Consider the following 115,343-nt stretch of genomic DNA (forward strand, 5'->3'; position numbering starts at 1 on the left):
ACTGCATCGATGACTGCCAGAGATTCTGGTCCTCTGTCTGTTAAGTCTCCTACAAAGGCAAGTTTTCTATTACTTGGGTGTACAGGAAATCCCCTCTTCCAGCAATAGCCCATTTCCAATGTCAGCTGTTTAAATTCAGCAAAGCAGCCATGAATATCACCAATAATATCAAGTCTCATAATTAGGCTCCTTTAATAGTTCTACTGTTATGATATCAATTTTCATAATATTTATCATGACGCTCCATTTTTCAAGCTGAAGAGAAAGCTTGGACGGTTTTTAGTTCAAGGAATGGGAAAATTAAAAATAAGAAAAATTCTTCATTAACGTTCATCTGATCTTATGGTGGTTCAGAGACGACAAAAAAACAAAGATTTGCTAGTATAGTGAAGTACGTTTTCCTGTTATGCGTTTTAATGGGCAAAGAGCTTGTGGTTTGTGCAGGCAATATCAATTCCACAGCTAGAATGAATTTGTCCCCATTTTCTCAGAATTCCTGTGCTGGGGATAACATTCCAAAAGGATGGTTTCATTGTATGAGAGGAGGTAAATTCTTATGGAAGATCACGCAGAGGAAAAGTCTGATTCCCACATCAATGCCGGTCTTTTAATCCAATCTTTACAAAATGAAGAAATTGATATCTTCAGGAATGAATTTCTTGATATGCACCCTTATGATCAGGCTTCATTTTTTAAAGATCTGGATGAGGACATCCGGGCAAAAATTTATCTTTATCTCTCTCCGGAAGAAATGGCAGCTCTATTTGAAAATCTGGAGATTGAGGAAGAAGAATATAAAGACGTCCTTGCTGAGATGAATCCCCACTATGCTGCGGATATGCTTTCAGAAATGTATGCCGATGATGCCGTTGATGTTTTAAATGAACTTGACAAAGACCAGGTTGTCAGCTATTTGACAATTATGGATGATGAATCGGCAAAAGAAATTAAGGATTTGCTTCATTACGAAGAATATACAGCAGGAAGTATCATGACGACGGAATTTGTCTCTCTGTCAGCCAATCAGACGGTTCGTTCTGCTATGTATATCCTGAAAAATGAAGCTCCAAGGGCGGAAACCATTTATTATGTGTACGTTGTTAATGACGAGAAGAAACTTATTGGCGTTATTTCATTAAGGGATTTAATAGTAAGTGATGATGATACGATGATTTCGGAAATTACAAATGACAGAGTAGTTTCCGTATCAGTTGGCGAAGATCAGGAAGAGGTCGCAAGAAAAATTAAAGACTATAACTTCCTTGCCGTTCCGGTTGTAGATTTTCAAAACCATTTGCTGGGTATTATTACAGTTGATGATGTTATGGATGTTATGGAAGAAGAAGCATCTGATGATTACTCTAAATTGGCTGCTGTATCGGATATGGATCATATTGACCGGAATCCAGTTTCTGCAGCGCGTAAACGGCTTCCCTGGCTTATCATCCTGTTGTTTTTGGGTATGTTAACTGCAAGCCTTATCGGAAGATTTGAGGATACATTGGATAAGGTTGCGATTCTGGCTGTTTTCATTCCTCTTATTGCAGGGATGGCAGGAAATACAGGGACTCAGGCGTTGGCCGTTGCTGTCCGGGGTATTGCTACAGGAGACCTGGAGAAAGAAAATAAGTGGAAACTGGTGATAAGGGAAGCCGGGACTGGGTTAATTAATGGAGGCATTTGCGGTATTCTTGTTACTTTCATTGTTTACTTCTGGAAGGGAAACTTCTTTCTTGGTGTTTTAGTTGGCGTATCAATTTTGTTTACATTAATAGTAGCCACTCTTGCCGGTGCGCTGATCCCTCTGCTTATGCACAGGATGAAAATTGACCCGGCTGTAGCATCAGGTCCATTTATTACAACTATTAATGATCTAATCAGTATTTTAATTTATTTTGGAATGGCGACATTATTTATGAGCTACTTAACAGGCTAAGGAGGTTATTTTATGGAACATGGGGCATCGGTAGCATCACTGGTCATTGTTATATTGGCTGCTTTTATCACGCCCATTTTGCTGCACCGGCTGAAAATTAATTTCATCCCTGTAGTGGTTGCAGAAATTCTTATTGGTTTGATTATCGGTAAGAGCGGTTTTGATATCGTGCATGAAGATATGTGGCTGGAAACTCTTTCAACTCTTGGATTTATATTTCTGATGTTCCTGAGTGGTCTGGAAATTGACTTCACAGCTTTTTCTTCTGCAAAGAAGAGAGAAAAGCTCCCAAGCGGGAAGCTTGAGCCAAACTCTTTTGCTGTTTCTTCCATTGTATTTATAGGAATATTTCTGGTTTCATTGGGTCTATCATATTTATTTGTCTGGGCAGGATTCATTGATAATGCTTTTTTAATGACTTTAATTATTTCGACCATCTCTCTGGGAGTTGTGGTTCCTACACTTAAGGAAGCGCATTTAATGAAAACAGGTATAGGGCAAATCATTCTGCTGATTGCCGTTATTGCAGATTTGGCTACGATGATTCTGCTGGCTGTGTTTGTTTCATTAAATGATACAGGCGGAGGGAATACCTGGCTGCTTCTCGTCTTATTTGGCGTAGGTGTATTGCTTTATTTCCTGGGAAGAAGGTTCAAAAACCTAAATTTCCTTGAAGCGATGTCTACAGGGACTGTTCAGATTGGAACAAGAGCAGTATTTGCTCTGATCATTTTCCTTGTGGCATTATCAGAAACAGTTGGGGCAGAGAATATATTAGGTGCGTTCCTGGCCGGGGTTCTTGTATCATTGCTGGCACCAAATCAGGAAATGATTCATAAGCTGGATTCTTTTGGATATGGATTCCTCATCCCGATTTTCTTTGTGATGGTAGGGGTTGATCTGAACGTATGGTCATTGTTTGGGGATCCCAAGATGCTCATGCTTATTCCATTGCTGCTGATTGCTCTACTGCTCTCAAAACTGATCCCGATTTATATTTTAAAAAGATGGTATGACATCAAAACGGTTATTGCCTCGGGTTTCTTGTTAACTTCAACTCTTTCACTTGTTATTGCTGCAGCAACGATAGGTGAAAGAATGGACGTCATAACCGCAGAAATGAGCGGAACATTGATCTTGGTTGCTGTCATAACAAGTATATTTACTCCTGTAGTCTTTAAAAAGCTATTCCCTCAGGAAGCGGCAGAAGAGAAAAAGCTTAAAGTGTCCTTCATTGGTGCAAATCAGATGACTATGCCAATCTATAATGAACTTAAGTCATCCCTTTACGAACCAGCTTTGTATCATAAAAAGCAGGAAAAGGCGGAAAAGCAGATAGCTGACTCTTTGTTTGATATCATTGAAATTGAGGAGTTTGATATTGAAAATTTTGAAGGTACAGAAGCATTTAATTCAGATATTGTAGTAATCTCCACAGGTGATGAAGAGACAAATGCCACATTATCCATTGCTTTTAAAGAAAAGGGAGTAGATCGTGTCATTTGCCGGATGGAAAGCCCTGATATGGAAGAAACTCTACGGGAACATGATATTGAGCTATTTTCAACCATTCTTTCGTCTAAGGCGCTGCTTCGTGCTTTAATCGAGTCACCAAGTGTGGTGAACATTTTAACGAACCAGGAGACAGCTTTATATGAGATCCGATTAAAGAATGAGCAGTTTGAAGGCATGATGCTTCGGCGATTCCCTTTTACAGGGGATGTAATTTTCGTACGCATATTTAGAGGAAAAGATTCAATTGTTCCGCACGGTGATACTGAACTGCATGTCAATGACCGCCTGATAGTTACGGGATCTAAGGAATACGTTGATGAATTAAAAAGGGAACTTGAATTTTGTGAGTGGTGTTAGGGCTGCCTGACATCTGTCTTGCCGAAAAAGTTCTGCTTTTAGAGCAGGATTTTTTCGGCTTTTCTTTTCAGATGAATTGATGTACAATTAGTACTAGGTACTAATAACATGTAATAATAAATCAGGAGGATTTTAAAATGACTCTTTCACTAAATGGAAAAACATTCGTTGTCATGGGTGTGGCAAATAAAAGAAGTATTGCATGGGGAATTGCCAAATCACTTCATGATGCTGGTGCCCGCTTAATCTTTACATATGCGGGAGAAAGACTTGAGAAAAGTGTGCGTGAATTGGCAGACTCACTGGAGGATGTACAGTCATTAGTTCTTCCTTGTGATGTAACAAGTGATGAAGATATCGCGAAATGCTTTGGCACGATTAAGGAAGAAGCTGGTGTAATTCATGGAATTGCCCACTGCATCGCCTTTGCCCATAAGGAAGAACTTCAGGGAGAATATATGAACACGACAAGAGACGGGTTTCTATTAGCTCACAATATCAGCTCTTATTCACTAACTGCAATTGCCAAGGAAGCAAAAGGATTAATGACAGAAGGCGGAAGCATTGTGACTCTCACATACCTTGGCGGTGAAAAGGTTGTGAAAAATTATAATGTTATGGGTGTAGCAAAAGCCTCTCTTGATGCAAGTGTCAAATATTTAGCCAACGACCTTGGTAAGGATGGAATTCGGGTTAATTCCATTTCAGCAGGTCCAATCAGGACTCTTTCTGCAAAAGGGATCAGCGAATTTAATTCTATCCTGAAAGAAATTGAAGAACGGGCTCCTCTCCGTAAAACAACTACTCCGGAAGAAGTAGGGGATACAGCATTATTCTTATTCAGCAGCCTGTCACGCGGAATTACCGGGGAAAATATCCATGTGGATTCCGGTTATCATATACTCTAATAGAAATTGCCTGCTCTAATGTGAGCGGGCTTTTTTTATTTACATCAGAAACGAAAGCCCATCTTCTGCATACATATAATACGATGAAACATTAAGATTGCGGAGGTGTGCAAAAAAATGGCTGAGAAAAAAGAGAAGGAACCATTATTTTATATACAGCAGCCGAGTTTTAAATTTCCAGAGACGAGGATGCAAACAGTCTATTCCAGCAGAAAAGCAGAGCTGGAGCGCAAACAGGAACAAAAAGGCAGTGTACCGGAACCCGCGAAAACAATAAATGACCAGACGGAGTCCGATGAAAAGATCGAAAATATGACCGAAGTAAAGGTGCAGGCAGCTATTGAAGAATTTGAATCAGGCAGGGAAGAGAAAAAAGAAAGTGCATCCTTTGCTTTCACCACTGAAAAAAGAAAGCCTGCTTTCAATCGTGTAAAAAGTTTTAAGGAAATGGATACGCTTGAGCGCCTGGAATACTTAATTGAATTCCCTAAACAGCTCCCGCCCATACCATGTATATTTGAAACCGGCGATAAGGCTATAAGGGGATTTTTGGTTTCAAGAAATGAAGAATGCATCGAGGTTAAGCTGTTTGATGATACAATCGAACAATTAAATCTTCAATCTTTAAATGCAGTAAAAATGATTGGTCTAAGACGGTAAAACTGGATGCTTGAGAATGTCGGCCAAAAAATAGCCAGCCGAATGGTCGGCTGGCCTCTTTTAATTAGTCTTCACAGATATCCAGGTCAACATCTGCAATACATTGAACAGCGCAGAAGCATGTTAAATCAACAGTTACGCAGTCATCAGTGGCTAAGAAATAGTCTACCTCACAAACTTTCTTCAAGTCTATGCAGCAATCATCAGCCAGGTTGACTACTTTGTCACGACCTTCTTTCCTATTTACTGGAAGAAGTACTCGGAGCACGGCACAGCAATTATCGAAAACTTCTTCTACTCTGAAGAAGATGGATACGCATGCACAGTCATCTCCTTTAAAGAATGCATGGAATGGTGTACCATCTGCTGTCTTTAGTGTGAAGACTCGAGTATCCGGACGCTTATGACGGCGTTTGCTTGAAGGTGATATCGCTCCAAGCGGCTCCAGGAAACAGTTTGAAGGGCATTCGCACACATCTTCTGCGTTATCTTGAATATCTTTTATAGCACGAACTACTTCACATACACAGCTTTTGCCTTTGAAGTCGTCTTTTTTTCCACAACCCATTTTTGTTTTCCTCCTTGTTTGTTTCTTGTGGTCTACACTACTAACATATTGCTGGCGGGCCCTTTGGGATACGGACAAACGCCTTATTTTCAAAAAAATAGGCTATTTTTAAAATTGAGGTGAAAACATGGATATATCAGCTATGGAACTGTTGATTCTCTCACTTGCGAGCTTCAGGCTGACAAGATTAATGGTATACGATAAAATAACTGAGTTTTTGCGCAAGCCTTTCCTTAAAGAAGTAGAAGAAAAAAATCAAGTTGGAGAAACTGAGATATATTTGGTGGTAAGAGAAGGAAGAATTCGGGGATTTTTCGGGGAGCTTTTAAGCTGTTACTGGTGTACAGGGGTTTGGAGTGCCATATTTATATATGCTGTATATTACTTTTATGCATCCTGGTCAGCTCCAATACTGATGATTTTGGCAGTTGCCGGACTTGCAGCTATAATCGAATCCCTGGTGCAAAAATTAATAAATTAGCATATAACTTTTTGTACAATCGCGTAGGCATTTGTTTTACACAAGCATTGAGGCTCAGCATAAATTAAATAGAGGAAATTATTGATTAATGGAGGGCCTCATCAATGCTAAATGATTATAAAAATCAGCAAACGGAAAAATCACAGCCTGTCAGCAAGAAAAAGAAAAAGGGGTGCGGATGCGGAAAAAAAACGAAGAAAGCTCAATAGCCGGATATACCGGCTTTTTTTATTGTTTAATTTCTGGAAAAAATAGGATGGATAGTGGTGTAAATAAATCCAAAACAATTCGAGGACAATATAATTAAAGATTCTACATAGGAAGGGACTATTATGAAAAAAAGACTTTTATCATTTATTGCATTTTCACTTATCTTATTATCAGGCTGCAGCGGAGACGGAAAGGTGACGGAAAGCGACCTTGCGCTCCTCAAAACGACTAATCCCCCTGCTGTATTAATTGATAAAAATACAAAGGGAAATTTGGATTTAGTTGAAAATATTGAGCATGATGTCGAAAAAATGAAAGAACTTTATGATGTTGCAGTGGTCAAAAGCAATGGGGATACACTTGTTGCTTATAAAGTGAAGCACTTGCAGCGATTCCACATGAAAAAAATTGAAAAGAAAATGACAAAAATGCTTGAGGAAAAATACCCTGATGAGAACTTCATTGTTTCAAGCGATTATAAAATCTTTATTGAGGCAGTAGAACTCCAGGAAAAAATGAAAGATCCCGATTTTACAGACAAAAAGGCTAAAAAGAAACTTGATAAAATCATTAAGCTTAAAAATGAAATGACATAGGAAGGGAGAAGGGGTATGAGTAAAAAAGCAAATAAAACACCTGAACAGCAGCAATATGAGCAGCTTGAGCAAAAACATGAGCTGAAGCGCCCGGTCTTGAAAAATTGTATTCGTGCTTTCTGGGTAGGAGGGCTTATCTGTGTTGTCGGACAGGCAATCACTTATTTTTATATCTACTTTTTTAACTTCACGGAACAGACAGCTGGAAATCCAACAGTTGCTACCATGATTTTTATCTCCATGCTGCTGACAGGTTTTGGCGTTTATGACCGATTGGGCCAGTTTGGCGGAGCAGGCAGCGCAGTTCCTGTAACTGGTTTTGGAAATGCTGTGATTTCAGCGGCTATTGAGCATCGTACGGAAGGTTTTGTGCTGGGAGTAGGCGGGAACATGTTCAAGCTTGCTGGGTCGGTTATTCTATTTGGTGTGTTTTCGGCTTTTGTAGTGGCCCTGATTAAAACGCTATTAATTATTTGGGGGGTTATTTAATGCTAAAGGGAAAACAATCTTGGGTCTTTCAAAACCGCCCGGTAATTACAGCTGCTGGTGTATCCGGCGGGCCATTTGAGGCAAACGGCAACCTGTCAGAGGATTTTGATGTTCTTCATGATGATTTATGGATGGGTGAAGACTCTTATGAAAAAGCACACCGAATCCTTTTGGAAGAGGCGGGACAGACGGCCTTAAATAAGGCAAATATCCAAAAGGAGGATGTTCAGTTTTATATTGCCGGGGATTTAATTAATCAGATCACACCTTCAAGTTTAAGTGCAAGAACGATTCAAATCCCGTATTTCGGGATTTTCGGAGCTTGTTCAACTTCAATGGAAGGACTTGCGCTCGCATCCTTTATTGTTAATTACCAAGGTGCTGATTACGTTTTGACAGGTGCTTCCAGTCATAATGCCGCTGTTGAAAAACAATTCAGATACCCGACAGAATATGGAGGCCAAAAGCCCCCAACAGCCCAATGGACAGTAACTGGTGCAGGTGCGGCTCTGATTTCAGCGAAAGGAGTTGGTTCAAATATGCCGGTTACCACTTCTGCCACAATCGGCAAAGTTATCGATATGGGACTGACAGACCCTTTTAATATGGGAGGAGCCATGGCTCCTGCAGCAGCAGATACCATTACTGCACACTTCAAAGACATGCAGCTGGATCCATCGCATTACGATTTGATCGTCACAGGGGACCTGGGGAGAATTGGTCAGGAAACCGCTTATGAACTGCTCACAAATAATGGATTGAAAATAGACAGAGAGAAATTTAAGGATTGCGGTTTAATGATTTATAAAGATGATCAGCCAGTCCAAGCTGGAGGAAGCGGTGCAGGATGCTCGGCTGCTGTCCTTTATGGACATCTATTGAATCGAATGAAACAGGGGACTTATAGGAGAATTCTTGTCGTCGCTACGGGTGCACTATTATCCCCATTGACATTCCAGCAAAATGAGAGCATCCCTTGTATTGCTCATGCTGTTTCTATCGAAATGACTTAAAGGAGGAATTTGTATGCTGCCTATGTTTTTCTGGGCTTTTGTAATTGGAGGCCTATTTTGCGTATTTGGCCAGCTAATGTTTGATGTTTTTAAGCTAACACCTGGCCATACATTAAGTCTTTTGGTTGTAATAGGAGCTGTTCTTGATGGAGTTGGACTCTATGAACCACTTGCAGACTTTGCGGGAGCCGGCGCGACGATCCCCATAACCAGCTTTGGGAATTCCCTTGTCCATGGAGCCCTTCAGGAAGCTGATCAGCATGGGCTTGTCGGTGTATTGACCGGAATGTTTGAAGTAACGAGCTCCGGTATTTCAGCTGCGATAATCTTCGGATTTATCGGTGCCCTTATTTTCAAGCCAAAAGGCTAAGTGGCATTAGGTATAAAAAATTTACACAAGAATGATCTTCAAGTTAATTAAAAACAAGCCCTTATTACAATTTGACCGAATAAACCAAGCCTGCCTTGGGAGCTTGCCCATACCCCCTGCTTAATTAACACATATGTTGTAGGGAGAAATCTAAGTGAGGTGAGAGGCATGGGCTATGGCTATGGAGGCTGCGGATATGGCGGGGGCTATGGAAATACGTTTGTTCTGATCGTTGTTCTTTTCATTTTACTCATTATCGTCGGAGCAAGTTTCTACAATTAGATTTACACAGGCTGACTCAGAACCGGCAGCAGGTTTTGTGTTGGCTTTTTTGCATATATGGTACATAAATTATTAATACATTTCACGTTTTCCGCCTACCTTCATAAGATATAAAGGAGTAAATGAAGGAGCGTGAGTGTTCAGGATGGATAATAACTTTTTTAAAAACCTTGAAAAGAAAACAGGCGTAAATATGAAGGATGTTTTTGAACTGGCCGGCTCTTTGCAGAATGCAAATTTTAAAGATGAAAAAACAGTGCGAAATGTAATCAAGAGGGTTTCGCAAATTGCTAACAAACCCGTTTCCAAGGATACGGAAGACAAGATTGTGAAATCGATCGTTGCTGATGGAAAACAGCTTGACTTTAATACCATTTCGCAGATGATAAATAAAAAATAACAGGAGAAACCTGGCGATATAAATCAGCCAGGTTCTTCTGTTAATTACTGCCTTTATTCCTGCCGCTTCTTGTAATGGGAGCAAGGAACCTTGAGGCATATGACTTTCGTCCGCGCCTTTTTTCCGGCACAGAAATATACAAATCCTTCCTGGCTCTTGTTACTGCAACATACATCAGCCTTCTTTCTTCCTCTAATGGGGAAGATTCACCTGAACGGTAAGCTTCTAGTGCGTGATCATGCGGGAGGTTTCCTTCAACTGCACCGGCAACATAAACAACGTTATATTCAAGCCCTTTTGCACGGTGGATTGTGCTTAATGTAATAGCATTATCCTTATTCCTGCTGAGGCGCTTGATTTCTTTGTTCATGGCTTTCATATGTTCAGTATGTTCCAGAAACTCATGAAGAGATTGAAAGTTACGTGCAGCGACCTTTAAATCTTTTATATCATCAGAGCCTTTATCCATTTTATTGCCTTCATTACCTCGTTTTTTTAAAAAGTCCTGGAAGCCAAGCTCTTTTTCAACCGTTTCAATTGCAGTGAGGGGACTGAGTCCTGAGATGGATCTGGTAACAGGAATCACTTTTTTTAACTTGCTTTCCTGAAAAGCAAATCCTGTTTTTATAAACTTTAGGCACTCCAGCATTGAGCAATCCTGCAAGATGCTCTCTGCCTTAATATCCTGAAGGACTGATTGTTTAACAAACAGAGACGGCAGCATATCTTTCAAAGCATTCTGGTCATCCTCATTTAACGATAACTTTAGAAAAGCAAGCATGCTTCGAACAATAAACCGATCATAAAATGATTCGGCATCCTGATCTAATTTAAACGGCAGACTGGAATTGGCCAGCCTTTCAAAAATGGCCCTGCTCCCGGTATGGGTACGGAATAATACTGCGAAATCCTGCGGCTCATATCCTTCTTCAATTTTTTCCTGCATATCAGTCATGATCATCGTAGCTTCTTCTTCCTCATCATAAGGAAAAAAGAGGAAAGGATGCTGTTTACCAGAAAATTGGGCATTCATGCTTTTTGCGCGTCTATGTTTATTTAAAGATATGATTTGGTTTGCAGCTGATACGATCTCGTGAGCAGAGCGGTAATTCTGATTCAATGTTATAACCTTAGCACCAGGGAAATCTTTTTCGAAATCTAAAAGATATTGGGGATCGCTTCCTCTGAAAGCATAAATAGATTGATCATCGTCACCCACTGCACAGACATTTTTTGTTTTATCGGACAGCATTTTCATAAGCTCATATTGAACATTATTAATATCCTGGAACTCATCGATCAGGAAATAATGAAAGCGATTCTGATATTGTTCAAGAATTTCAGGCTTTTCATGAAAAAGAGAATGGCAGCCTGTCAGCATATCATCAAAATCAAATAATTCTTTTCTTAATTTGGTTTGTTCATACCTTTGATAAAGAATCGCGGTCTGTTCCTCCCAATCATTCTTTGGATGAACCTTCCCAGGTATCATAAGAGAATTTTTCCAAAAGCTAATTTGCTGGAGGGCAAGGTCAAAGGCAAATTCCTTTTCATCGAGCTTTAAGTCTTTGCTGGATTCCTTAATGATCTGTTCCCTCTGCCATTCTTTATTAAGCAGCTTGCCGGAAGACCATTTTTCTGGATTGTGGAAGGAGAGAATCCGGTAAAACAAGCTGTGAAAAGTGCCGGAAACGATTTGCCTGACTTTTCGTGAATCCATTCCGGGATATTGGGTAAGGCGCTCCTTCATTTCAGCAGCAGCCTTAGCTGTAAAGGTAACGAGCATTATGGATTTAGGATCGATATCTTTTTCGCGCAGCATAAAAGCAGTCCTGGTTGTTAAAACTCTGGTCTTGCCGCTCCCTGCACCTGCAAGAACGAGCAGAGGCCCATCAATATGTGAGACAGCAGCTGCCTGCTGTTCATCCAAAAAGACTCCTGCTTGTGAAAGGGACTTTAAGTATTCATCAGGGAAACTTGGATTCTGAGTGCTTTCTTGGATATATGGGGGGATATTTTTTGCCGGCTGAGCTTTTTTAAAGGCTGATTCGATTTCTTTTACCGCAGCAGAAGCAATTTGCCTTGAAACAGGCATATTAAAGCCATTTCTTTCTATATATTCTTCAGTCTCAATCTTGGCCGATTCTTGTTTCATCATCTTATCCTTGCACATTCTGCTGCTTTGCTGAATATGATAAAAATGAGGCTCATCCATAATTCCTAAATACAAACGGACAGAAGCTCCGCAATCAGGGCAAAACAGCTTTCCTTTTTTGCCTTCTTCATAAATATGCTGAAAACTTTCTCGATTTAATTGTTCCAGATTCACTGTTTTATTAAGTAAAATTGCTGTCTTCATAAAAAATACCCCATTTTTATAAATTGCCGAGTTTAAGTTATTAATCATCTTCTAACAATAAGACCGATTTTATCATAACAAACCGGTAAAGGATTCTAAAGTGCTTTTCTGTTTAAAGTTTTATGTAAACGGGTACATAAAAATAAATATTGTTTCGTATTCCTTTAATAAACAGATACATAAAGAATGGAGAGAGGGGCATTCATGGGCTACATTTTACCTGTAACTTCATATCAATATAATCAGTATGCAGAAAGAGAGATTGGCACAAAATATGATCCATTTCGTTTCGTGCCAGTTGCCAAAATATCGGCACAATCCAATTCAAAAGGTTTCCGTCATGAGCTTCCTCTTGAAATTCAAAGAAGGTTAACCAAATCAAATCCTCAGCAGCGGGCAGATATCCAAACACGCAGCACCAGAAAAAAAGCAGAAGAAACATACGGCGAGCTGACGGGCAAAGGCCGCTATATCAGTGAATGCATCTAAGAAAAGCGGAAGTGCCTGCCCACCCCTGACAAGCACAAGACAAGCTTGTGACCTCGAGGGGGTAGGCGCTGGAGCTGGACAAGTTATCTAACTTATGGTATCTAAACCCATAAAAAAGGAAGGAGAGGCTTAGTACGTTTGCACGTGCAAAGCCTCTCCTTTTTTCCACTCAGCGTATAAGACACCTTTGACATTATTTGCGCCGTTGTTTTTAATTTCATTAATAAGCTTTGCTTCGTCCCAATTGATGCTTTTGAGATTATCCCAAATCACTTCTCCGTCTAAAATTAATGTTACAGGCAGCTCGATCATATTAATAGGGAGATTCAAATCCTGTATGGTTGGTGTCGAGTAAAGCGGTTTTTTCAATGCACTGACCGTTCCATCTGTTTCAAGAATAGCATATTCGCATTCCCTGATTGAAAAAACGTCCTTTGAACGGAGGAGGTGCTGGAGCTGATTAATGTCGAGATGATTTTTCTTCAGTTCTTCATAGACGATTTTTCCTTTTTTTATAACAATAGAGGGCTCACCCTCAAGGAGTTTACGTGCCCTTTTAAATTTCTGGGTAAGGATTTCAGTTGCGTAGATGAGAATCCCCCATACTGCAACAGCAAAGAATATTTCCGGGATTCCAGTCTCCTGATCGTATAGGGCATTTCCCACCAGCTCGCCTAGCACGATGGCAGAGATGAAATCAAAAGGAGTAATCTGTGTAATCTGTGTTTTGCCCAGGAGTTTTGCCATAATAAATAAGAAAATATATCCTATCACAAGTACACTTATGATATGTAAATATTCCATTCAAACCACTCCTTAAATTGCTGTATCTGGAATAGTGTTTGCAGAAGGCCCTAAAATTATTGCATACAAAAAGCTCCTGCCATTCCTGGCAGAAGCTTGTCGGTTATATCGTTTTTTTCATTGTACGGTGGGGAATCCCAGCATCCATGAATTCTTCGGAGATTACCTGATAGCCCAGCTTTTCATAAAAAGGGATAGCCTGCGTCTGGGCATTTAATTTTAAGGCAGGCAAGCCTTGTTTCTTAGCATGCTCTTCAATTTTATCCATTATTGCTTTTCCTGATCCGCTCTGGCGGTTCTCCTTCAGAACGCATATTCTTTCCACTTTGCCATTGCCGTCAACTGTGCGGAATCTTCCGGCACCTGCGGGAATGCCATTATTATATAATACAAAATGGACTGCTTCGTCTTCGAACTGATCAATTTCCTCTTCTTCAGGAACATTTTGCTCGTTGATAAAAACTTGTTTGCGGACGGAGAAGGCATCGTCCAATTCTTGTTCAGATGAGACAACTTTAACTTCCACTTTTTTCACTATTCCTTTCCTAGCCTGAATGTTTCATAGACGGTCCATGAGCCATTTTCCAGCTGATATAAAAGATGAAAACGATCCACAACCTCTTCATGATTCACAGGCTGCATTCTTAAGCTCCCATATACATCTGAATGTTCATCATTGGAGAGTTTTTGTCCGATGGTAATATGGGGGACAAAATTATATTCAGGTGTTTCGCCAGTAATGTGATCATTCAGTTCAATATGTAACTCTTCGAGCTGGACTGAAGGTTCAATTTTGAAATAAATGACATTGTTGACAGGCTGGAAAGAGCTTATTTTTGTAGCGTTTATTTGAAATGGCTCGTGTTTCTCAGCTATTCCATGAAGTGTTTCCGTCAGCTGTTTTATTTCTTCTTCAGATGCTTCAAAGCGCGATCTTAAAGTTACATGAGGAGGAATTAAAGCATAATGCGGATCATACCGCTTTCTAAAAGAATTGGCCAAATCCTGCAATTTTTTTGACGGGAAAATAACTATGCCGTAATTAGTGTTCATACAACAACCTCCATGTTTATTAATATTTTTTTAACTGGCAGGCTAAACGAAATGAAAAACACTTGGTTGGACTATTATAGCAAATTTTCTAAATTCATTATATAATTATACCTTTTTTCATAATAAAAAACAGTGTGTCGAGGTAATCTTTTTATCGCGAAAGAATAGTGCTTTTCACACAATTTCAAATTTAAAACATTGTCTTTAGCGCTCTTTTTAAATCTGGCTGCCAGTATGTCCATGTATGATCCCCATCGAATTCATCATAGAAGTAAGGAAATTGTTTTTGCTTAAACAAACTGGATAGATCCCGATTTGGAGTAAGAAAATCTTTCTCTGCACCTCCTGTGGTTTTTACAGATGTCTCGCCTTTCCCGATAACGTGATAAATATTAAGAAGGTGGGTCTGCGTAAATTCATGCACTGCCTCTGTAACGGAGGTATCAACATAAGGTGATTGAAGAATTAATCTCCCAAAAGTATTAGGGTATTGCAGGGCCGCCATTAATGAAACAGTTGCCGCAAGGGAGTCTCCCATAAGGGCACGTCCCATTCCCATTTGATAAGTAGGGAATTCACGGTCAAGATATGGAACAAGCTCATGTGCAAGAAAACGGATATAAGCATTATGCTGTTCACCGTCCGGATGATATTTCTTCCATCTGTCTTTGACGTTTTTATAAGGGACTCCAACAATGATGATATTTTCGATTTCTTTTTCGTTTAATAATTCATCTGCGATGCGCCCGACTCTTCCCAGCTGGAAGTAATCCTTGCCATCCTGGGCAATAACAACAGTGTATTTATATAAAGGTGAAAAGGAAGCGGGCAAATAAATGAGCAGCTCAACCTCTTCGCCAAGTTCCTTGCTTTCGATTACAGTATCTTGTATTGATCCTCTAGGGTAATCCATCATTTCTGTTCCTCCGTTTAGTTCTGTTATGTAAGAGTTTACATAGAGATTTTATCATATATATATAGGAATTGCTTTTTACATGCATTCTCATTCATGGGCCATGGTGCTTTATTATAGGTAAAATTTACAGAGGAGGGGAATCAGCATGCTATAAGAACAATTAACAGCAAATATAAAAAGCAAGGAGGGATCATTTGACAATTCAGATAAGGTTTATGTTAGTATATAATTGATAAAATCTAATCTTTATAAGGGGGAAATAGGATGAAAAAGAGAAGTATATTCCTAGCCACAGCTTTGCTGTTAGCGCTTTCTATGGTTCTTGCAGCCTGCGGCGGCGGAAAAGATGAAGGCGGCGGCGATGGAGAAGGCGGCGCAGACAAGCCTAAATTCATGAGCATTGTAACTGGTGGAACAGGCGGTACATACTATCCGCTGGGCGGATCATTCGCTGAGATTATTTCTGATGCTACAGGCATTGATACAAATGCTGAAGTTTCAGGTGCATCTGCAGAGAACATGAACACACTGAAAGACGGCAATGCTGAAATTGCTTTCTCTCAAACTGATATTGCTTCATATGCACAAGAAGGAAAATTAATGTTTGAAGGTGCAGCAGTTGATAATGTGAGTGCGATTGGAACGCTTTATCCGGAAACAATCCAGATCGTTACTACTGCAAAATCTGGCATTAAATCTGTTGAAGACTTAAAAGGCAAAAAAGTTTCAATCGGAGCTCCTGGTTCAGGAACTGCTGCAAATGCAGAACAGATTCTTGAAGTGCACGGAATCAAATTGGATGACATTCAAAAGCAGGATCTTTCCTTTGATGAGTCAACTGCCGGAATTCAGGATGGCAATATTGATGCAGCATTCGTTACAGCAGGAACTCCTACAGGTGCTGTTGAAGGACTTTCTGCAACTGAAGATGTTGTGATCATTCCGATTGAACAGGACAAAATCGATGCATTAATCGAAAAATATCCTTACTATGTACAGGATGAAGTGCCATCAGGAACATATAAGCTTGCAGAAGCTGTGCCAACAGTAGCAGTACAGGCAATGCTTGTTGTTTCAAATGACCTTTCAGAGGATGTAGTTTATGATGTTACGAAAGCAATCTTTGAGAACCTTGACAAAGTTACACATGCCAAAGGGAAAATGATTAAGGCAGAAAATGCTGTCAAAGGTACTGGCATTGAACTGCACCCTGGTGCTAAAAAGTACTTTGACGAAAAAGGCTTTAAAGCTGAATAATCTTTCAATAACATAATCCAATGATGAAATTTGGCCGGCTGTAAAACCTGATAAGGTTATTGCGCCGGTCAATTAATTTTAAAAAAATTATTGTATAAGCTGACAATTTTTTAGGTGGAGGTTCCATGAATTTTTATAAGCCAGGGAATAAAAAAGCGGTCCTGGCACTCCTCGTTATCATAACCATCGCAATCATGTTCTTCATACCCATTAAGCAGGCAGTTGTTTTTGAGTATCAAAACAAAGGAAAAGTGATTGCTTATTTCCCGATTAAAGAGGACAGAACCTTTAAAATAAAGTATACACACTCCATCCATCTTACAGATGTTGTAGAAAGCTATAGTATAACCGGGGATGGAAGTATTAAATTGTTCGAACTCATGTATGAGGATTTTGCCATCGGCATGCCTGATAATGCCTCAGATGGAGAAACATTTGAACAAAAGGACGGCAAATATTATATTAAGAATATGAAAAGGGTTTTTCCTTCATTTGACTTAAGGCTGGGTAAGGTGAGAGCAAATCACAGATTGATTTTGAAAGGCGAAGAATATGTCCTTTCAGATTATATCGAACCTGGCACATGGGTACGGATAAAGGCGAAAAAAATAAACTTATTCGAGGTGTTGAAAGGAGTGAATATCCTTGGAAAATAAAGGGGAAACGTTATCTCTTGAGGAACAGCAGAAATTGCTGGAAAAATACGATCCAGAGGCTGGTACAAGGAAATTAGGAGGCGTATTAGGCTGGATTGTCTTTTTGGGGCTATTAGCATTTTCATTGTTCCATTTATATACAGGGGTTTTTGGGATGCTTACAGCCCAGCTGCAGCGTTCGATTCATTTAGGCTTTGCATTAGCCCTAATATTTCTATTATTCCCTGCAAGGAAGAAAGACAGAGGAAGAAAGAATAAAGTTGCCTGGTACGATATCATTTTAGCCATACTGGGTATTGCTGTAGGTGCTTATTGGCCGCTTTTTATTGATGAAATTGTCATGAGGGCCGGCCGTTTGACCGAGATAGATTTTTATGTAGGACTAATTGCAGTGCTTCTGGTTCTGGAAGCGACAAGGCGAGCGGTAGGACTTCCAATAACCATTATTGCTGTCATTTTTCTCGCCTATGCTATGTTCGGGCCATATATGCCGGCATTTTTGGCGCACCGGGGTCTTGATTTAGAAAGATTGGTGCAGACCATGTTCTTTACGACAGAGGGAATCCTGGGTACCCCCTTAGGCGTATCTGCTACGTTTATTTTCCTATTCTTGTTATTTGGTTCATTTCTTGTAAAAACTGGTGTAGGGCAGTATTTTAATGATTTAGCTGTGTCCATCGCCGGAAAGAGAACTGGCGGGCCAGCGAAAGTTGCCATTTTCTCAAGTGCTCTACAGGGAACCATCAGTGGAAGTTCTGTAGCTAACGTAGTAACTTCAGGCTCTTTTACCATTCCAATGATGAAAAAGCTTGGATACAAGAAAGAATTCGCTGGCGCAGTTGAAGCGACTGCATCAACCGGCGGCCAAATAATGCCTCCAATCATGGGTGCTGCTGCATTCCTGATGGTTGAGTTTATTGGAGGCGGCATTACTTACTGGGATATTGCAAAGGCAGCAGCAATTCCTGCACTTCTTTATTTTGCCGGTGTCTGGATAATGACTCATTTCGAAGCAAAACGTGTAGGACTTAGAGGGCTGAAAGATGAAGAGATGCCTAACCGAAAGGAAGTAATGAAAAAGATTTATCTGCTGCTGCCAATTTTGGCAGTTATCATCCTGCTAATGAGCGGAATGAGTGTAATACGTGCTGCTCTTTGGTCAATTGTAATTACGGTTGCAGTAAGTATGATAAGCAAGGAAACGCGCATTGGTTTCAGAGATGCTATCGATGCATTAGTTGATGGTGCACGCACGGCTTTGGGCGTTGCTGCAGCAACAGCTGCTGCAGGTATTATTGTTGGAGTAGTTGTCAAAACAGGTCTTGGATTAAAGATGGCGAATGGCCTTCTTGATCTTTCAGGAGGGCTGTTGATCCCAACTTTGATGCTGACAATGGTTGCAGCAATTATCCTTGGAATGGGGTCACCTACAACTGCAAACTATGTTATAACATCAACAATAGCCGCCCCGGCAATCATCCTACTTGGGGTACCTGATTTATCTGCTCACTTATTTGTGTTCTATTTCGGTATTGTAGCAGATGTCACACCGCCAGTTGCTCTTGCAGCATTTGCGGCGGCTGGTGTATCTGGCGGAGATCCGATAAAGACGGGAGTATCAGCGTCCAAGCTTGCGATCGGGGCATTTATAATTCCATACATGTTTGTCCTTTCACCGGAGTTATTGATGATTGATACAACCTGGTATTACCTAATTTGGGTAGTATTCACCGCTTTGGCAGGTATGATGGCAATTGGCGCTGGCGTAATTGGCTACTGGCTGCGTAAATTGAATATTTTTGAGAGACTGCTGGGAATTGCAGGGGGTCTATTGCTTATCTACCCTGAAGGGGTTACTGATATTGTTGGATTAGTAATTTTTGTCCTGTTGATTGCATTGCAGGTTTTCATTAAAAAAGACGATCAGGCAAAACCGCAAACAGCATAATAAATAAATTAAGAAGGAAGGATGCTCACATGATGAGATCCTTCCTTTTTGTTTCTGCAGATTAGCCTGTCAGGCTCCTTGATCGCTATGGCCGATTGAAAGGGTGGCATTAACATAATCGTTTTCGCTGCTGGTTAATAACACAGTGAATGTACCAGGTTTATCTCCTTCATATACTTCATCACTGAGGGTTTCTTTTAATAGTTGGCTTTTATACTCAATGATTTCACGCTGATTGTTATCATCTTTAAATCTGTTCACCTCTTCAGCATCTTTCGGAATGCGTTTTTCGATAAAAGCAAGAACCTCTTCATTACTCATATCTTTTTCCATATCTTCAAATTGCAGCTCAACAGTTACTGCCCGATGAGTTTGAAACTCTACCAGCATACTGTCTCCATTGAAGCGGGCTATTTCATCATTATTTTTATTTTCCCCATAAGCCTTTGTGAAAAGATCCCGTGTGTCTCCTAAACCAACTTCTTCAGTGATCTTTTTGTTATCTTCCGGAGCTTCCTCTGTTTCCGCCCGCTGTTCTTCCGTAGAAGGATTATTCTTGTCTTCATCCTCTGCAATTTGCTCTTCATTCTGATTACAGCCTGCCAGTATAAGGATTGCTGAAAACAAAGCAGCAATCAATGAGTAGCATTTCATAAAATCCTTCCTTTCTTTAGCTTAAATTATTTAAGGGCCAAATCCCGATTAGAGAGTATATACCCGAATGAGGACCAGATAATCGGAGAAAGAAAGGAGCATAATAAAAAGCCGTACTTCCCATGTGAAATACAGGCTTTGATGAATAAAATGAAATATTTTGAAAGAAGGCTCCTTTTAGCTAATCTGGCGAGCTTTCTTTTTGGGCAAAATGGACATGATATGGTTCAAGTTGAAGATGCGCATTTGTTTTCTATATAAACAATAGGCTAAAATCGTGCTGCCTCGAAGTTCTTTGATTAATATTCTTCTTTGTGTAAATGAATTGCGTTTGGAGAGATAAATGATTTCAACAGGCTTTCTCTCTTCCATAGCTCGATAAAGAATTCCTTTCATTAGAGAAATCCCTCCTTACTTTTATTTACATTATACACGAACGCGTGTTCTTTATCAAGCGGGATGCGAAAATTTGTTCGTATAAAAAAAGACTTCACAAATGAAGTCTTTTAAATAATCTTTAATCCCTTATCTTTTAAGTGATTTAGCAAGATGGTTCCGTATTGTATGGCAAAGCCTAAAAAGGTGGCTACGAACAATGTGCCCAATCCAACTGGACCGCCTAAGATAAGGCCAATGGCCAAAGCTAAAAATTCATTAATGAGACGTGCAGTCTTAATGCTGATATTGAGCCTTTTGGCAGTTGCGATCATTAATCCATCAATTGGGCCGCTGAATAGTTGCGGACGGATATATATAGATACCCCAAAGCCAAGGAAAGAGACACCAATGATGAAGGCAATAATCTGAACGGGAAAGTTTGTCACTGTGATGCCGCTGAAAACAAGCTCCATCCAAAAATCGATGCCCACACTCGCTAAAATGGTTCCAATAAATGATTTAAACTGCGGTTTTTCCCAAATCAGCAGAGCATTGAAAAAAATAAGGGATGCTGTTACCAGAAATGACCATGTTCCAATAGTCAGACCGAACTTATTAAAAAGGCCAACATAAACAGTGTCCCAGGCACCTGCACCAAGATTGGATAATATAATTAATGAGACACCGAGAGTGAGAATTAAATAACCTGCAATTATTTGAATGAATGCTGTGTGTTTAATCATGTTGTATCCTCCCCAATACATATTACCGTATATAAATAAATTCTCAAGGGAAAGAAAAGGAAGAAAATAAAACAGTATTCATAACAGGGCACTATAGGAAATAGCACTTATCAGCTTAATGAAATCTCAAACAAATAAAAACAGCTCCCATAAACAGGAACTGTTTTAAAGATTCTTATACCTTTATATCAATTTTTGCACTTTTCTTCAATTCTTCTACATGCTTAACCAGCATTTCCTGCTGTTTTTGCTGTTCGAGCTGCTGTTTAATCTGAGGTTTTACTTCCTCCAATTTTGGCGGCTCCTGTCCTTCAGCACCACCCTGGCTGGCATATTCATCATAGAATTTCTGAATTTCAGCATCTGTGACTTTCTCTGGTTTTATCTCGCCGTTAATATATTTCGTATATTTAATATTGTTGGCAATTTCCTTCTCTAATGAGTCGGGGTTAAGACCAGCCTGTTTCATTGCTGTTTCGAATTCCTTGTCGTCCTTGAATTGTCCTTTTGTTTCTTCCAGCTGCTTTTTGACTTCTTCATCAGAAGCTTTGTAGCCTTTTTTGTCTGCTTCCTGGAGAAGAAGTGTCTGGCCGACTAGACTGTCGAGTGTCTGCTCTTTGATTTTCTCTGCAGCATCTTTAGTAGTAGGGTCTTGTCCCATTTGCTGATACATCATTTGTGATGAAGTAAGAACGCTGTTATACTCACGGCCAAGAATTTCCTGGTTATTAACAATGGCAACAGTCTTTTCTTCTTCAAGCTTTTGTTTGTCCATTTTCTTTTGCATTTCTTCCATTTGCTTCTGCTGGTCCTGCTGTTCGGTTTCAGCTGTTTTCGCTTCCTCTTTTTTATCTGCACTCTTGCTTTCATCATCAGCTCCACAGGCAGCTAAAACGGCAGATATTAATACTAGTAAAAAGGGGTACATTAGTTTTTTCATTAAAATTTCTCCTTCCGTAACCCTGTATGGTTTGATTCAGCTAACAAAAGAATCATATAGAGGGCATTATAAAGCAAAAATTCTTAAAAAGATACCTTTAAGGCATAAATGCAGAATTTGTAATGGGAATGTAATCTAGTTTCCCAGCTGCTAACTTTATAGTTTATGGATGAAATATAGGTATTGACTTTTATGAGAAAAAGAAGTATATTTTATATTGTCCCCAATACAGGGGAATGTTATAACGATTCCGTAGCTCAGCTGGGAGAGCGCTACCTTGACAGGGTAGAGGTCGCTGGTTCGAACCCAGTCGGAATCATACTTAAAGTGTCTGAAATCCTTGATACTAAAGGGTTTCAGGCTTTTTTGTATTTATAGAGATTTTTTAACATCCATTATTGGTCACAAATTTGGTCACGAACACAATAACTTAGTTATTAAATAGATTTTGAGCGAGCCGATTTGATGCCTCTTGCTGGGTATTGGGTAGGATATGGGAATAGGTATCTAAAGTAATCCTTACGCTGCTATGCCCCAGGCGTTCTGATATTAACTTAAAATTTTCTCCTTGCTGTAACATGAGACTTGCATGGGTGTGTCTTAGGTCATGGAATCTGATTTTCGGGAGATTTACTTTAACAGTCAGATTATAAAATGTTCTAAGTAGGTTTCTGGGATTGATTGGTTTACCTTGAGTAGTGCAGTTGACAAGGTCATAATCATTGTAAGCAACTCCGTATTTAAGTTTGTTAGCTATGACTATTTTTCGTTGCTGCTTAAGAGAGGAGAGTGTATTAAAATCTAAACCGATTGAACGGTTACTAGCCCTACTCTTAGCTCCTTCCTTGAACCCTTTGCCATCGTGCATGAGAGTTTGCCTAATATAGAGACATTCATTTTCAAAGTCTACATCTCTCCAACGTAAACCTAAAATTTCACCTTGACGCATACCTGTTGTTATTGCTAGTAGAAAAGCGATGTGGTAATGGCTGGATTTTGAGTTTTTAAGGAACAAAGAAACTTCTTGAAAACTCCAAATAACATTTTCCTTAGCAATCAATTTGGGTTTTTCCGTAACTGCAGCAGGGTTTTTTTTGATTAACTCCATTTTTACAGCACTATTTAGAGTAGCATTTACGACACTAAATATACGCTTCGTAGTTGAATCAGAAAGTCCTTTTTTTCTTAACTCACCAATGAAGCTTTGGATGTGCATAGGGGTTAATCCAGTGAGTGGTAAATGTCCAAGTTGAGGAAGAATGTGTATCTTCATATATGATTTATATGCCTTTATTGTTTGATTGCTAAAATCATATTTCTTTCCCTTTAGCCATGCATTTAGGTAATCTCCATATGATTGCTTGGAGGGGTCAACATAAGTTCCCTCATTCAATTCATTTAAAAGAGCTGTTAGTGCTTTCTCTGCATCTTTCTTAGTTTTGAAGCCACGCTTCTTTTTTTGCTTTCGTTTTCCTGTTATTTTGTCCTTTCCTACGTCAACTACAAAATCCCATTTGCCCGTTTGATTATTCTTTTTTATACTTCCTTTCATTCTTCAAGAGCCTCCTTGGATAGCTCTTAAGACTGTAAAAGGTTTCCTAATTATATTTTATCATATAAGGGTTGTTTTGAAATGAAAATGGAATCAATGGGGAGGGGGGGTGATTAACACCAAACATGAAAGGTATGAGGTAAATAAATGCTGCAGCACTTCTTTTCTCCAACTCTGCAATATATGCAGCTCGAATCCTATTAAATTTTACTAACCTGCTTCTGGATTTGAGCTTTGTTTTATATTCAGAGTAATTTATAATAATCATAGAATTCTTCACAATAGAGAGGTTAATTAGATGAGGTAATAAAATGGACTATATCACGTTTACTGAAGCAGAATTCAATCAACGTACACGTACGAAGGGAAAGTTTATAGAAGGAGAAAGGTGGGCTTTTATAAGTGACTGTGATTGGGAAGGGTTGGAATTAAATTGGACCTACCACGTTAGTGATTTTGGCAGGATACTCTTTAACGATTGGCTCTTATTTAGAAAGAGGAATTACATTGACCACACCAAAGGTTATACTCAAGTGAGTATTGGAAATAAGGTACTTTATATGCATAGACTCGTTGCGTTTTATTTTGTCGAAAATCCAAACCCATCCGAAAATACTCAAGTAAACCATAAAGATTTAAATAAGAAAAATAACCATTTTACCAATTTAGAATGGGTCACTCCTAAGATGAATATAGCTCATTATAGAAAAGCAGCTATGAGTATTAAAAAAATCAATTGCTAGAATTAAAGAATTTCAATTACAACTTGAAAAATCTAATGTATTATTAACCAACTCCTCGTGAAAAACTAAATTATCCCCCTTGAACTGCAGTTACTCAATTATTATTCACCTTCCAATGACATATTTGTATAATTCTATACAAATATTGTTTTATTTAAGGACATATTTGTATTGATTTATACAAAAGCAGAAGACTTAAGTAGACATTTTTGTTGTTTTATATTCAAAATCGACCTAGTAAAGACAGGAAAGAAACTAGAAAGAGAAACAAACTAAACAGAGAAATGCAATCGGTCCTTGTCTTATCGCTTTCGCTCTCCCCAATCGGGCTTCGCCCTCTGGTGTGCTTGCACACTCTAACCTTAATTATGAACTACGTTCTATTCTTAGTTATCTCATAAGAACCATTCTCACTTGTATTATAAAAAACTGATATAATAGTAAAGTATAATTCTTTGATGGGGATGATTTCTTTGAGAGAACTCATTAAAAACTTTCGAGTACATGGCGATAGAGAAATTATTAATCATATATTAAACCTTGTTGAACAAGATATGTTACCTAATCGTACAGTGGATGAAAAAGGTAAAGTTTATGCTGAACTGGATGAACCATTACAATATGTAGCCTATAGAATTAAAGCAATGAGGGAAATGATAACAAAGATAGCACGTTCTTTGCAATCAGGTAATTTGGGGAATAGACGTGACCTTTTAGATTTTGCACAAACATTAAGTGAAGATTCAGCTTGGTTAGGTGTTAAATATGATGAAGTGTATGTTGGAAATTACAAATCAATAAGAGAAAATTGGAAAGAGATTGCAGAATACCTGGGTTCTGAGGTAGCAGCGGATTTAAGAAAACTACTTGATAATTTTGATGGGCTAAAGGTAATTGTTGAAGGTGGAAAACAAGAAATAAGAGATAAACTGCAACCAATCATTATTGAAGCCTTGGAGCATGCTCTCACTTTTGTTGATGAAAGGAAGTCCGACAAAGAAATAGTTAAGTATATCAACAAAGCTTGGTTAACTCAGTTCATTAAAATACAGGTAGAACAAAATGGATTAAAAAGGGTACAGAGAAAGGGATTATCCAAATATGTACATCCAATTTTTAATCCAGATGAAGTTGATTTAGGAGAGTTATTGTTTGGAAAAAATATAAAGCATATCGGAGGAATTGAATCCTTCAAAAGGTTTCTTAACAAAAATCAAATCATTCTTGTTGAAGACCTATATACTTTGATAACAATTGACCTAAAGAATAATAATCATATGTACTATTATTTTGATGAAAAAGGTAAGCCTATATTGAAAAAGAGATATTTAGCTGGAAGATTAGGCTTAGAAGAAAGTAATTTTAAACACAAACTTAGCAGAATTTGTCGTAAAATCAGTGAAAACTACGACACAGTTGTATATGAGAAACTCGCAGAAATTAAAAACGTCACACTTTAGGATATATTTTATTAACTAGTGTGGGGGATTTACAAAGCTATATTTAATGACTTACGAAAACCAAAATATATTACAAAAACATCCAATTATTATATTGGGTGTCTTTTATTTTTAGGAGGATTTTAATGAAAAGAGATAAGGAACAAGAATTTTATTATTGCTATTCTACAAACTTATCCAATTTCCTTAGGAACAGCAAAGGAATTAAATACATTAGTTGTGGACTTCATGAGAAGTCTTACCATAAGTTTTGGCAGTTTAAGAGGGATGAGAAATTACCTTGCAGCACTAACAGAATACAAAAGGATTGGTAAGACGAAATGCTATGCAAAAAGCATAATTTTTATTTTTAATAAAAAAAGTTAATTTAAAGGAGATTGATACTATGAAGAATTTTGTAAAGATGCCAATGGCAATGTTAGCATATGGAACTAAATGGTATGTGACTGATGACGAAGCGATTGTTTATGCCCACTTAGTGTTAGAAAGACCATATAAAATGGAAACGAAAATACATACAAACATTGAATTAATTTATGGATACTTAAAATGGAACGATACAAACCCGGGCAGAGGAAAGAAGAGAATCCTTACAGCTTTAATAGGGCTTTTTAACAAAGGTTATATAACGATAAGCTATGATGACGAAAAACTGAAAAATAATTCTTTCCTCACTATTGAATTTTATCTTGTTGAGGATAACTTGGTGGTTATGTCTGCAGATAGCCATAATTCCAAATTTGCAGGTTTTGTGGCTGTGTATTATGATACCTATTCAATGGCAGGTATGAGTGGACGTAATATAAAAGTTATAATGCATACTATCTATAGAGAAAGAATTGGCTATAGTATCTCTAATTCTGAATGGGCTAACGTGCTTCAGGTTAGTGAAAGAACAATTACAAGAGAAAAAGACAAGTGGGCAGAATTTGTAACTGAAACAAAAGGTAAGAAGTTTACGGATTCCAATGGTAATGCCAGGCAAGAACCTAGCAATTACACAGTTGGGGAAAGTAAAATCGGTTTAAGTAAATATCCCTTAAAAGAAGACAAAGCACACAATGCTTATAATGGTGTTATGGGGGATATGGAAAAATGTACTGATGTCCGATTTAAATCGAATCCTAATCTTTTCATTCCGGGAAGAAAATTAGGGGTAAATGATATGTATTTATGGAAAACCACTACATGCTGCATTGCAAAAGAGTTCGGGCAAAAGCGATGGGATTCTATTAGTAAGTCATCTGCGGGGAAAGCGATGATTGAGGACTGGAAAAGAAAAGCAGATTCAATGATTAAAAAGGAAGAGGCAAAAACACATGAAAAAAAGGTCAGAAAGGCTCAACAACAAGAACAATTTACTAATACTTTTCTTAATGATGAACTACCCAAATACAAGCAGCAGAAAAGGATGGACGATATTTCGGAATTTTTAAATTAATGGTATTAACCAAATTGTGTAACATTGTGTTATAAAAAAGTCTAAAGCTATACATAGATTATAGATGATAGGAAGGGGGACTAGTGAAGATTAAGTTTCTCTTCTCACTGTTTTTTGAGAATTAGTTCTTTTTCAGTTATTGATTCAAATTCTGATTATTAGAATAAGATTATTATTTTAATTGAATAGAAGGTATACAAGTAGCAGCTTCTGTTACGATAACCGATACGAAACAAATATTGTTTAATAAAAGTATAGTTTTATTTAATATTTGTTCCGTATAAAACCCAAAACAATAACTTGCAACCTATTGAACGCAGAAATGGTAAACTTCTAATTCAAGAAATCGAATTTATTACAGCTATTGATGAATTGAATGTAAAAAAATAAATGCATCTTATTATACCTAGTCAGTTTTTTAAAAAAGAACTGGAGTTAAACAATTTAAATCATATGGCTGTTTCTATGTGCAGTTCAATTTTATTAATTAATAGCATTAGTTTGAAAAAAGAAAAACATCGTAAGTAGTTTTTAACAGTTTAAATTTTCCGTACACAATTTAAGTCTATTAATTTTAAATTTAAACTCGCCTCTTTTAATTTAGTAGAAACTAATAATATACTTCGTTATAATTAAATTGGAAAATAAAGGAGGGGGTTTATGATGAAAAAACTATTTAGTTTTAACCATCTTTGATTTCTCCTTATTATCTCTTCGTACAAACCTTGGTCTTCAACTTCCTCTAGTGTTAGATAGCTGCAATCAGCATGCAAAATGCCTTTAAAAGTTCCATCCAAAACCACTTCTTGACTCACTTTCATTTCTTCCAAACAAATAGGACAATGCGGTATGACTTTCTTCTCCATGCATATATTTAGCTTTATAGTATAAAAGTCTTGTGTATAATTTGTAAAATGTTAAGTTCTCTAGAGTTACTTTTATTATCTAACTATTATAAAAGAGCTAATTTATGAGCGTTAAAGAAAGAAAAATATGGTATAATTTCTAGTTAAGGTGTAGAAAAAATTTTGCGTTTTAGTTTTTAACTCCTATTAAAAAATTATTTTATATGATAGAAAAAAATGATATTCAAGGAGGAGGATTTCTAATTAATGAAAGCAACAGAGTCTATTATTCAGCCGATGATTGAAGGAACAAAACAATATGTAATTCCACTTTTCCAAAGAACATACAGTTGGTCAAATTCACAGTGGAAACAATTATGGGATGATATTTTAGAGATTCGTATTACTCATGAACACAGAAGCCACTTCATTGGTTCCATAGTAAGTATGTCGATGGATTCAGAGCCACACGAAGTCCAAAAATACATAGTTATAGACGGACAACAAAGGCTTACAACTTTATCTATCCTATTAATTGCTATAAGAGATGCAGCGAGAGAAAGTGGTGATAAGGAACTAGCTGAAGAAATTCATGAAAACTTATTGGTGAATAAGTGGAAAACAGGAGATAGCTTCTATAAACTTCTTCCCACACAAGTAGATAGACAAATTTATAAATATCTAATAGATTCATCCGAACAAAATTATGAAAAATCAGGTATTAAACAAGCCTATGATTATTTCAGAAACAAAATTAGTAAGACAGAAATTGATTTTAGGGAACTTAAGACATTGCTCTCAACCAGGCTTTCACTCGTAAGCATTGTTCTTGCATCTGATGATAATCCTTATTTAGTATTTGAAAGTCTAAATGCAAAAGGTAGACCTTTAACTCAAGCTGACCTAATCCGAAATTTTTTCTTTATGAGAATCAGCAGTGATAAACATGAAGAGGTTTATCAGGAGTATTGGAAACCGATGCAGGATTACTATCAAGACTCTCTGACTGAATATATAAGGCACTTTTTAGCGAGAAAAGGAAAAATTGTTAGAAGTTCAGAAGTGTATTTAGAACTAAAAGAATCAGTTAGTACTGGGGATATAATTGAGCATGTTAAAGAGCTACACAGGTTGTCAGAGTATTATAGATGTATACTAAATCCTGATTTAATTGGTGATTTAAAGCTTAGAAGTGCATTGAACAAGATAAACAGAATTGAGGCAAAAACTTCTTATCCATTTCTATTGAATATGTTTACCCTATATAGAGAAGGAAAGCTTTTATCGGAGGAGTTTGTAAATATTGTAAGCGTAATAGAGAACTATTTAATAAGAAGGTTTGTTTGCGATATTGCCACAAATGAATTAAATAAGATTTTCCTTTCGCTAATTCAGAAGGTTAATGGTTTTTCTACAAAAGAGCTTCTTGAAGAGGTTAAAGCATTTCTACAAAACAAAGGTTATCCTAAAGACCAAGAATTTAGAGACAAGTTACTTACAACCCGTTTGTATGGGAGCGGTGATAGAGCAAGGAAGACAAAGTTTATACTTGAATCTATTGAAGAGTCGTACCGGCATAAGGAAAAAATAAATTATGGTAATCTGACAATTGAACATATAATGCCCCAAACACTTTCGGATTCTTGGAAAATTTCTTTAGGTGAGGAATGGGAAAACATTCTCGAAGAATATTTGCATGTTTTAGGAAACCTTACCCTTACTGCTTATAATTCTGAAATGTCAAATGAAACTTTTCAAAAGAAACGAAAGAATTTGGGTGAAAGTCATTTGGAAATAAATAAAACCTTTCGGAACTTGAACAATTGGGGGATTGATGAAATAAAAGCAAGAACGAACTTATTAGCTGATAAGTGTTTGCAGGTGTGGAGTTATTTTGGCTCTCACAATAATGAAATAAAAGACGTTAAAGGCACTTCCCCTAGATTGTTAACTATTCTTGGTAAGAACCTTGAGGTTTCTACTTGGAGAGAGGTATGGATTACGACCCTTAATGAAGTTATTCAATTAAAAGAAGGAAACTTTTTTGTTATTCAGGAAAAGTATCCCAACCTGTTCTCTTCTGATATTAATAAATTTAAAAGAAGAAGCGTACTGAAAAATGATATATATGTTAATGTTGATTTTAGTGCAAGGGATATATACAGGTTAAGTCTTAAGATATTAGAGATTATTGGAGTCCCAAAGGAAGAATGGAATGTAGAATTTGTTGTAAATTAATTTTAATATAGTAGGTCACCATGTACCAATTTTATTTATACTTTGGATTATTTGATAGCAGCTTTTCTCCTCCTTTAATTCAAACACATATCAGTTTACTATGGTTATAACGTCCATGATAGACGTAGATGAGTTGGCACAAGGCTATATTATAAGAAAAAGCTATTAATGATTTAAGTAAAACAATCAAATCACATTTAAATTTTAAATGGTCTTACCGAGTAAACGCTCTATAAATCGAGATACATTAAATACTATAGAAAGCTCCGAAGTGGATGAACTTTGGAGTTTTTTTGTTATGAAATTAAATATTGTAGGTTATCCAAAAATAGTAATTTATGCGGTATAATTTTCCTATTGGTATCTAAGTATTCTTTTTTGTTTTATAAATAGGTATAAATGGAGGTGAAAATTCGTGGATTTACGTAGGTATAATAATAGTTTTGCTAATAAAGAATATATGAAGAAGAGAGTTAAAGAAACTGAGTATTATATTTTAACTACGAAACTGAGCGAAGGTAGATATAAATTAACCATACTAAGAAACCATTCAATAATCAACGAAAGCTATCATAATGGTCTGACAGCTGCTAAATACAGTGCATTTGAATGGCTAATTTCCATTGACCCTTTAATTTTTGAGTTGAATAAAGTATCAATGGTTCATTATAAAGAGGACAGACCCAATGGAGAACCATGGGTAAAGGATACAAATATTGAGCTGCGTAAAAATTTTGAGGCTTATTTTAAGAATAAAATCACTAGCCAAAATGCTAGACTCCCTATGTCAAGAGAATCCACCCAAGAGTCTAAGACCTGGATATTTCAAGGGAATCCTAAGATATTCGATATTGATAACTATGTTAATAATCATAAAATCATATGGTGGTCATTAAGGCAAGAGCATTACATTGACAGAATCCAAAAAGATGACGAAGTCTATTTGTGGAGGTCAGATGGTGCGAAAAAAGGGACTGGTGGAATATTAGCAAAGTGTAGAATTAAAAGTTTACCTATAAAGAAAATTGATGATGAAAGTTCTAAGGCATATTGGCACACAAATGATTGGGAAAACTCATATCATGTTGTAGAGTTAGAAGTTCTGGATGTTAGACTTGAAGATGGATTTATTAGTAGAATAACTCTTTTAAAGCATCCTGTTTTAAATGATTTATTAATCCTAAGGCTAAGACAGCAGACGAATTATTTGCTACCTGTAAAGCAAGCAATGGCACTTCAAAAGTTATGGGATTCTAGTAAAGGCAGCTTACAAGGTGTTGCAACCTTAAATGCTATTGGAAAGCTATCAAATAATGACATAACAGACACAGAGAAAGAGCAAATAATTAAATCTAGAATCGGTCAATCAGCTTTCAAAAAAGAGCTTTTAGCAAATGAGGGAAAATGTACATTATGTGGAGTTTCAGATGAGCGTTTTCTTATAGCGAGTCATATAAAGCCTTGGAGTCAATCTAATAATCAAGAGCGGTTAGATGTAAATAACGGTTTGTTGCTTTGTCCTAATCATGATGCGTTGTTTGATAAGGGATATATTAGTTTTGATGGTGATGGAATAATTTTGGTTTCTGAGAGTCTAGATGTGGCTACAAAGGTTTTTCTTAATATTAATGGAACTATGAATATTGATATAAATGAGAGACAACAACACTATATGGAGTGGCATAGGGAGTATAAATATAAAAAATAATACTTTTATAAAAATATAATGGAATGTGTGTAATAGAAGTTGTTAAAGTCGGAGGATTCAAATTTCCTAAGTCACCCAAGATAAAGTATGGTATTAACTTGAACGAACTTCTGTTTATATTGACCAGTGAGGTGACATTGAAAAATGAAGAATATTATTGATTATTACCTGGTTTTAGGTGTTTCATATTATGCAACTTCTGAAGAGATAAAAGATGCCTATAGAAGAAAAGTTAAAGAAGTTCATCCAGACAAAGACCTAGGGAATGCAGTAGAGTTTAAGATTGTAAAAGAAGCATATGACGTTTTGAGTAATGAAGAAAAGAGAAGGCTATTTAATGATATCCTCTTTAAGGCAACTAACTTTAACGTACTATCTAAAGTTTCCTACAAACAGGAAGAACCTAAAGAAAAACATCCGTCGCAACCAAATATACCACAAACGAATAGTAATGCGAAAAAATGGAAAATTCTCGCTGTAGTTTTATTGGTATTTTCTATCGGTATCATTTCTATTGGGGTTTGGGGTTTTGATTATTATGAAAGACAGATAGCGGAAGTGGAAGATGAAAAAAATACAATTATCCAAAGGTTGAGTGAAGCAGAAAATGATAATAGTGTTCTAGATAAAAGGCTAGAGGATGTCACAAAAGAAAATATGAGACTCACAGAGGAAAATGTAGAGTTAAGTAATGAGCTATCAGATGTTTTAATTGAAAAGGAATTTAATGGTGATTTAGCTTCTAATACATATACTGAGGAAGTATCATCAACCAACGTAGAAGAGTTTGAAGATGCCTTTACTCAAGGTTCCACTAAAGAACACGTGAAAAAAATAATGGGTATGCCATCTAGTCTCAATAAAATGCCTTTAGGTGGTGAGACTTGGTGGTATGGAGGGGCAGCTTACATTAACTTTGATGCAAACGGTCTTGTAGAAGGGTGGACCGATATTAATGGAGATGTATTGAAGGTGCAATAACCATATATAGAATTCTATCCTAAAGACCTCTAAATTTGCTAAAATGGTTTTAATTATATAAATACGCAAAAATGAAGAATTAAATGTGGAAGAATAGGCGGCTGTGAGAAGGTATTTAAAGAGGAACTTAGTAGAATGAAAGAATGTTAGCAGTGTTAGCCATGATGGAAAGGGATTTAATTTCTAAGTGCACCAGGGCAGGACTTCAGAGTGTAAGACCAAGAGGACGTAAGGGTGGAAGACCTAAAAAGGAAGTATAAAGTACAAAAGGCTCAAAAGTTATATGACACAGAACCATATACAGTAATTGAGATTGAGGAAATGACTAAAGTATCAAAAGCAACCTTATATAGAGAAATTAGAAAAAGATAATTGTAAAGTTTATAGAATCTATTAGGTACACATATTAAATAATCGTTGATTCGAAAGGATTAAATATGTCAATTAAGGAAGCAATAAAAAAAAGTGCTGGAAAAGTAAGAGGAAATGCTATTACAAATAATGAAGAGGAATTTCGTAAACAACTAAGGGTAGAGATATCTAATCAAGGATATAGTATTAAGGAAGATTGCCCTAACTTCCCGATAAATAAAGGAGACATCCATTGTAATGTCGATTGGTATCTAGAGGTTCAAAGTAATGATGGAAAAACAAAAAAATTAGGTGTAGAGGTATACACGCACTTTCATTCTTTAGATAAAGAAGTAAAAAGTACAGATAAATACAAAGTAGCCTACGATATTATGAAACTAATAGCGTTAAAAAAGAAAAACATAATTGATGAAAGTTACGTTTTGCTAGATGAACAATTAGTAGATGCTTTAATGGAAACAATTATAGTTACATCTGCTAAGTTACATAAAGTCAACGTCTTCAAAATAGGTATTACTAGACAAATGGAAGTAAATAAGGTAATAGAAACTACTGCTTATAAATTGACCCAGAGCTATGAGATATGTAGTTACTTTGGTTGCGATAAGAAAGCAGAGATTTCATCAATTTATTGTATCAAGCATAAAGATTTTGATGGACTTTGTATCAATTCTGGTTGTACAAAACCAATAGTAGAGGGAAGATTGTTTTGTAAAGACCATCTTATTGTAACTGTTTATGATATTTTTAAAGAACTAGAAGAAGAAGGCAATTACAACGAAAATATAGATTTAGAAGAAGTGGTTATGGAATTAAATAATTTGCTTAAATAATAATTTACTTTGACTATGTGAACAATTTTATATAAATGTTTTTAGGGGATGAACTTTTTGGGGTTTTTTGAGAGGAAATCCAACTGAATTCTTAAACCGCTGGGAAAGTAGGAGGAATGAAAGGGACATAGTTGGATTAATGAATACTGCCTCTGGTAAGACTCTAACTGGTTTATTAATGTAATATTCCGAAACTTTGGTTTTTCCTTATTATTTCTTCGTATAATCCTTTAAAGAGAAAAATTTCCCACGGTGATTCGAGGGGAGCAACTAGTATCATTATGTTGATTTTTATGGAAGAAGTCCTGTTAATTTTAATCAATTAGACTATAAAGAATTGAAAAAACAAGCAAATTTTGATATGAGTTTATCTATGATTGCAGATTTTGGATTTAGTTATTCAAATGTAGATGTTGAACCTGGTTTAGGGAATTATAAAGAAGAGAAAGATAGAGGAGATTACATTTATGCCAGTGCCAAAGTCTTTACCGAGTAAACCAGGTTTAAACAGAAATATTTTTAATACTAAAAAGAAAGCTCTAAAGTTGATAAGACTTTGGAGCTTTTTTTGTTAAAATTATAAAGAATGATAAGTGATGAAAAAGTATGAGTATCATATACAAGCTAGAAAAAGGGGTTCTTACCCTCTACTCTTATAATTAATTTCTCCAATTGTTCCTTTAAAACAAAAATTCCTAATACAAATAAATGACAATTTTTTTATAACACTATACCAAGTACCTTCTATGGAAAAGTCTTCAAAAATAGAGGGTGTAGTTAATTCAAAATTTGCATCGTTTTTTCCATGTGCTATGCTGTTTCGATAGCGGTATAATCGCTTGCAAATTTATTGGGTGTTTTTGCATCAATTAACCCATGGTTAAAAGCCTCATCAAATAAGTTATTTAAATCATCTTTTAAGAAATCAACTAAATACTTTAAATTATCTTGCTCATTAAGATTGTATTTTTTGTAAGTTTTTGAGAATCCCTCAAAAAGTGCATCGATGTCGTCTTTATTATCTTCAATTAATTTTTGAAATTGCTGCTTTCTAGGTAGAAGGTAAAAATGTTCAATTACCTTATAAAAATAAATAACTCCAATTTCATCAGGTATTCTTACTCCTCTATTATAAAAAGCAATTGCATCGGGAAAATTAATATGAGTAAAATGGTTTGATACTAATTCCATTTCAAGTGAGTCAAAGAGAATTTCTTCATCTGAATATCCATAATCTTCTCCAAAATACATTTCTATATAAGGCCACTCATGTTTGTAATATGAAGGATTGAAGAATCCCAATAAAAAAATAGCTCTCTGAATATAATTTTCAACATTTGTTTCTGTTATCCCATTAAGTGATAAAGTCACCATATTCCAACTAGCAAATGTATCATCATTTTCAATGTTCTTATGAAGTAAGGTAAAAAGTGAAGATGGATAGTTATTTATAGTAATTCCAACATTATCTATCATTATGTTTTTTAATTCAACATCGTTATAATTCCAATTAAAAGGTTCATGCCACAGAAAGAACTCAGCATAATCATCTATTATTAACCCTTTTCTAAATAAAACTTTTAAGTTTTTATTGCTTTCCTCAAAATCTTCTCTTTCCAATTCATTCAGAAGGTCATCCCATAAAAGATAAGTTTCATTATCCAAGTTTTTAATCTTTTCATAATTCTCTTCGTACCAGCTGCTAAGTGACATATTTTTTAAAATACTAACCCAATTTAGTGCCAATATTTTATTTAATAAACTGTCTTTAATTAGAAAACCAAAATCGTCTACTTGTAGCAAAGTAATTGTGTTTAAATAGTTGCTGCTTTTTAAGTAAAAATCTAAGGAAGTGCTAATATCTTTTATCAAGCTTTATCACCTCTTATAAGTAAGTGAATAAAATAACAATTTACACCTATGCATAATATATCTAAATCATCTTAGTATTTTAATACATTTATACAAATTATGAAAACTTTACATTAAGTCATGTATATCTTATTTTAAACTAACAAGAGTCAAAGGGAAATTACACTTAGTAGAAGGTTGCGATATAACAAATCAAAGTGATTTTCCAAATTTCACAATGTAATCAAAAACAACTTGGCAACTTAACGTAAAAGTTGTATAAATAAAAAAAAGCTATTATATTATGGGAGAAATTAGTAAAATAATACTGTAGTATTTTGTAATTTGGAGGGGATTTCCTATGGCAGTATTATATTATGCAAAAGTAAATGTTAATTCTAACATTCATGAAGTTGATGAGGGTTATAACTCTATAGAAAATATTATTAATAGATTATACGATGCACTTGATGATAAGAAGGAGTTTATCAAAACAGAAGAAGCTAATTTTTTGGATGACAATGGAGAACTAAAAACTGTTATAAAAAAAGAGATTTATAATTTTTCACAGTTAGAAAAAGTAGAAAAAGAGAATGAAAAGTATGTTACTGGTTGGTTAGTTAAGAGAAGTCCAGTATTTGCGGAAGAATTTGATTCAAAGACGAGGGTTTCAAAAAAAGTGGTTCGTGAGAATGATTCTATAAGTACAATGTTTTATTTTGATTGTCAATCGGAGATAATTTCATTTTATTCTCGTTTGAAATTAGGTCATAAACAATTTCTTGAAGGATTTGAAGGACTTTTAGATACATTTCTTAATGAGGTTGGATTTAAAGTAATTCTTATTAAGAATCCTTTTTCGCTAAAGGAAATTATAAGTATGTTACAGAAGGTAAATAAAATTGAAACTACAATCATACCTCCGAATGCAGTTAATAGAGAAGCTTTAAAGAAAATATTTGAAAATGAGAATAAAGAAATGGAAGAAGCAAACATTACGAAAAAGACTATACTTTTAGAATCACATATTAAAAATGTAAAGGGAATGAATATTGATTCATCTTTAATTAAAGAAACGTTAAACGTCAGTGAAGCTTATATGGAATTTGGATATAGCAGTGTAGAACTAGAAGGAGTAACTAAAGATGGAAATCGATATAAGTATGTTTCTGACAAAGATTCTCTTTATCAAACTGATATTCCAGATAGTGTGAAAGATGATAGAGAAAATTTGATTGATTATGTACAAAAAGGGTTAAAAAGACTTTTAGCGAAATTTACTATAGAAATGCACAAAGCTAGAGAAATGGATTCAAATACTGAGAATAAAGAAGTATAGATTATTCCAGGCTAATTAAAATTAAATGTAGGAGAAATATTATGGACAAGCAATCGTTAGAATTTCATGATTTTAAATCTCTATATAAACTAACAAAGTCCATGCGAGAAGTAAAAGGGAAAGAGCCTATTATTAATTATAAAGAATTTGAGGTTTATTTTTCTTTATTTTGTTCTTTAATTTTGACGATAGTGATTGTACTATTTGTTATTACAAATATGGATAATAATATGCAATTTATAGTAACAACAACCCAAAATATGCTTTTATATACAATTGCTGGTTTGATTGGTATGTTAGGTTTTATAGTGAGTGGTTTAGCAATAGTGGCTGGTACTACATCCTCTAAAGTTATACACGCATTGATAAATGAAAATAAATTCAACTATTTATTAACAGTCTTATTCAGCTTTTTTTATATAGGAATAATTATAGGAATACAAATTTTTTTAAATATAATATTGTATTTTGTAATGGGAATAAATGTTGAGTTTCAATTTTATATATACATACTATTGGTATTTATTATGTCTTATGGCGTATTTTTCACACTATTTTACATAGTATCTTTGCTAGGCACTTGTATAAACATTTTTATCATTAACTATAAATTTTCTCGAAGTGAATAGCAGTATAAGATACTTAATACCCCTATTTTAATACTACAACAGAAATTTCTTATTTTTAGTTAAGTTAGGACATTGATTATAGAAAGGTAACCTCCTACAGAAAGTACGGTAATCATGGTATTCTTAGGCACTCTTATTTGGAGTGCCTCTAACTTTTTCTAGATAAAAAGTTAGAGAAAAACAAGCAAAATCAAGGAATTTACTAGTTTTTTTATTTTTTTGGAAACCTTTTACACATTCTAAGAGCATATTTTATTTGTTAATAATTTGAGAAGATATCCTTGGTCACAAAGTGGTCACAAAAGCCATTATTAACATAACAATAAATGTTATAAGTAGCTTTATATTCATCACGATTCCGTAGCTCAGCTGGGAGAGCGCTACCTTGACAGGGTAGAGGTCGCTGGTTCGAACCCAGTCGGAATCATACTTAAAGTGTCTGGCCGCTGATCGCCAGGCACTTTTTTTGTTTAGAGGGATCTTGTTTTTTGAGCTGGGAACTCCTGCAATGTTTTAACGAAATAGTGATGGGGAATCGTTAAAATATAAAAATTCACAAAATAATTTTTATTAAAAATCTATGCTATAATTTCATTGTGAAATTACAAGAGTTAGGGGATATTTCTATGTTGAAAGATCTGTTTATCGGCCTTTCCCAAAACGAATTTCTGAATAGCGCTGCAAAGAAATATGGGTTGAAATTGGGAGCGCAGAATGTAGTGGCGGGAACAAATTTAGATGAAGCAATTCAAAGCATAAAAGAGCTTAACGCTCATGGCATCTCTTGTACTGTCGATAACCTCGGGGAATTTGTTTATAAAAAGGAAGAGGCGGCAGAAGCGAAAAAACAAATTATTGAAGTGATAGAGGCAATTTATGAAAATAAGGTGGATGCACATATATCTATAAAGCCTTCCCAGTTAGGCTTGGATATCGACTACTCTTTCTGTCTTGAAAATGTTAGGGAGATAGTAGAGAGGGCAAGCCATTATGGTATTTTTGTGAATATGGATATGGAAGACTCTAAGCGTTTGCAGCCTTCCTTTGATTTACTGGATGAATTATCTAAAGAATATAATAACATAGGAACAGTTATTCAAGCCTATTTTCTGGCTGCTGAAGAAGATTTAAAGAAATATAAGGATTTCCGCTTGCGAATTGTAAAAGGGGCTTATAAGGAGCCTGAAGAAATTGCTTTTCAGGAAAAAAATGACATCGATGCTAATTTTATAAAATTGATAGAATGGCATTTGCTGAATGGCAAATTTACATCCATTGCAACACATGACCATGTGGTAATTAATCATGTAAAAGATTTTTTAAAGGCCAACAATATCCCTAAAGAGAAATTTGAATTTCAAATGCTTTATGGCTTCCGTAAGGATATGCAGCTGAAGCTTGCTGGTGAAGGCTATAATTTCTGTACGTATGTACCTTTTGGAAATGACTGGTACGGCTACTTCATGAGGCGTCTGGCAGAAAGGCCCCAGAACTTAAACCTTGTTGCCAAGCAAGTATTTAATAAGAAAACCAATACTGTGATTGGAGTGGCCGCTGGAGCTTTCCTGTTAGGCAGATTGACAAAGAAACGGAAAAAATAATACTCCAAAAGTCTCCCTGTTTTATTAAGCAGGGAGGCTTTTTTATGTTATCATTTTTGTGCGGAATTGCGAATTAAATTTGAGAATGATTAGAGGGGAGATATGGAATGGACATCGACCTTCCGGCTATTCGTGTTTATGAGAAAGTCGGTTTCGAACCAACAGGTGAGATTTTTTAGGCCTTCCATCCTGAATCCATCTACAGGCTAAAAATGTAGAAAGAAGTCCCTGACTGAATTGTCAGGGACTTTTGCCTACATTTCAATTTCCACACCATAATGATCCGAAATGATGGGTTTGTGTGTGCCGTTAAAGATAACCCGTGAATATTTCGGCTGGACAGGCTGAGCCGAAAGAATTAAATCAATCCGCATATCATGTTTATTGTTATCCCAGCCGGCAATCTTTCCTTTAACAGTAACACCCGAATCCTTCCTGGAAGCTAATTCATAAGTGTCGTAGAGCCCATTGCCTGTCAAAAAGTCATAACCTTCATTGCGGACATAAGCCGAGCTGTTGAAATCTCCCATTAAAAAAGCGGATTCATCCTTTGGGACTTTTGCAAGAAGAGATTCAACCTGGAATTTATAGCATTCTTCTTCATCGTGCCACCAGCCAAGATGACAAGAATAGAAGGAGATGGGTCTATCTTGAAGAACTAATTTTATACCAACTATTTTTCGTGTCTTCCAGTTTTTCCGGTCTCGGTTATTTGTAATGAAAAATGAATGGTCCTCTTTAATTTCATGCCTGGTCATGATTGCAAGACCTTCTTCATATATATCATAGCCAATATGGGAGAAATCCCATATAAAAACGTAATCGTCCACACCTATTTTTCTCAATTCTTCAATTAACAGCAGTGCATAATTATCTTCTCTGATATGGCCGTCTATCAAAGGGGCTTTGAAATGCTGGCTGACTTCCTGCAGTGCGATGACATCATAGCAGTTCTCTTTAATAGTCTCTGCAAGAATTTTAATTTTTTCCAGCTGCTGATCCTCCTGCCATGAGTGACAGTTTAGAGTTAATAATTTCATTATTAAGCTCCCAGCAGGTCTTGTATATCTGATTTAAGGACATCTGCTTTTGGGCCATAAATTGCCTGAACGCCTTTGTCCTTAACGATAAGACCTAAAGCTCCATTCCTTTTCCAGTCCTGTTCACCAGCAACTTGTGAAGTGTCCTTTACTGTGACACGCAAGCGGGTCATGCAGGCATCTACATCTTCAATATTTTCTCTTCCGCCCAATAATTCAATTAATAAAGGGGCTAGTGAATTTTTCTGAACTGCCGATTCTGATGATGAAGCGGAGTTTTCTTCTTCAATGTAGTTTCCATTGCGCCCTGGAGTAGGGAAGTTGAATTTCTTAATCATAAAATTGGCAACACCAAAGTTTAATCCGAAGAATACAATGCAGGCAATTACAAAGTTTACAAGGTCCAGCCATAAGCCGGCTTTTAAAATCATTGGTGTTCTTGTAATCAATTCAATGATGCCAAAAGAATGGACACGGATATTAATGATGTCAACGATTGCAAATGCCAGACCTGTCATAACTGCATATATGATATAAAGAAGTGGAGCAGCAAACATGAACATAAATTCGATTGGTTCGGTTACTCCAGTCAGGAATACTGCCAAACCAGCAGAAAGGAACATCGATTTGTATTTCTTCTTTTTCTCAGGATCTACATTCCGGTACATTGCAAGCGCAATTCCCAATAAGGCAGCAGCGGAAAGAATCATTTGGCCTACTTTAAAGCGGGCAGGAGTAACATCATTCAGGAGCTGCTTATAGCTTTCTCTATCACCTGCAGCCAAAAAGTTATTAAGATCGGCAATCCATGCCAGCCATAGCGGGTCTTGTCCAGCCACGGTTGAACCTGAATTAGAGCCTGTCAGGATTTTGTAAGTTCCGCCGAGCTCAGTATAATTAATTGGGACAGTCAGCATATGATGCAATCCAAATGGAAGAAGCAATCGTTCCAGTGCCCCAAAAACAAAGGGAGCTATAACTGGCGCTGTGTTACGTGATGTAGCAATCCATTGACCGAAGTCATTTAATAATCCTTGTATAAATGGCCAAACAATCGATAAGACTAACGCTGCTGCAACAGAGCCGCCAATTACAGTGAAGGGCACGAAGCGCTTTCCATTAAAGAAGGAAAGTGAATTTGGCAATTTATCATAGTTATAATACTTGTTAAATAAATTTGCTCCAATAAAACCTGAGATGATCCCGACAAATACTCCCATATTCAATGCTGGTGCACCTAAAACAGAAGTGAAATAGTCAGTCACAATGAGATCTTGCCCAAACAGGGATTTTACCATGGCGTCCGGATTATCTAACATGTCGGACTTTACTCCGAATATGGCGCCTGTAATTCTATTAATCAGAATGAAAGCAATAAGAGCTGCGAATGCTCCGCCTGCACGTTCCTTAGCCCAGGAACCGCCAATTGCTACTGCGAATAAGATATGAAGATTTGTAATAATGGCCCATCCTATATCCTCCAGCACGCGTGCAATCGCTTGCACAAATGCTATGTCAGCACCCGTCATGCCAACAAGCTTGCCAAGTGAAATCATGATACCTGCAGCTGGCATTACGGCCACTACAACAAGTAATGCCTTACCAAACTTTTGCCAGAAATCAAAAGAAAATAATTTTTTCATCGTTTTTCTCTCCCTTATTGTATGGGCTTTCATTAAATGGACTAAAAAAGCATTCCCAGAATTTCACGAAAAAAATTTCGATTAATGCATGGATTTCTCCTATGAAAATACTAATTAGCTTTATTATTATCTTAAAGTAACACGGGTAGAAAAATGATGCAACCGTTTGCGTAAAAAATATTCATTCGGAGGTATAGAAGATGATAAAAGGAAAGATTCTTAAAACAATCGTTCCTTTAATATTATTTCCAAAGTGGAATTGGGGAGCAGGATTATTAAAATGCAGAAAACGGACATCTATATGCCCGTTTTCCAGAGTTATTAAAAAGGAAAGTGTCTGTCTTTAGTTTGTATCGATACCCATTTGGTGACGGTAAATTCCTCTACAACCCATGGATTGCCAAACCTTCCTAATCCGCTGGCCTTATTTCCTCCAAATGGAATATGTGGTGCGTCATTTACCGTTTGATCATTCACATGAGTCATTCCGCTATCAATTTTTAGAGCTAATTCTTCTCCTCGAGCAAGATCGCTTGTAAAAATAGAAGAGCTTAAACCATATTCTGTATCATTGGCCATTTCAATAGCATGATCATCTGAATCAGCTTTAATAATGGTGGCAATAGGGGCAAATAATTCAGTCTGTGCCAGTTTGCTGGAATTATCCACATCAGTAAAAACAAAAGGTGTAATAATATTGCCGATCCGCTGGCCTTCTAAAGAGAGTGTCGCGCCTTCCTGCTTTGCTGTTTCGATATACTGAATAGCCTTTTCCAATTGGCGTTCGTTAATAAGAGGACCTATCACAGTCTTAGGGTCGCTTGGATCCCCATAGGCCAGAGACTTCGCTCGGTCTATAAATTTTTCTGTAAAATCATTGTATATGTCTTTATGGACGATGATCCGGTTTACAATCATACATATTTGGCCCTGGTGGATGAACTTGCCGAATATTGCAGCATTCACTGCCTGATCGACATTTGCGTCGGAAAGGACAATCAGCGGGCTGTTGCCTCCCAGCTCCAAAGCGACTCTTTTCAAATTTCGCCCAGCAATAGCTCCGATATGCCGGCCTACAGCAGAGGATCCAGTAAAGCTAATTAGTTTTGAATGCGGATTAGTCAGCATGCTCTCTCCGATTTCAGTAATATCAGTTAAAATGATGTTAAGAACACCTTTTGGCAGACCCGCATGTTCGAAAGCTTTGGCTATAATCGAACCGCCAGAAAGGGCAACTTGAACATCAGGCTTATGAACAACACTATTGCCTAGAGCAATGGCAGGTGCAATAGTTCTCATTGAGAGATTCAATGGAAAGTTAAACGGAGAAATTGAGGCAATGACCCCAAGTGGTAAGCGATGGATGTGGTTATGCTTTTCATCTGATCCTGCTACTTCTCTTACCTTATTAACTTCATCAGCGTATTTAATAGATTCTTCAAGGAATTCAATGGCAAGATGCAATTCAATATTGCTCTTAAGTATAGTACTGCCAGTTTCTCTTTGAATAATTGCCGTAATTTCATCTCGGTTTTCTTTTAAATAGGCAGCCGCCTTTGAAAGGACCTCTCTTCTTTCCTCAACAGTAGAGGCAGCCCATTTCTTTTGGGCACTGCTGGCAATTTCGAAAGTTTCTGCCAGCTGATCTTTTGTCGCCAGCTTCACGGTGGTGACGACACTGCGGTCATAAGGATTCAAAATTTCATAGGTTCTCCCGCTTTTTCCTTCAGTCCATACTCCGTTAATAAAGCTTTTGCTAATCTCTTCACTGATGAGGCTGTTTGCAATACTTTGTGATTGCTGCATTTCATTACCCCCTCCTTAATAATGGTAACGCTTACACGTCTACTCGCAGTTTAGTATAACAGCATGGATTTTATGTAAGAATAGCAAAGTTGCGCTATATGAAAATCATAAAAAATTCTTCACCGGATTAAAAGGAACTTGAGATAGGTTCCATTAAAGATGACGCCCCTTTGGTGTTCTTATAAATTGGAGGGTTTTCACATAAGTCAAAAGGGTAATCTGATCCAGGAACCACTCTATTCTCTCCAACTGTTTTTACCAGGAAATCCAATCCTGCAGGGTTCCACAAAACTGTATCAAACCAAAATCGTTTTATATATTGGGATGGAGGTGCATTCAAGTTTGAGGATACCTGATCCCATTGTTCATAGCCTTTATCAAGCCGTCCAATCTGGTAAGGAAGGAAACCTCCACCATGAGCAAATAAAATCTTTACATCTGGAAAGTTATCAATCATCCCGCTAAGTAAGATATCTGTTGCACAAACGGTAGTTTCCCAAGGAACCCCAATTAAATTTGGCATCATTTTTGTTTTGAGGCGAGGATCTTCACTTAAAAGCGGGTGAATGAAAAGAATGGCTTTCATTCTGTTTGCCGTTTCAAAAAATGGTTTGAAATATTCATCCGAAAGCATTCTCTCTGATAGACCAGGTCCAATAATGGCTCCTTTTAGCCCTAGATTAATGGCTCTTTCCAATTCTGCAGCTGCTATTTCAGGGTTATTCAATGGCACGGTTGCAAGAGCAGCTGTTTTTTCTGATGAAGAGGATGCCAAATTAGCTAATGATTGATTATATACATGAGAAATTTCTGCTGTAATTTCTTGAGGAAAGTCATACATAAATAGCTGAGGAATAGGTGATATCAAAGAGTGAGTTACTCCGGAATTAAATTGTTTTTTGTTAAATAAATCAAAGTGATAAAATTCTGGCTTTAATTCAAAACCCCATTTATTATTGACTATCAAAAATTCATCTTTATCAGGTGATTTCTTAACCCACTCCGCTTTTACTGCAGCTTGATTGTCTTTTACCCAGTCAAGCACCTCCTGTGGAATAAAGTGTGTATGAAAATCGAACATATAAATTTCTCCTCTCGTTTTTATTAATCTATTATTTCCAATATCCCATTCGGCTGGATATTTCATTGGCAGCAATTATGACCCTTTTTGAATAATTCTTAATCTTGCTCTGCTGGATTCTTTGTTTTGGGCCTACAATCGCTAAAGCCGCAATGACTCTGCCCTTATAATCATAGATTGGTGCTGCAATAGAATTTACCCCTTCAAGATACTCTTCATTGCTCCAGGAATACCCTTGTTCTCTAATTTGCAATAAATGAAATTTAAGCTTCTCGGGGTCAGTAATCGTCGTTTTAGTATGTTGTTCTAGCCCTTTATTTAGAACTGCATTGAAAACATCTTCTTTTGCATGGGCAAGCAATGCCTTCCCTGAGCTTGTACAGTAGAGGGGATTTCTTCTTCCGACATGTGTCAGGAATCTAACTGGGTGATTGCATTCAACCTTTTGCAAATAAATGACTTCATTGTTATCTAAAACCGAAATATGGGCAGTCTCTCCCAACTCCTGTACGATTTTATTTAAAACAGGCTGGGACTCTCTGTATATATCCATTTGGCTGTTTACAATACCTCCAAGGGACAGAATTGACAGCCCCAAACGATACTTTTTGCTTTCAGGATCTTTATACACGAATCCCTCACTGGCTAATGTAGCCATTGTTCGGCTGACCGTGCTTTTATTAAGACCAAGAGATGCCGAAATGTCACTGATTTTTTTTTCCGGTTCGTCCATTGAAAAGCATCTCAATATACGTAATGCATTTTTTACAGATGAAAGGTGACTATCCTCGTTTGTCTTTAAAGTCATTTCGTATCCTCCTTAAAGTTGCTATATGTTAAACATGGTTGCTTTATAGTGGAAAATATATCAAAGAAGTTTAAAAAAGAAAAGGGAATGTTTCAAAGATTTAGAAATTTATAAAGCCAAGCTATTGTCCTTTCAGGTTTTAGAGTGTTTTTAAAAAGTTTCAAAAATTTACCCCTTGTTGCATATAGAGCAATTAACGTGTTGTGAAGCCTGAAAGTAAGCGTTAACATAAAATTGCGAAAATAAAAAAAGTTATTTAGGAGGCTAACATGCAAACAGAAGCTAAAATCAAAGCTATTAATTGTCAGCATTTTATTAACGGACAGTTTGTTGATTCTAAAAATCAAAAAACATTTGAAAATATTAACCCCGCAACTGAAGAAGTTTTGGGTACAGTCGCAGAAGGCGGTAAGGAAGAAGTGGATTATGCTGTAGCAGCAGCAAGAAGAGCATTAAAAGGCCCTTGGAAAAATACGACTCTGCAAGAGCGTTCAAAAATTCTTCGCCGAATAGGAGACCTGATCCTTGAAAGACAGGAAGAGCTGGCACACCTGGAAACTTTGGATACGGGAAAACCTTTTTCCCTTGCAAACAGCATTGATATTCCAAGGGCAGCATACAATTTCCATTTTTATGCTGATTATATTACTTCAATCGGAACGGAAGCTTACCAGCAGGATCAGCAGGCACTTCATTATGCATACCGCCGTCCAGTCGGTGTTGTCGGTATTATTAAGCCATGGAATCTGCCATTATTATTACTTACCTGGAAATTGGCACCATGCTTAGGCATGGGCAATACAGCTGTCATTAAGCCGGCAGAGTGGACACCAATGACAGCAACAGTATTAATGGAGATTTGTAAAGAAGCCGGTGTCCCTGATGGAGTTGTTAATCTTGTTCACGGGTTCGGACCTAATTCTGCAGGTGGCGCGATCTCCGAACATCCTGATATTGATGCCATTTCATTTATCGGTGAACCTGGAACAGGTTCAGCGATTATGAAGTCGGCAGCTGATTCACTGAAAAAACTTTCATATGAACTTGGGGGCAAGAATCCTAATATCATTTTTGCTGATGCAGACTTGGATGAAGTAATTGAAACGACTATTAAATCCAGCTTTGTTAATCAAGGGGAAGTTTGCCTGTGCGGATCACGTATATACGTAGAACGACCGATCTATAATGAATTTGTCAGCAGGTTTGCTGAAAGGGTTAAAGCACTTAAAGTTGGCCACCCATTGAATGATGATACAAATGTTGGGGCACTGGTCAGCAAAGAACACTATGACCGGGTCATGGGCTATGTTGAAATCGCCAAAAGTGATGGGGGAACCATTGTAACAGGTGGTAAGCGTCCAGAAGGGCTTGAAAAAGGATACTATCTTGAGCCCACCATAATTACAGACTTAAGCCGCAATTCCCGCTGTATCCGTGAAGAAATCTTTGGGCCTGTTGTAACAGTCACCCCATTTGATATGGAGGAAGAAGTAGTTATGCAGGCAAATGATACACACTATGGATTAAGCGCAACAATTTGGACCAGCAATTTAAAGCGTGCCCACCGTGTTTCCCATCAAATTGAAGCAGGAATTATCTGGGTGAACACATGGTTCCTGCGTGATTTGAGAACACCATTCGGAGGAATGAAGAACAGCGGTATTGGAAGAACAGGCGGCATGCACAGCATTGATTTCTACTCCGAATTATCCAATATTACCATTAAATTGTAGATAGGAGAGCATGTTATGGGTGCAAATATAAAACAATATGCTGCTCAGCTTGAAGGGGCAGAGTTTTCAGGTACTGGGGTCCTGCCAATCACTTCCGATAATGCCGGGCTTACGATAGAAGAGGCTTATCAAATTCAACTCGAAAATATTAAGCGTAAAATTGAGAGAGGCAAAAAAATTGTCGGCAAAAAAATTGGTTTGACTTCCCTTGCTATGCAGCAGCTGCTGGGAGTGGATGAACCCGACTATGGTCATTTGCTTGATAGCATGGTTGTTGAGAATGGAGGAAAAATTTCAATCGAGAAGGTTCTTCAGCCTAAAGTGGAGGCGGAAATTGCGTTTGTTTTAAAAAAGGAATTAAAGGGGCCAAATGTCACAGCTTTAGATGTAATCCAGGCAACAGATTACGTAGTTCCTGCATTAGAGATTGTTGACAGCAGAATCAAAGATTGGAAGATTAAACTTCCTGACACCATTGCAGATAATGCTTCTTCCGGCTTCTATGTTTTAGGAGGAAAGCCAGCGAGGCTTTCGGATATAAACCTGGAGTTAATCGGAATGGTATTGATGAAAAATGGAGAGGTTGCCAATACAGGTGTTGGTGCGGCAGCATTAGGCAATCCGATCAATTGCGTAGCATGGCTTGCAAATAGATTAGCAGATTTTGATATTTCCCTAAAGAAGGGGGAAGTGATTCTATCAGGAGCCCTTTCTGCAGCTGTTGAAGCTAATGCAGGAGATATATTTACAGCACGGTTTGCTCATATTGGCCAGGTAAGCGTACATTTTTAAAAAATCATTGTTATCCTCTTCCGGTAAACACCCGCGGGAGATGGCGGTTATGATTAATTAGCCTGAAAACATTTCTTTAATAAAGAAAGGGGAGCGTTATGGGAAAGGTTAAAGTTGCTGTATTGGGTTCCGGTAATATAGGGACAGATCTAATGTTAAAGCTCCATCGTTCTGAAGTGCTTGAACTCACGACAGTTATCGGAATTGACCCTGAGTCTGATGGGTTGAAAAAAGCAAGGGAGCTTGGCTATCATACCATTGATAATGGAATAAAAGGATTCCTCGAAAGACCGGAATTGGCAGACATCGTATTTGATGCCACTTCTGCAAAAGCGCATATCAGACATGCAAAGCTATTAAGAGAAGCCGGGAAGCAGGTTTTGGATTTAACACCGGCGGCAGTCGGCCCCTTTGTGGTACCTCCTGTAAACATTTCGGAGCATTTGGAAGCAAATAATATCAATCTAATAACATGCGGAGGACAGGCGACAATTCCAATGGTTCATGCCATTAATAGGGTGCAGCCTGTAAAGTATGCAGAAATTGTTGCCACAATCTCTTCAAAAAGTGCAGGTCCCGGTACAAGGGCAAATATCGATGAATTTACACAGACTACTTCCAGAGGAATCGAAAAAATCGGCGGGGCAAAAAAAGGGAAAGCAATTATCATATTAAATCCTGCAGAACCTCCGATATTAATGAGAGATACCGTTCATGTTTTAGTTGAAGGAGAAAAAGTCAAGGAAGAAGAGATTATTGCTTCAATTCAAGAAATGGAAAAGCAGGTTCAGTCCTATGTTCCAGGTTATCGCTTGAGACAGGAGCCAATTTTTGACGGCAATAAGGTAACCGTTTTTCTTGAGGTGGAAGGCGCAGGGGATTATTTACCTAAATATTCCGGAAACCTTGATATCATGACAGCTGCATCCGTAAAAGTGGCTGAAGAGTGGGCAAAGAATAAAATCAACAAGGTAACTGTCTAAGAAAGGAGATGAGCTGGAAATGACTCTAAACAGAGATATTTTAATAACAGAGGTGGCATTGCGTGACGGAAGCCATGCAGTAGGACACCAATTTACAGTTGAGCAAGTAACACAAGTGGCCCGTGGATTGGATGAAGCAAATGTCCCTTACATTGAAGTGACCCATGGCGACGGTTTGGGCGGTTCTTCTTTACAATATGGCTTATCGCTTATGAATGAAATGGAGTTAATTGAAGCAGCTGCGGCTTCGGTTACTAATTCTAAAATTGCTGTTTTGCTATTGCCTGGAATTGGGACAATGCCGGAGCTAAAAGAAGCAGCCCGTTTAGGCGCAAAGATGGCAAGAATCGCCACCCATGTTACAGAAGCAGATGTTTCACCACAGCATATTGCATTGGCAAAAGATTTGGGTATGGAAACGGTAGGATTTTTAATGATGTCCCACATGGCGCCAACAGAAAAGCTTGTTGAACAGGCAAAGCTGATGGAAGGCTATGGAGCAGATACAGTATATGTAGTGGATTCTGCAGGTGCCTTGCTGCCGCATCAAGTGACAGAAAGAATTTATGCACTGAAAAACAGCTTATCGGTCAATATTGGATTCCACGGCCATAATAACCTTTCTTTAGCAATGGGTAATACTCTTGCTGCTATTGAAGCAGGGGCTACAAGGATTGACGGAAGCATTCGCTGTCTAGGCGCAGGAGCAGGAAATACCCAGACTGAAGTGCTTGTTGCTGTTTTAGACCGTCTTGGAATTAAAACTGGTGTGGATATTTATAAAATGATGGATATTGCAGAAAACTTGGTAGCGCCAATTTTACAAAAACCCCAAGAAATAACAAAGGATAGCCTGGTTCTTGGCTATGCAGGTGTCTATTCCAGCTTTTTGCTGCATGCACAGCGGGCAGCAGCAAGATTTGGAATTGATTCACGGGATATATTAATAGAACTTGGAAAGAGAAATGTTGTTGGAGGCCAGGAAGATATGATTATTGATGTGGCAGCAGAGATATCAAAGAAAAAACTAGGTGCCGGCGTCTGATAAGGAGGAAATTAAATGCCTAATCAAGAATATAAGGAAATTGCTCAATATTTAGTAGCAGCTGAAGTTGAAAAGCGTGAAGTAATTAAGATTACCTCAGAAATCAACCCTAATCTAACAGTTGAGGAAGGTTATCTGGTCCAACAAGAGCTGGTAAATATCAAGATGTCAGAGGGGAAGAAGATTATAGGCCCTAAGATGGGCTTAACCAGTCAGGCGAAGATGAAACAAATGAATGTGGATGAGCCGATATATGGATATGTATTTGATTATATGCTCATTGAAAATGGCGGGGAATTGTCTTTCCATGAGTTGATACATCCTAAAGTAGAGGCTGAAATCGCGTTTGTGATCGGTGAAGATATCGAAGGGCCGGGTGTAACAGGTGCCCAAGTGCTTGCAAAGACAGAATATGTGCTGCCGGCTCTGGAAATTATTGATAGCCGTTATGAGAACTTTAATTTTACCCTTCCGGATGTAATTGCTGATAATGCTTCAACATCACGTGTCGTATTTGGTACATCATTAAAGAAACCTGATCAACTGGATCTTGATTTAGTAGGCGCCACACTATCAATCAACGGAGAAATGAAAGATTTGGGAGCAGGTGCAGCAGTTTTAGGTCATCCTGCTAATTCAATTGCCATGCTTGCAAATATGCTTTCAAGAAAAGGCGAAAAAGTGCGAAAAGGTGATGTGATTCTCACTGGGGCACTTACTGGGGCAAGTATGCTTGCAGCAGGCGATTTTGTCAGCGGCAAATTTGATGGTCTTGGCGAAGTGACATTCACAGTAAAAGAGTGAGGAATCCGTCTAACATTTAATATAGAAAGAAGATGAAAAGAAAATGCCAATTATCAATGTTCAAATCATTGAAGGCAGACCGAAGGAAAAGGTTGCTGAAGTAATTCAGAATATTACAAATGCGGTTTCAGAAACATTAGATGCCCCTAAAGAAACAGTAAGAGTGATTGTGACAGAAATCCCTAAAACGCACTGGGGAAAAGCGGGGAAGCCAATGTCAGAAAAATGAAAGCTAATCGTTTAGTTATCTTTTAGCGTGAAAAAACTTTTTAAAGGAGGATCAGATGAATGACAATTGAGCTATGTATGCTCGTACCCCATGTTCCAAGTATTTGCCATGAAGACCAGGTTCCTGACTTCCAGCAGCCAATGGTAACTGCAATGAAGGAATTGGCCAAGGATATTGAACAAATTAAACCGGATGCGATTGTGCTTGTTTCATGTCACTGGCCGTCGACATTTTTTCACTATGTTGATGGTACACCAATACATAAAGGGATCTTAACAGCAATAGAAGCACCTGACTTAATTAAAGATGTTCCCTACTCCTATCCAGGAGATGAAATGCTGGCGAATGAATTGGTGAGTGCTGGAAAAGCTGCCGGCCTGCAAGTGCAGGGCGTAAATGATCCATATTATGTATGGGATTATGGGAGTGTGGTACCTCTGAGATACCTTGTTCCAAAAGAGGATATACCAGTCATTAACCTTTCAGTTACATTAGCGGCAAGCATTGAGGAAACCTATCAATGGGGACAGGTAATTGCAAAGGTTCTGCGTGAAAGCCAAAAGCGGATTGTATATGTTTCGAGCGGTGCCTTATCTCATAATCTGGTTAGGGGCAGGCATAACAAGCCGACTATCGCAGAACATGCCCTTGATAAGCAGTTTGTAGAGTATGTAATGAATAATGACTACAAGTCTGCTTACCAAATGCTTCCTGAATATGCGAGAATGGCGAAAGTTGAATCGGGTGGACGCCATTTGGCGATGCTTTTCAGCATGCTGGAAGATAATTGTACCCCATCCTATTTGGCGGATGGACAATCCTCAGGAAGCTGGAATGCACTTATTACCTTTGAAAAAGCAAATGTATCATGTAATGGTGAGACCACAGAACGAGAATATGCAAACTAATAAAATGATAAAGAAGCTGTGTAAATGCAGATTTATACAGCTTCTTTGTGCTTTAATTACCGTTTTGAATCTTTGCTCAATTTTAAAATTTATTTAGGATATGATGGCTGTTCTTGTTGAATGTTTCCAGGAAGCGTTTGGCGATCTGTGATAAATAACCGTTTTTCAGCCAAATAGCATAAGTTCCTGTGGTAAGGCGGCAATCATTAATTGAAAGAACTTTAAGATTATCTCGGGAGTAAGATGCCGAAGCTGATAAGGGAAGAATAACTGCACCGGCCCCTGACTCAACTAATGATAATAGGATGGTGGTATTTGGAGACTCTGCAACAATTTTTGGCTTTAATCCCCTTTTGGTGAATTCTTCAAGAAGCATTTCATAAATACCTTCTCCGTTTACTCGATGCAAAGCTACTAAAGGCAAAACAGAGAGTTCTTCCATAGTCACAGAATTCGTATTACTGCCAACTGCCCACTCTTTAGGAAGTATGCAAACAAAGGGTTCTTCCTCGATTGAGATATATGAGAAATTTTTCTTTTCGATTGGGGAACGAACGATTGCAAGCTCAATTTGCCGGTCAAGAATGTAATCAGATAAACGAAATGGATCGCCTTCCCATATTTTAAAAGTGATGTGAGGATAATATGCTTGAAAGTGGTGTATTCGTTCCGGCAGATGGCATATACAAGAAATAGCTGTACCGATATTGAGAGTTCCGCGCAATCCTCCTCCTGCTTCTTTTACTTCAGTGATAATATCATCGAAGTTATATAAATGCTTTTTCCCTTTTTTATATAGAATTTCTCCGGCTTCAGTTAATTCAAGTGTTCTTCCATTACGAATAAGCAATTTTGTTCCAAGCTCTTTTTCTAAATTTATTAACTGCTGGCTCAGGGGAGGCTGCGCCATATTCAACTTTTTCGCTGCAAGGGTAATTTGTCCTTCTTCTACAATTGTAATGAAATATTTGAGCTGCCTTAAATCCATACAAACCGGCTCCTTGTCTTAAGTATACTTAAAAAGTATATAAATATTAGAAAATTAATATTTTTCATATATTTTACCATGTGATAGGATTTAATTAAACAGTTATGTAAGCGCTTAAAAATGGTTTAGGCAAAAACGATTACGATAGGAGGAGAGAATGTGAGTGTTCAGGAAGTGAAAAAAGAAACAAGCATAGCTTCAAACTATAAGACAATATATACAACAGCTGACGCAATGCTGGAAACTTTACAGGAAAATGGGGTGAAATATATTTTTGCCAATTTGGGAAGTGACCATCCCGCCATCATTGAAAGCTTTGCCAAAGCTAAATTAGAAGATAAGGATACACCTCAAATTATTACTTGTCCTCACGAATTTGTTGCTATGAGTGCTGCACATGGATATGCCATGCTTACTGGAGAGCCGCAGGCTGTTATTGTTCATGTTGACTGTGGGACACAGAACTTGGGCGGGGCTATACATAATGCTGCAAAGGCAAGAATCCCAATTCTGATATTTGCTGGAACATCACCAGCTACACAGGAGGGGGAATTAAAGGGAAGCCGAAATGAGTATATTCATTGGCTACAGGATTCGTTTGATCAAAGGGGAATCGTAAGAGGATATGCGAAATACGACAATGAAATACGAACTGGTAAAAATATCAAACAAGTGGTAACTCGGTCAATTCAAATTGCTAAGAGTGATCCTAAAGGGCCTGCATACTTAATGGCTGCGCGTGAAGTAATGGAAGAAGAAATTGACCCTTATGAAATTGATCATAATAGATGGGGGTGCATATCTCCTTCTGCCATACCAGATGATAGAATACAGGAAATAGCAGGCCGATTGCTGAAAGCAGCAAAACCTTTAATTGTTACTTCATACGCAGGGAGGAACCAGAGAAGTGTACAACAGTTAATTAAGTTATCTGAAAGACTGGCAATACCTGTACTTGAATCAGTGCCCAGCTATATGAATTTCCCATCTGATCATCCGATGCATATAGGTTATACATGGAATGAACCACATCAGAATAAACATTTGGAAGACGCCGACTTTATTCTTGTAGTAGACAGCGATGTTCCATGGATTCCATATAAAAATAAACCCTCTGAGAATTCCGAAATTATAATCATTGACATAGACCCTTTAAAGGAAAAAATCCCGCTTTGGTATATCCCGGCGGAAGGATTCTTTAAAGCAGATTCCTTCATTGCCCTCTCACAAATTAATTCCTACATTAATAAGCATCAGAGATTAATAGATGAATCGTCCGTTTCAAATAGATATACAGCCATTTCAAGGATTCACAAAGCACAAAGACTTGAATGGGAGGCAATGGAGTATCCCGGCGAGGAATCAGCCATTACACCACAAATGCTGACTGGCTGTTTAAGGGAGGTTCTCAATGATGAAGACATAGTCATTAGTGAGACCATAACAAATTTCTCAACAGTTACAAGACATCTGCCAAGGAATAAGCCGGGTACTTACTTTAGCCCTGGAGCAAGCTCCTTAGGCTGGAGCGGGGGAGCTGCATTTGGTGCAAAGCTGGCCGCACCAGATAAGCTTGTTGTTGCATTGACAGGTGATGGAAGTTTTATGTTCAGTAATCCAACTCCTTTGCACTGGATGTCAGGAAAATATGAAACTCCTTTCTTAACGATTATTTACAACAATGAGGGCTGGACAGCACCAAAACTTTCTACATTAGGAGTGCATCCAAATGGAATCGCTCAACAAACAGATGAATTTTTTGTTAAATTCAATCCAGCGGCGAGGTACGCTGATATCGCTAAATCTGCTGGCGGGACATTCGCCTTTATTGTTGAAAAGCCAAAAGAACTAAAAGATACCCTGTTAAAAGCTATTCATGCCGTCAAACATGAAGGCAAGTCAGCGGTAGTGGATGTCAGGCTGCCGCAAGGCTAAAATTTCAAAGAAAATGGTGAATAGGCTCATTCCAATGAAGCACAAATCGAGAATTGCTTAACATCATTCTAAAAAAATCAGAAAATCTTAAACTGCCAAAAGAAAAAGGGGTGTAACGCAGTGGGAAAGAATCAGCAATTTATTAGACGTATTGGCATTTTGGGAGTTGCAAGTTTAATGGCTTTTGCTTTAACAGCATGTAGCGGCTCTTCCAATAATACCGCAGCGAAAGGTGAAAAAACTGTTGATCTGGCTGTGTCCAGCTTTATGCCAGGCCAGCATCCGCAGCATTCGGATGTTATTGAGCCTTTTTTGAGAGAGGTTGAAAAAGTAACTGAAGGAAGAGTCAAAGGGACTATTTATTCCGGGAGTGCCCTGGGAAAAGCAAATGAACAATATGACTTGGCGGTTACAGGTACGGCAGCTATGTCAATGGCACTGCATGCCAATACTCCTGGGAAGTTCCCTTTAACAGGTGTCACAGAACTGCCGTTTATGGGGGAAAATGCGGAAGACGGTACCCGTATTTTCTGGTCATTGTATGAAAAATTCCCTGAAATAGCTGAAGAACATGCAGAGACTAAAGTCGCCTGGTTATTTAAGAATGATGCAGCCCAAATTTTCACTACGAAAAAACCTATAAAGAAAATGGAAGATTTAAATGGATTGAAGATTCGAACCCCTTCTCCTGCTGGAACAGCTATTCTTGAGACGTTTGGAGCTACCCCTGTATCCATTCCTATGGATGGTGTATATGAAGCCATGCAGAAAGGAGTCGTTGACGGAGCTTTAGCTCCTGCATCGGTGATAACAAACTTCCAATTGTCTGATGTCACAAAGTATATAACCAAAGGGGATTTCTATACGAGCAGCTTATTCATGGTTATGAACTCCAAAACCTGGGAAAACATATCCCCTGAGGATCAAAAAGCTATAGAGAATCTAATGGGGGAATCAGTGGCTATGAAAGCTGGTGCTGTGTATGATGAAGACGGTGATCTGGGCTGGAAGCAAGCGGAGGAAGCCGGAATAGAAGTTTATGAGCTATCTGATGATGAAAAAGCAGAATGGGAAAAAGCCCTGCAGCCTGTTTATAGTAAGTGGATTGATGAAATGAAAGCCAAAGGGCTTCCTGGCAAGGAGATCTATGATGAAGCTGTCCGTTTGAAAAATCAATGATCACATAATTAATGCGCCTGTCCCCAAAGGGACGGGCGCATTTATATTTTAGTCAAATACATAAGTTGCGATTTATTATTTTTTCAGAAAGTTCATTTGCAGCCCTCTTTACTATCTTCGCCAGCTCAGGGGCACTTTGATGATTGATTCTCGAGGAGGGACCTGCAATGCTTATTGAATAGGAGGCCATTCCTGGTTGAGAAAACACAGGAGAGGCAATAGATGATACACCCTTATGCATTTCTTCCCTGCTAAAAGCATAGCCGTTTTTTTTAATCAGAGAAAGTAGGAATTTTAGTTTTTGTGGATTAGTAACCGTGTAATCAGTTAACTTTGGCAGTCCTTTTTCAATTAATCCCTTAATCACTTCCTCAGGCTGGAAAGCTAGTATTGCTTGTCCTGAACTTGTACAGTGGATGTAGTTTCGCTTGCCAGCATGTGAAAGGAGGTGTACATAGTTTACAGCATCCATTTTTTGTAAGTAGATGACTCTATTATCTGTCAAGGTAGACAAATGTGCGGTTTCACCTGTCTCTTGAACTAATCTCTTCAGAATGTCAGGTGAACATTTACAGATATCATATTGGGACAGAATTGTCGTTCCTTTTGCTAAAATAGAGGATCCGAGCCGGAAGTTTTTAGATACAGGATCTCTCGCAAGGAAGCCTTCTTGCATTAGTGTAAATGTCAATCGATAAATGGTGCTGTTTCCAACGCCTAACTTTTCGCTAAGTTCGCTTAAACTTAGTTCTGGCTCCTCCATTGTGAAGAGATTTAATAGTCTTAATGCATTCCTTAGTGAGGAAACTCTCCCAGCTGGCAAATTCTCCATTTAATCTCCCCCTTACTTTAAATATCAATAAAAACTGATTCAAGATACCCTAATCTTTTTGAAATAGCCTCTGCTGTTTTGGTGATTTCCGATACGATTTCCATCATTTTGCTTTCCGAAATTCTTTGTCTTGGGCCGGCTGCACTAACTGCAGCAATGACCTTACCGGTATAATCTTTGACAGGTGCAGCAATACTGACTGCATCTGTATGAAGTACATCTATACAAATTGCAAACCCTTTTTCTTTTATGTAATGAATCTCTTGTAAAAGTTCTTCCTGGTTAGTAAAAGTGTTCGGTCCCATCTTCGGAAGCCCATTGCCAATCACCTCTATCGTTTTCTCCATAGGCTGGTGAGCTAACAACACCAGTCCAGAACTCGTGCATACGGCAGGATTGTCTTTGCCTATGTATGAAAGGAGCCTGACTGGGTGTTTACATTCAGTTTTTAGTAAATATATGATTCTGTCACCTTCCAATACGGAGATGTGAGCTGTTTCTCCTATTCTATTTACCAGTGAGTTTAATGGCTCTGCCGCTTCCCGATGTATTTCCAAATGAGTAGTCAGGACGCCAGCTAAACATAAAAGGGTTAATCCAAGGCGGTATTGTTTTCCGTATTTTTCCAAATAACCTTCCTCTGTCAAATCTGCAACTAAGCGGCTAACAGAACTTTTGGGTACATTTAGCTCGCGTGAGATTTCTGTTATCCCCCATAGAGGCTTATCTTTTGTAAACAATTTGATAATGGAAAGTCCGTTTTGGACTGATTGTAATAACGATTTACTGGTAGCCAAACAAACCACTCCAAAAAATTCATAATTGTTCCATATAGAAGAAAAAGTTTCTTCTATTCAGAATATTCATATTATAACATGGTGTTGAAAGCGTTAACATATAAAAAGCAAAAAAGGAGATTGGTAGTTTGCGTACACAAGTAGGAATTATTGGAGCTGGACCTGCAGGACTAATGTTGTCTCATTTACTGCATCTGCAGGGAATTGAAACTATTGTTGTTGAGAAAAGGTCGCGGGAAGAAATTGAAGGCACCATCCGTGCAGGAGTGCTGGAACAGGGGACAGTGGATTTGCTGAATGCATCCGGAGTAGGAGAAAGAATGTTGAAAGAGGGGCATATTCATCAGGGCATAGAGCTGCAATTTAATGGAAATAGGCATCGGATCAACATGGAAGAATTGACAGGCGGCAAAAAGATTACTGTATATGCGCAGCACGAGGTCATCAAGGATTTAGTTGCTGCAAGGGTGCAGGCTGGCGGGGAAATTATTTTTAATGCTGATCATGTGAGTTTACATGATATTGAAACAGAAGAGCCTAAGATTCGCTTTAAGAAGGAAGGAATGGGAAATGAAATTGTATGCGATTTTATAGCTGGCTGTGATGGTTTCCATGGGCCCAGCCGCCAGGCCATTCCAAATATCATCCGTACAGAAAAGCAGAAAGTATATCCTTTTGGATGGCTTGGTATCTTGGCTGAAACCCCGCCGGTAAATCCCGAACTAATTTACACAAACCATGAAAGAGGATTTGCCCTAATAAGTACACGTTCACCAGAAGTCCAGCGCCATTATCTTCAGGTAGATCCAAATGATGATATAAAGAATTGGTCAGACGACCGGATATGGACGGAACTGCATGCCAGGGTTGATAGTGAAGATGGATTAAAAATGAAGGAAGGTCCAATCATACAAAAAAATATCGTGTCTATGCGAAGTTTTGTTTGTGAAACCATGCAGCATGGACGTTTATTTATTGCCGGCGATGCAGCACATATCGTACCGCCTACAGGAGCCAAGGGATTAAATCTTGCTATCTCGGATGTATACGTCATGTCAAATGGCCTGCTGCAGTTCTATCAATCAGGCAAACAAGAGATTCTTGACCAATATTCTGAAATATGCCTGCGCAGAATCTGGAAGGCACAAAGATTCTCCTATTGGATGACAACCATGCTGCATCGAGATGTCAACCATTCATCCTATGAATATCAAATTCAACTCGCAGAACTGGATTATGTGACATCATCCATTGCCGCATCGACTAGCCTGGCAGAGAATTATGTTGGTCTTCCATTTGAAATTCCTGGATATAATTTTAATATGAATTCTGCCGGTTTGACAGTTTAATTATTTCTTTGCAGCTCATAATGAGGCGCCTTTAGCACTCATTATGAGTTTTTTTATTTTATGGAAAAAATAAAAAATTTTTAATATGTTGCACATAGAGCAACTGACCCCTTGTTGCTGAATAAACAATGAAATAACATAAAAATAAGAAAATATAAAAAATTTAATATATTCAAAACGGAAGGAGGTCTATAAAATAGTTGGCTGTTTATACATTTTTAATGATTAAAATGAAAGCGTTTTATTTATAAAAATGCCAGTATTTTAATGAAAAATTTAATAGGCAGAAAGGGAGAAAAGAAGTGAAAAAAACTACAAAGTTTTCATTTGCGATTTTGATGATATTGATGCTGATGGTTTTCACTGCTTGTTCAAGCACTTCTGGCGGTAAGGCTGAGGCTGATGGGAAAGGGCTCGAATTTAAAATGGGACATATGAATTCCCCAGATCATGTCCAGGACAAATTAGCTATGGCACCTTTTAGTGAAGAGGTTGCAAAGGTTACAGAAAATAGAGTGAAATTTAAAATATACCCTGGCGGAGCCTTGGGAGGCCCTAAAGATACTTATGACAACATAGTTACAGGGATCATGGATGCAGGTTGGGGACTACAGGGATACAATGCAGGGAAATTCCCAGTTCATTCTGTTCTGCAGCTGCCATTTCTTACTGGGGGCAACGGTGCTGAATTAAGTGTTGTAGCTCAAAAACTGTATGACACTTTCCCGGAAATTCAGAAAGAATATGACGACGTAAAGCTGCTTTGGGTACATGCTGCTGATCCTTATGCAATTATTACAAAAGGGAAAGCTGTAAGAAGTTTTGAAGATGCTAAGGGCTTGAAGTTAAGAACACCATCAGTAGAAGCTGGGAAAATGATCGAGTCATGGGGAGCAACTCCTGTTTCACTTCCTGCGCCGGAGATTTATGATGCTATGCAAAAGGGAGTGATAGATGGTGGCGTTCTGCCAGTTGCAGCAATCAAAGACTTTAACTTATTTGATGTAGTGGATTATGTTACTCTGGGGGATTTTAATACGAGCATTTATTATGTTGCAATGAATAAGAATAGCTGGGACAAGATCCCTAAAGAAGATCAAGAAATGATAAATGAACTAATCGGCGTTCCAATGGCAGAAAAAGCCGGTGCTGCATTCGATAAACAAAAAGAACTGGCAGAGAAAGAAGCAAAAGATGGAGGCACGGAGTTCATTAATTTATCAGATTCAGACTTACAGAAATTTAAAGATGCATCAAAAGGTGTAACGGAAAATTGGTTATCCGAAATGGAGAAAAAAGATGTTGATGGCCAAAAAATCTATGATGAAACGATTAAGTTAATAGAGAGCAAGTAGTAATACACTGTGAGGTGATATAAATGGAACAAGAATTACAAAAAAATATCTCGTTGGGCAAGGTAATTCCCAGCGAGCTTTCCTTTTTTCAAAAATTGACACTTTTTCTAGAAAAACTAACCCTGGCAATTAACAATATCCTGCATAAAGTCTCCAGCATATTGCTTTTCTTGTTAATGTTTCTAACTACTGCAGATGTAATAGGGAGATACTTTTTCAATAATCCGATAACAGGAACATATGAATTAACCGGTCTGGCACTCGCTTTGATGATTTTCTTTAGTCTTGGCTCAGGGCAAATATTCAAAGATCATATTGAGATTGATTTTTTGACAAGTAAAATGCCTAATAAGGTTCAGGCCGTATTGAGTGGAGCGGCTTCTCTTATTCTATTCACTCTAATGTCCCTAACAACCTGGCAATTAATCGAGTATACCAAGAGGACCTGGCAGGGAAATGAGTTAAGTGGAGATTTAGGATTACCGCTGTATATTTTTATAGGTTTGACAGTAATTGGTGCTTTTTCTTTTACCCTGACTTTTCTATTAGATGCTTTTCAGTCATTCATAAAGGCGGTGAATAAAAATGAGTCCTGAGGTAATTGGTGTTATTGGCATCTTGTTGTTGCTCACTCTGATTCTTTTAAGGGTATCAGTTGGTCTTTCACTATTCCTCGTTGGTTTTTTAGGTGTTTCATGGCTGTCTGATTGGAGTGTGGGTTTATCCCAATTAGGCTCTTCTGCATTTGGGTCTGCCAATAATTATGGTTTAAGTGTTATCCCCCTATTTATTTTAATGGGAATGTTTATGTCAAATACAGGTTTAGGCAAAGATCTTTTTGTTGCTGTTGATAAGTGGATTGGCCATTTTCGAGGCGGATTAGCAATTGCAACAGTTGGTGCAGCTTCCATCTTTTCTGCAATTTCAGGCTCATCTAATGCCACAACAGCGACATTGTCAAAAATATGCATTCCTGAAATGAATGAATATCAATATAAAAAACCCTTTTCTACAGCAGCAGTAGCAGCTGGCGGTACATTGGGAGTGCTGATACCTCCGAGTGTCCTGCTGATAATTTACGGTGCACTAACTTCTGAACCCATTGGGCCATTATTAATAGGAGGTCTTGTGCCTGGTATCCTAATGACACTCTTATTTATGCTGATGATTAATATACAAGTCCGCTTGAATCCTGAAATCGCTCCAACAAAACAGGTAGTTTCTACCACGAAAGAAAAATTCTCTTCTTTAAGAGGCATCTGGCCATTTCTGCTAATATTTGCAATAAGCATTGGCGGTATATATTTTGGCGTATTTACTCCGAGTGAAGCTGGAGGTATTGGTGCAATTGGAGCATTTGTACTTACTCTACTAACTAAACGTTTGAAATTTAAAGGCTTACTATCATCTTTGGATGAGACTTTGAGATTAACAGTTATGTTATTTTTGATTTTAATTGGGGCGGCTTTATTTGGGAAGTTTTTAGCTTTAAGCCAAATTCCAATGTATTTGACTACGCTGGTAGGAGGGCTTGATGTATCTCCGTACGTAATATTGGCTTTAATCCTGGTTGTTTATTTCATATTAGGGATGTTTCTTGAAGGTATTGCCATAATGACACTTACACTTCCAATTGTATATCCGATTATTACTCAATTAGGCTTTGATGGCTTATGGTTTGGCATCATTATGATCATGCTTATTAATATTGGTGTATTAACTCCGCCTCTGGGATTAAGTGTTTATATTATTAGTGGGGTAGTGAAGGATGTTCCGATTGAAAAAATCTTTAGAGGAGTAATTCCAGCAATTTGTACGATGGCGGTGTTAACTATCATACTCATTATTTTCCCAGAAATAGTAACATTTTTGCCGAGCATGATTAAGTAAGGTGAGAAAAGGTTATGAATGAATTTTAATATAATCGGAGGGGATCCTGAGACATGATAAAAAAAACATTGGACGAAAAGGCATTTCAGTTATTGAAGGAAAAAATGGAGCAGGGCTTGTTTCCGCAATGGGTGCTTACAGATCCAGATATTTATGAACTGGAAATTGATAAGATTTTTGGGCACACTTGGCAGTTTCTTGCTCATGAAACAGAGCTTAAAGATTCAGGCAGTTATGTTACCAGATGGATGGTTAATGACCCGGTCCTGCTTGTGAAAAATAGGAAAGGTGACATTAAAGGTTATTTAAACTCCTGCACCCATCGGGGGACACAGTTATGCACGGCTGATCATGGAAATAAAAAAAACTTCACTTGCCCTTATCATGGCTGGAGCTATAACTTAGATGGTGAATTAATTGGAATTGTAGCAGGCAATAAGGTTTATGGAAAAGAAATGGATAAATCAGAGTGGGGTTTAAGAGAAATTCCTCAAGTCGCAAGTTATCAGGGAATGATTTTTGGTTGCCTGGACTCTGCAGCTATGCCATTGGAAGAATATTTAGGTGATATGAAATGGTATTTTGATATATTGCTAGGCAGAAGTGACGGTGGAATGGAAGTGAGAGGTCTTCCGCAGCGTTGGGTTGCAAAAGCGAATTGGAAGGCAACGGCAGAAAATTTTGCAGCAGATCCTTACCATGTCCAAACAACCCACAGGTCCACAGTCGAGCTTGGAATCAGTCCGGAAGATCCCCTATATGCCGGATATGGGCACCAGATAGTTACCGAAAATGGACATGGCATAAATGTTATCACTTCTAAAACAGGTAAAGCCAGAGTTCCTTATCAAGGCACTCCTGATTCCATGTGGCCGATGTTTAAAAAGAATCTGACACCGGAACAGGATGAAATCTTATCTGGAGTAACCGTTTTTGTTGGAGGAGTTTACCCTAATCTTTCATTTGTAAGTCCTATTCATGGGACTGAAGGGCATCTGCATAATTATTTGAATTTTAGGATGTGGAGGCCTATAGGACCTGAAAAGGTAGAGGTTTGGTGCTGGTTTCTTATAGACAAGGCAGCCCCGGAAGAGTATAAGGAAGCTGCTTATAGGGGATATTTAGGTTCCTTTGGCCCTACCGGCACTCTTGAACAAGATGATACAGAAACGTGGGCAAGGATTGTTGAAGTCAGCAAAGGCCTAATGATGAGGGATAAAGAATTGAATTATAATAATGTCAGCAATTATTTAATGGGTTTTGATAGGGTTGAACCGGATGAATCCTTCCCAGGGCCGGGAATCGCCTATCCAACCACTTATTTAGATGCTATTTCGAGAAGTATGCATGAGAATTGGTTTAAGCTAATTTCAAAAGACCTCTTTGTAAAGGAGGCTGTAAAATGAGTTCATATTTGTCAATTCCAATTATAGCCCACTTGCAAATGGAGATAACTAATCTTCTTAACCTGGAAGCTTACTATTTGGATAATGGGAAATATAAAGAGTGGCTTGACCTATTGTCTGACGATCTCACATATAGAATGCCTCTTAGGGAAACACTTGAAGGAGTAGGAGCCGATAATGTATCCAAAGATGCTTCATTCTTTGAGGAAACAAAGAAGTCGTTAATTACACGGGTAAATCGACTATATACAAAGTCTGCATGGGTGGAGAATCCGGCCACCAGGCAGCGTCACTTTATCTCAAATATCATGGTTGAGAGCACGAAAGATCCTGATGAATTTAAAGTGAGAAGTTATTTTTTATTCAAAAGAAGCAGAGGGTCAACCCATGATATAGAAGAGATGTTTGGCGAGAGAAATGATATCGTAAGAAAAGAAAGTAATCAGTGGAAAATTGCATCAAGAACAATACTTCCAGATCAATCTGTTATTACGACAATGAATATGAGCATGTTTTTATAACACCCAAACCACTAAAGGCACTCTTTAGTGGTTTTCTTAATTATAAGGAGATCACTGAAACTTCTGGCAGTTTTTAAGGGTTATAATGCATAAAAATAAATTATTTTTGTTAAAAATGCATTTTTCTCTTGCTAAAGAAGTATTTCATCCTTTAAAATTCTCTTAAAGAAGGATTCCCTTCATGTAGAAGATAGATTCCTAGATGGATATAGATAAAAATAATTTAGAATAGTGGAAATTCTTCTTGTTCGGGAAGCATTTCATGCTTTATACTTTGCATAAGAAGTTTTTCCTTCACTATTCATGAGGAGCCGGCATGGATAAGAAAACAATGAGCCAGATGATTAAAGAAAGCTATTCCTCACTCTCCCCAGGACAGAGGAAAGCTGCTGAATTTATTTTGGAGCACGCTGATGAAGCAGTTTTATTAACAGCATTTCAAGTCGGGAGAAATGCAGGAGTCAGTGAGACAACAGTCATTCGTCTTGCGTATGCACTTGGGTTCAGCGGTTATTCCCAAATGCAGGATCGAATCAGAAAAGAGTGGCTTGCCGGGAAACAGCAGGATTACATTGAAAATGACTCAGTCATAGAAAATGCTGAGAAAGAGAACCTGTTTAGGAGAGTCATTGATCAAGAGAGGAAAATACTTCGGCAATTGCTTGATCAGGTTGATGAAAGGGAAGTTTGGGAAGCGATTAATGCATTAATACAGGCAGACAGGGTTTATATTGGGGGTTTTGGCAGTTCTTTTGCCGCTGCATACTGGTTTTATTACACACTTAAACAAATAAGGGGAAATGTTTTTATCTCAAGTCCTGGCGGCTTTCTTCCTGAGGATGTGTGTGATTTAACAGAGCAATCGGCCGTTGTCATTTTTTCTTTTCCTCGATACCGGAAAGAAGCGTTAAAGCTTGCTTCTATTGCTGAAAGGCAAGGTTCCAGGATTGTTGCCATAACAGACCGCCAGCTTTCGCCAATCGGGCAGATGGCAGCAGTTACACTTACAACGGATGAGCTTATGGATTCTGGACATCATTCAATAGCTTCCGTAATTAGTTTACTGGAGGTAATGATTGCAGGCATCGAAGAACGGGATTATGAAAGAATTGCAAAAAGACAGCAGGAACTGGAAGTTTTGTATGCTGAACAAGAGCTGTTTTTTGAGTAAGTCAGGACAGCAGGGGAGTTAAAACAAGAAAAATAAAAGGGGGCAAAACGAATGAGCAGTCTTTCAAAGAAGGTTCAGCAGGAGGAAAGGGCATCCTACACAACCGGGGACTATTTAAAATTTTTAATTCCTTCACTGGTCGGGGTTTTACTTTTTATGGTACCGATTCAAGGAGATGATGGGATTACCATCCCGGTTGCTTATTTAGCAAATCAAATTAATGGATTACTGGGAGATTCCATTCCTTCAATTACTGTTATTATAATGGCTCTTTCAGTAATTGGCTCACTGATGGCAGTAATTTTTAAACCGGGATTTATCTTGAACAGCCCATATTTGAACAAATTACTGAATGTCAGTAAATTTTGGGTGGCAGCCCGTTTGCTTGGAACAGTTTTTGCTATTATTACATTATTTGAGTTTGGTCTGGAACCGGTATATTCAGAGAATACGGGCGCGCTTTTAATCTATGATTTGATCCCTATACTATTTACTACATTTCTCCTGGCAGGTTTATTGCTGCCGCTTCTATTAAATTTCGGTCTCCTCGAATTTTTTGGTGCATTATTGATTAAAGTTATGAGGCCTGTTTTTAAGCTGCCGGGGCGATCTTCGCTTGATTGTCTGGCATCATGGGTAGGTGACGGGACAATTGGAGTCCTGTTAACGACAAAACAATATGAAGAAGGATATTACACAAAGCGGGAGGCAGCAGTGGTGGCAACAACCTTCTCAGTTGTTTCCATTACTTTTACGATTGTAATTATTCAATATTTAAACTTAGAGCAATATTTCGTTCATTACTATTTAACGATTATCCTGGCTGGTCTGGTGGCAGCTATAGTAATGCCTCGAATTCCCCCTTTATCAAGGAAAGCCGATACGGCGTATGAAGGGACAGAGCTCAAGGCGGAAACGAATATCCCTTCTCATACTACACCTGTAAAATGGGGATTCAATAATGCCATTAAGAAGGCGCGTACAAATAATAGTGCTGCAGCAGTTGTAAAAGAAGGTTTTGAAAACGTTTTGGACATGTGGATGGGAGTTCTGCCAATTGTTATGGCGATTGGAACGGTTGCACTGGTAATTGCTGAATTCACCCCTGCATTTACCATTCTTGGCAAGCCGTTTGAACCGGTCCTGGCTTTAATGCAAATTCCGGAGGCGGCAGAAGCGGCCCAGACAATGGTGGTTGGATTTGCAGATATGTTCCTTCCAGCTGTCATCGGCAGCGGCATTGAAAGTGAAATGACAAGATTTATTATTGCCTGTGTTTCTGTAACACAGCTGGTATATATGTCTGAAATGGGCGGTCTGCTATTGGGTTCAAATCTGCCTGTCAGCATTAAGGACTTAATTCTTATTTTCCTTCTGCGTACAATTATAACGCTGCCAATTGTAGCAGCTGTGGCTCACATTATTTTTTAGGGACTTTATAGCATTTCGTAAAAAGGGCAGCATATTGGCCGGCGTATTTTTGGATATGCAGGAAAGGGGAAGGTTATGCAGAAAGAAGCGTTACCATCATTGGAAATTAAAAACCTTCATACAGTTAAGGACCTTGAAGCTGTATACGAACTTGAAACTCGAATATGGAGTGTGGAAGAAGCTGTGCCGGTTAATCATACAGTGGCAACGGTTAAAAATGGCGGGTTTGTGTTAGGTGCGTTCCTGGAAGATGAACTGATCGGCTTTCAATACAGCTTTCCCGGCTTTGACGGCACAAAGGTATATCTTTGCTCTCACAGTCTTGGTATTCACACAAAGTACCGGGCATTCGGGATTGGGGAAAAGCTGAAAAATGCGCAAAAAAAGACAGCGCTTGAGAAAGGCTATGATCTCATTTCGTGGACATATGACCCTCTTGAAACGGTTAATGCCAATCTCAATCTGCATAAGCTCGGGGCAGTGTGCACTCAATATATTGAAAATGCTTATGGTGAAATGTCAGACCATATGAATGCAGGCATACCATCTGACCGATTTTTAGTGGAGTGGCGAATTAAAGAGGAATGTCCTGAACGTCAATGGTCTGAAGATGTTCTGCCACTGGCTTTAGAAACAGGTATGGCGAATGGTGTTTATGTTCCTGAAAATACAAAGTTGTCCCATGATAATGAAAAAATTCTTATACCTGTTCCTGGGAATTTTCAGGATATTAAAAAGAAGGACTTTGAATTGGCTCTGAAATGGAGAAAGAGCACGAAAGAAGTATTCGTTCATTATCTTAGTAAAGGCTGGATTGTAACGGATCTGAAAAAGGACGTAACCGCGGAACACCAATACTTTTATCTCTTGGAAAAAGAGAAGGGATACTGCTAGGAGAATGGGAAGATGGAGATTAAAAGCATCGTTTTAAGGCACGTCAAAATGGAGCTGCTGAATCCATTTACTACAAGTGTCGGAACAGAAGTGGATAAGGACTTTATTCTGGTAGAAGTAAAATCAAAAAGCGGAGAGTCAGGCTGGGCTGAATCGGTTTCCATTATAGAGCCAATATACAATGAAGAAACAGTTAAAACAAATTGGCATATAATGAGTGATCACTTAATACCGATCCTTTTTGCATCAGAAATTCGGCACCCTGATGATGTTTCAGAGGCTTTCAGGCCAATCAGGGGGAATTTCAATGCCAAAGCAGCTCTCGAGGGTGCTGTCTGGGACCTATATGCGCGGGAGAAGGGGTTATCTCTCGCAAAAGCATTAGGCGGAGTAAAGGAAAAAATTGAAGTTGGCGTAAGTGTGGGTATACAGGAGTCAGAAGTAAAGATGCTCAAGCAAATTGAAGGTTATGTAAATGAAGGCTACCGGCGAATTAAGGTAAAAATCAAGCCGGGCTGGGATGTGCAAATTCTAAAATCCATCCGTTCCCAATTTCCTGAAATACAGCTTATGGCTGATGCCAATTGCGCCTATACACTTAATGATATTGATCACCTTCAAAGGCTGGAGGAGTTTAATCTAATGATGATTGAACAGCCTTTAGATCATGATGATATTATCGACCATGCCAAGCTTCAAAGTCATCTGAAAACGCCAATTTGCCTTGATGAAAGTATACATACCTTTGAGGATGCCAGAAAAGCGATTGAGCTTGGAAGCTGCAGAATCATAAATCTTAAAATTGGCCGGGTTGGCGGACTGACAGAGTCCAGAAAAATTCACGACCTTTGCAAAGATCATAACATTCCAATGTGGTGTGGCGGAATGCTTGAAGCTGGAATAGGCCGTGCGCACAATATTGCCATTACTTCACTGTCCAATTTTACGCTTCCTGGCGATACAGCCCCATCCTCCCACTACTGGAAGGAAGATATCATCGATCCTGAAGTCACTATGGAAGATGGATTTATATTCGTACCTCAAAGTCCTGGAATAGGCTATGAACCTAATCGTTCAAAAATAGAGGATGTCACTCTTTATAGCCGGACTTCCTCTAAATAATAAGATTTTCTTTGGTTATCTAACAAAGTCGGTGCAGTTCACCATTGCGGTGAACTGTTTTTGTTTTTAGAGCTGTCAATAGGCATATTCTAATCCGTACAGAAACAAGATAATAGCAAGGTAAGCATAAAGGGAGGGTTAATCGTGAAGGAAGAAGATAAACAAGACATTGAAGGATTAAATCAGATATTTGAAATCATAAATGCAAAAGGTGATAAGGGAGAAATTAATGAAATTTTGAAAAGGCAAAACAGTAAAATGTGTGAATCAGAAAAGGAAAAGTAAAGGATATGGTTTATTTTAAAATCACAAAAAAAGGCAGTCAAGTGACGTGCCTTTTTTGTGTGAGCCAGTTTATTTTTGCAGATCTTTTTTTGTCACTTCGCTTCTGATATCTGCCTCTCTTGAGAACTCCGTATCCTGTTTTTTGTTATTAGGATATTTGTTTTTTCTTTCGCGGTTGTCATTTTTGTTGGTCATGGGTATGCCTCCGTTCGGTCAGTCTCCTGTTGTGTGAAACTATTTTTTTAATAACCGGCCCATGGATAGGGCCGGTTAAGTCCAGCAAAAACATCCTCTACTGATTCTGCTGGTTTTTAAGCTGCTGTTCTGCCATTGCGACAAGACGCTTTGTCATCTCCCCGCCGACAGAACCGTTTGCTCGTGCGGTCGTATCAGCACCAAGCTGAACTCCAAACTCATTGGCGATTTCCTGTTTCATTTGATCCAATACATTTCCTGCACCGGGTACCAAAAGTTTGTTTCTTGCCATGATACATCACTCCCGACGATTATTTGAGCAAATGAATGCTCGTTTTTAACTTAACCGATTAATGTCAGACGGATGCAACTATAAAATTGCCAATCATTTTAATCCAAAAACAAAAACGATGTTAGATTATCTGACGTAAAAATTAAAAATTTTCTAAAAACAGATTGACTTCCATAAAATTTAGAGTAAAATAAGGATTAAATTAAAAGATGTTAGATAATATAACATTAATTTTATATTAAATCTTACATCAAAAATAATAACAGGGAGGAATTACAATTGGATGCCACATTTTTAATGAACAGTCTGTGGGTTATGCTGGGAGCAATTTTAGTCATTTTTATGCTTGGCGGATTTATTATGCTGGAAGCCGGTTCTACCAGGATGAAAAATGCGGGGCATATTGCAGGAAAAACGATCTTTACCTTTGGTTTATCATCATTAGTGTTTTGGGCTGTGGGCTTTGGTTTCATATTTGGTGATAATGCAAATATCCTCGTTGGGCTTACAAATTTCTTTTATTCAGGTGCTGAACTTGAAGAGATGGGCTTATCTTCTTCGGTATTCTTCGTATTTCAGCTGGCATTTGCCGGTATTGCCATCACGATTGCACTTGGCGGATTTGCTGAACGTGCAAAACTATCAGTTTACCTCATTTTTACCGTATTATTTTCCGCAATAGTTTATCCTGTCGTTGCTCATTGGATTTGGGGAGGAGGCTGGCTTGCAGAACACGGCAAGCAGGACTTTGCCGGTTCAACAGTTGTTCACTTAACAGGTGCAATGGCAGCCTTGGCTGCTACTATATTACTTAAGCCCCGAATTGGAAAATTTAATAAAGATGGTTCGGCTAACAATATCTATGGGCATAACCAAGTATATACAGCTCTGGGTGTGCTGATCCTGTGGGTAGGCTGGTTCGGGTTTAACGCTGGGAGTACATTGACTGTGGAAGATGGGTTCTTTGGATTTGTAGCTCTTAACACAAATCTTGCTGCCGGAGCAGGTGCAGTATCAGCTCTGATCATTTCCTGGGTGGTTATGGGGAAATCCGATGTGCCGACAATGCTTAATGGTGCGCTTGCAGGCCTGGTCGCTATTACAGCTTCCTGCGCATTTGTGGATACATGGGCAGCTGTTGTCATAGGGTTTGTAGCAGGAATTCTTGTATTCTACAGTGTGCGTTTCTTTGAAAAGAGAAAAATCGATGATCCCATCTTTGCGCTATCTGTTCACGGTGCAGCTGGGGTTTGGGGAACATTATCCACTGGTTTCTTTGCAACACCTGAATTGGCAGCAGTCGGAAAGCCTGGATTGTTTTATGGCGGAGGTTTTGAACAGCTGGGAGTCCAGTTCATGGGTGTAGCTGTCTCTGCTCTTTATGCTTTTGCTGTATCCTTCATTATTTTGGCAGCTGCCAAAAAAGTATTGGGAGGACTTCGGGTAACAGAGGAAGAAGAAATTATGGGATTAGATTTAAGTGAACATGGAAGCTACGGATATCCGGAAGTCTTCATGGCTGATGAAAACAAAAGTTTAAGCTCGTAAGCAAGACGCGAACTTTCCTTAAAGGAAGTGCCTGGATGGAATCATCATTTAATTCATATCAATCCCTGAAAAAGTGGAAAGAGGAACAGATAATAAAATATCGTTATGATGCCAGTGCTCTGAATGAATTTCACGACCTTATCATGAAAGCTGTTATTAGCATAGCTTTGGAGCGATTGAATATAGTAAAATCACCTTCATGGAAGTTTGCCTGGTTTACAATGGGAAGCGGCGGAAGAAAGGAACAGGGCTTTCTGAGTGACCAGGACCATGGATTGGTATTTGAACCGGGAGCGGCTGAAGCAGAAGTGTATTTTTTGCAGCTGGGGGAGGAAATTTCAAAAGGTCTGCATACAGTGGGATATCCATATTGCGAAGGGAATGTGATGTGTTCAAATCCGCTGTGGTGCAAGTCGCTTTCTAAATGGAAAGAACAGATCCAAACATGGATGCAGGAGGAGACTCTGCAGACGATAAGAAATCTCCACATTTTCTATGACAGCAGAGTGCTTGCAGGCCAGGAGGATTATATATCCGAATTAAAGTCTTTTATCCACATGAACATTCAAAAATCCCCCCATTTGCTGACCAGGATGATGGAAACCAGCATGCATATAAAAAAATCAGTCGGTCCATTTGGCCAGATTCTGACAGAGGAAAAGGGGAGCCATCAAGGAGAGCTGGATCTTAAATATGCGGCATTTATACCTTATGTAAATGCTGTTAGAATTCTTGCAGTCAAAGAAGGGTTATCGGAGACGTCCACTATTGCCCGAATGAGTAAGCTCAAAGAAATGAATGGCTATGAGGAGGAAATGGGTAAATATAAAAGTAATTTTGCTGCATTGTTAAAATGGAGACTCCAGTCATACAGGCAAAGAGATACTTATGATGATACCCATTACATTCAGCTGAAATCCTTATCAAAATCTGAAAGAAATGAATTGAAGAATATTTTAAAGGATAGCAAAAAGCTTCATCAGTTTGTGATTCGGGCCATTGAAAAGGGTGCAGGTTAGTGGGATTCCATCCTTTCGTCCAATTTGTCAGAGGTATTCAGGGAAAACTTCAAACTAATATGTTCGGTGGGATGAATGGTCAAAATCCGCAGCATATCGCATTTATAAGGCAAATGCAGAGGGAACTGGAGAATACCGATTCAATGGATATTCCATTCGGAAAATTGAATGTGGCTGTCTTTGATATTGAAACAACTGGATTTTATCCCGATAAAGGGGATCAGATTATATCGATTGGTGCGGTTAAAATTATTAAAGGGAAAGTCAGTGAAGACAGTTTTTATTCATTAGTCCGATTCGAAAAGCCTCTTTCAAACCAAATAAAGGAACTGACAGGTTTATCTGAGGGAGATTTAGAAAAAGCTCCTCCTCTCTCGGAGGTATTGATTAGCTTCCTTGAATTTGTGAAGGATATGCCGCTTGTGGCACATCATGCGAACCATGAGAAAAGCTTTATGCAGCACAGCTGCTGGAAGCTTTTCCGCACGCAATTCAAGTATAGAATATTAGATACCTCCTTCCTTTACAGGATAGCAGACCCTAATAAATCATTCTGGAGATTAGAAGACCTTTGTGAATTTTATAGCATTCCTGTTTATAACCGCCATCATGCCCTGGGGGATGCAAAGCTTACAGCTCTCTTATGGTGCCGCTTGATCGAAGAAGTTCATAAATTAGGATGCTCCAACTTAAATGAGGTTTACGAGCGCCTAGCCAGGTTTTAGCTAAAAAGAAATAGGCCAAACACAGTACAGACAGAAATTACAAAGGTCTGCGTACAAATCAAAATATAGATTAAAGCCCCAATCACAAGATTGGGGCAAATTTGTTATTCCTAAGGCTCGCAGCACAAAGCAAAAAGTTCTCCCTTAGAATTCCCCGTCAAATGGAGTAAAAGGAATGTTAAGTCTATTCTCAACTGCTCTTAGCCTTTGGTTCAGCCTATTAAGTCTTCGTGTATGGCGGTCAACGGTCTGATTCAGCATCTTAACCTGGTCAGTCAAATTTACCAGCTGCCTGTTCAGTCGTGTAATCTCTCTGGATTGGTCCTGATTTTGCCTTTCTAAAGCTGTAACCCTTCTTTCGAGCTGCTGGGGCTGTCTGTCAGAATTATATTGTTCGAACTGCTGAAATTCATATTCAGGGGTGAAGTGGGCTGCTGGCTGAGGAAGATAACCTTGATAATAGCCATATGGATACATTGGGCACTCTCCTTTTATACAAAAATCCTATAACTCCTTATAAGTTATGCATAAATGGGCGGAGAGACACGGCAAATGCCTATTTTAATTGCCGGCTGCTAATTTGTGATCGGTATCATCTAAAGGGAAGGTCTTTAAACAGCCGCATCTGTCTTTACATTAGGGGGGGGACACCTTTGCTGATTTCTGAAACAAGGGAAGCGAGTGATTGCATCTGCTGGTCATCGAGGTCAAAAGCAATTTTAATCTTGTTTTCAAGATCAGCTGTTACTCTTCTCTTGCCTACCTCAACCAGAGCTATTAAAGAGAAGCTGGAGCTGACAACTCTTGCGAAATCACGCTGTGTCATGTTATAGCTTTTTCTGATTAGCTTAATAATTTCTTTGTTCATTCATATTCATCCTTTAAAAATTCACCCTATTTTATCAGGGTAAGATTTTTTACTCTTATAGCTATTAAATTAGCATTGTGCCATAGGTTTGTCAAAGTAATTTAATTACAATGGAAAAGCAGTTTAATAGATTGGCTCCAGGTATAATGACTGAAATTAGGGGATAAAAAGAAATTAAAAGGGGGCTTTGCCTGGTGAATATACTTTGGGATTTTGATGGTACTTTGTTTAATACATACCCAGCCTATACAGCGATTGTCAGAGAAGTAATGGGAGACGAAAAGATTTCAGACGAAGAGATCTTTTGGCAGTTAAAAGTTTCATTCAGCGTTGCTTTTGAACATTTCGGATTGAATGACGAACAAATTAAAGCAATCAGGATGATGGCGAGACAGCTGCGGCCTAAAGATTTAACGCCTTTTCCTGAGGTTGAGCATGTATTAAAACAGGCTGATAAGAATGTTATCATGACTCACAAGGAAAGAGATGATGTTCTATCTATATTAACCTTCCATAAATTAGATGGATACTTTGCCGATATGGTAGCAGGAGACGATGGCTATCCCCGCAAGCCTCACACTGCATCTTATGAATTTCTTCATGGGAAGCATAAGGTTGATCTAGCAATAGGAGACAGGGAAATAGACATTCTGCCGGCAAGGGAACTTGGCATAAGAACCTGCCTCTTTCAGAATAATGCTCCAGGTGCAGATTACTATTTGAGTCACTATAAGGATTTTAATAAGATAATTAAATAAATCCTTCATAGAAATACACTGCTTGTAAGATTATGAGGGCATAAAAATAGACGCCTGACACTTTATTCGCTGCCAGGCGTCTTAGTTAATAAATCAAGTGTTCTTGGTGAATTTTCCTTTGTATTCATCAGAGTTATTTTATCCGGTTTAATTTTAAGAGCAATTAAATTGGAATTTGACCCATAGTATTCTGCCTTTCTTACGTCCTTGTTCCATCGTCATATTTATCGCCAAACAGCTTCTTCTTTTTTATCGTTTCAAAGTCCGCTTTGTACTTTTCCTCTGTAGAAGAACTGTTCTTTATTTTTGAGCCGTTTTTTTCTTCTTCTTTTTCTTGTTTTAAGTCTTCAACTGGAATAGGATCTACATTCTTCTCACTTTCATACTTGTCAAATAAACTTTCTTTTTCGGTTTTATATTGCTCAGGATTATCCATCTTTCCGTTCTGTATGTTTTTGTCAGCCATTTTTAGACATCCTCCTTAATTCCGCTTCTCTTCCTGAGGTTTTGCCGGTTCTCTTTGGGGCTCGATATCTTTGTTGTTTTTTTTCTTTTCTTCTTGTTCTATAGAATTATTTTTGTCTGATTTTTTTTTATCTGACATCGTAATAAAACCTCCTTTAACTGTTAGTATTCATTACCCGCTATATGAAGAGTAAAACGCAGCGGGACAGATATCCAGAGTGCAGTGCTAACCAAATAGAAAGACAGACAACAACTAAATTTGAAAAAAAGGATTGGTCTAAAGGATATCAGCCAATAAAAAAATGCACCTTCACTTTGTTGAATGAGGTGCATTTTTACAGTTAAGCCGCTGTTAAGCTGAAACTATTTTTGTTAAGCTGTCTATGTTTTATAATCTGGTAGACATACCACACTGCTATCGCAAGCGTAATGACTGAACCGATGATCATCGATAATTGATAATTCATCCGAAAGCCTTCAGGTGCATAAAAAATATATGTGGATACTACACCTGTCATAAACAATGCAGGTACACCGCAAATCCAGTGAAATTTCTTATTTTTCAAGAGGTACATCGTGGCGGTCCAAAGCATGACTGCAGCCGTAACCTGATTTGTCCACCCAACATATCTCCATAGGAAAGAGTAATCAATTGTTGCAAGGTATAAAGTTGGAAGAGCCACTGGCAAAGTGGTGATGACAACCTTCCATCTGCCATTGATTTTCATAAAAGATGACAGTGATTCAGCCAGCATCATTCTTGAAGAGCGAAGAGCTGTATCACCGGTTGTAATCGGGAGAATAATAACTCCTAAAATAGCAAGTATCCCTCCGAATGTACCAAGGAGGCTGCTTGAAATTTCATTAACGACTCCAGCTGGGCCTCCAGCTGCTAATGCTTCCTGAAGACCTCCTGTTCCGCCGAAAAATGTCATGCCCGCAGCAGCCCAGATTAAAGCGATTATCCCTTCTCCAATCATTGCTCCATAGAAAACCTTTCTTCCATCGCTTTCCTTTTTCAGTGTTCTTGAGACAATCGGACTCTGTGTTGAATGAAATCCAGAAATGGCACCGCAGGAAACGGTGACCATCAGTAAGGGCCAGATAGGAAGCTCTCCGGGATGAAAGTTAGAAAGCGTTACATTCGGTATGGATTTTTCGCTGAAAAGCAATGCGATTGCAATGGATACAGCCATAAAAATTAAAATAGCTCCAAGAAAAGGATAAATTTTTCCGATAATCCTGTTTACAGGCAGCACAGCTGCCAGGATGAAGTAAGCAAAAATAATGAACAATGAAGCCATAAAACTTAATGGTGTTATGCTGGAAATAAGCTGTGCCGGTCCAGCGGTAAAAGCAGCGGCAACCAATACCATTAAGAGAATAGAAAAAATATTAATGGCTGTTTTGGCCGGTTTTCCTAAATATCTGCCAACAATAGAGGGAAATTGCTCACCTTTATGCCTCAAAGAGAGCATCCCTGAAAAATAATCATGAACAGCGCCGGCAAAAATGGAACCGGCCACTATCCAGATAAAAGCAACTGGTCCATATAAAGCCCCCATGATAGCACCGAAAATTGGACCCAGTCCAGCAATATTCAATAATTGGATCAAGCTGCCTTTCCACCAGCTCATTGGAACATAGTCCATTCCGTCATTTTCTGTGTAAGCCGGTGTAGGACTGCTATCATTTATACCAAAGATTCGCTCTACTACTTTGGAATAAATGGCGTATCCTGCCACAAGCAAAACAATCGATCCTAAAAAAGTCCCCATGTAACAAGCCTCCTGTTGTGAATAATTATTGTTAAAGTCTGAAACTTATGAATATGTGGAATATTGTACAAGCAAATTGGAAGGAAAAGCAAGCATATTTCAGAAAAAAGATATTTTCCGATAATAAATAACGCTTACATTTTTATAGATATCAAAAAGGCGGAGACAAATAATGGAGGAACCCTCCTGCAAAAGAAACCATAAGCTACTATAAGTTCATTTGAAGGGGGGAAGACAATGATTATCCTTTCGAATAATCAAAATAAACCGGGGGCTTCCAGCTTCTTTGGTGTTCAGCGTGAAATTTATCTTGCTCTGGAGAGCAGTCCGGAGACTCATCAATATGATTCAATGCATGAACTGCTATTTGATATCCATTTAAGGGAGAATATCATCAAAGCAGCAAGGCAGCTTCATGCGAGCCGAGTAGAATTTGCACCCTTTAACACATCACGTTTCAATCCCCGTATATGGAGAAAGACAAAATATGGATACCTGCTCGATCCATCCATCTTACCGTCAGCTGCGATTATGGATGTGTTCACCAACAGCTGGGAATATGCTTTTGAATGTACAACAGCCATTGTGCTGATTTTTTATAAAGCTGTCTTGGACTCCATCTCTGTCAGCCGCTTCAATACACTATTTCAGGGGCTGCTTGTATGGGACTGGAATTATGATCATGATCTATCGATTGTTACAAAACGGGGCAGGCACTTCATACCTGGTGATGTGGTTTATTTTTATAATCCTGATTATGATCACCCAGTTTGGACAGGTGAGAATTCTGTTTATTTGGGCGGGGGTATGTTCTTTGGACATGGGGTTGGCATGGAAAGCGAAGCAGGGATGATAAGAGCCCTTAATACGTTAAGAAAACCAGGTGCTACAAGGGATGCATATCTTATTTCACAGCACAGCCGTTTGAATGTGAAGTATTTATCCCAGTTTGCAAAGCGGCCATTATCTATAGCGTAAAACGCAGGTAAGCTGGCATTTCAATAGGGTGAATCGCTTATTTTTCAGAAGCCATTCACCCAAATTTATCCTCAATTCTAGTATATTAAGACGATTTTCCCGTTCTTCCGTTATTTGTGTCCTTAAGAGGCATATTTCCTGTAAATATGGGAAAACAAAAGATAATGAATATAGACATATACACCAAATTACTTGATGTTTAAACATTAAAGGAGACAGAAATATGAAATTATCCCAGGTTATTAATTGCCTAAAGGATAGCAGGGAGATGGATGTATTTACAAACGAGCCTGAAATTACTGGGGTTGAAATGGATTCGCGCAAAGTGGGGAAAGGAAGCCTTTTTGTTGCAATTAAAGGCTTTCAGGCAGATGGACATCATTTTATTGGACAAGCTGTTGAAAATGGGGCGGCTGCCGTTGTAGGTGAAGAAGCCCTTGAATTGGATGTGCCCTATATAAAAGTAACGGATAGCAGAACCAGTTTGGGGAAACTGGCAAGCTGTTTTTATGATCGTCCATCAAGGAAGCATAAAATAATTGGCATAACAGGAACAAATGGGAAAACAACCACTGCCTATATATTAAAGCATATTTTGGAGACTGCAGGCAGGACATGCTCCCTCTTGGGAACTGTATCCAACATTATTAATAACAAGGAATATAAGACCAGCAATACTACACCAGATGCATTACAGATCCAAAAAATGCTGAGTAAAAGTCTTGATGAGTTTGTCGTTATGGAGGTTTCTTCTCATGCACTCGAACAGTCAAGAACAGAAGGTCTGGAATTAGACTACGGACTATTTACTAATCTGGCTCATGACCATCTTGATTATCATGAAAATATGGATCAGTATTTTTATGATAAAAAGAAAATCTTCACCTTGTTAAAAGACTGCGGTAAAGGAGTCATAAATCTCTATAATTCATGGGGAGAAAAAATGGCAGTGGATCTGCAAAAAGAAAAGATTCCTTTGATTATGCTTGGTGATGAAGAGTGCTGCTCAATAAAAGACGTTGCTATTAATGGGAAAACAGTATTTATTTTGGAGATGAAAGGTCAGTCTTTTGAAATTGAATTTCCTCTTCCGGGCCACCATAATGTCTATAATGCAGCAATGGCTTTTATGACAGGCGTTGATCTGGGGATAGACCCTGCAGATATAATTAAGGCCCTGGCTGCATTCCCAGGCATACCGGGCCGTTTTGAAACTATTCTCCATCCTGCAGGAGCTAAATTCGTTGTGGACTATGCCCATACAGTGGATGCGTTTGAATATTGTCTGGAAGCAGCGAGAGAACAGGGAGCTGAAAGAATCTTTCAAATCTATGGCTTTCGCGGCGGCAGAGATCAATCTAAGCGTATGGACATGATTAAGGCATCAGCAAAATACTGCCATAAATTTTATTTGACCGCTGATGATTTAAATGATGAATCTGAGGATGAGATGATAAGCCAATTGCATGGGCTGAATAAAGAATTTGGAGGCGGAAAGGGTGAAGTGATTCCCGACCGTACTTTGGCTATCCAGAAAGCATGGCGGGAAGCCAGGGAGAATGACTGGATTTTTATTACCGGAAAGGGGCCGGAAGCTTACCAAAAGACATTTGCTCTTCCGGCTGAAAGTGATTTGGGAACCTTAAAGCTGCTCCTGGAATCTGGAAAAAAACAGGCGGTGCTATAACAAAAAGGATGCAGACCCTTATTCGGTCTGCATCCTTTTTGTTATTTAATAAAATCTAAGTAATCGGCAACAATCCCATCCAGTGGATAATGCTTCAATTTTTCGGCTTCTTTCCGGGAACGCACAGTCCAGGCTATTGCTTTCATGCCATTCGAATGAATTAGATCGATCACGCGTTTATTAACCACAGTCCATTTAGGGTTCAGGTAACTGGCATATTCGGCAATATTTTTAATCTCAATTTTGTCGGGCGGATAGTTAATTAAGATGGCGACAGGGATTTCCGGCAGCAGTTCATGGAATCTTTTCATTGATTCGGTTTCAAATGACTGAACAATAATATGGTCGTCCCTTTTATTGTGTAAATTTCTTTTCTTTAGTTCTTCTGCGATCATCTTTTCAATGCCAGGGTATAGGGCAGGTTTTTTTAATTCAATCAAAAGCCCGACACGATCTGCATATTTGTCTAATACCTCTTCAAATGAAGGGATGCAGGCACCGCGGAATTCTTGGGAAAACCAGCTTCCGGCATCCATCTTTCTGAGTTCATCAAAGGTAAAATCGGACACCTTTCCTATATGATCAGTTGTCCGGTCGACAAGTGAATCGTGAATCACGACAATCTTTCCATCCTTGCTTAATTGGACATCAATTTCCAGATAATCTGCTCCCATTTCGAGTGCACGTTCATAGGAAGGGAATGTATTTTCAGGACAGTAGCCGGCTGCTCCCCGATGTCCTATTCTTTTCATTTTGTGAGTGTTGCTTGTCATTTTTTTTATGCCGATAAATGAAATAACCGTAGCTAAAGCTGTAAAAAAAACATTTTTTATTACCTTCAAAGTCATTTCTCCTCGCCATTTTTTGCTCATCTTAAAGGATTTGAAAACATTTTGTCAACTGCAGAGGATTTCTTAAAATAAATATAACTCTGCCCCCGGGATGAGGAGGAGAGTTAGTTTATCTCTGTTTATTCCCATTCTTCATAAACAATAGTACCGCCAGTCAAATCCAGAGTATTTCTTTCTCCCTTATAAAAAAGCTTTCCTTCTTCTTTAACAACCAGGTTCTCGTATGTAAATACACTCTTTCCGGAAGGAAGCTGGATTATAATTTTTTCACCTAGTTCCTTTTTGGGAGCTTCTATAGTAATGAGGCTTTGAGAATAAAAATATAATGCTGTAAAGACAGCAGCAAAACAGCCCAATAGGACAATTGACATCAGAATAAATTTGCTCTTTGGCTTCTCCATGTGCAATTCAGATCTTGTCATGTTTCCTATCCCTCCGCTAACTAGATATATTCGTCTATTCCACCAATTTTCGGCACTTAATCCCCATTGGTGATTTTTAATCCCAAAATAAGGTATGCAGAAATAGTGATGAACATGACAAAAATGGGCTGAAAGTTAGACAAGCTGAAAAGATATAAGTATGAATTTGGAAAAAACCCGCGAAAAATGAAACAATTACAGGTTTTTGTCCGTATATAAATTAATCCGTTAAGAGAAAAAAGAAAGGAGGCATGGGATACAGCAGCTGGACAATAAAAAATGGATAGGGTGCATGTTATGGAACTATTTGGTTTTCCTATTCAGACAATTTATCTCTGCACACTTATTTTTTCGGGCATCTTAATTATTTTGTATGTGTTTTTTGGAGATATTGCTGACGGAATTGGGGAGGGAAGCTTTTTAAATCCTGTACTGATTCTTGCATTTCTAACTTTTCTTTCCGGTGCAGGCTACATCTTTGAAATGACAACCTCTCTTAATAGCGTGGTTATTCTCTTGATAGGAGCTGGAATTGCAGCACTGCTGGATATACTGCTGAATATCTTTGTTCTTATACCATTATCATCTGCTGAGGAATCTCTCGTTTACACAGATGACTCATTAAGGGGAAGAGTTGGTACTGTATTAATTCCTATACCAGAGAACGGTTTCGGTGAGGTTTTGATTGAAAATATAAGCGGGAGAATTTCCAAGCCTGCTCTAAGCTATGAAAATATGTTCATAGCAGAAGGCAGCAAGGTGCTGATCGTTGAAGTCAAAAATGGGGTTATAAAAGTTATCGATTATAAAGAATTATAGACAGGGGGACATAAAAATGCTAATGATTTGGGTTGTAATAGGAATTGCAGCATTTCTGCTAATTGCGCTTCTTGGTGTGTTCATTACAAAATATCGGACTGCCGGGCCGGATGAAGCCTTAATCGTAACAGGCAGTTATTTAGGCAATAAAAATGTCCATGTGGACGAATCAGGAAATAAGATAAAAATAATTAGAGGCGGGGGAACATTCGTACTGCCGGTCTTTCAGCAGGCAGAGCCATTGAGTCTCCTTTCAAGCAAACTGGAGGTTACCACTCCGGAAGTATATACAGAACAGGGAGTTCCTGTCATGGCAGACGGTACTGCAATCATAAAAATCGGCGGGAGTATTGGGGAAATTGCTACTGCTGCAGAACAATTCCTTGGAAAATCAAAGGAAGATCGTGAAAATGAAGCGAAAGAAGTTCTCGAGGGGCATTTGCGATCAATTCTGGGTTCTATGACGGTCGAAGAGATATACAAAAATAGGGATAAATTCTCTCAGGAGGTTCAAAGGGTTGCTTCGCAGGATTTGGCTAAGATGGGCCTGATCATCGTTTCTTTTACAATCAAAGATGTCCGCGACAAAAATGGCTATCTGGATTCACTGGGAAGGCCAAGAATTGCCCAGGTTAAACGGGATGCGGATATTGCCACAGCTGAAGCTGAGAAGGAAACCCGGATTAAACGGGCCGAAGCAGCCAAGGATGCCCAAAAGGCAGAACTTGAAAGAGCTACTGAAATAGCAGAAGCTGAGAAAGAAAATCAAATGAAAATGGCTGACTACAGAAGGGAACAGGATATAGCCAAAGCCCGGGCTGACCAGGCATATGACCTCGAGACAGCCAGAGCAAAGCAGGAAGTTACGGAGCATGAAATGCAGATCAGGATCATTGAACGCCAAAAGCAAATTGAGCTTGAAGAAAAAGAAATCTTAAGAAGAGAACGCCAATATGATTCCGAAGTGAAAAAGAAAGCTGATGCAGACAGGTACGCTGTTGAGCAGGCAGCAGAGGCTGAAAAGAAAAAACAAATTGCCGAAGCGGATGCAAACCAATATCGGATTGAATCACAGGCACGTGCAGAAGCTGAAAGAGTAAGGGCAGATGGGATGGCGAAGGCTGATTCACAGCGCGCTCAAGGTGAATCTGAAGCCGAAATCATTCGCCTAAAAGGTCTGGCGGAAGCAGAGGCAAAGAGGAAAATTGCCGAGGCATTTGAACAGTATGGTCAGGCGGCCATGATGGATATGGTCATTAAAATGCTTCCAGAATATGCGAAGCAGCTGGCAAGCCCATTATCGAATATTGATAAGATAACAGTGGTTGATACAGGTAGTGACAGCAATAATGGCGGGGCCAATAAAGTAACCGGCTATGCCACCAACCTGATGTCCACGATGCAGGAGAGCCTGAAAGCTTCTTCTGGCATAGACGTGAAGGAGCTTCTCCAAAACTTTTCAGGCAAAGGAAACGTCAGGCAAAGCCTGGAACAGCTGACTGAAGAAATTAAAGAGAAAGAACCACTTCAATCCACTATGGGAACCCAAGGTGCTCTCGCTCATAAAAAATAATGAATTTGCCTATTTTTCTCTAGGGAGATATCCTGGAAATACTGCTATATCAACAATAATCAGAAGCCTTCACACGGAAGGCTTCTTTTTTGCGATGAAAACTGTGTATTCGTCTATCGCACAAATTGGGTGAATTGAATAGGATATATTGAATCAAACAAAGGAGGTAATTGACTATGTCAGACGGATTCGGACACGGCGGCGGTTTCGCCCTTTTAGTTGTATTGTTTATTTTACTGATTATTATCGGTGCTTCTTGGGGTTACGGTGGATTCTACTAATAAAACATGGAGACAGATTTTATTAGTAAGGGAGGGGATTCTATAATGTATGGCTACGGATATGGCGGCTGTGGATACGGTGGAGCTGGATATGGCGGAGCTGGATACGGCGGCGGTTTTGCGCTAATCGTGGTTCTGTTCATCCTGTTGATCATCGTAGGTGCTTCTTGCTTTAAGTGGTAATAGATTAAAAGAAAAGCAGGGGGCACCTGCTTTTCTTTTATATGCATACATACCTTTGGATGTGAGTGCAGCAGCCCCGGTCCATTCCGCACAGAACAGAAAACATCCACACAAAAAGAGTCTGTCTCCGCGCAGAAAAACGAGAATAGTACGCACAAAATGAAAAATACCGCGCACTCAGGCACGTTACGAGCGAAAAGGGAGAATATCCGCGTGAAAAGAGTCTTTCCCGCGCCAAAAGATAAACACCCGCAAAACTGACAAATATCCGCTCCACGCGCACAAGACCAGAAATCAGCCCGCAAACTTGTGTTTCCTAATAAGCCAAATAGGGAAAAGAAGCAGCATAAACGTAAGGGGAGGTTATCTAAAATGGATGAACTTAAAACACAGGATCGGGAAAATACGATGAGGGAAATTTACTCCATATTGGAGGGCGGACTTCAGCGGGAAATGCATAAAGGCGAGTACAAGCTTGTTTCAGAATGGGTAAGCGGTTTTAACTTGGAGGAAAGAGCAGCGATATTAAATATGCTTAAGGAGCTTACCAACAAGCATATCCGAATTGATTAATGAAAAGCAGGCAGATGCCTGCTTTCAAGCTGCCGAACATTAGCCTATTGACAATAAAAGCCAGAAGCTTATATACTACAATCAAATAGTTTGAAAGGATGATTTAGGGGCATGAAGTTATAATCTTATTTTTTCTGGTATCTTTTTATATTAAAAAGTTTAACCCGGAGAACATAGGATTAGTGTGCCCTTTTTTAGTCATCCCTTATCGGAACTGACATTTTTAATATTTGTCTGTAAGCGGATCAAATTTTATTTAGGCGCGCATTTTTTATGTATTTGCACCATTTCTAATGATGGGTGCACAATCCTCTCCGGGTAAGGGGAGGTTTTTTTATGTGTGCAAATAAACGTATAACTAACAATCAGAACAATAATAATCTGCGGATTCTCATGGCCAGGGATCTTCAAAAGTCATTCGGTGATAAAGCGGTGTTTTCTAATTTGGACTTCGATATTTATCAGAAGGACCGCATCGGGCTTGTTGGCCTAAATGGCACAGGTAAAACTACATTGGCCAATATTTTGTTCGGCAGTATTCAAATGGATAAAGGCACTATCGAGCGGATGAAGGAGCCATGCAGAATTGGCTTCCTGCATCAATCAGCAGATTATACTGTCAGTGAATTTCATAATATTAACCAATCTTCCGATGAAGAGATTCTTCAGCGGGCAAGTAAGCTGGGCCTTTCAAAACTCAATGAATGGAAGCCGGATAGACTTGATGCTTTGAGCGGGGGCGAAAGACTGAAGCTTTCTTTAGCTAAGGTATGGTCATCAAACCCGGATATGCTGATTTTGGATGAACCTACTAATCATTTGGACTTACAGGGCATCGAGTGGTTAATTAGCGAAATCAGCAATTTCTGCGGCCCGGTCCTAATCATTTCCCATGACCGTCATTTCCTTGATCAGGCAGTTCGAAAAATTTTTGAACTGCAGGAAGGCATCCTCACGATATATCAGGGGAATTACACAGCCTACCGGGAGCAGAAACAGAAAAACTTTGATGAGCAGCTTCATCAATTTAATGTTCAGCAAAAAGAGATCGAACGGATTGAAAGCCAAATGTCAAATTTAAAAAAATGGTCTGAAAAAGCTCATAGGGAATCAACTAAAGGCGGAAGTCCTTCTGAGAATAGGCAGATGGGCTTCAAAGAATATCACAGAGTAAAAGCCAAAAAGATGGATCAGCAGATTAAGTCAAAAATGAAAAGGCTTCAACAGGAGCTGGATAAAAATAAAGTTGATAAGCCGACAGAAGAAGCGGGCGTACATTTTCACTTTGATTCGTCAGGCAAAAGAGGGAAGAGAATAATCGAAGCTAAAAACCTCTCAAAAAGCTTTGGCGATCGGACTCTTTTCAATAATAGCAATTTTTATATCAAGCATGGTGAAAATATAGGGATTCTTGGAGCAAACGGGGCAGGCAAGACCACTTTTATCCGGATGCTTTTGGGTGAGGCATCACCTTCTGATGGAGAACTTTGGGTCAGCAGCACTTTAAAGGTTGCTTATTTGAACCAGGATGTCAATGATTTGCCTTTAACAAAAAATGCTGTTGAGGCACTTGATCTCTCCGATCGGGAGCTGATTTTCAAGGCAAGGACTCTGTTAGCGAATTTGGGAATGAAGGAAGCGAAATTAAATCAGCCGATTGAACAGCTTAGTATGGGGGAGCGAATTAGGGTCAAGCTTACAGACATGCTTTTAAAAGAGTATGATGTGCTAATACTAGATGAACCGACGAATCATTTGGATTTGCCGAGCAGGGAACAATTTGAAAAAACGCTCATGGAATTTTCAGGGACGCTCATCATTATTTCTCATGATTTATACTTTCTGGAGAAGTTAAGCTCAAGATTACTTGTATTTGAAGAAAATAAAATTACCAGATTTGAAATGGACCTGAAAGAATATCAAATGAAATCCAGATCTTCTAAGCAGGAAAAAGATTATGACTCCACGAAAGAGCAAATTATGGTTATAGATAACCGCATCAGTGCGATACTCGGAGAACTCAGTCTGCTTGTTCCGGGTGACGGCAAATATGCGGAATTGGATAAAGAGTTTAATGGCTTAATAACTGAAAAAAGAAAATTATTAAATCAATAAGTGCAAAAAGGCGGGCCCTAATAAAAATGGGCCCGCCTTCTCATCTGATTATTACTGCTTTTTAGTGCTGTTATTTTTCTTTTTCGCATTAATCCACAGTTTGCCTTCTGCTGTTTTGCGAGTTTCATTGCCGTAAGCATCCGTTACTTTCACTTCAATTTCGGCACCAGGTGCCATTACATTTGAAGTGGCAGTATAATAGCCGACATATTGGCCTGGGGAAGTTTCCATCATTGGAAGCTCAGTTGCATTATTCAGCTGTCCCCCGGCATTTGTTAAAGGCATTCTGATGGCAAACGTTGCTTTTAACCCTGGTTCGCTATCAAATTCGATTTTTACCGATTCGCCTTTTTTAAGTTCCTTGTCTTCTTCAGGAAGAAGATTTTCTATGACTGGAGCGGTGTATTTAGCATCGACCGTGATTGTTTTTTCTTCGGTGTTCTTCGCTTTATCCTGTGCTGTTACCGTTATGGTGTTTTCACCTTCATCCAGCAGGATGCGAAGAGAGTATTCACCATCTGTAATCATTGCTGCCTGGCCGTTTACTTTAACCCAATCAAGGTTATTGTCCGAAACGGTACCTTTCACAGTGACTGTTTCTTTGTTTGTTTTAGATTTATCTGCAGGACTTGTTATGGCCAATTCCGGCTTTGTTTTGTCATATATTACTTTTACAGGTTCAGAGGCATCAGTAGATCCTGACTCTGTAGCAGCCTTGGCTGTAAGAGTATTTTCCCCTTCAGACAGTGAAACTTCACTTGAAAATGTACCTTCTTCAGATGTTTCTGCTGATGCGATTTCCTCTCCATTATTAAATACTTTTACAGTAGTTGTAGGAGCTGAAGTACCTTCAACTGTAACCTTCCCTTGGTTTGTGAAGGCTCCGTCAGCTGGAGAAGTGATGACTGGTGCAGTTACTTCATAGTTCACTGTGGCACGGATCATGTAGTTTCCTTCATCCTCAGGAGCAGGAGACCATGCTCCGCCTACAAGCTGCCAGCTGCGTCCTGCATTTTCTCCATCCTCATCTGTGCCAAGACCAGGAGCATTAGGATTCGGTGCTGATTGGATATATACCAGATAGAAGTCGCCATTTGTAACAATTCCTTCGTCACTAAGATCTACATGTGTCCATTCACCGTTTCTTAAGGCTGTCGCTTCAAATGGACCTGCCAGCTTTTTGCCAGGTGCTCCATCTGGTCCGCTTGCATCATATACTTCCACTTTGAAGTCTGTTCCGCCCGGGGTCGGCCAGCTGGTATCCCAGAAGCGGAATAAACCGCCAGTAACCATCGCGCTGTCATGGCCGGATGCAAGGGACATCTTAACTGCCCATCCGTTTCCGGCATCGTAGAATGCACGTGCATTTTCAGCTGTACCATCATCATATCCGATTTCACCCGGGTATCCGATAAATGGCTTTAGCTCAATATTTTGCTCTAAAGAAGAGCCGCCTTCGATCGTGATGCTCTGCTCCTTGCTGTAGTAGGAAGGTGCCATAGCTTTTAAAGTGTATGTGCCTTCGTAGGCTGTGATTGTATATTCACCGTTTTCATTAGTTGTTACTGGCTGTACAGCTGCATCTTCTATTAAAAGAAGTGTAGTATTCGCTACAGGCTCCCCAGTTGCTTCATTTATCACAACACCTGTGACTGTACCTTTTGGTATTTCCTGAAGGACGAAGTTTGCAGTCGCTTCCCCATCCTGCGGGATATTTACGCTCTGCGTTTGAGAACGATAACCGTAAGCTTCTGCTTTTACAGTAAAATCGCCGGAAGCATGTGTCATTTCAAATGAACCATTTTGCGGATTTGTAAAGGTGGATCTGCCTGATTCCAGCACACTTACTTCGGCAGTAAGCGGAAGCAGCACAGGTGCAGGCCTGCTGTTTATCATCATCTTTTGCAGGAGCATTCTTTTCAGGCACAATGCTATCCGGATTTACCTTTTCTGTCTTTAATTCTGCAGATGGTTTATCTTTGCTGATGCCAAGCTGAGCTTTACCTGCAGGTTCAACTGGAGTATCAGATAATTGGACATCATCGATATACCAGCCTTGCTTCTGTACTGATCCATCGGTAGTTACATTGAATGCTACATAAATTCTTTGTCCTGCATACGCACTTAAATCTACTTCTGCATTAACCCAGTCTGTTGTATTACCGTTTACGCGAAGAGCCTGTTCCCAGTTTTCCATGTCAGTTGAAACGAATACATGGCCGTAATCATAACGGTTTTCAAGCTCGTGCCACTGCTTGAACTGAAGGTAGGCATTGCCTTCTGGCAGGTCAATAGGAGGCATCTGCAGATTCATGTTTGCTCTATTTGCATAGTTGCCGTCAAGTTTAGTTGCATATACTTTTTCCCCGGATGCTGCATTTCCAGGACCTGTAGTTGGCATACCCCACTCCCAGCTGTTTTCCGGTCCATATGAAGTCCAGCCGGCCGGCTGTGATTCAAAGTCCTGAGAATAGCCGATGCTGATTCCAGGTCTTACCGCAACTTCATAGGAGTCAGTTTCAGTTAAATTTCCGCCAAAATCATTGACCTTCCATTTATAAGTTACTGAAGGTTCGGCGATGTCTTCTCCAGGAATAACTGCCTGGTAGGTACCATCTTTATAGTTTCCAGCTGTTCTTTCGGCCTCAATGGCTGCCCAGCTGCCGTCAGCTTTTAAGTATTCAAGATCAACTCTTGTGACGCTTACATTATCTGATGCCGTCAATTCAAGTGCAAGATCCATTCCTGCATATGTTTCCTGAGGTGCTTCGTGATTGGCTTGAGGAGCTTCTGAGTCGTCTCCTTCTTTTGCAACCTGGCCTTTAATTTTTCCAAGGCCGGTCAGTACGGAAGAAACCGCATCGAAGGCATTGACAAGCCCATATCCAAAACCATTATTTGGTGTCTCAGGATAAGTACCATTTGTCAATGGAGTAGAGGTAGTCAGTAAAATTTCCTCCATCTCTTCAACAGTCAGACTTGAGTCAACCTGGCGGAGCAGAGCGGCAACTGCAGAAACATGCGGGCCAGCCATGGAAGTTCCATTCCAGCCGCCTTCATATCCGCTTCCAGGAACTGATGAACGAATGTTGACCCCTGGCGCAGATACATCAGGTTTAATTTCATCGTATGGTGAAGGTCCCAGCAATGAGAAACTGCCTAAACCATTATTAATATCTGTCGCACCAGTTGCGAATGATTCCGGGTAGTTAGCCGGTGTAGCAACAGAACCAGGTCCGCCAGGATTAAACAAAGTTGTGTTTCCGGCAGAGAATTCTGGGAAAATTTCAGCTGCCCGCCATGCCTGAACCATTGGGCGATACCACTCATCCAGCCCAGGCCCTCCGCCCCATGAATTATTGACAACATCCGGAGCTTTCTCAGGATGCGGGTTTCCTTCAGCATCCTTTGGAGCTAGAATCCATTCACCGGATTCAAGCAGATCTACGTCAGTTCCTCCGCTTGCAGTGAAAGCTTTTACTGCAATCCACTTCGCACCAGGTGCAACCCCGATTTGATTGGCTCCATTGGGCTCGGAACCAACCATTGTTCCAGTTACGTGGGTCCCATGCCCCTGATCATCATATGGTGCTGTCTGGCCTGCAGTGGCATCAAACCAGCTGAATTCATGTGTTGGAGAATCGGGTTGTGCAAGGGTATAGCCCCGGTATTTTTCTTTTAACGCCGGGTGGTTCCACTGAACACCTGTATCAATGGATGCAACGACAGTACCCGATCCGTCGATCCCCATTTCCCATACAGCAGGAGCGCCGACACGGTCAATATTCCACTCTATTGAACTGGTTTCTGCTTGTGTTTTGAGAGCTTTTTCGGCTTCCTTTACTGGCTTATGAAGCTGTCTTGTTTCGTTTGGAAGGATTTTTTCTACTTCAGGGAACACCGCGATTTGTTCCATAACGTCCTTTGTAGCTGTTACTGCAATGGCATTTACGATGTAGAAGGATTGAACATCTTTTGCCTTGCCGTCTTTCTCCTGCTTTTGAAGGAAATCTGTGACATGGCCTTGAGTCTCAATTGCTGTAGATCTTAGTGAGGATAGGACTGCAGAGCGTTTCATGTACTTGGATTTAGAGGCTGTCAGTTTTTGGGATGCAGCCGCTTTTTCAGCTTTCTTGGCTGCTGCTGAAGTATCAGCTTGTTCTTTAAACTTTATCAGGAATGTTACTTTATCTTCTTTATCAAATTGTTTCAGCAATGAGCTGTTTATTTTGCTTTTTGCTGTCTGAGGTGCAGCTTTCTTAACTGAGGTATGCGGAGAGCTCTTACTTTCGGCTGATCCCATGCCTGGGAACATCAGCGGCAAAATCAGAAAAGCTGTCAGCATCACATAAAGTATGCGATTCAATGATTTTCTTTTTCTTTTCAAAAAATTCCCTCCTTGTTTTGTTTAATTCCTTGAAAAGTGTTTTCTGGCAGAATGAATTCAATCACCTCCTAAGGGTATTTTCCAAAAATGGAAAACCCTTCCGCTAACAAGAACTTTAGCTGAAGATTCAGCTGGAGATTGTCGAAAAATGAAGTTTGCTGCTGTGGAATGAATAAAATAGCTAGAAGGTTTTAGAGCATTCAAAAGGTTACAGTCTTAAAGAATCAACTTAATCTGGTTATATCTGGATGAAAAGAATCATTTTCATACGGAAAGATTGGAATAGTAATAATTTTTGGAAAAAATAAGAAAAAGGAGGGAGGCAGTATTTTCCCAGAATGATAAAATGAATAAAAAGAGGGGGAGCTTTAAAAGGTCGCCATTCATCAAAACCATAGAAAAATAGGAAAACAATTATCTGGAAATGGGTATTTTGAAGTGTAACTTTCTCTGAATTTACTTGTTAATTGCAGCCTGAAGAATGGATACAGTGAAAAAGACTCCTTCTTCGGAAATTGTCTAAATCCATACGATTGAATCAGAACAATTAGATAAAATAGGATAATTGAATGGGAAATTGGAGATTGGTTTACCTGAAAGTTGAATTGAACATTTTACATAAATATTAGAAAGGTGTTTCTTTTCTATTTTCCATTCGTCTAATAATACGCGAGGGGGCGCCACAATGGAGAGAATATCGGCAGAAGCATTTGAAGATATATACAGCGAATACAGCGATCGAATTTATGGATACATATTTCTTCTCGTGAATGATAAGGAAGTTGCCGAAGATCTGACACAAGACACCTTTATAAAAGCTTATAAATATATGAGTCAATTTAATGGGGAGTCCCAGATCTTTACGTGGCTGGTCCGTATATCAAGAAATGTTGCCATTGATTATTTGCGGAAAAAAAACAGATTCAAATTTTTCTCAATTGAAAAATTCCAGCTCGAATCAGATGAAGATACTCCAACAGAGATTATGATAAAGGGTGAAAAAGTTACACTCTTATATGAAGCAATCCGCCATTTGAAATTAAGCTATCAAGAAGTGCTGATTTTGAGAAAGATAAAGGAGTTTTCCATCAAGGAAACGGCCGAAATCTTGAATTGGAATGAAAATAAAGTAAAAATCACCACTTCCAGGGCACTCGCAGCACTAAAAAAAGAATTGCAGAAAAGGGGGGAAATCCATGAAGAACTCATTCGGATTCGATAATTCTTTTCGTGAATTAGACCGTATTCCGCGATCGCAAAAGCAAAAGCAGGATAGCCTGCAAAAAATATGGAGTGGAATAGAGGATAGGCCAAAAAGAAAGAAAAATATTTATCCGCGATTTTTATCTGCTGCCGCTGTAATTGCTGCTTGTATCATGTTCGCTTTTATTATTTTTCCTGAGGATTCAATGACAAGAGGAAGCGGCAGTGCAAAAATGCTTGGGAATAGTTTTATCAGTCAAACAGCTATTGCTCTATCAGAAACGGAGAATACGTTCTCTGCTGAAGGAACGTATTCTGCTGAGACTGCAACTGTAAAAGATGAAAAGTGGGAAAACGCCGCAAGAAATGCCATAAATTCGGCAAAACCTGCTGAGGCCGTCATTGACTCCAAACCATTATACGATATCCAATTTATTATTAAAGGCAAAGACCCTGTAAAGGTGAAAGTCTGGAATGAGCATGGTGAGGTATATTTCAAGTCAATGGACAGTGAGATCATGTATGCAGTTCCTTCTGAAGAAGATGCCATATTTATTGAGTATTTGGAAGCCATTGCGAAAAGCATTCAAAAAACTCCTTAATTCAGACTCCTTTTTAGGGGTTTTTTTTATTAGGTAAAAAGGCATGAAAATTTACATATACCGAGAATTTTTTCAAAATAATGTTTTATCCCTAAATAACAGGGTAGTACTATCTTAGTTGATAAGTAATTTAATTGCTGGCCGGTATTTTTCCTTTGCGCAGGGGTTAGGCACATGCTTAAAGCTGAAGATTAAATATTATTTAGGGGGAGCATCATGAAAAAGGGAATAATCTTTATCATTTCTGCCATCCTGCTAATTGGCATTTTGGCAGGATGTTCGGGTGAGGAAAGTGTTCAGGCAGAAAAAACGAAGGATGGAAAAGTAATTGTTGATTTTTGGAGCTTCTGGGGTTCGGAAACGAGGCGTCCGATCATAGAAAAAATCATAGAGGATTTTAACAATTCACAGGATGATGTTTTTGTAAAGCATACATATTTGCCCTGGGGAGATATTTGGACAAAGAACCTGGCATCCGTTGCAGCGGGAAACCCGGCTGATGTTATTATAAACGATATTAATTCAGTCGCCCAGCGAGCTGAAAACGCACAATCCGAAGATCTGAGCAAGTATATTGATGAATCCTTCAAAGCTCAATTTTATCCTCATTTATGGGAAACGGTAATGTATGGGGATAAACCTTATGCAGTTCCATTCAATACAGATACAAGATTGCTATTTTACAATAAAGATGCTTTTAAAGAAGCTGGACTTGATCCGGAAAAGCCGCCAGCGACATGGGCGGAACTGGAGGAGTACGCCGAAAAGCTTGATATAAAGGATGGAGACCGCTATGAGAGAGTTGGCTTTTATCCGCTATGGGGCAGCATTGGTGCTGCCAGCTGGATGACAAGCGCTGACGGCGGAAAAGGATTCATTCAAGATGGAGAACTTTATATCAATACACCTAAAAAGCAGGAAGCTCTTCAATGGCTGCTGGGATGGAAAGAGCGTCTTGGTGAGAAGACAGTTCAATCCTTTGAAGCTGAATTTGGAAGTGAACAATCAAATCCATTCATTGCAGGAAAAGTGGCAATGTGGGTTGATGTCGGCACGTTTTACACACAGATTCGTGACTACGGAGAGGATATGAACTTTGGAGTAGCCCCAATTCCTGCATTTGAAAAAGGTTCTGGGAATTGGAGCGATGGCGGCGGTTTCGTAGCTGAAATACCGAAAGGAGCCAAACATCCTGAGGAAGCTATGAAATTTATCAAGTATTTAACTGGCCCGGAAGCACAAAAATACTGGGCTATGAAAAACTATGATAATGTCGCAAACAAAGAAGCTGCAGAAGCAGTGGTTAATGAGTTAAAGGGCGATGATATGTACGTATATGAAGCTTCAGTGGCAAACCTTGATCAAACGCAATTGTTTCCGGTTCCTGTAAAGTATCCAGATTACCAGAGCCGCATCAATCCGCATATAGACAATGCGCTGCTGGGAAAAACAAAGCCGGAAAAAGCGCTGGCAAAAGCAGAGAAAGATGTTGAAAAACTAAAGAGAAAATAGAACAAAGAGAGAAGGATTCCTCCTTCTCTCTTTAAAAATAAATAAAAGAAGGTGTATGGGTTGAAATCATATGATACAACATTTGTGCGCCGGGGAGCGGATCTTGCGGGCAAGAAAGTAAAGACTTCACGCAGACGGATGTCCCGCCAAACAAGAGAAAATATCTTTGGCTATCTATTTATCAGCCCGTGGATAATCGGATTTCTGGGACTGACACTTGGTCCTCTTATATTTTCCTTATTTGCAAGTTTTACAGATTATAATATTACTTCAAGAATGAATTTTATCGGCCTTGATAATTTTAAACGCATGTTTACAATCGATGATCTTTTTAAAACGTCTTTATGGAACACACTTTATTACGTTTTATTCTCTGTCCCGCTGACTACTGCAGGGGCGATTTTTCTGTCGGTTCTTTTAAATCAGAAAGTAAGAGGCATGAAATTTTTCCGCACACTTTATTATCTGCCAGCTATCCTTTCAGGTGTTGCGGTTTACTTTTTGTGGATGCAGCTTCTAAGTCCTTCAACAGGGCTGGTTAATACGTTCTTAGCATGGCTTGGGATTGAAGGGCCAGCCTGGCTGTTTGACCCCGAATGGACGAAACCAGCTTTGCTATTGATGAAAATGTGGAGTGTCGGCGGAGGGATGCTGCTTTACCTTGCAAGTCTGCAGGGAGTTTCAGCTTCCCTGTATGAAGCAGCGGATCTGGATGGGGCAGGTGTTATGCAGAAATTCTTTTATATCACCCTGCCAATGATTTCACCAATCATTTTCTTCGATGTGCTGACCAGTACCATAGGTGCCTTCCAGATCTTTCAAGAAGCATATGTCATGACAGAAAACGGAAGCGGAGGACCAGGAAACTCACTCCTATTCTATAATCTGCATATGTGGAATAATGCGTTTGAAGTGTTTGACATGGGCTATGCATCTGCAATGGCCTGGCTGCTGTTCATTGTCGTAATGGTACTGACAATCATTAATATGAAACTCGGCAAAAAATGGGTTCATTATGAGGGGGGAGATAATAAATGAGGACTGCCGCTGCAACGAAGTTTTATGAGACAAAAAAATTCAAAGAAAAATTAAAGCATACGATTATTTTTATCGTTTTATTAGCAGGAAGTGTACTGGTATTATCTCCGCTGTGGTGGATGATTTCGACATCATTGAAATCTCCTGCTGAGATTGCCCAATATCCGCCTACCTTTGTGCCAAAAGAATTCCATTTTTCCAATTATGTTGAAGCCTGGAAAACAGCGCCGTTTACACGTTGGGCAATGAATACGTTTTTTATTGCCTTTTGCGGAATGGCTGGAAGTGTTCTTGTCAATTCGCTCGTTGCTTATGCATTTGCGAAAATCCGTTTTAAAGGAAGAAATGCTTTGTTTATAGTCGTGTTATCAACCATGCTGATTCCAGGGTTTGTTACGATGGTACCCCGGTACATCTTATTTTCAAAGCTTGGCTGGGTAAATACGTACCTGCCGCTGATTGTTCCAGCTTTTTTGGGGAGTGCCTTTTTTATCTTCCTTTTGCGTCAGTTTATGATGACCATTCCTAATGAACTGATAGAGGCAGCAGTACTTGATGGTGCGAATCATCTGCAGATCTGGTGGCATATCATGCTGCCGCTGACAAAGCCAGCGCTTATTACAGTAGCCATTTTTTCATTTAATGGGGCATGGAATGACCTGCTTGGACCATTATTATATATAAATGATGAAAGTCTGTACACACTGCAAATCGGGCTTCAGACCTTCAAGGGAACAGTACAGACACAGTGGCATTACCTGATGGCCATGTCAGTCATGGTTCTCCTGCCTGTTGTACTGCTATTCTTCTTCTTCCAGAAGCACTTTATAGAAGGTTCAAACATCACATCAGGCTCGAAGGGATAACAAAACCGGCTAAGCACCTGCTTAGCCGGTTTTGTTACTGTCCTGCTCCAGGCGAAACCGGGTTATGATTGTACCCGATTAGCAAAAGCCTTCCGCTTTTATTATTGAATAGGACAATATGTTCTCCATTCCCCGCTCACACATACTTTATGGCGGGGTACATAACAGTCAATGATTACCGTATCTGGATTAAGTCCACTTTCTTTTAGCTGGGAAGAAACTGAAACTTCAGGCTCAGTATTTGCGGATGAACAAGGGTATCCGCCACGCCATTCGTATTTTGTACAGTAGTAGCATAACTCTGCTGCTGCTGTGATTTTATCGGAGGAGTCAGCATTGCTTTTCACTGTTCCTTCAATCAGCTGTGTTTTTTTCTTTTCAACCTCGAGCAAATAATCAGTAAAGGTACTGTCTTTCGAGATATCTATTTTGGTCTCTGCATCCGTTTTAAGGTCTTTTACATAAAAAGCCTGGTCCTCTATAAGCCTGCTGTAATCAACAAGCCGGACTTTTAATCCTTTTCTGTCGGACTCATATGAAAATGATAGAAGTGACGAGAAATTTACAAGGGCTTTTTTATCTAAGAAAACATTATTTTCTTTGTATTCAATTTCATATTGAACTGTCCAGCCATATTGTTTTCCTTTTTCATCAATAAGAGCTTTTGGCTTGGCGGCTGCATCTTTTAAAATGGAGGATTTAAATTCCTTAAACTCATCAGCCTTCAACACGGCTTTCATGAAATCTTTCTCAGTCAAATCAGCAGAACGGCTTTTGGGCTCTGCAGAAACATTGCCTGAAAAGACTAGTAAAATAGTCAATAACAAGAAAATATATCTTTTCATCACATACCTCCTAAAAGTATTGTCCTATATAAGATTAACCTACATTTCCAAAATTAGGAATGGTGCGAAATGATTATATTTATCTAGTATATTTTATCTAATATGAATAAAAAACAGACTTATGGTAAAAGGCCGCAAGGCTGTTTGATCAGTCAATATTATAGAAGCTTTTTGTATTTTCATATAGCTTCTTAAGAGCTTTGCTGAAACCTATTTCTTTTAGTTCAGCAAGGGATTTGATGGAACGGGCCATCATTGCTGGATGGGTAGGCTTGTTTTTAAAAGGGCCTTCGAATTTCCATGGACCATCTGTTTCTGCCATCAATTTATCCAGCGGGTAAGCCCGTACAAGGTCCTGTATTTCTTTTTCGTACACGATATCTGGAGTAAAGGAGATGTAATAGCCATTGGCAATCAGCCTGCTTACGGCTGCGGTGTTACCTTTAAACCAGTGAAAATGAGCTTTTTTAATCGAATGCTTTTCCAATAAATTGCACACAATCGGTGCATCATCATAAATTGCATGGAGGGTAATGGGCTTATCCCACCTTTTAGCGAGCTTAATGAATTCTTCGAGAAGTTCAATATATCCGCCATGATGCTTGCTTCCATCAGACCTTAAATAGTATGGGAGGCCAACCTCGCCAACAGCAGCCATCTGCTCTCTGTGAACCTTTATCCAGCTGAAAAGCTCTGAAATATCATGATCACTGGGGAGAACCTGTTCAGGGTGAAAACCAAAGGCAGGTTTAACAAAGGGATAAATTTCTGCAAGAGCAAGATTTCTTTTGCAGGATGCTAAATCGCTTGAAACTGTTACAAGTGAAAGCTGAAACGGCAGCTCATGAAACATTTTCTCTAAATCAATATTGCTGTACTTATCAAGATGAATATGGGCATCAATATACTTATCCATGCTGTTGCCTCCTAATGATTTTTCAGCGCATGATGGATGCTTCTTTTGCAGGCAAGGAAATTCTCATTGAGAAAAAGTTCCTCCATTCTTGGCCTGTTAAAGGGTACTTTATATTCATTTATTACTTTAGCAGGCTTGCTGCTAAGTACTAAAATTCGGTCAGAAAGGTAAATGGCTTCTTCAATATTGTGAGTTACGAACAGAATTGTGGGTTTATGCTCATTCCAAATATCAAGAAGCCATTTTTGCATATCATGGCGGGTAAGTTCATCTAAAGCAGAAAAAGGTTCATCCAGCAAAATGATTGGCTGCGGGCTTAATAATGCCCGGATAAAGGCAGCCCTTTGCTTCATCCCCCCTGATAATTCATGAGGATATGCATTTTCATAGTCACCGAGACCAGCTTTTTGAAGCATCTTTTTTGCCGTTTCCGAATCGGATTTACCCATTAGCTCCTGGCCAAGCAGAACGTTTTGAAGAATGGTTCTCCATGGCATCAGGGAAGGTGTCTGGGGCATATAGCTTATTGAACCGCGTTTGCCGTTGATCTTCACATTCCCAAGCGTTATGGACCCTTCGTCAGGCAGGAGCATCCCGCCAATGAGGTTGAAAAGGGTGCTCTTGCCGCTCCCTGAAGGGCCTAAAATCGAAACAAATTCCCCTTCATTTATATGAAAACTTAAATTGTCTAAAACCTGATTTGAATCAAAACTTTTGGTTAAATGATTAACTGATAATTGTATCATTTCCTGGCACTCTCCCGTGACTTCCATTTAATCAGCAAACGTTCAGCCAGTAATATTCCTCCAAAAAACAGCAAGCTTAACAGCATAATGGTAAAAATGGCAACAAAAACACGGTCCGTCCTAAATGAAGAAGAGGCTAAAGTCATATAAACACCTATTCCTGCTTTAGCTCCGAGCCATTCGGATATTACAGCACCCATCACACTATAGGTTGCGGAGATTTTTAGCCCTGAAAATAAAGAAGGAAGGGAATAGGGAAGCTCCAGCTTCCAAAAAAGCTGACCTTTGCTGGCACCTGCCATCAGCATATAATGCCTAAGTTCTCCGGGGGTTTGGCGAAAGCCGTCCAATGCAGCAACTGTAATGGGGAAGAAACAAACCAGCGTGATGACAATCAGCTTTGGAAGTATCCCGAAACCAAACCATACAACCAGCAAAGGAGCCAGTACAATTATAGGCACATTCTGTGAAAGTATGAGGAGAGGGTAAACCGACTCCCTTATAAAAGGCAATAAGTGCAGAATAACAGCTGTGAGTAATCCTATGACGGCGCCAATGAGAAATCCCAATAGGGAAAGCATGACTGTCGATTGAAGATGAAGGCGGAAGCCCTCCCAGCCCGAAATCGCTTCATGAACGATATCTGTCGGCGGAGGCAGGAGCCATGCAGGAACTTCTGCCAGATTTACTGCCAATTCCCAAAGAATGAATAAAAGAAGGAGAACCGCAGCCGGCCTCCATCCTTTTCTGAATACATTTATCATGAACGGTATTTCTCCGTTAAATCACTCATTTCAATACCGTCCGGCTGATATAGAACCTTAACCTGTGAAATTACATTGCTGCTTCCTTTTTCAATCATTTTTCTGTTCATATCGGCTATGATTTTTAATAAATGGTCTAAATCGCCTTCCATCGTGGTTTCTAGGGGATGCACCTCGTGCTTAACACCAGATTGCTGAATAACATTAATTGCTTCATCAACGTAAGGTATAACATTTTCCCCATCTTTTGTTTTCGGTATGATCTGAATGCTTACAAGTGCGTTTGCCATAGTTGAACTCTCCTTATTCCGGCAGGAAGTCATTTGTAAATGCTTTGCCGGCATCTAATTCTTTATCTAATAGACCATTATCATGCATCCAGTCTGCATAGTTTTCCCAGACTGCAAGCTTTTGTTCACCCCATCTTGGAGCATCATCCTGATAGCGGGGGGATAGCCATTCCTGGCTCTTTTTGACCAATTCGCTGTCAAGGTCCGGAGCATTTTTTAACAAAATATCTGCTGCTTCGCCAGGCTGATCGATTGCAAATTCATAACCTCTGGATGCTGCTTTTACAAATGCTTTGACAGTATCCGGGTCATCTGCAATCATTTTTTCGCTGGTTGCGAGAACGGGCGTGTAGTAATCCAGTTTTTTTGAGTAGTCGGTAAGGTAGACCATATTAATCTTTTCCCCCCGAAGTTCTGCTTCTACACCTGTCCATCCGTAATAAATCCATGCGAAGTCTATATCTCTTTTAACAGCTGTGAAAAAGTCAGCATCTCCCATGTTAACAATTGAGACATTATCAACATTGGCGTTTTCCTTCTTCATTAGGGAATCTATTACAGATTTTTCTACAGGAGCTCCCCAGCCGCCATAAGTTTTTCCTTCAAAGTCTTTCGGCGATTTAATGTTTTTTTCAGCAGGGGATGCAAAACCGGAAGTATTATGCTGTATTACAGCTGCTATTGATACAAGGGGAACTCCCTGTACACGGGCTTCCGTGATGCTTTCCTGATAGCTGACACCGAAATCAGCCTTGCCTGATGCAGTCAATTGATCTGCACCTGCTTCACCTGGCATTATAATTTCGACATCGAGCCCTTCTTCTTTAAAATATCCTTTGTCCTTTGCGGCATATAAGCCGGTATGATTGGTATTGGGTGTCCAATCCAATACAACAGTAACTTTTTTCAAATCTTGTTTGCTGTCTGCATCTTTGCTTCCAGTCTGATTATCCGCTCCATTGCCGGCACAGCCTGAAAGAAACAGAAGTGAACAGATAGCCGCAATCCACTTTTTCATAAATAATCCTCCTAAAACCTTTATGTAATAAGGAAAGTTAATGATAGTCTGCCCTGAAAAATAAAAACGCCCCGGTATAAACCAGGGCGCATATAAAAACATTTAGTATGTTTAAGAATATGTTCCCTACGCTGCTATGAGCCAGATCAGGTTCAAAGGGTCAGCATCTTAATGATGAAGTCTCAACCGGCATACCGGTTCCCCTACATTTCCTGCTATTTAATTTTGACAGCATAAATACTTTCCATCATTATTATAGCAAATAATATCAAAATGGACAGAAAATAATTATTTCATCTCTATCGTCCTGCTTTCTTTCCAGATTTTGAATTTTTCAAGTTCACCTGTAATTTGGCTAACGGCAAAACCAAGTACTGCTGCATCATCTAAAATTCCCATTCCTATTAAAAAGTCAGGAACAAGGTCTATAGGGGAAACAAAGTATAGGACGGAAGCAATAATAAAGATAACCGATTTTCTTGAAATATGCCGGTAATCGCCTTTAGACCATGCCTTAACCAAATCGATCAGAAGCTGAAACTTTTCCCATATATCACTTAATGAAGATTTATTTTTATCTGCTTTAAGTGTAGCCTTTCTTAGCAGTACTTTTGTTTTTTCAGGGTCTTCCGCATAACGTTTGGCCCTGGCAGAAAATTTTTTATAGCCGTCCTTATAATCTTTCGTTTCTATTTCAGGCATAGCTATCACTCCTATATTTGATAATTCGCATAAACAGTTATAATCTAGTATTTACCGCATACCTGACATGACATAAACATTTCACCGGGAGAAATAAATGGAAATCAAATTTAACCTGTGACAAAACCTTATTGGGGGCTGATATCTATGCTTGAGAAATGGCTTCAGGAATCAAATTATACAGTAATATTAACTGGAGCAGGAATGTCGACGGAAAGCGGACTTCCTGATTTCAGGTCTGCCAATAATGGATTATGGAATGGGAAAGATCCTGGAAAAATAGCCAGTACAGAAGCATTAAATGAAAATGTGAACGAGTTTATTGAATTTTATCGGCACAGGGTAATCGGGCTTAAGGAGTGCAATCCCCATAAAGGGCACTATATTCTTGCAGATTGGGAAAAGAGAGATATTATTAAGAGCATTATCACCCAGAATGTGGATGGATTTCATGGACTGGCGGGAAGTAAAAAAGTATCAGAGCTCCATGGGAATTTGCAGACACTCCATTGCCAGAAGTGTAAAAAAGAGTTCCCGAGCGAAGGGTATTTGCATGGACAATTCCAATGTAATTGCGGTGGTGTGCTCCGTCCTTCAGTAGTTCTGTTTGGGGAAATGCTTCCTGAGGAGGCTTTAGATTTCGCAGAAGATGAAACAGAAAAGGCAGAACTTTTTATTGTTCTGGGATCATCCTTGAATGTAACACCTGCAAATCAGTTTCCGCTGATTGCCAAACAAAACGGGGCAAAACTGGTGATTATTAATTTGGAACCTACGGACTTCGATATTTATGCTGATGAAGTGATCCATAACCGCAAAATTGGTGAAGTATTAGAAGATCTTGATAGAGTCTTTAATAGTGAAAAAACGTGAATTCATAAAAATAGCTGCCATGCTATGATTTTTTAAGTCAATCTACTATAATGGACAATGAACATGATTGCTACTGCCCATGCGATATGATATATAAGGAGTGTTCAGCATGTTATCAAACATCGGTATTCCAGGTTTAATTCTCATCCTGGTTCTGGCTCTTATTATTTTTGGTCCTAAAAAACTTCCTGAAATAGGGAGAGCATTTGGGGAGACCTTAAAAGAATTTAAGAAATCTACCCGTGAACTCACAAAAGATGATGACGATGATAAAAGGAAATAAGATTATTCAATAGGTTTAGAACCGGCTTTGAAGACAATTTAGTCTCGAAGCCGGTTTTTTTATTTTCTGACATCCAGAGAGATTGAATGGGTATATAAAAGAGAGAAAAGAAAAAGTGGTTGACTGACATGTATATACAAGATAGAATGAAAGCGTAAACAGTTCATGTATATACAAGTCGAATTCTGTTAATTGGATATATTTGTAAAGTTAGAGAACAATAAACAAAAACCTTATAACTGTTTTTTTCTTTTATATGAAAACGGTAACAGGAGGAGAGCGAAGAATGGCTACAAATAAAGAGTCAGCAGAGCAAATTGTAGAAGCTATCGGGGGCAGGGATAATATTGCAGCGGCAACTCATTGTGTTACACGGCTGCGTTTTGCGTTAAAAGATGAAGGAAAAGTCAATAAAGAAAAACTCGAAAATATAGATATTGTAAAAGGCTCATTTTCCACAAATGGACAATTCCAGGTTGTCATTGGACAAGGCCTGGTTGATAAAGTGTATAAAGAAATGACAGATGCGACAGGAATTGGCGAATCGTCTAAAGAAGAAACAAAAAGTGCTGCTGCTGAAAACTTAAATCCATTGCAGCGCGGAATTAAAACACTTGCAGATATTTTTATTCCAATCCTTCCGGCTATCGTTACAGCTGGTTTGCTGATGGGAATCAATAACATTATGACCGCACCGGATATTTTCTTCGATGGTAAATCGTTTGTTGAAGTTTATACAAACTGGGCCGATCTGGCGGGCATCATTAACCTGATTGCCAATACTGCTTTCGTATTCCTTCCCGGTTTGATTGGCTGGAGTGCCGTAAACAGGTTTGGAGGAAGTCCTCTTCTTGGTATTGTGCTAGGTTTGATGCTTGTGCACCCGGAACTTTTAAATGCATGGGGCTATGGTTCAGCTGAAGAAGTTCCGAAGTGGAATTTATTCGGTCTTGAAATTGAAAAGGTAGGTTACCAGGGGCAGGTATTGCCTGTATTATTTGCTTCATACGTATTGGCTAAGATAGAAGTATTTCTGCGAAAAAGAATTCCTGATGCTTTTCAGCTTCTGACTGTTGCACCGATCGCTTTACTGATCACTGGTTTTCTTTCTTTTATTGCCATTGGACCGATTACATTCACGATTGGCAGCTGGATTACAAATGGAGTTGTCGGAATCTTTGATGCCGTTCCAGCCCTTGGAGGCTTGATTTACGGAGGATTATATGCCCCTCTCGTTATCACTGGTATGCATCATACTTTCCTTGCAGTTGATCTGCAGTTAATCGGCAGCATTGGCGGCACGTTTTTATGGCCGATGGTTGCACTGTCTAATATTGCACAGGGCTCCGCTGCTTTTGCCATGATGCTGTTAAGCAAAGGGAACGAAAAGCTGAAAGGGCTTGCGCTTACTTCGTCCGTATCAGCATGGCTTGGAGTCACCGAACCTGCTATGTTTGGGGTGAATCTTCGCTTTAAGTACCCGTTCTTTGCAGCGATTATTGGGTCAGCAATTGCAGGCATCTTCATCACTATTAATGGTGTTAAGGCACCGTCAATAGGTGTAGGAGGCTTGCCGGCATTCTTCTCCATCTTTGCGGAAAACTGGGGTGCTTTCTTTATCGGAATGGGTATTGCACTTGTTGTACCGTTTGTATTGACTTTAGCTTTCTCGAAATTAAAAAAAGCAGAATAGAAAGGTTGATGCCATGGGGTTTTATAATTCCGTGGTATCGCCATTTTATAAGGCTTGCACAAAAATGTAAATATCGGAGGTCACCATATGAAGAAGCAATGGTGGAAAGAAAGTGTAGTTTACCAAATTTACCCTCGGAGCTTCATGGATAGCAATGAAGATGGAATTGGAGATTTGCAGGGAGTCATCTCCAGGCTGGATTATTTGAAAGAGCTTGGGGTTGATGTGGTTTGGCTTTCACCGGTTTATAAATCGCCAAATGATGATAATGGATATGATATCAGTGATTATCTGGATATTATGAGTGAGTTTGGAACAATGGAAGATTGGGAAGTACTTCTCGGAGGGATGCATAAGAGAGAGATTAAACTCATTATGGACCTGGTGGTAAACCATAGTTCAGACGAACATATCTGGTTTGCAGAGTCCAGGAAATCCAAAGACAATCCATACAGGGATTATTATATATGGCGCGAAGGAAGGAATGGAAAAGAGCCGAATAACTGGGGAGGCAATTTCGGAGGATCCGCCTGGGAGTTTGATGATAATACAGGAGAATATTATTTGCATCTGTTTTCAAAGAAACAGCCAGATTTAAATTGGGATAATCCGGAATTAAGAAATGAAATATACGACATGATGACTTGGTGGCTCGAAAAAGGAATTGATGGATTCAGAATGGATGTCGTCAACTTCATCTCCAAAGTGGAGGGACTTCCTGACGATGAACCTAAGCATGGGAAGAAATATGCATCTGGAAGCAAGTATTATCGAAACGGCCCAAGAATTCATGAATACCTGCGGGAGATGAATGAAAAGGCCTTATCGAAGTATAATGTTATGACTGTTGGCGAAATGCCCGGTGTGACTCCTGAATGGGCCAGGCAATATACAGGAGAATCACGCAATGAGTTGAATATGGTCTTCCAATTTGAACATGTTAGCCTGGATAACGGGCCAAATGGCAAATGGGATCTTAAACCGCTTGATCTGTGTGACTTAAAAACAAATCTGACAAAATGGCAAAATGAGCTGGATGAAGATGGCTGGAACAGTCTTTACTTTAATAATCATGACCAGCCGCGTTCTGTTTCAAGATTCGGCAGTGACGGAGAGTATCGGGAAAAGTCGGCTAAGATGCTCGCAACATTGCTTCATATGATGAAGGGAACTCCTTATGTTTATCAGGGAGAAGAAATTGGAATGACGAATGTCCGTTTCTCAAGCATTGAAGAATACAGAGATATAGAAACACTTAATTTTTATAAAGAATCTCTTAACGATGGGTGGACAGAGGAAAAGGCCCTTGAAAGCATCTATGCAAAAGGGCGTGACAACGCGCGGACACCGATGCAATGGGATTCATCAGAGCATGGGGGATTTACAGCTGGAACCCCATGGATAAAAGTAAACCCTAACTATAAAGACATTAATGTGGAAAAGGCAATGAAAGACCCTGAGTCTGTTTTTCATTACTATAAAAAGCTTATTGAACTTAGGAAGAAACATGAAATTATTGTTTACGGCAGGTATAATCTAATACTTGATCATCATCCTGAAGTGTACGCTTATACAAGAACAATGGGCAATCAGATTCTTCTGGTCTTGTGCAACTTCTATGGAGGAAACCCAGAAGTAGAACTCCCAGCATGCATCCAGGAAAAGAAATTTGAGGCGCTGATTGGGAATTATCAAGATATACAAATTAGCAGACCAACTAAGCTGCGCCCCTATGAAGCTCAGGTCCTTCTTTTTAACAGCTAAAGAACCTCAATTTATAAAAAACTAAAACAGGTGTGATTCTAATGAAACAACCATGGTGGAAAAATTCAGCAGTATATCAAATTTATCCGAAAAGCTTTAACGATACGACAGGAAATGGGGTTGGAGACATTCCTGGAATTATTGCCAAGCTTGATTATTTAAAAGAATTAGGTGTGGACGTCGTATGGCTGACGCCAATCTATAAATCTCCGCAGCGCGACAACGGATATGACATTAGTGACTATTTCAGCATTCACGAAGAATACGGAACTTTAGCTGACTTTGAAAAGCTTCTTGAAGAGGCCCATAGCCGGGAAATAAAAATCATTATGGATATAGTAGTAAACCATACCTCCACTGAACATCATTGGTTCCAGGAAGCAAAAAAATCAAAAGACAATCCATACCGCGATTTTTATATCTGGAAAGATCCTAAGGACGATGGAAGCGAACCGACAAACTGGGAATCTAAATTCGGAGGGAATGCATGGCAATATGATGAAGCAACCGGCCAATACTATCTCCATCTTTTTGATGTCTCACAGGCGGATCTAAATTGGGAAAATGAAGAGCTTCGCCGAAAAGTGTATGACATGATGGAATTCTGGTTTGAAAAAGGTGTAGATGGCTTTAGACTTGATGTAATCAATCTGATTTCTAAAGACCAGCAGTTTCCCGATGACGACGGGTCTGTGCCTCCAGGCGACGGCAGAAAATTCTATACAGACGGACCTCGTGTGCACGAATTTTTGCATGAAATGAATGAAAATGTATTTTCAAAATACGATAGTATGACAGTTGGCGAAATGTCCTCCACATCCATTGATCATTGTATAAAGTATTCCAATCCTGAGAGGGAAGAGTTGAGCATGACTTTCAACTTTCATCATTTGAAAGTGGATTACCCTAATGGGGAGAAATGGGCACTCGCTGAATTTGATTTTGGAGCGTTAAAGCAGATTTTATCCAAGTGGCAGACTGAAATGCACAAAGGAAGGGGCTGGAATGCTTTATTCTGGTGTAATCACGATCAGCCCCGTGTTGTGTCAAGATATGGTGATGACCGAAAATATCATCGCGAATCTGCTAAGATGCTGGCGACAGTTATTCATATGATGCAAGGTACCCCTTATATTTATCAGGGTGAAGAGTTTGGCATGACAAACCCGGGCTTTGATAGCATTGAAGACTACAGAGATGTAGAATCATTGAACGTTTATAATATCCTTAAGGAAAAAGGAATGACTGAAGAAGAAATAATTAATATTCTTAAAAGCAAATCACGCGACAATTCCCGGACGCCAGTTCAATGGGATGGTTCTGCAAATGCAGGTTTCACAGATGGGACGCCTTGGATTAATATTGCATCAAATTACAGTGAAATAAATGCCGAAAGAGCATTGAATGACGGGAATTCTATTTTTTATCATTATAAAAAGCTGATCCAGCTTCGCAAGCAGTATGATATTATCACTTATGGAGACTATGAACTGATTTCTGAGGATCATCCTGATGTGTTTGCTTATGTTCGAAATGGTGATAATGAAAAGCTTCTGGTTGTGAATAATTTCTATGGGAAAGAAACTTCATTTATCATTCCTGAACATATTCAAGCAGATGAATATAAAGAGGAGACCTTACTGTCCAATTACAATCATTCACCTTCTGCAGCACAGACCATTAACTTAAGGCCATATGAATCCGTTATCTACTATTTAAAGAAATAAAAATAAAATCCTCCCGCTGTTAACGGGAGGATTTTCACGTGATTTTTTTAAAACAGCATTCCAGCTATGGCAGCACTTAACATAGATGCTAGGGCACCCGCTGCAACTGCCTTCAGTCCAAGCCGTGCAATGTCCTGTCTGCGGTTTGGTGCCAATCCCCCAAGTCCTCCAAGCAGAATACCCAATGAAGAAATATTGGCAAATCCGCAAAGGGCGAAGCTGACGATTGCAACCGTTTTATCAGATAAATTTGGAATATCGGGTGCAAAAGCTGAATAAGCAACAAATTCATTCAAAATTAATTTCTGGCCAATATAATTTCCGGCCTGCACAGCTTCTGACCATGGAACGCCAATTGCAAATGCAAGCGGTGAGAAAACATAACCCAGAATGGTTTCGAGCGTTAATCCTTCGAGGCCAAATAATCCTCCAACCCATCCGAGAAGACCGTTAATCAATGCAACCAGAGCAATAAAGGCAAGAAGCATGGCCCCGATATTCAAAGCCAGTTCCAGCCCGACACTTGCTCCTTTTGCGGCCGCATCAATGACATTGGCAGAATCGCTATCCACTTCCATATCAAATTCTTTAGGCTCTTCTTTATCCTCCGTTTCAGGAAGCATGACTTTGGCCAGTATCAAACCTGCAGGTGCTGCCATAAAGCTTGCGGCCAGGAGATATTCGAGAGGCACTCCCAAAAGGGAATATCCGATTAAAACAGATCCTGCCACAGATGCAAGGCCGCCGGTCATAACAGCAAATAACTCAGATTTTGTCATATTGGCAATATAAGGCCGGACAACAAGCGGAGCCTCTGTTTGGCCCACGAAAATATTTGCTGCTGCCGACATGGACTCAGCTTTTCTGGTTCCGAGAAGCTTTGACAGCCCTCCGCCCAGGATCTTTATGAAAAACTGCATAATCCTTAAATAATAGAGAACAGAAATCAATGATGAAAAAAAGATTACCACAGGCAGAACCTGAAGTGCGAAAACGAAGGTGATTCCAGATTCATCTGTAAAAAGGCCGCCAAATAAAAAGTTTATTCCCTGATTAGCGTAATTGATGATATCGTTTACCTTCATTGTAAGCCATTCTAATCCTTTTCTGCCGCCTTCCCACTTTAAAACGAGAAAGGCGAAAATCAGCTGAATAGCAAGCCCTCCTGCAACAGTTCTTAAACTGATTGCCCTTCTATTGCTTGAGAGCAGGAAAGCGATTCCTAAAACGACAATGATACCGAATATTCCCCAAATAAAATTCATATTTACACCTCTTAACTATGTAATTTTCCCTTGCAGAATGCTTGAGGAAGGGTTCTGGCAGTACTCCTATTCCCTATTGAAACAGCCTATAAAAGCTCAATAGTTGTATTATGTGCAAAAGAAATAAATTAATGAAAAAATTCTATGCATGCAGCATGTATGGGGAAAATAGAAAAAGATGAGCAAGATGCTCACCTTTCCGTATTTTTCTCAATATATTCAAACAGAAAAGACTGACCGTTTCTGTAAAACCGGGGGTCATAGAGGCCAAGCCTTTCATCATCATCAACCAGGACGACAAATGGGGACCATTCATATAGGGTCCTAGCTTCAGGCCGCTGAGAAAACAATTTATCTAAATCGGCAGTTTCTCTTGATTGAAGCACATATTGGGTTTCCTCTTTCTTAAAAAGGTTATCATTAAAGATGGTTACTTCATCCTCTTTTTTGGCAATGACTGAAAAGGTCCATGGAATAAAGTCTGCCGACAGGGCAACTTGATCATATTGATCATTATACTGCTTATAAATAATAAATCCCTGTGTGCTTTGGATCATCACATGAAGAAACATAAAGGCCCATGCCATTTTAAAGTAATAAGGCGATTTTAGCTTGTTTCTTCTTGAAAAAATGTAAGCAATTCCCAGGATGGTCCAAAACACTAAATCAACAATAGGAATCGTGCCAAACGTAATCCTCATATTTGAAAATGGCTCCAAATAACCCGTGCCCCAAGCATTAAATAAATCGCTTGTATTATGTATGAAAACTGCAAGCCATCCCAGCAGAAAAAGCTTCTTATCCTTTACTTTGAAGAGCAGGAAGGACAGGAGAAGAAACAGCAGGGCCCAGACCGGAGTGAGGAAAACTGAATGGGTAATGCCTCTGTGCCACATCTGGTAAAGTCCTTCTGTATCCCATAAGCGGGAGATTACATCAATATCCGGAATTTGGCTTGCCCCGACAGCAGTAAGCAAATACGCCCTCTTGGAATTTTTATCCATATTCCGTTTGTCGACTGCACCGAAAAGGCCCAATCCGAATAATGTATGAGTAATTGTGTCCATTATTAACCTCCTTTTTTATATTTAGTTTCACTATTATAAGCCTGAAAAAGTTTTATAAAAAGAAATATGCAATCTTAAAATGCGTTGCAAACTTTACTTTGGAGCGATAAAATTGAAGGTATTGCAATAATTAAGTGACACATTGATTGCTTTTTAACAAAATTTTCATACAAGTAAGTGAGGAACGAAAATGTCCAAAAATTTTAAAGAAGAAGTTTTATCCCGCCGCACCTTTGCAATCATTTCCCACCCGGATGCCGGTAAAACGACGCTGACTGAAAAACTCCTGTTATTCGGGGGTGCCATTCGTGACGCTGGTACAGTTAAAGGGAAGAAAACAGGCAAGTATGCGACAAGCGACTGGATGGAAATTGAAAAGCAGCGCGGAATTTCTGTTACCTCCAGTGTGATGCAGTTTGAATATGATGGTGCACGCGTTAATATTCTAGATACTCCTGGTCACCAGGATTTCAGTGAAGACACGTATCGTACGCTGACAGCCGTTGATAGTGCTGTTATGATCATTGACTCAGCGAAAGGCATCGAGGAGCAGACACTTAAATTATTCAAGGTCTGCCGAATGAGAGGAATTCCGATTTTTACTTTTATGAATAAGCTTGATCGCCAGGGGAAGGCACCGCTTGAGCTCCTTGCAGAATTAGAAGAGGTCATGGGAATTGAATCATATCCAATGAACTGGCCAATCGGGATGGGAAAAGAATTCCTCGGAATTTATGATCGGTTTAATAATCGAATTGAGCAATTCAGAGTAGAAGAAGAGGACCGCTTTATTTCCCTGAATGAGGAGGGCGAAATAGAGGGAAACCACTCTATTAAGGATACTGGGCTATATGATCAGACTCTTGAAGAAATTATGCTGTTAAATGAAGCGGGCAATGAGTTTTCAAGAGAGAGAATTGCAAAGGGTGAACTGACTCCTGTATTTTTTGGAAGCGCGCTGACCAACTTTGGCGTACAGACATTTCTCGAGTCATATCTTCAATTTGCACCGCCGCCGCAGCCTCGGAATTCTACAGCAGGGGAAATTGATCCGCTGTCAGAAGAATTTTCTGGCTTCATATTTAAAATCCAGGCAAATATGAATCCTGCTCATCGCGACCGGATAGCATTTTTGAGAATTTGTTCAGGCCAATTTGAACGTGGCATGGCTGTGAATATACCAAGAATCGGCAAGTCCATCAAGCTTGCTCAGTCCACACAATTCATGGCTGATGACAGAAGTACAGTCGATTCTGCAGTAAGCGGTGATATCATCGGAATTTATGACCCGGGAACCTACCAGATTGGCGATACGTTAACCGCTGGGAAAAATAATTTCCAATATGAACGTCTTCCCCAATTTACACCTGAGCTATTTGTAAAAGTAACTGCAAAAAATGTCATGAAGCAAAAACATTTTCATAAGGGCATCCAGCAGCTGGTGCAGGAAGGCGCCATTCAGCTGTTTAAAACAGTTAAAATGGAAGAATACCTTCTGGGAGCGGTTGGGCAGCTGCAATTTGAAGTTTTTGAACACCGAATGAAAAATGAATATAATACAGAAGTTTATATGGAAAGACAAGGCTCAAAAATTGCCCGCTGGGTAGAAGGCAATGAGGTCAACGAAAATCTTTCCAGTGGAAGAAGTCTCCTGGTTAAAGACCGTTACGACAAAAACGTTTTTCTATTTGAAAATGACTTTGCACTCCGATGGTTCCAGGAAAAAAATCCGGATGTAAAACTATATAATCCGATGGACTCAGAATAATCATGCGGCCTCTTTTAGGGGCCGTTTTTGCTGTTGGTCCCCGTAAATGACAGAGCCTCTCTTCTCTTGCCTTAATTCCTGTATATTCCTATGTCAATCCTATTGACATATTCATCAATAGATAATATAGTATTAACACACATGCTTTAGTGCTAAAAAGCGTTTAAGTTAAAAAGCGGGAAGTTCAATCTCGATTAAAATATAGACTTTGTCCGCAGAAGAAAGTAGAGCAGTTGCCGGCAGCAGATAGAAACTGGATGGGTGATGAAAATCCAGGCAGCAATTGGTCGAAATACAACTGCATCTCAACAGGACATTCTCTTTAAGCGGGTAAGCAGAAATGGCTTATCAATTAGGGTGGTACCGCGGAGCTCCTTCGTCCCTATAGGCGAGAGGGCTTTTTTGTTTGCTCCCGAACTCTGATATTTTTTAGGAGGAATACATTATGCATCAGGAACATGCAGCATTGAATTTGAAGCCGCTGGAGGCGCTTATTGTAACTTTAATAATCCTTGGCGGGATTAGCTATTCTATTATTTTCGCAGGGGCAGTGCCTCATATTCCGGTTGTTTTCGCGATAATGGGGTTAATTGCTTATGGTTTAATAAAAAAAGTATCCATTACACAGCTGGAAAAAGGGCTGATTGAAGGTGCCCAGTCTGGATTAGGGGCGATTTTCATTTTCTTTTTAATCGGCATGCTGATAAGCAGCTGGATGGCAAGCGGAACCATTCCTACATTTATTTATCTGGCTTTGGAAGCTGTTAATGGAAAGTTCTTTTATGCCATTGTGTTTGTGGTAGCATCTGTGATTGGCATGAGCATTGGAAGCTCACTTACGACGGCTGCTACATTAGGAGTGGCCTTTATGGGAGTCAGCTCTGCTTTGGGTCTATCGGATGCGATTACTGCAGGTGCGGTTATATCCGGCGCATTTTTTGGAGATAAAATGTCTCCGTTGTCAGATACAACAAACCTGGCATCATCGACAGTTAAGGTGGATTTATTTGAGCATATTAAGACTATGGCATGGACAACGATTCCTTCGTTTATCATTTCTTTGGCAATCTTTGCTGTGCTGTCACCAGGCGAGGCAGCGTCTGATTTTTCAAAGATTGCCCAGCTGAAAACAACTCTGCTGGATGAGGGGCTGGTACATTGGTACTCCCTAATTCCATTTGTCATTTTGACTATTATGGCCATTAAAAGAGTATCAGCTATCATCACGCTGTCTGCCGGAATTTTATCGGCATTAATCTTAGCCATATTTGTTCAAAACAGCTTCGCGTTCGAAAGAATGATGTCATTGCTGTATTCGGGATATGCCTCAAAAAGTGGTTCAGAGGAAGTTGACGCACTATTATCAAGAGGCGGCATGGAAAGCATGATGTTTTCTATTTCTTTGGTATTGCTTGCACTTTCTATGGGTGGTTTATTCTTAAAGCTTGGCATTCTTCCAGCTTTGCTTGAAGGCATCAAAGGAGTATTGAATCGTGTGTCCGCTCTGGTGGCGGCAGCAGCAGGAACAGCAATCGGGATTAACTTCCTGCTTGGTGAACAGTATCTGTCGATTCTCTTAACTGGGAATGCTTTCACGGAACCTTTTAAAAAAGCCGGACTGCACCCGAAGAATCTTTCGAGGATTCTTGAGGATGCCGGCACCGTGGTAAATCCGTTAGTCCCGTGGAGTGTTTGCGGAGTTTTTCTAACAGGTGTACTGGGAGTGGAAACATCAGCTTACCTGCCGTTTGCTTTCTTCTGTATACTAAGTCCGGTTATTACTCTTATCTATGGATTCACTGGTATAAAAATCGAAAAAATTGAGAAAAAAGCAGCTGTGTAATGCTGCTTTTTTTCTGTGGGCAAAGAACCTTATTATTTCGAATTTTGAATGATAGAACCTCTTTAAAGTCAAATATAATGTTCTTTATCCCCATTTAACAGCACATTGATTTCTTGCATAGTGATTGCTGCTTTAATATAGTTAAAATGTATTTTAACCAATCATTGCAGCGTCATTTAATTACTGACTTTGAAAGGAGCAGAATGTGTGCGAATAAGTGATTTTTCAATCAAAAGGCCAATCTTTACATTGGTTACGATGTTCTTAGTGCTTATTTTAGGGGTTGTCTCCCTCTTGAATATTCCATTAAAACTCATACCCGATCTGAATCCTCCTGTAGGAGTAGTAGTAACTTCATATCCAGGAGCAAGTCCTGATGAAGTGGTGGAAAAAGTAACAAAGCCCCTCGAGGAAAATCTGGCAACATTGCCGGGGATTAAAACCCTAACCTCCACCTCTCAAGAGAGCGCAAACTTCATTCTGATGCAATTTTCCTGGACTACAGATATAGATGAAATACAAAGTGAGGTTATTCAAAGGCTGGACCAGACACAGCTTCCTGATGAAGCTGATAAACCCCGCTTTATGAAGTTTGATCCTGCCCAGTTTCCGATCATACAATTATCCCTCAGTGCAGATGAGGAGACTGAAGCATTAAGAAGGCTTGCAGAACAACTGAATCTGGAGCTGACCAAAGTTGAAGGAGTAGCAAGCGTAAATCTCTCCGGAACAGCTATTAAGGAAGTAAGGGTGGAACTTGATCAGGAAAAACTAAGAGATTTCAAACTAAGCCAGGCTGATGTTGTGGATGTAATTGAATCCAATAATATTTCAATGCCAGGTGATCCGGTTTTGACTGAGGGAAAAGAGCTGACAACCAGGATCATTAGTTCCATTGATTCCCTAAATACGCTTAAAAAACTTACCGTAACAGTTGACCCTGCAACTGGCGATAAAGTAAGCCTTGAAGATATCTCAAAGGTTCAGCTGGCCAGCCAGGATGATCGAACCATCACGCGCACAAACCAGTCTCCATCCGTCTTACTGAGTGTCCTGCAGCAATCAGATGCTAATACGGCAGAAGTTTCAAATCAGTTCATACAACAATTGTATGATCTTCTTGAGAAAGAACAATTTGAAAATATTGAATCAGAAATTCTTTTTGACCAGGGAGATTACATAAACCTTGCAATAGGGAATATTTCCAATTCACTGATTCTTGGCGGTGCTTTTGCCATGATTGTGCTATTTTTCTTTTTGAAAAATGTTAAAAGCCCGCTTATTATTGGCATCTCTATTCCCTATTCTGTTATTTTTACCTTTGTTTTAATGTATTTTTCAGATTTCACCTTAAATATTATGACACTCGGCGGATTGGCGCTTGGAATTGGAATGCTGGTGGATAATTCCATCGTAGTTATTGAAAATATTTACCGCCA

110 protein-coding genes, 2 tRNA genes, 1 pseudogene and 1 riboswitch (2 of these 114 cut by a window edge) are annotated in these 115,343 nt (G+C 39.0%); of the genes and pseudogenes, 73 read left to right on the plus strand and 40 right to left on the minus strand.

Translation table 11 applies throughout. The features are described 5' to 3' along the window. Positions 1-179, minus strand: the start of a protein-coding gene (prpE, locus tag ACXAD1_RS05885) for a bis(5'-nucleosyl)-tetraphosphatase PrpE (protein ID WP_474909636.1). Its footprint begins 556 nt before the window's first position; only the first 179 of its 735 coding nucleotides appear in the window; it begins with the start codon at positions 177-179; its stop codon lies off the left edge, out of view. Between the two features lie 377 nt (positions 180-556). Here prpE and mgtE point away from each other — a divergent pair, with 377 nt between their 5' ends. From mgtE to ACXAD1_RS05905, 4 genes are all read left to right on the plus strand, one after another. Further along, positions 557-1,936, plus strand: a complete 1,380-nt coding sequence (gene mgtE / locus ACXAD1_RS05890) for a magnesium transporter (RefSeq protein ID WP_206835354.1) — start codon at positions 557-559, stop codon at positions 1,934-1,936. A gap of 12 nt (positions 1,937-1,948) precedes the next feature. After that, entirely contained in the window at positions 1,949-3,808 is a 1,860-nt protein-coding gene (locus tag ACXAD1_RS05895) for a cation:proton antiporter domain-containing protein (protein ID WP_370222254.1), read from the plus strand. Between the two features lie 137 nt (positions 3,809-3,945). After that, positions 3,946-4,716, plus strand: a complete 771-nt coding sequence (gene fabI / locus ACXAD1_RS05900) for an enoyl-ACP reductase FabI (RefSeq protein ID WP_206835360.1) — start codon at positions 3,946-3,948, stop codon at positions 4,714-4,716. A gap of 117 nt (positions 4,717-4,833) precedes the next feature. Further along, entirely contained in the window at positions 4,834-5,376 is a 543-nt protein-coding gene (locus tag ACXAD1_RS05905; protein ID WP_370222256.1) for a CotO family spore coat protein, read from the plus strand. A gap of 64 nt (positions 5,377-5,440) precedes the next feature. Here ACXAD1_RS05905 and ACXAD1_RS05910 read toward each other — a convergent pair whose 3' ends face one another. Further along, complete coding sequence (locus ACXAD1_RS05910; protein ID WP_206835365.1) at positions 5,441-5,944, minus strand: CotY/CotZ family spore coat protein; 504 nt, start codon at positions 5,942-5,944, stop codon at positions 5,441-5,443. A 127-nt stretch (positions 5,945-6,071) separates the two neighbouring features. Here ACXAD1_RS05910 and ACXAD1_RS05915 point away from each other — a divergent pair, with 127 nt between their 5' ends. The 7 genes from ACXAD1_RS05915 to spoVIF all read left to right on the plus strand — a co-directional run bounded on the left by ACXAD1_RS05915 (position 6,072) and on the right by spoVIF (position 9,785). Beyond that, on the plus strand, positions 6,072-6,425 hold the full coding sequence (locus ACXAD1_RS05915; protein ID WP_206835369.1) for a DUF1360 domain-containing protein: 354 nt from the start codon (positions 6,072-6,074) through the stop codon (positions 6,423-6,425). A 332-nt stretch (positions 6,426-6,757) separates the two neighbouring features. Continuing rightward, positions 6,758-7,231 carry a YhcN/YlaJ family sporulation lipoprotein gene (locus tag ACXAD1_RS05920; RefSeq protein WP_206835373.1) on the plus strand — a complete coding sequence of 158 codons (474 nt, stop codon included), beginning with the start codon at positions 6,758-6,760 and terminating at the stop codon, positions 7,229-7,231. Between the two features lie 15 nt (positions 7,232-7,246). Further along, positions 7,247-7,720: a stage V sporulation protein AC gene (gene spoVAC, locus ACXAD1_RS05925; RefSeq protein WP_061791561.1), complete on the plus strand. Its 474-nt coding sequence runs from the start codon at positions 7,247-7,249 to the stop codon at positions 7,718-7,720. Then, complete coding sequence (gene spoVAD, locus ACXAD1_RS05930) at positions 7,720-8,733, plus strand: stage V sporulation protein AD (protein ID WP_206835376.1); 1,014 nt, start codon at positions 7,720-7,722, stop codon at positions 8,731-8,733. The genes spoVAC and spoVAD overlap by 1 nt, the downstream gene beginning before the upstream one ends. A gap of 13 nt (positions 8,734-8,746) precedes the next feature. Then, complete coding sequence (gene spoVAE / locus ACXAD1_RS05935; protein ID WP_206835378.1) at positions 8,747-9,103, plus strand: stage V sporulation protein AE; 357 nt, start codon at positions 8,747-8,749, stop codon at positions 9,101-9,103. 168 nt (positions 9,104-9,271) lie between these two features. Further along, complete coding sequence (locus ACXAD1_RS05940; RefSeq protein ID WP_019381501.1) at positions 9,272-9,385, plus strand: YjcZ family sporulation protein; 114 nt, start codon at positions 9,272-9,274, stop codon at positions 9,383-9,385. A 145-nt stretch (positions 9,386-9,530) separates the two neighbouring features. After that, positions 9,531-9,785 carry a sporulation-specific transcription regulator SpoVIF gene (spoVIF, locus tag ACXAD1_RS05945; protein ID WP_206835380.1) on the plus strand — a complete coding sequence of 85 codons (255 nt, stop codon included), beginning with the start codon at positions 9,531-9,533 and terminating at the stop codon, positions 9,783-9,785. Positions 9,786-9,825: 40 nt separating this feature from the next. On the opposite strand, the gene ACXAD1_RS05950 is transcribed toward spoVIF, so the two are convergent. Further along, entirely contained in the window at positions 9,826-12,144 is a 2,319-nt protein-coding gene (locus tag ACXAD1_RS05950; RefSeq protein WP_474909637.1) for a UvrD-helicase domain-containing protein, read from the minus strand. Positions 12,145-12,348: 204 nt separating this feature from the next. Here ACXAD1_RS05950 and ACXAD1_RS05955 point away from each other — a divergent pair, with 204 nt between their 5' ends. Continuing rightward, the gene (locus tag ACXAD1_RS05955) at positions 12,349-12,633 is read left to right on the plus strand and encodes a hypothetical protein (RefSeq protein WP_206835383.1); all 285 of its coding nucleotides are present in this window, start codon (positions 12,349-12,351) and stop codon (positions 12,631-12,633) included. 129 nt (positions 12,634-12,762) lie between these two features. Here ACXAD1_RS05955 and ACXAD1_RS05960 read toward each other — a convergent pair whose 3' ends face one another. From ACXAD1_RS05960 to ACXAD1_RS05975, 4 genes are all read right to left on the minus strand, one after another. Beyond that, positions 12,763-13,437, minus strand: a complete 675-nt coding sequence (locus ACXAD1_RS05960) for a DUF421 domain-containing protein (RefSeq protein WP_370222259.1) — start codon at positions 13,435-13,437, stop codon at positions 12,763-12,765. Between the two features lie 103 nt (positions 13,438-13,540). Next, positions 13,541-13,963, minus strand: a complete 423-nt coding sequence (locus tag ACXAD1_RS05965) for a GNAT family N-acetyltransferase (protein ID WP_206837613.1) — start codon at positions 13,961-13,963, stop codon at positions 13,541-13,543. Between the two features lie 8 nt (positions 13,964-13,971). Next, on the minus strand, positions 13,972-14,490 hold the full coding sequence (locus ACXAD1_RS05970) for a YjcG family protein (protein ID WP_206835390.1): 519 nt from the start codon (positions 14,488-14,490) through the stop codon (positions 13,972-13,974). Positions 14,491-14,680: 190 nt separating this feature from the next. Beyond that, positions 14,681-15,406, minus strand: coding sequence for an alpha/beta hydrolase (locus ACXAD1_RS05975; RefSeq protein WP_206835391.1), 726 nt, complete (start codon positions 15,404-15,406; stop codon positions 14,681-14,683). Between the two features lie 264 nt (positions 15,407-15,670). On the opposite strand from ACXAD1_RS05975, the gene ACXAD1_RS05980 reads away from it, so the two are divergent. The 3 genes from ACXAD1_RS05980 to ACXAD1_RS05990 all read left to right on the plus strand — a co-directional run bounded on the left by ACXAD1_RS05980 (position 15,671) and on the right by ACXAD1_RS05990 (position 19,267). Further along, on the plus strand, positions 15,671-16,663 hold the full coding sequence (locus ACXAD1_RS05980; protein ID WP_206835394.1) for a TAXI family TRAP transporter solute-binding subunit: 993 nt from the start codon (positions 15,671-15,673) through the stop codon (positions 16,661-16,663). A 125-nt stretch (positions 16,664-16,788) separates the two neighbouring features. After that, positions 16,789-17,319 (plus strand): DUF1850 domain-containing protein, encoded by a 531-nt coding sequence (locus ACXAD1_RS05985; RefSeq protein WP_206835397.1) that lies wholly within the window; start codon positions 16,789-16,791, stop codon positions 17,317-17,319. Beyond that, positions 17,309-19,267, plus strand: coding sequence for a TRAP transporter permease (locus ACXAD1_RS05990; protein ID WP_474909638.1), 1,959 nt, complete (start codon positions 17,309-17,311; stop codon positions 19,265-19,267). The genes ACXAD1_RS05985 and ACXAD1_RS05990 overlap by 11 nt, the downstream gene beginning before the upstream one ends. A gap of 69 nt (positions 19,268-19,336) precedes the next feature. On the opposite strand, the gene ACXAD1_RS05995 is transcribed toward ACXAD1_RS05990, so the two are convergent. The 4 genes from ACXAD1_RS05995 to ACXAD1_RS06010 all read right to left on the minus strand — a co-directional run bounded on the left by ACXAD1_RS05995 (position 19,337) and on the right by ACXAD1_RS06010 (position 21,982). Then, positions 19,337-19,921, minus strand: a complete 585-nt coding sequence (locus ACXAD1_RS05995) for a hypothetical protein (RefSeq protein WP_206835401.1) — start codon at positions 19,919-19,921, stop codon at positions 19,337-19,339. 177 nt (positions 19,922-20,098) lie between these two features. Beyond that, on the minus strand, positions 20,099-20,317 hold the full coding sequence (locus ACXAD1_RS06000) for a hypothetical protein (RefSeq protein ID WP_474909639.1): 219 nt from the start codon (positions 20,315-20,317) through the stop codon (positions 20,099-20,101). Between the two features lie 110 nt (positions 20,318-20,427). Then, the gene (locus tag ACXAD1_RS06005) at positions 20,428-21,042 is read right to left on the minus strand and encodes a YczE/YyaS/YitT family protein (protein WP_206835403.1); all 615 of its coding nucleotides are present in this window, start codon (positions 21,040-21,042) and stop codon (positions 20,428-20,430) included. A gap of 175 nt (positions 21,043-21,217) precedes the next feature. Further along, positions 21,218-21,982, minus strand: a complete 765-nt coding sequence (locus ACXAD1_RS06010; protein WP_206835405.1) for a SurA N-terminal domain-containing protein — start codon at positions 21,980-21,982, stop codon at positions 21,218-21,220. Positions 21,983-22,228: 246 nt separating this feature from the next. On the opposite strand from ACXAD1_RS06010, the gene ACXAD1_RS06015 reads away from it, so the two are divergent. Further along, positions 22,229-22,301 (plus strand) — tRNA-Val (locus ACXAD1_RS06015). Positions 22,302-22,412: 111 nt separating this feature from the next. Here the strand turns inward: ACXAD1_RS06015 and ACXAD1_RS06020 are convergent. Beyond that, positions 22,413-23,534: a tyrosine-type recombinase/integrase gene (locus tag ACXAD1_RS06020; RefSeq protein WP_474909640.1), complete on the minus strand. Its 1,122-nt coding sequence runs from the start codon at positions 23,532-23,534 to the stop codon at positions 22,413-22,415. A gap of 311 nt (positions 23,535-23,845) precedes the next feature. On the opposite strand from ACXAD1_RS06020, the gene ACXAD1_RS06025 reads away from it, so the two are divergent. The 8 genes from ACXAD1_RS06025 (at position 23,846) to ACXAD1_RS06060 (ending at position 34,651) form a co-directional block, all read left to right on the plus strand. Further along, complete coding sequence (locus ACXAD1_RS06025; protein ID WP_474909641.1) at positions 23,846-24,277, plus strand: HNH endonuclease; 432 nt, start codon at positions 23,846-23,848, stop codon at positions 24,275-24,277. Positions 24,278-24,750: 473 nt separating this feature from the next. Beyond that, on the plus strand, positions 24,751-25,737 hold the full coding sequence (locus tag ACXAD1_RS06030) for a hypothetical protein (protein WP_474909642.1): 987 nt from the start codon (positions 24,751-24,753) through the stop codon (positions 25,735-25,737). Positions 25,738-26,122: 385 nt separating this feature from the next. Beyond that, positions 26,123-27,178 (plus strand): hypothetical protein, encoded by a 1,056-nt coding sequence (locus ACXAD1_RS06035; protein ID WP_474909643.1) that lies wholly within the window; start codon positions 26,123-26,125, stop codon positions 27,176-27,178. A gap of 1,112 nt (positions 27,179-28,290) precedes the next feature. Next, positions 28,291-30,261, plus strand: a complete 1,971-nt coding sequence (locus ACXAD1_RS06040) for a DUF262 domain-containing protein (RefSeq protein WP_474909644.1) — start codon at positions 28,291-28,293, stop codon at positions 30,259-30,261. 415 nt (positions 30,262-30,676) lie between these two features. Next, on the plus strand, positions 30,677-31,969 hold the full coding sequence (locus ACXAD1_RS06045) for an HNH endonuclease (RefSeq protein ID WP_474909645.1): 1,293 nt from the start codon (positions 30,677-30,679) through the stop codon (positions 31,967-31,969). 144 nt (positions 31,970-32,113) lie between these two features. After that, positions 32,114-32,950, plus strand: a complete 837-nt coding sequence (locus ACXAD1_RS06050; protein WP_474909646.1) for a DnaJ domain-containing protein — start codon at positions 32,114-32,116, stop codon at positions 32,948-32,950. 437 nt (positions 32,951-33,387) lie between these two features. Continuing rightward, the gene (locus ACXAD1_RS06055; RefSeq protein ID WP_474909647.1) at positions 33,388-34,155 is read left to right on the plus strand and encodes a hypothetical protein; all 768 of its coding nucleotides are present in this window, start codon (positions 33,388-33,390) and stop codon (positions 34,153-34,155) included. A 337-nt stretch (positions 34,156-34,492) separates the two neighbouring features. Next, the gene (locus tag ACXAD1_RS06060; protein WP_474909648.1) at positions 34,493-34,651 is read left to right on the plus strand and encodes a hypothetical protein; all 159 of its coding nucleotides are present in this window, start codon (positions 34,493-34,495) and stop codon (positions 34,649-34,651) included. A gap of 314 nt (positions 34,652-34,965) precedes the next feature. Here the strand turns inward: ACXAD1_RS06060 and ACXAD1_RS06065 are convergent, their stop codons facing one another. Further along, complete coding sequence (locus ACXAD1_RS06065; protein ID WP_474909649.1) at positions 34,966-36,027, minus strand: hypothetical protein; 1,062 nt, start codon at positions 36,025-36,027, stop codon at positions 34,966-34,968. A gap of 340 nt (positions 36,028-36,367) precedes the next feature. On the opposite strand from ACXAD1_RS06065, the gene ACXAD1_RS06070 reads away from it, so the two are divergent. From ACXAD1_RS06070 to ACXAD1_RS06085, 4 genes are all read left to right on the plus strand, one after another. Next, complete coding sequence (locus tag ACXAD1_RS06070) at positions 36,368-37,345, plus strand: hypothetical protein (protein WP_474909650.1); 978 nt, start codon at positions 36,368-36,370, stop codon at positions 37,343-37,345. A gap of 41 nt (positions 37,346-37,386) precedes the next feature. Continuing rightward, complete coding sequence (locus ACXAD1_RS06075; RefSeq protein WP_474909651.1) at positions 37,387-37,974, plus strand: hypothetical protein; 588 nt, start codon at positions 37,387-37,389, stop codon at positions 37,972-37,974. A 354-nt stretch (positions 37,975-38,328) separates the two neighbouring features. Then, positions 38,329-38,401, plus strand: a tRNA-Val gene (locus tag ACXAD1_RS06080). Between the two features lie 199 nt (positions 38,402-38,600). Then, on the plus strand, positions 38,601-39,575 hold the full coding sequence (locus ACXAD1_RS06085; RefSeq protein ID WP_474909652.1) for a proline dehydrogenase family protein: 975 nt from the start codon (positions 38,601-38,603) through the stop codon (positions 39,573-39,575). A gap of 254 nt (positions 39,576-39,829) precedes the next feature. Here the strand turns inward: ACXAD1_RS06085 and ACXAD1_RS06090 are convergent, their stop codons facing one another. From ACXAD1_RS06090 to ACXAD1_RS06110, 5 genes are all read right to left on the minus strand, one after another. Further along, the gene (locus tag ACXAD1_RS06090; RefSeq protein ID WP_370222266.1) at positions 39,830-40,615 is read right to left on the minus strand and encodes an endonuclease/exonuclease/phosphatase family protein; all 786 of its coding nucleotides are present in this window, start codon (positions 40,613-40,615) and stop codon (positions 39,830-39,832) included. A gap of 2 nt (positions 40,616-40,617) precedes the next feature. After that, the gene (locus ACXAD1_RS06095) at positions 40,618-42,258 is read right to left on the minus strand and encodes a PTS transporter subunit IIBC (protein WP_474909653.1); all 1,641 of its coding nucleotides are present in this window, start codon (positions 42,256-42,258) and stop codon (positions 40,618-40,620) included. 321 nt (positions 42,259-42,579) lie between these two features. Continuing rightward, on the minus strand, positions 42,580-44,064 hold the full coding sequence (locus ACXAD1_RS06100) for an aldehyde dehydrogenase family protein (RefSeq protein ID WP_206835455.1): 1,485 nt from the start codon (positions 44,062-44,064) through the stop codon (positions 42,580-42,582). A 127-nt stretch (positions 44,065-44,191) separates the two neighbouring features. Next, the gene (locus tag ACXAD1_RS06105; RefSeq protein ID WP_474909654.1) at positions 44,192-45,145 is read right to left on the minus strand and encodes an amidohydrolase family protein; all 954 of its coding nucleotides are present in this window, start codon (positions 45,143-45,145) and stop codon (positions 44,192-44,194) included. Between the two features lie 31 nt (positions 45,146-45,176). Continuing rightward, positions 45,177-45,953 carry an IclR family transcriptional regulator gene (locus tag ACXAD1_RS06110; RefSeq protein WP_206835461.1) on the minus strand — a complete coding sequence of 259 codons (777 nt, stop codon included), beginning with the start codon at positions 45,951-45,953 and terminating at the stop codon, positions 45,177-45,179. A 269-nt stretch (positions 45,954-46,222) separates the two neighbouring features. Between ACXAD1_RS06110 and ACXAD1_RS06115 the strand changes: the two genes are divergently transcribed. The 7 genes from ACXAD1_RS06115 to ACXAD1_RS06145 all read left to right on the plus strand — a co-directional run bounded on the left by ACXAD1_RS06115 (position 46,223) and on the right by ACXAD1_RS06145 (position 52,447). After that, complete coding sequence (locus tag ACXAD1_RS06115) at positions 46,223-47,686, plus strand: aldehyde dehydrogenase (RefSeq protein ID WP_370222268.1); 1,464 nt, start codon at positions 46,223-46,225, stop codon at positions 47,684-47,686. A gap of 15 nt (positions 47,687-47,701) precedes the next feature. Continuing rightward, positions 47,702-48,478 (plus strand): 2-keto-4-pentenoate hydratase, encoded by a 777-nt coding sequence (locus tag ACXAD1_RS06120; protein ID WP_206835466.1) that lies wholly within the window; start codon positions 47,702-47,704, stop codon positions 48,476-48,478. A 98-nt stretch (positions 48,479-48,576) separates the two neighbouring features. Continuing rightward, positions 48,577-49,461: an acetaldehyde dehydrogenase (acetylating) gene (locus ACXAD1_RS06125; protein ID WP_206835469.1), complete on the plus strand. Its 885-nt coding sequence runs from the start codon at positions 48,577-48,579 to the stop codon at positions 49,459-49,461. Between the two features lie 19 nt (positions 49,462-49,480). Beyond that, a complete protein-coding gene (gene dmpG / locus ACXAD1_RS06130) occupies positions 49,481-50,506 on the plus strand; it encodes a 4-hydroxy-2-oxovalerate aldolase (RefSeq protein WP_474909655.1) in 1,026 nt (341 codons plus the stop codon). 15 nt (positions 50,507-50,521) lie between these two features. Next, positions 50,522-51,310: a 2-keto-4-pentenoate hydratase gene (locus tag ACXAD1_RS06135; protein WP_206835475.1), complete on the plus strand. Its 789-nt coding sequence runs from the start codon at positions 50,522-50,524 to the stop codon at positions 51,308-51,310. A gap of 43 nt (positions 51,311-51,353) precedes the next feature. Next, positions 51,354-51,539 carry a 4-oxalocrotonate tautomerase gene (locus ACXAD1_RS06140; protein WP_206835479.1) on the plus strand — a complete coding sequence of 62 codons (186 nt, stop codon included), beginning with the start codon at positions 51,354-51,356 and terminating at the stop codon, positions 51,537-51,539. Positions 51,540-51,598: 59 nt separating this feature from the next. Then, positions 51,599-52,447, plus strand: coding sequence for a DODA-type extradiol aromatic ring-opening family dioxygenase (locus ACXAD1_RS06145; protein WP_474909656.1), 849 nt, complete (start codon positions 51,599-51,601; stop codon positions 52,445-52,447). 82 nt (positions 52,448-52,529) lie between these two features. Here the strand turns inward: ACXAD1_RS06145 and ACXAD1_RS06150 are convergent, their stop codons facing one another. After that, on the minus strand, positions 52,530-53,435 hold the full coding sequence (locus tag ACXAD1_RS06150; RefSeq protein WP_206835483.1) for a LysR family transcriptional regulator: 906 nt from the start codon (positions 53,433-53,435) through the stop codon (positions 52,530-52,532). 159 nt (positions 53,436-53,594) lie between these two features. On the opposite strand from ACXAD1_RS06150, the gene ACXAD1_RS06155 reads away from it, so the two are divergent. Continuing rightward, positions 53,595-55,370 (plus strand): thiamine pyrophosphate-requiring protein, encoded by a 1,776-nt coding sequence (locus ACXAD1_RS06155; RefSeq protein ID WP_474909657.1) that lies wholly within the window; start codon positions 53,595-53,597, stop codon positions 55,368-55,370. Between the two features lie 120 nt (positions 55,371-55,490). After that, entirely contained in the window at positions 55,491-56,549 is a 1,059-nt protein-coding gene (locus tag ACXAD1_RS06160; RefSeq protein WP_474909658.1) for a TRAP transporter substrate-binding protein, read from the plus strand. 52 nt (positions 56,550-56,601) lie between these two features. On the opposite strand, the gene ACXAD1_RS06165 is transcribed toward ACXAD1_RS06160, so the two are convergent. After that, positions 56,602-57,381, minus strand: a complete 780-nt coding sequence (locus ACXAD1_RS06165) for an IclR family transcriptional regulator (protein WP_474909659.1) — start codon at positions 57,379-57,381, stop codon at positions 56,602-56,604. Positions 57,382-57,398: 17 nt separating this feature from the next. Continuing rightward, on the minus strand, positions 57,399-58,187 hold the full coding sequence (locus tag ACXAD1_RS06170; RefSeq protein ID WP_474909660.1) for an IclR family transcriptional regulator: 789 nt from the start codon (positions 58,185-58,187) through the stop codon (positions 57,399-57,401). A gap of 119 nt (positions 58,188-58,306) precedes the next feature. Here ACXAD1_RS06170 and pobA point away from each other — a divergent pair, with 119 nt between their 5' ends. From pobA to ACXAD1_RS06225, 11 genes are all read left to right on the plus strand, one after another. Further along, positions 58,307-59,527, plus strand: a complete 1,221-nt coding sequence (gene pobA / locus ACXAD1_RS06175; protein ID WP_474909661.1) for a 4-hydroxybenzoate 3-monooxygenase — start codon at positions 58,307-58,309, stop codon at positions 59,525-59,527. Between the two features lie 302 nt (positions 59,528-59,829). Beyond that, entirely contained in the window at positions 59,830-60,882 is a 1,053-nt protein-coding gene (locus tag ACXAD1_RS06180; protein WP_474909662.1) for a TRAP transporter substrate-binding protein, read from the plus strand. A 23-nt stretch (positions 60,883-60,905) separates the two neighbouring features. Continuing rightward, positions 60,906-61,478, plus strand: a complete 573-nt coding sequence (locus ACXAD1_RS06185; RefSeq protein WP_206835504.1) for a TRAP transporter small permease — start codon at positions 60,906-60,908, stop codon at positions 61,476-61,478. Beyond that, positions 61,468-62,772, plus strand: coding sequence for a TRAP transporter large permease (locus tag ACXAD1_RS06190; protein WP_206835506.1), 1,305 nt, complete (start codon positions 61,468-61,470; stop codon positions 62,770-62,772). Before ACXAD1_RS06185 ends, ACXAD1_RS06190 begins: the two co-directional genes overlap by 11 nt. 53 nt (positions 62,773-62,825) lie before the next feature. Further along, a complete protein-coding gene (locus tag ACXAD1_RS06195; RefSeq protein ID WP_206835508.1) occupies positions 62,826-64,178 on the plus strand; it encodes an aromatic ring-hydroxylating oxygenase subunit alpha in 1,353 nt (450 codons plus the stop codon). Further along, positions 64,175-64,699, plus strand: coding sequence for a 3-phenylpropionate/cinnamic acid dioxygenase subunit beta (locus ACXAD1_RS06200; protein ID WP_474909663.1), 525 nt, complete (start codon positions 64,175-64,177; stop codon positions 64,697-64,699). The genes ACXAD1_RS06195 and ACXAD1_RS06200 overlap by 4 nt, the downstream gene beginning before the upstream one ends. A 316-nt stretch (positions 64,700-65,015) precedes the next feature. Then, positions 65,016-65,870, plus strand: coding sequence for a MurR/RpiR family transcriptional regulator (locus ACXAD1_RS06205; protein WP_474909664.1), 855 nt, complete (start codon positions 65,016-65,018; stop codon positions 65,868-65,870). Between the two features lie 51 nt (positions 65,871-65,921). After that, positions 65,922-67,301, plus strand: a complete 1,380-nt coding sequence (locus ACXAD1_RS06210) for a YjiH family protein (RefSeq protein ID WP_474909665.1) — start codon at positions 65,922-65,924, stop codon at positions 67,299-67,301. 75 nt (positions 67,302-67,376) lie between these two features. Next, a complete protein-coding gene (locus tag ACXAD1_RS06215; RefSeq protein WP_206835520.1) occupies positions 67,377-68,195 on the plus strand; it encodes a GNAT family N-acetyltransferase in 819 nt (272 codons plus the stop codon). 12 nt (positions 68,196-68,207) lie between these two features. Further along, on the plus strand, positions 68,208-69,317 hold the full coding sequence (gene menC / locus ACXAD1_RS06220) for an o-succinylbenzoate synthase (protein WP_474909666.1): 1,110 nt from the start codon (positions 68,208-68,210) through the stop codon (positions 69,315-69,317). Between the two features lie 144 nt (positions 69,318-69,461). Beyond that, on the plus strand, positions 69,462-69,602 hold the full coding sequence (locus tag ACXAD1_RS06225) for a hypothetical protein (RefSeq protein WP_206835525.1): 141 nt from the start codon (positions 69,462-69,464) through the stop codon (positions 69,600-69,602). A gap of 69 nt (positions 69,603-69,671) precedes the next feature. On the opposite strand, the gene ACXAD1_RS06230 is transcribed toward ACXAD1_RS06225, so the two are convergent. Further along, positions 69,672-69,797 carry a hypothetical protein gene (locus tag ACXAD1_RS06230; protein WP_280516052.1) on the minus strand — a complete coding sequence of 42 codons (126 nt, stop codon included), beginning with the start codon at positions 69,795-69,797 and terminating at the stop codon, positions 69,672-69,674. Positions 69,798-69,894: 97 nt separating this feature from the next. Then, positions 69,895-70,089 (minus strand): alpha/beta-type small acid-soluble spore protein, encoded by a 195-nt coding sequence (locus ACXAD1_RS06235; RefSeq protein WP_009331132.1) that lies wholly within the window; start codon positions 70,087-70,089, stop codon positions 69,895-69,897. A gap of 279 nt (positions 70,090-70,368) precedes the next feature. Here ACXAD1_RS06235 and ACXAD1_RS06240 point away from each other — a divergent pair, with 279 nt between their 5' ends. Genes ACXAD1_RS06240 through ACXAD1_RS06250 form a run of 3 tightly spaced genes read left to right on the plus strand, consistent with a single transcriptional unit; the run spans position 70,369 to position 73,381 of the window. Then, complete coding sequence (locus ACXAD1_RS06240; protein WP_370222279.1) at positions 70,369-71,637, plus strand: ammonium transporter; 1,269 nt, start codon at positions 70,369-70,371, stop codon at positions 71,635-71,637. A 35-nt stretch (positions 71,638-71,672) separates the two neighbouring features. After that, positions 71,673-72,656 (plus strand): DUF294 nucleotidyltransferase-like domain-containing protein, encoded by a 984-nt coding sequence (locus ACXAD1_RS06245; protein WP_370222280.1) that lies wholly within the window; start codon positions 71,673-71,675, stop codon positions 72,654-72,656. Next, on the plus strand, positions 72,656-73,381 hold the full coding sequence (locus ACXAD1_RS06250; protein WP_370222282.1) for an exonuclease domain-containing protein: 726 nt from the start codon (positions 72,656-72,658) through the stop codon (positions 73,379-73,381). The genes ACXAD1_RS06245 and ACXAD1_RS06250 overlap by 1 nt, the downstream gene beginning before the upstream one ends. Positions 73,382-73,525: 144 nt before the next feature. Here the strand turns inward: ACXAD1_RS06250 and ACXAD1_RS06255 are convergent, their stop codons facing one another. Together ACXAD1_RS06255 and ACXAD1_RS06260 are read right to left on the minus strand one after the other, a co-directional pair. Further along, a complete protein-coding gene (locus ACXAD1_RS06255; RefSeq protein ID WP_206835538.1) occupies positions 73,526-73,858 on the minus strand; it encodes a hypothetical protein in 333 nt (110 codons plus the stop codon). Between the two features lie 154 nt (positions 73,859-74,012). Then, on the minus strand, positions 74,013-74,249 hold the full coding sequence (locus ACXAD1_RS06260) for an XRE family transcriptional regulator (RefSeq protein WP_474909667.1): 237 nt from the start codon (positions 74,247-74,249) through the stop codon (positions 74,013-74,015). 194 nt (positions 74,250-74,443) lie between these two features. On the opposite strand from ACXAD1_RS06260, the gene ACXAD1_RS06265 reads away from it, so the two are divergent. Then, positions 74,444-75,007 (plus strand): HAD hydrolase-like protein, encoded by a 564-nt coding sequence (locus ACXAD1_RS06265; RefSeq protein WP_370222283.1) that lies wholly within the window; start codon positions 74,444-74,446, stop codon positions 75,005-75,007. Between the two features lie 199 nt (positions 75,008-75,206). On the opposite strand, the gene ACXAD1_RS06270 is transcribed toward ACXAD1_RS06265, so the two are convergent. From ACXAD1_RS06270 to ACXAD1_RS06280, 3 genes are all read right to left on the minus strand, one after another. Next, complete coding sequence (locus ACXAD1_RS06270; RefSeq protein WP_206835546.1) at positions 75,207-75,473, minus strand: hypothetical protein; 267 nt, start codon at positions 75,471-75,473, stop codon at positions 75,207-75,209. 15 nt (positions 75,474-75,488) lie between these two features. Continuing rightward, positions 75,489-75,611, minus strand: a complete 123-nt coding sequence (locus tag ACXAD1_RS06275) for a 3-methyladenine DNA glycosylase (protein WP_206835548.1) — start codon at positions 75,609-75,611, stop codon at positions 75,489-75,491. Between the two features lie 202 nt (positions 75,612-75,813). Then, positions 75,814-77,250, minus strand: a complete 1,437-nt coding sequence (locus ACXAD1_RS06280; RefSeq protein WP_474909668.1) for a carbon starvation CstA family protein — start codon at positions 77,248-77,250, stop codon at positions 75,814-75,816. 237 nt (positions 77,251-77,487) lie between these two features. Here ACXAD1_RS06280 and ACXAD1_RS06285 point away from each other — a divergent pair, with 237 nt between their 5' ends. Together ACXAD1_RS06285 and ACXAD1_RS06290 are read left to right on the plus strand one after the other, a co-directional pair. Continuing rightward, positions 77,488-78,228 (plus strand): protein-glutamine gamma-glutamyltransferase, encoded by a 741-nt coding sequence (locus ACXAD1_RS06285; protein WP_206835556.1) that lies wholly within the window; start codon positions 77,488-77,490, stop codon positions 78,226-78,228. Positions 78,229-78,451: 223 nt separating this feature from the next. After that, positions 78,452-79,915, plus strand: a complete 1,464-nt coding sequence (locus tag ACXAD1_RS06290) for a UDP-N-acetylmuramoyl-L-alanyl-D-glutamate--2,6-diaminopimelate ligase (RefSeq protein WP_474909669.1) — start codon at positions 78,452-78,454, stop codon at positions 79,913-79,915. Between the two features lie 41 nt (positions 79,916-79,956). On the opposite strand, the gene ACXAD1_RS06295 is transcribed toward ACXAD1_RS06290, so the two are convergent. Further along, the gene (locus ACXAD1_RS06295; protein ID WP_474909670.1) at positions 79,957-80,763 is read right to left on the minus strand and encodes a glycerophosphodiester phosphodiesterase; all 807 of its coding nucleotides are present in this window, start codon (positions 80,761-80,763) and stop codon (positions 79,957-79,959) included. Positions 80,764-80,885: 122 nt separating this feature from the next. Next, positions 80,886-81,188, minus strand: coding sequence for a hypothetical protein (locus tag ACXAD1_RS06300; protein WP_206835563.1), 303 nt, complete (start codon positions 81,186-81,188; stop codon positions 80,886-80,888). A 297-nt stretch (positions 81,189-81,485) separates the two neighbouring features. Here ACXAD1_RS06300 and ACXAD1_RS06305 point away from each other — a divergent pair, with 297 nt between their 5' ends. The 6 genes from ACXAD1_RS06305 (at position 81,486) to abc-f (ending at position 86,732) form a co-directional block, all read left to right on the plus strand. After that, entirely contained in the window at positions 81,486-82,007 is a 522-nt protein-coding gene (locus tag ACXAD1_RS06305) for an NfeD family protein (protein WP_206835565.1), read from the plus strand. A 16-nt stretch (positions 82,008-82,023) separates the two neighbouring features. After that, positions 82,024-83,580: a flotillin family protein gene (locus ACXAD1_RS06310; RefSeq protein ID WP_206835567.1), complete on the plus strand. Its 1,557-nt coding sequence runs from the start codon at positions 82,024-82,026 to the stop codon at positions 83,578-83,580. A gap of 176 nt (positions 83,581-83,756) precedes the next feature. Continuing rightward, on the plus strand, positions 83,757-83,861 hold the full coding sequence (locus ACXAD1_RS06315) for a YjcZ family sporulation protein (RefSeq protein ID WP_163142711.1): 105 nt from the start codon (positions 83,757-83,759) through the stop codon (positions 83,859-83,861). A gap of 45 nt (positions 83,862-83,906) precedes the next feature. Then, on the plus strand, positions 83,907-84,044 hold the full coding sequence (locus tag ACXAD1_RS06320; RefSeq protein ID WP_019381584.1) for a YjcZ family sporulation protein: 138 nt from the start codon (positions 83,907-83,909) through the stop codon (positions 84,042-84,044). Positions 84,045-84,416: 372 nt separating this feature from the next. Continuing rightward, a complete protein-coding gene (locus ACXAD1_RS06325) occupies positions 84,417-84,617 on the plus strand; it encodes a hypothetical protein (RefSeq protein WP_206835569.1) in 201 nt (66 codons plus the stop codon). A gap of 336 nt (positions 84,618-84,953) precedes the next feature. Next, positions 84,954-86,732 carry a ribosomal protection-like ABC-F family protein gene (gene abc-f, locus ACXAD1_RS06330; RefSeq protein ID WP_474909671.1) on the plus strand — a complete coding sequence of 593 codons (1,779 nt, stop codon included), beginning with the start codon at positions 84,954-84,956 and terminating at the stop codon, positions 86,730-86,732. Positions 86,733-86,783: 51 nt separating this feature from the next. Here abc-f and ACXAD1_RS06335 read toward each other — a convergent pair. Beyond that, positions 86,784-91,077: pseudogene (locus ACXAD1_RS06335) on the minus strand (S8 family serine peptidase). 727 nt (positions 91,078-91,804) lie between these two features. Here ACXAD1_RS06335 and ACXAD1_RS06340 point away from each other — a divergent pair. From ACXAD1_RS06340 to ACXAD1_RS06360, 5 genes are all read left to right on the plus strand, one after another. Further along, positions 91,805-92,341: an RNA polymerase sigma factor gene (locus ACXAD1_RS06340; RefSeq protein ID WP_206835572.1), complete on the plus strand. Its 537-nt coding sequence runs from the start codon at positions 91,805-91,807 to the stop codon at positions 92,339-92,341. Next, positions 92,316-92,924 (plus strand): hypothetical protein, encoded by a 609-nt coding sequence (locus tag ACXAD1_RS06345; RefSeq protein ID WP_206835574.1) that lies wholly within the window; start codon positions 92,316-92,318, stop codon positions 92,922-92,924. The genes ACXAD1_RS06340 and ACXAD1_RS06345 overlap by 26 nt, the downstream gene beginning before the upstream one ends. A 216-nt stretch (positions 92,925-93,140) precedes the next feature. After that, positions 93,141-94,436: an ABC transporter substrate-binding protein gene (locus ACXAD1_RS06350; RefSeq protein WP_474909672.1), complete on the plus strand. Its 1,296-nt coding sequence runs from the start codon at positions 93,141-93,143 to the stop codon at positions 94,434-94,436. Between the two features lie 60 nt (positions 94,437-94,496). After that, on the plus strand, positions 94,497-95,474 hold the full coding sequence (locus tag ACXAD1_RS06355) for a carbohydrate ABC transporter permease (RefSeq protein ID WP_474909673.1): 978 nt from the start codon (positions 94,497-94,499) through the stop codon (positions 95,472-95,474). After that, a complete protein-coding gene (locus ACXAD1_RS06360) occupies positions 95,471-96,340 on the plus strand; it encodes a carbohydrate ABC transporter permease (protein WP_474909674.1) in 870 nt (289 codons plus the stop codon). Before ACXAD1_RS06355 ends, ACXAD1_RS06360 begins: the two co-directional genes overlap by 4 nt. Before the next feature lie 101 nt (positions 96,341-96,441). On the opposite strand, the gene ACXAD1_RS06365 is transcribed toward ACXAD1_RS06360, so the two are convergent. The 7 genes from ACXAD1_RS06365 to ACXAD1_RS06395 form a co-directional block, all read right to left on the minus strand. Next, a complete protein-coding gene (locus ACXAD1_RS06365; protein ID WP_474909675.1) occupies positions 96,442-97,185 on the minus strand; it encodes a hypothetical protein in 744 nt (247 codons plus the stop codon). Between the two features lie 148 nt (positions 97,186-97,333). After that, positions 97,334-98,101 (minus strand): TatD family hydrolase, encoded by a 768-nt coding sequence (locus tag ACXAD1_RS06370; RefSeq protein ID WP_474909676.1) that lies wholly within the window; start codon positions 98,099-98,101, stop codon positions 97,334-97,336. 11 nt (positions 98,102-98,112) lie between these two features. After that, positions 98,113-98,847, minus strand: coding sequence for an ABC transporter ATP-binding protein (locus tag ACXAD1_RS06375; protein WP_206835585.1), 735 nt, complete (start codon positions 98,845-98,847; stop codon positions 98,113-98,115). Then, positions 98,844-99,611 carry an ABC transporter permease gene (locus ACXAD1_RS06380; protein WP_206835587.1) on the minus strand — a complete coding sequence of 256 codons (768 nt, stop codon included), beginning with the start codon at positions 99,609-99,611 and terminating at the stop codon, positions 98,844-98,846. Before ACXAD1_RS06380 ends, ACXAD1_RS06375 begins: the two co-directional genes overlap by 4 nt. Further along, positions 99,608-99,901, minus strand: a complete 294-nt coding sequence (locus ACXAD1_RS06385; protein ID WP_206835589.1) for a thiamine-binding protein — start codon at positions 99,899-99,901, stop codon at positions 99,608-99,610. Before ACXAD1_RS06385 ends, ACXAD1_RS06380 begins: the two co-directional genes overlap by 4 nt. A 13-nt stretch (positions 99,902-99,914) precedes the next feature. Continuing rightward, positions 99,915-100,919, minus strand: coding sequence for an ABC transporter substrate-binding protein (locus tag ACXAD1_RS06390; RefSeq protein WP_474909677.1), 1,005 nt, complete (start codon positions 100,917-100,919; stop codon positions 99,915-99,917). Positions 100,920-101,025: 106 nt separating this feature from the next. Then, a riboswitch (TPP riboswitch) is annotated at positions 101,026-101,134 on the minus strand. Positions 101,135-101,207: 73 nt separating this feature from the next. Next, complete coding sequence (locus tag ACXAD1_RS06395) at positions 101,208-101,621, minus strand: YkvA family protein (protein ID WP_206835595.1); 414 nt, start codon at positions 101,619-101,621, stop codon at positions 101,208-101,210. A 147-nt stretch (positions 101,622-101,768) separates the two neighbouring features. On the opposite strand from ACXAD1_RS06395, the gene ACXAD1_RS06400 reads away from it, so the two are divergent. From ACXAD1_RS06400 to treC, 5 genes are all read left to right on the plus strand, one after another. Continuing rightward, positions 101,769-102,494 (plus strand): NAD-dependent deacylase, encoded by a 726-nt coding sequence (locus ACXAD1_RS06400; RefSeq protein ID WP_370222300.1) that lies wholly within the window; start codon positions 101,769-101,771, stop codon positions 102,492-102,494. A gap of 109 nt (positions 102,495-102,603) precedes the next feature. Then, positions 102,604-102,777, plus strand: coding sequence for a twin-arginine translocase TatA/TatE family subunit (gene tatA / locus ACXAD1_RS06405; RefSeq protein ID WP_113883262.1), 174 nt, complete (start codon positions 102,604-102,606; stop codon positions 102,775-102,777). A gap of 286 nt (positions 102,778-103,063) precedes the next feature. After that, entirely contained in the window at positions 103,064-104,470 is a 1,407-nt protein-coding gene (gene treP, locus ACXAD1_RS06410) for a PTS system trehalose-specific EIIBC component (RefSeq protein WP_206835602.1), read from the plus strand. An 87-nt stretch (positions 104,471-104,557) separates the two neighbouring features. After that, positions 104,558-106,234 (plus strand): glycoside hydrolase family 13 protein, encoded by a 1,677-nt coding sequence (locus tag ACXAD1_RS06415; RefSeq protein ID WP_474909678.1) that lies wholly within the window; start codon positions 104,558-104,560, stop codon positions 106,232-106,234. 41 nt (positions 106,235-106,275) lie between these two features. After that, positions 106,276-107,961, plus strand: a complete 1,686-nt coding sequence (gene treC, locus ACXAD1_RS06420) for an alpha,alpha-phosphotrehalase (RefSeq protein ID WP_474909679.1) — start codon at positions 106,276-106,278, stop codon at positions 107,959-107,961. Between the two features lie 47 nt (positions 107,962-108,008). Here the strand turns inward: treC and ACXAD1_RS06425 are convergent, their stop codons facing one another. Together ACXAD1_RS06425 and ACXAD1_RS06430 are read right to left on the minus strand one after the other, a co-directional pair. Further along, a complete protein-coding gene (locus ACXAD1_RS06425) occupies positions 108,009-109,226 on the minus strand; it encodes a NupC/NupG family nucleoside CNT transporter (protein WP_206835610.1) in 1,218 nt (405 codons plus the stop codon). 191 nt (positions 109,227-109,417) lie between these two features. Further along, positions 109,418-110,293 (minus strand): metal-dependent hydrolase, encoded by an 876-nt coding sequence (locus ACXAD1_RS06430; RefSeq protein ID WP_370222098.1) that lies wholly within the window; start codon positions 110,291-110,293, stop codon positions 109,418-109,420. Between the two features lie 190 nt (positions 110,294-110,483). Here ACXAD1_RS06430 and ACXAD1_RS06435 point away from each other — a divergent pair, with 190 nt between their 5' ends. The 3 genes from ACXAD1_RS06435 to ACXAD1_RS06445 all read left to right on the plus strand — a co-directional run. After that, positions 110,484-112,061 (plus strand): peptide chain release factor 3, encoded by a 1,578-nt coding sequence (locus ACXAD1_RS06435; protein ID WP_206835617.1) that lies wholly within the window; start codon positions 110,484-110,486, stop codon positions 112,059-112,061. 445 nt (positions 112,062-112,506) lie between these two features. Next, complete coding sequence (nhaC, locus tag ACXAD1_RS06440) at positions 112,507-113,904, plus strand: Na+/H+ antiporter NhaC (RefSeq protein WP_474909680.1); 1,398 nt, start codon at positions 112,507-112,509, stop codon at positions 113,902-113,904. Between the two features lie 207 nt (positions 113,905-114,111). Then, on the plus strand, positions 114,112-115,343 hold the start of the coding sequence (locus ACXAD1_RS06445) for an efflux RND transporter permease subunit (RefSeq protein ID WP_474909681.1). It continues 2,056 nt past the right edge of the window; 1,232 of the gene's 3,288 nt are visible here — the first part of the coding sequence; it begins with the start codon at positions 114,112-114,114; the stop codon falls past the right edge of the window.

It is taken from the genome of Cytobacillus sp. ABV4_503, from assembly GCF_056158445.1.

Bases quoted from the DNA above. Each gene is read 5' to 3' on its own strand.
- spoVIF (WP_206835380.1), top strand. From the start codon at position 9,531: ATGGATAATAACTTTTTTAAAAACCTTGAAAAGAAAACAGGCGTAAAT.
- spoVAD (WP_206835376.1), top strand. From the start codon at position 7,720: ATGCTAAAGGGAAAACAATCTTGGGTCTTTCAAAACCGCCCGGTAATT.
- ACXAD1_RS06435 (WP_206835617.1), top strand. From the start codon at position 110,484: ATGTCCAAAAATTTTAAAGAAGAAGTTTTATCCCGCCGCACCTTTGCA.
- ACXAD1_RS06260 (WP_474909667.1), bottom strand. From the start codon at position 74,249: ATGAACAAAGAAATTATTAAGCTAATCAGAAAAAGCTATAACATGACA.
- ACXAD1_RS05905 (WP_370222256.1), top strand. From the start codon at position 4,834: ATGGCTGAGAAAAAAGAGAAGGAACCATTATTTTATATACAGCAGCCG.
- ACXAD1_RS05970 (WP_206835390.1), bottom strand. From the start codon at position 14,490: ATGAACACTAATTACGGCATAGTTATTTTCCCGTCAAAAAAATTGCAG.
- ACXAD1_RS06105 (WP_474909654.1), bottom strand. From the start codon at position 45,145: ATGTTCGATTTTCATACACACTTTATTCCACAGGAGGTGCTTGACTGG.
- ACXAD1_RS06070 (WP_474909650.1), top strand. From the start codon at position 36,368: ATGGCAGTATTATATTATGCAAAAGTAAATGTTAATTCTAACATTCAT.
- ACXAD1_RS06430 (WP_370222098.1), bottom strand. From the start codon at position 110,293: ATGGACACAATTACTCATACATTATTCGGATTGGGCCTTTTCGGTGCA.
- ACXAD1_RS06140 (WP_206835479.1), top strand. From the start codon at position 51,354: ATGCCAATTATCAATGTTCAAATCATTGAAGGCAGACCGAAGGAAAAG.
- ACXAD1_RS06090 (WP_370222266.1), bottom strand. From the start codon at position 40,615: ATGAAATTATTAACTCTAAACTGTCACTCATGGCAGGAGGATCAGCAG.
- ACXAD1_RS06230 (WP_280516052.1), bottom strand. From the start codon at position 69,797: ATGACCAACAAAAATGACAACCGCGAAAGAAAAAACAAATATCCTAAT.
- ACXAD1_RS06010 (WP_206835405.1), bottom strand. From the start codon at position 21,982: ATGAAAAAACTAATGTACCCCTTTTTACTAGTATTAATATCTGCCGTT.
- spoVAC (WP_061791561.1), top strand. From the start codon at position 7,247: ATGAGTAAAAAAGCAAATAAAACACCTGAACAGCAGCAATATGAGCAG.
- ACXAD1_RS06320 (WP_019381584.1), top strand. From the start codon at position 83,907: ATGTATGGCTACGGATATGGCGGCTGTGGATACGGTGGAGCTGGATAT.
- ACXAD1_RS05895 (WP_370222254.1), top strand. From the start codon at position 1,949: ATGGAACATGGGGCATCGGTAGCATCACTGGTCATTGTTATATTGGCT.
- ACXAD1_RS06255 (WP_206835538.1), bottom strand. From the start codon at position 73,858: ATGTATCCATATGGCTATTATCAAGGTTATCTTCCTCAGCCAGCAGCC.
- ACXAD1_RS06135 (WP_206835475.1), top strand. From the start codon at position 50,522: ATGCCTAATCAAGAATATAAGGAAATTGCTCAATATTTAGTAGCAGCT.
- ACXAD1_RS06415 (WP_474909678.1), top strand. From the start codon at position 104,558: ATGAAGAAGCAATGGTGGAAAGAAAGTGTAGTTTACCAAATTTACCCT.
- ACXAD1_RS06270 (WP_206835546.1), bottom strand. From the start codon at position 75,473: ATGGCTGACAAAAACATACAGAACGGAAAGATGGATAATCCTGAGCAA.
- ACXAD1_RS05975 (WP_206835391.1), bottom strand. From the start codon at position 15,406: ATGATGGATTACCCTAGAGGATCAATACAAGATACTGTAATCGAAAGC.
- ACXAD1_RS05960 (WP_370222259.1), bottom strand. From the start codon at position 13,437: ATGGAATATTTACATATCATAAGTGTACTTGTGATAGGATATATTTTC.
- ACXAD1_RS06365 (WP_474909675.1), bottom strand. From the start codon at position 97,185: ATGAAAAGATATATTTTCTTGTTATTGACTATTTTACTAGTCTTTTCA.
- ACXAD1_RS05955 (WP_206835383.1), top strand. From the start codon at position 12,349: ATGGGCTACATTTTACCTGTAACTTCATATCAATATAATCAGTATGCA.
- treP (WP_206835602.1), top strand. From the start codon at position 103,064: ATGGCTACAAATAAAGAGTCAGCAGAGCAAATTGTAGAAGCTATCGGG.
- ACXAD1_RS06300 (WP_206835563.1), bottom strand. From the start codon at position 81,188: ATGACAAGATCTGAATTGCACATGGAGAAGCCAAAGAGCAAATTTATT.
- ACXAD1_RS06040 (WP_474909644.1), top strand. From the start codon at position 28,291: ATGAAAGCAACAGAGTCTATTATTCAGCCGATGATTGAAGGAACAAAA.
- ACXAD1_RS06325 (WP_206835569.1), top strand. From the start codon at position 84,417: ATGGATGAACTTAAAACACAGGATCGGGAAAATACGATGAGGGAAATT.
- ACXAD1_RS06005 (WP_206835403.1), bottom strand. From the start codon at position 21,042: ATGATTAAACACACAGCATTCATTCAAATAATTGCAGGTTATTTAATT.
- ACXAD1_RS06315 (WP_163142711.1), top strand. From the start codon at position 83,757: ATGTCAGACGGATTCGGACACGGCGGCGGTTTCGCCCTTTTAGTTGTA.
- treC (WP_474909679.1), top strand. From the start codon at position 106,276: ATGAAACAACCATGGTGGAAAAATTCAGCAGTATATCAAATTTATCCG.
- ACXAD1_RS06190 (WP_206835506.1), top strand. From the start codon at position 61,468: ATGAGTCCTGAGGTAATTGGTGTTATTGGCATCTTGTTGTTGCTCACT.
- ACXAD1_RS06110 (WP_206835461.1), bottom strand. From the start codon at position 45,953: ATGACTTTAAAGACAAACGAGGATAGTCACCTTTCATCTGTAAAAAAT.
- ACXAD1_RS05995 (WP_206835401.1), bottom strand. From the start codon at position 19,921: ATGAAATGCTACTCATTGATTGCTGCTTTGTTTTCAGCAATCCTTATA.
- ACXAD1_RS06350 (WP_474909672.1), top strand. From the start codon at position 93,141: ATGAAAAAGGGAATAATCTTTATCATTTCTGCCATCCTGCTAATTGGC.
- ACXAD1_RS06235 (WP_009331132.1), bottom strand. From the start codon at position 70,089: ATGGCAAGAAACAAACTTTTGGTACCCGGTGCAGGAAATGTATTGGAT.
- ACXAD1_RS06100 (WP_206835455.1), bottom strand. From the start codon at position 44,064: ATGCAGCAATCACAAAGTATTGCAAACAGCCTCATCAGTGAAGAGATT.
- ACXAD1_RS06145 (WP_474909656.1), top strand. From the start codon at position 51,599: ATGACAATTGAGCTATGTATGCTCGTACCCCATGTTCCAAGTATTTGC.
- ACXAD1_RS06150 (WP_206835483.1), bottom strand. From the start codon at position 53,435: ATGGATTTAAGGCAGCTCAAATATTTCATTACAATTGTAGAAGAAGGA.
- ACXAD1_RS05950 (WP_474909637.1), bottom strand. From the start codon at position 12,144: ATGAAGACAGCAATTTTACTTAATAAAACAGTGAATCTGGAACAATTA.
- menC (WP_474909666.1), top strand. From the start codon at position 68,208: ATGGAGATTAAAAGCATCGTTTTAAGGCACGTCAAAATGGAGCTGCTG.
- ACXAD1_RS06165 (WP_474909659.1), bottom strand. From the start codon at position 57,381: ATGGAGAATTTGCCAGCTGGGAGAGTTTCCTCACTAAGGAATGCATTA.
- mgtE (WP_206835354.1), top strand. From the start codon at position 557: ATGGAAGATCACGCAGAGGAAAAGTCTGATTCCCACATCAATGCCGGT.
- ACXAD1_RS05920 (WP_206835373.1), top strand. From the start codon at position 6,758: ATGAAAAAAAGACTTTTATCATTTATTGCATTTTCACTTATCTTATTA.
- ACXAD1_RS06035 (WP_474909643.1), top strand. From the start codon at position 26,123: ATGAAGAATTTTGTAAAGATGCCAATGGCAATGTTAGCATATGGAACT.
- ACXAD1_RS06290 (WP_474909669.1), top strand. From the start codon at position 78,452: ATGAAATTATCCCAGGTTATTAATTGCCTAAAGGATAGCAGGGAGATG.
- ACXAD1_RS06280 (WP_474909668.1), bottom strand. From the start codon at position 77,250: ATGGGGACTTTTTTAGGATCGATTGTTTTGCTTGTGGCAGGATACGCC.
- dmpG (WP_474909655.1), top strand. From the start codon at position 49,481: ATGACTCTAAACAGAGATATTTTAATAACAGAGGTGGCATTGCGTGAC.
- ACXAD1_RS06345 (WP_206835574.1), top strand. From the start codon at position 92,316: ATGAAGAACTCATTCGGATTCGATAATTCTTTTCGTGAATTAGACCGT.
- ACXAD1_RS06310 (WP_206835567.1), top strand. From the start codon at position 82,024: ATGCTAATGATTTGGGTTGTAATAGGAATTGCAGCATTTCTGCTAATT.
- ACXAD1_RS05910 (WP_206835365.1), bottom strand. From the start codon at position 5,944: ATGGGTTGTGGAAAAAAAGACGACTTCAAAGGCAAAAGCTGTGTATGT.
- ACXAD1_RS06425 (WP_206835610.1), bottom strand. From the start codon at position 109,226: ATGAATTTTATTTGGGGAATATTCGGTATCATTGTCGTTTTAGGAATC.
- ACXAD1_RS06380 (WP_206835587.1), bottom strand. From the start codon at position 99,611: ATGATAAATGTATTCAGAAAAGGATGGAGGCCGGCTGCGGTTCTCCTT.
- ACXAD1_RS06075 (WP_474909651.1), top strand. From the start codon at position 37,387: ATGGACAAGCAATCGTTAGAATTTCATGATTTTAAATCTCTATATAAA.
- ACXAD1_RS06025 (WP_474909641.1), top strand. From the start codon at position 23,846: ATGGACTATATCACGTTTACTGAAGCAGAATTCAATCAACGTACACGT.
- ACXAD1_RS06295 (WP_474909670.1), bottom strand. From the start codon at position 80,763: ATGACTTTGAAGGTAATAAAAAATGTTTTTTTTACAGCTTTAGCTACG.
- ACXAD1_RS06195 (WP_206835508.1), top strand. From the start codon at position 62,826: ATGATAAAAAAAACATTGGACGAAAAGGCATTTCAGTTATTGAAGGAA.
- ACXAD1_RS06185 (WP_206835504.1), top strand. From the start codon at position 60,906: ATGGAACAAGAATTACAAAAAAATATCTCGTTGGGCAAGGTAATTCCC.
- ACXAD1_RS06210 (WP_474909665.1), top strand. From the start codon at position 65,922: ATGAGCAGTCTTTCAAAGAAGGTTCAGCAGGAGGAAAGGGCATCCTAC.
- nhaC (WP_474909680.1), top strand. From the start codon at position 112,507: ATGCATCAGGAACATGCAGCATTGAATTTGAAGCCGCTGGAGGCGCTT.
- ACXAD1_RS06390 (WP_474909677.1), bottom strand. From the start codon at position 100,919: ATGAAAAAGTGGATTGCGGCTATCTGTTCACTTCTGTTTCTTTCAGGC.
- ACXAD1_RS06000 (WP_474909639.1), bottom strand. From the start codon at position 20,317: ATGAAAGGAATTCTTTATCGAGCTATGGAAGAGAGAAAGCCTGTTGAA.
- ACXAD1_RS05980 (WP_206835394.1), top strand. From the start codon at position 15,671: ATGAAAAAGAGAAGTATATTCCTAGCCACAGCTTTGCTGTTAGCGCTT.
- ACXAD1_RS06200 (WP_474909663.1), top strand. From the start codon at position 64,175: ATGAGTTCATATTTGTCAATTCCAATTATAGCCCACTTGCAAATGGAG.
- ACXAD1_RS06375 (WP_206835585.1), bottom strand. From the start codon at position 98,847: ATGATACAATTATCAGTTAATCATTTAACCAAAAGTTTTGATTCAAAT.
- ACXAD1_RS06370 (WP_474909676.1), bottom strand. From the start codon at position 98,101: ATGGATAAGTATATTGATGCCCATATTCATCTTGATAAGTACAGCAAT.
- ACXAD1_RS06245 (WP_370222280.1), top strand. From the start codon at position 71,673: ATGGAATCATCATTTAATTCATATCAATCCCTGAAAAAGTGGAAAGAG.
- ACXAD1_RS06020 (WP_474909640.1), bottom strand. From the start codon at position 23,534: ATGAAAGGAAGTATAAAAAAGAATAATCAAACGGGCAAATGGGATTTT.
- ACXAD1_RS05915 (WP_206835369.1), top strand. From the start codon at position 6,072: ATGGATATATCAGCTATGGAACTGTTGATTCTCTCACTTGCGAGCTTC.
- spoVAE (WP_206835378.1), top strand. From the start codon at position 8,747: ATGCTGCCTATGTTTTTCTGGGCTTTTGTAATTGGAGGCCTATTTTGC.
- abc-f (WP_474909671.1), top strand. From the start codon at position 84,954: ATGTGTGCAAATAAACGTATAACTAACAATCAGAACAATAATAATCTG.
- ACXAD1_RS06095 (WP_474909653.1), bottom strand. From the start codon at position 42,258: ATGAAAAAATTATTTTCTTTTGATTTCTGGCAAAAGTTTGGTAAGGCA.
- ACXAD1_RS06055 (WP_474909647.1), top strand. From the start codon at position 33,388: ATGTCAATTAAGGAAGCAATAAAAAAAAGTGCTGGAAAAGTAAGAGGA.
- ACXAD1_RS06305 (WP_206835565.1), top strand. From the start codon at position 81,486: ATGGAACTATTTGGTTTTCCTATTCAGACAATTTATCTCTGCACACTT.
- tatA (WP_113883262.1), top strand. From the start codon at position 102,604: ATGTTATCAAACATCGGTATTCCAGGTTTAATTCTCATCCTGGTTCTG.
- ACXAD1_RS05985 (WP_206835397.1), top strand. From the start codon at position 16,789: ATGAATTTTTATAAGCCAGGGAATAAAAAAGCGGTCCTGGCACTCCTC.
- ACXAD1_RS06340 (WP_206835572.1), top strand. From the start codon at position 91,805: ATGGAGAGAATATCGGCAGAAGCATTTGAAGATATATACAGCGAATAC.
- ACXAD1_RS06115 (WP_370222268.1), top strand. From the start codon at position 46,223: ATGCAAACAGAAGCTAAAATCAAAGCTATTAATTGTCAGCATTTTATT.
- ACXAD1_RS06285 (WP_206835556.1), top strand. From the start codon at position 77,488: ATGATTATCCTTTCGAATAATCAAAATAAACCGGGGGCTTCCAGCTTC.
- ACXAD1_RS06205 (WP_474909664.1), top strand. From the start codon at position 65,016: ATGGATAAGAAAACAATGAGCCAGATGATTAAAGAAAGCTATTCCTCA.
- ACXAD1_RS06085 (WP_474909652.1), top strand. From the start codon at position 38,601: ATGTTGAAAGATCTGTTTATCGGCCTTTCCCAAAACGAATTTCTGAAT.
- ACXAD1_RS06125 (WP_206835469.1), top strand. From the start codon at position 48,577: ATGGGAAAGGTTAAAGTTGCTGTATTGGGTTCCGGTAATATAGGGACA.
- ACXAD1_RS06275 (WP_206835548.1), bottom strand. From the start codon at position 75,611: ATGTCAGATAAAAAAAAATCAGACAAAAATAATTCTATAGAACAAGAA.
- ACXAD1_RS06385 (WP_206835589.1), bottom strand. From the start codon at position 99,901: ATGGCAAACGCACTTGTAAGCATTCAGATCATACCGAAAACAAAAGAT.
- ACXAD1_RS06400 (WP_370222300.1), top strand. From the start codon at position 101,769: ATGCTTGAGAAATGGCTTCAGGAATCAAATTATACAGTAATATTAACT.
- ACXAD1_RS06215 (WP_206835520.1), top strand. From the start codon at position 67,377: ATGCAGAAAGAAGCGTTACCATCATTGGAAATTAAAAACCTTCATACA.
- ACXAD1_RS06360 (WP_474909674.1), top strand. From the start codon at position 95,471: ATGAGGACTGCCGCTGCAACGAAGTTTTATGAGACAAAAAAATTCAAA.
- ACXAD1_RS06120 (WP_206835466.1), top strand. From the start codon at position 47,702: ATGGGTGCAAATATAAAACAATATGCTGCTCAGCTTGAAGGGGCAGAG.
- ACXAD1_RS06050 (WP_474909646.1), top strand. From the start codon at position 32,114: ATGAAGAATATTATTGATTATTACCTGGTTTTAGGTGTTTCATATTAT.
- fabI (WP_206835360.1), top strand. From the start codon at position 3,946: ATGACTCTTTCACTAAATGGAAAAACATTCGTTGTCATGGGTGTGGCA.
- ACXAD1_RS05940 (WP_019381501.1), top strand. From the start codon at position 9,272: ATGGGCTATGGCTATGGAGGCTGCGGATATGGCGGGGGCTATGGAAAT.
- ACXAD1_RS06395 (WP_206835595.1), bottom strand. From the start codon at position 101,621: ATGCCTGAAATAGAAACGAAAGATTATAAGGACGGCTATAAAAAATTT.